We start from the raw sequence: 112268 nt of genomic DNA, 5'->3' as shown, positions 1-112268 counted from the left end.
GCCACCCAGCGGTGTGGTTGCGCCGATACCGGTGACGACCACGGTGCGATTGGTCGGGCTCACGGGAATTCTTTCTCCAACGGATACGAGGATTAAGCGGCGCCACCGCCGGGTGGCGGGGCAGTCGGCCCAGGACCTGGTCGGTCGATCAGCCCTGGTGCTTGAGGATGTAGTCGGTCGCGTCGCCGACGGTCTTGAGGTTCTTGACGTCCTCGTCCGGGATCTTGACGTCGAAGCGCTCTTCGGCGGCGACGACGACCTCGACCATGGACAGCGAGTCGACGTCCAGGTCGTCGGTGAAGGACTTGTCCAGCTGGACGTCCTCAACCGGGATGCCGGCGATCTCGTTCACGATCTCGGCGAGACCGGCGACGATCTCTTCCTGAGTGGCGGCCATGTTGGCGCTCCTTCGTAGATATTCAGAGGGTGTGGCAGGTGTTTCCTCCCGTGCCGGACCGTGTGATCCGGCACGGAGTGCCTAGGGGAGGGTAACGACAGTCGCGGCGTAGACGAGACCCGCCCCGAAGCCGATGACGAGCGCGGTGTCGCCGCTCTTCGCCTCACCGGTCGCCAGGAGCCGCTCCATCGCGAGCGGGATCGAGGCGGCCGAGGTGTTGCCGGTGGTGCGTACGTCACGGGCGACCGTGACGGACTCCGGCAGCTTGAGTGTCTTCACCATCGAGTCGATGATCCGCTCGTTGGCCTGGTGCGGAATGAAGACGTCCAGGTCGTCCGCGGAGATGCCGGCGGCATCCAGCGCCTCCTTGGCGACCTTCGCCATCTCGAACACGGCCCAGCGGAACACCGCCTGGCCTTCCTGCGTGATGGCGGGGAACTTGGCGACCTCGCCGGAACGGTAGTCCGTCCACGGCACGGTCTGCTTGATCGTCTCGGACTTGTCGCCCTCGGAGCCCCAGACGGTGGGGCCGATGGCCGGCTCCTGGGCCGGGCCCACGACGACCGCGCCGGCACCGTCGCCGAACAGGAAGGCCGTCGCCCGGTCCTCCAGGTCGGTCAGGTCGCTCAGCCGCTCCACGCCGATCACCAGGACGTACTCGGCGGAGCCCTCGACGATCATGCCCTTGGCGAGCGTGAGGCCGTAGCCGAAGCCCGCGCAGCCGGCCGAGATGTCGAAGGCGGCGGCCTTCGCGGTGCCCAGCTTGTCGGCGATCTCGGTGGCGACGGCCGGGGTCTGCTTGAAGTGCGAGACGGTCGAGACGATCACGCCGCCGATCTGCTCGGCGGAGATGCCGGCGTCGGCGATCGCCTTGCCGGACGCCTCGACCGACATCGCGGCGACCGTCTCCTCGTCGTTCGCCCAGTGCCGGGTCTCGATGCCGGAGCGCGAGCGGATCCACTCGTCGGACGAGTCGATCGTCTCGAGGATCACCTCGTTCGGCACGACCCGGGTCGGGCGGTACCCGCCGACGCCGAGGATGCGCGCGTACGGGGCGCCCTTGCTGGGCTTGATCTTCGCCATGCGGACGGCTCCTTGGGGGCGGCGGTCAGGCGTGCTCGGCGATGAGCTCGCGAGCCGCGTCGAGGTCGGCGGGGGACTTCAGGGCCAGCGTCTTCACCCCGGGCAGGGCCCGCTTGGCGAGGCCCGTGAGGGTACCGCCGGGGCACAGCTCGATCAGGGCCGTGACGCCGAGTTCCTTGAAGGTCTCCATGCACAGGTCCCAGCGGACCGGGTTGGCGACCTGGCCGACCAGCCGGTCCAGGACCTCGCCGCCGGCCGCGACGGTCCGGCCGTCCTTGTTGGAGACGTAAGTGATGTCCGGGTCACCGGTGTTCCGCGCATCGGCAGCGGCCTTCGCCAGCGTGTCGACCGCGGGGGCCATGTGGTGGGTGTGGAAGGCTCCCGCGACCTTCAGCGCGACGACCTTGCGCACGCCCTCGGGCTTGTCCGCCTCCAGCGCGGCGAGCTGCTCCTTGGTGCCGGCCGCGACGATCTGGCCCGCGCCGTTGATGTTCGCCGGCGTGAGGCCCAGCTTCTCCAGGTGCGGAACCGTCACTTCCGGGTCGCCGCCGAGAAGGGCCGCCATGCCGGTCTCGGTGACGGCGGCGGCCTCGGCCATGGCGAGACCGCGGGTGCGGACCAGACGGAGGGCTTCCTCGTGGGGGAGAACCCCGGCGATCGATGCGGCGGTGAACTCGCCGACGCTGTGCCCGGCGATGGCGCCGACCTTGCGCGCGCGGTCGGCCGGGTCGTCGAACAGCATGGCCGCGGACGCCAGGCCGGCCGCGACCAGGAGCGGCTGCGCCACCGCGGTGTCGCGGATCTCCTCCGCGTCGGCCTCGGTGCCGTAACGGATCAGGTCGAGGCCCACGGCGTCGGACCATGCCTCGAGGGCACCGCGGACACCGGGGAAGTCGAGCCATGCGGACAGGAAGCCGGGCGTCTGGGCGCCCTGGCCGGGAGCGACGAGTACGAGCACTCTCACACTCTCTCTTGGGTAAGGGCACGGCCGCCCGTGGGGACAGGGACGAAGAACACGAGGGGGTTTTGTCGGGCTCCGACAAAACCTTAGGGCTGGAGATCTCCATCGACCAGACGCCCCAGGATCAGAGCGATCCGCAGCGTGAACGCAGAGCGTACATCGGAGGGTGACCAGCCGGTGACGTCAGTCACACGTCGAAGCCGGTAGCGGACGGTGTTGGGATGGACGAACAGCATGCGGGCGGCGCCTTCGAGACTGCTCGCCTGTTCGAGATAGACACTGAGGGTCTCCAGGAGCGCGGCCCCGGCCTCCTCCAGTGGTCTGTAGATCTCCTCCACCAGTTGCTCGCGGGCCGAGGGGTCACCGGCGATGGCGCGCTCCGGGAGCAGGTCGTCCGCCAGGACCGGGCGCGGGGCGTCCTGCCAGGCGGAACCCGCCTTCAGCCCCGCCGCCGCGGCCTGCGCGGACCGGGTCGCGGCCAGCAGGTCCGGCACCACCGGGCCCGCCACGACCGGCCCGGCCGCGTACGGGCCGATGAGCGACTTGGCGACGGCCAGCGGGTTGTCGCTGCCGCCCGCGATGACCACGAGCCGGTCCCCGAGCACACCGGTCAGCACCTGGAGCTTGGCGTGCCGGGCGGCCCGCCGGATGGCCTCGACGGTCAGTTCGGAGTCGCCGTCGGGTGCGGTGCCTAGCACTACGCACACATGTTCGGGCGAGTTCCAGCCGAGGGCGGCGGCGCGGGACACGGCGCCCTCGTCGGCCTCACCGCTGAGCACGGCGTTCACGACCAGGGACTCCAGCCGGGCGTCCCAGGCACCGCGTGCCTCGGCGGCCTGCGCGTACACCTGGGCGGTGGCGAAGGCGATCTCCCGGGCGTAGACGAGCAGCGCCTCGCGCAGCACGCTCTCGTCGCCGGGGGCCGCGACCTCGTCGATCGCGCTCTCCATGACCTCGATCGTGGTGCGCACCATCTCCACGGTCTGCCGCAGCGTGATCGCCCGGGTCAGCTCGCGCGGCGCGGTTCCGAACACGTCGGTGGAGATGGCCTGCGGGGCGTCCGGATGCCGGAACCACTCGGTGAAGGCGGCGATCCCCGCCTGCGCGACCAGACCGATCCAGGAACGGTTCTCCGGTGGCATGGCCCGGTACCAGGGCAGCGTCTCGTCCATCCGCGCGATGGCCTGCGCGGCGAGCGATCCGGACGACTCCACCAGGCGCTTGAGCGTCGCGGCATGCGCGTGGACGTCGTGTGTTGCGGCTGCGTTCTTGCTGGTTTCGGGTTCGGGCACGGGGACAAGACTGCCTTATCCGGACGGGAAGGTGCGTTGCCGGGTCTACGGTGGACTCCGTGATGGACATTCGGCGCGCTGTCGAGCGCTACCCGGGCGGCGACCGGGCGGCCGGAATCGAGACCTGGCACGCCTTCTCCTTCGGGCCCCACTACGACCCGGACAACCTCCGCTTCGGCGCGGTGATCGCCTGCAACGAGGAGCGGCTGGCCCCGGGGGCCGGCTTCGACGAGCACCCGCACAGCCACACCGAGATCGTGACCTGGGTCGTGGAGGGCGAGCTGACGCACCGGGACTCCACCGGGCACGAGTCGGTGGTGCGCCACGGGGACGTGCAGCGGCTCAGCTCGGCGGGTGGGGTACGTCACGTGGAGCGCAACGACGGCCCCGGCCCGCTCACCTTCGTGCAGATGTGGCTCGCCCCGGTCCGCCCCGGCGGCGACCCGTCCTACGAGGTCGTCCACGGCATCGCCGACTCGACGCCCTACGCCGTCCCGGAGGCCGGCGCGATGCTGCACGTGCGGCGCCTCACGGCGGGGGAGCGGACGGCGGTGCCGGACGGGGCGCACGCGTACGTGCATGTCGTACGGGGTGACGTACGCCTCGACGGCGAGGAACTGGGCGCGGGCGACGCGGCCCGCGTCACGGACGCCAAGGCCCTGGAGGCGGAGTGCGTGACCGACGCCGAGTTGCTGGTCTGGGAAATGTCGTAGCCCGCGACCTAGAGCTCCGCGAGCACCGCGTCCGTGAACGCCGGCCACGCCTCGATCGCCCACGGCCCGAACGCACGGTCCGTCAGCGCGACGCACGCCGCACGCGCGTCGGGGTCGATCCACAGGAACGTACCGGACTGCCCGAAATGCCCGAACGTGCGCGGTGAGGACGAGGACCCCGTCCAGTGCGGCGACTTGGAGTCGCGGATCTCGAAACCGAGCCCCCAGTCGTTGGGATTCTGGTGGCCGTACCCCGGCAGGACCCCCTTGGTGCCCGGGTAGGTCACGGTCATCGCCTCGGCGACCGTGCGGGGATCGAGCAGACGCGGGGCCTGCACCTCGGCCGCGAACCGCAGCAGGTCCTCGACCGTGGACACCCCGTCCTTGGCCGGAGAGCCCTCCAGGGCCGTCGAGGTCATCCCCAGCGGCTCCAGCACGGCCTGCCGCAGATACTCCCCGAAGGGAATGTCGGTCGCCTTCGCGAGATGGTCGCCCAACTGCTCGAAACCGGCGTTCGAGTACAGCCGCCGTTCCCCGGGCGGGGCCGTGACCTTGTGCTCGTCGAAGGCGAGGCCCGAGGTGTGCGCGAGCAGGTGCCGGACCGTCGACCCGGCCGGACCGGCGGGCTCGTCGAGCTCGACCGCCCCCTCCTCGTACGCCACGAGCACGGCGTACGCGGCGAGCGGCTTGGTCACCGAGGCGAGCGGGAACCGCTGCCCGGCCGGTCCATGGGTGCCGAGGACGGTGCCGTCCGCCCGTACGACACCCGCAGCGGCGGTGGGAACCGGCCAGTTCTCGATCAACGCGAGGCTCTTCAACGACATGCGTTCGAGCCTAAGGGGTCCTTGCGCTCACAGCGTCAGCTCCAGCAAGGGGTCGGGCTTGGGCCGGAAGCCCAGGGAGACGTACAGCGGCTCGGCCTCCGGTGAGGCGGTGAGCTGTACGCGCCGGGCACCGTGTGTACGGAACCACTCCAGCAGGGTCTGCATGCACGCGCGGGCGTACCCGCGGCGCCTGGCGTCCGGGTCGGTGGCGACGCTGAACACGAAACCCACCTTGCCCTGCGGGTCGCCCGGCTTCCCGATGCGGTAGTCGATCGTCCCGGCCACCAGCGACGCCAGCGCCCCGGGCCGCTCCGGGTGGTCCACGACGAACGCCACGAAGTCCGCCTCCGGCTCGCCCAGTTTGGACTGCAGCGTGGGGAGGGACTCTCCGTGCCAGCGGGTGGAGGGATCGCTTGCGAACAGCGAGTCGATCATGATTTGGCGCAGCCGCAGGACTTCCTCGGCGTCCTCGGGCAGGGCGCGGCGTACAGAACTCATGACTCCGTACGCTAACCAGAAGGATCAAGAAACGTCCTGCCGATTTCTTACCGTCGGCGCTTGCTTGGAGTGCACTCCAAGGTTCTAGCGTTGGGGTCATGACGGTGATGGAGACCACGGGGACCAGGACCGACACCTGCGCCGGCCCGCCGCAGCAGGACCGGCGCCCGGACGGCGACGACCACTACACGATCAGCGAGGTCGTCGCCTTCACCGGCCTGACGGCACACACCCTGCGCTGGTACGAGCGCATCGGCCTGATGCCGCACATCGACCGGTCCCACACCGGCCAGCGCCGCTACACCAACCGCGACCTCGACTGGCTGGACCTCGTCGGCAAGCTCCGCCTGACGGGCATGCCCGTCGCCGACATGGTCAGGTACGCGGAACTGGTGCGCGAGGGCGACCACACCTACGGCGAGCGTTTCGAACTGCTGAAGACGACCCGCGAGGACGTCCTGGCCAGGATCGACGAACTCCACGGCACGCTCGCCGTGCTCGACCGAAAGATCAGTTTCTACGCGGACGCCGGGCATGCCCTGGCGTCGGAGAGGTCCCGATGACGGACGGCAGGATCACGACGGCGAAGCTCGGCGACGACGGCCCCGAGGTGGGCGTCCAAGGCCTCGGCTGCATGGGCATGAACTTCGGCTACGGCCCCTCGGACGCCGACGCCTCCCGGGCGACCCTGGAACGGGCACTCGAACTCGGCGTCACCCTCTACGACACGGCCGACGCGTACGGGGCCGGCGAGAACGAGCGGTTCCTGTCGCCGTTCTTCAAGGCCCACCGCGACGAACTCGTCATCGCGACCAAGTTCGCCCTGTCCATCCCTCCGGACGACCCGACACGCCGGGTCATCCGCAATGACCCGCCCTACATCCGCGAAGCCGTCGAGGCGAGCCTGAAGCGCCTGGACGTCGACGTCATCGACCTCTACTACATGCACCGGCGCGATGTGAACGTGCCGATCGAGGAGAGCGTCGGCACCATGGCCGAACTGGTCCGCGAGGGCAAGGTCAAGCACCTCGGCCTGAGCGAGGTCACGGCCGACGAACTCCGTGCCGCCCACGCCGTCCACCCCATCGCCGCCGTGCAGTCGGAGTGGTCGCTCTTCAGCCGCGACATCGAGACGAACGTCGTCCCGGCGGCCCGCGACCTCGGTGTGACCCTCGTCGCGTACTCGCCGCTGGGCCGCGGCTTCCTCACGGGCTCCTTCGCCAGCGCCGAGGACCTGTCGTCCGGCGATTTCCGCCGCCACCAGCCCCGCTTCACGGGGGACAACGCCGCCGCCAACGGGGCCCTGCTGGAGCCGATCCGCGCGATCGCCGAGGCCCAGGGAGTGTCGGTCGGCCAGGTCGCCCTGGCCTGGGCCCACCAGCAGGCATCCGTCCACGCCCTGCCGGTCGTCCCGATCCCGGGCACCCGCAAGCCGTCCAGGGTGGAGGAGAACACGGCGGCGACCAGGATCGTCCTCACCGAGGAGGAACTGGCTCTGCTGGACCCGATCGCGGCGAAGGTGGCAGGCAACAGGTACGCGGACATGGCGTTCACCTCGGCGGGCCGCGAGTAGAGGGGCCTGCTTCCAGGGGCGCGGGGCTGTGTCGATATGCGGCTCCGCCCCGTGGGGGCGACCGGCCATGGACAACCCGCACCCGCCGGCGCGCAGCACCCCGCAGACGCTAAAGCTCCGACAGCAACTCGGTCTTCTTGACCGAGAACTCCTCGTCGGTCACCAATCCGGCCTGGTGCAACTCCCCGAGATGCCGAATCCGCTCGGCGATATCCGCAGGATCACGGCGCGGCCCAGCCGCGGACACGGCAGCCACCGGCTGAGACGTCCGCACCGCCGCCAACACCGCCGCAGCGAACGGCAGTGACTCGTGCACCGGCCCGTACCCCAGCCCGAACACCACCGCGGCCGGATCCTGGTCGGCCTGAGCGGCAGCCGACCCCGGGTCCCGGTGCAGCAACCGCAGATGCCCTTCGAACACCTCGGGCGAGCGCCACTCGACCCCGTTCAGCTCCCCGACGGGGAAGTTCTGGTCGCCGGCCTTCCACTTCGCCGACGACGCCCCCGTCCAGAACCATCGGAAGTTGACCGTCCGCCCGTCGAACGACGCCTTCCCGTCGTACGCCTTGAACGACAACGGCCCCTTCGGCGGCGCCACGAGGAAACGGTCCGCCGGCCCGGACTCCGTCAGCAGCCCCCGCAGTTCGTCGGCGTAGTACTCCGCGAGGACCTCGCGCTCGGCGGGCATCACCAGCCGGTAGGGGTCACCGCTCTCCTTCAGCTGCCCGGCGGCCGCCTCCATCAAGGGGTCCGCACCGGGCCGCGGCTCGACGCGCAGCACGACCGTGCCGCGTTTTCCGCGGGTCAGCGTCACCCCGGCGATCGCGTCCAGGGGAACACGGCGTTCCCCGAGCGCCTGAAAGAGCTTCGGTGTTCGAATCCCCCGTTCGTAGCGGATGAGCACGGAGTCGGACTCGAACTCCCAGGCGGCATGAAATCCGGCCAGTACGTCACCCATGCGGCTCATCGTATGCGGCACGCGCTCCTCCGTCCCCCTCCCGAGCAGACCGCAATTTCTTCGCCTCTACGCGCGTCAGGCCGCCGCCGTGCCGGACAAACCGGTCCGGCAGACGCCGTCTTCGTGCGCGCAGTGCACCGAGCGGTATGCGCCAACGCCGATCTCTGCGAAATTCATCAGACTTGCCGTGCCCGGCTCGAAGTAGCCGGCGTGGCCCTTCGCGCCCTGCGCCGACAGCACCCGCGCACCGAACGCGGCGGACACCGGGTCGGCCCCGTGGCCGAGACCGCCGACCTCCAGGTAGGGCACGTCCTGGATCCAGTCGTCGGCGTCCCGCATGGCCCATACCTGGGCGCCGGTGTGCAGTTGGGTGGCCTTCTCGACGCGCATGCCGGGGCTGCCGGCCACCGCGATGTCGGACACCTTGGCCGGCAGCGAGCGGGCCGCGACCCCGCACACCACGGAGCCGTAGCTGTGGCAGAACAGCGAGACCGGCTTGCCGCCGGGCAGCGCCCGCACCAGCGCGTTCAGTCGTACGGAACCTTCCGCGGCGCGCATCGCGGTGGCCGAGTCGATGCCGAGTCCGCTGGGTGCCGTGTAGTCGGCCCAGGCGATCACGGCCGTACGCGTCGAGGGGCTCGCCGCCCGCTCGGCCGCGTGCAGCGACTCGGCCATGCCGACGGGCGCCGAGTACTTGCGCTGGGTGCGCTGGAAGGTGAGCAGGTCGGTGTCCACGCCGGGCACGACGACCGAGACCCGCTCCGCCTTGCGCAGATCGCCGAAGACCTCCGCCACCCGGCCCGAGCCCTCCGGGTCGAAGGCGAGGATGTGGCGGCCCGGCTCCATGAGGTCCTCGAAGCGGTGCATCCTCCGGCCGGCCTCTTGCTTCCCGACCGCCGTGAGACGGCTGTCGTGCATGCGTTCCCGCTCGACCTTGCGCGCCTGTTCGAGCGCGACGCGATTGGCGCGATAGCGCAGCTCGACCGGGGCGCCGTTCATGTTGCCGACCGCGAGCGGATACTTGCGGACCAGGCTCGCGCGGTCGTGCTCGGTCAGGGAGGCGAAGAAGCGGGCCAGCTTCTTCGGCTGGGCCTCGGGGTCCGGCAGTCCGTGACCGCTGATCCGGCCGTGCTCCCAGGCGGAGAGCGAGGCCTGGAGCGGCGTGTCGCCCCGCTGGTTGCGCAGGGCCGTCCAGCCGGTGGTCGCCAGCATCACGAACACGACGGCCAGAGCGAGCAGTGCGCGCCAGACGTTCAATTGCGGGGAGGTGTCGAAGGAAGTCACTGAAAGGACACACTAGGAGAACGAGAGGGTCTCGCGTTAACCAAGTGACCGGGATCACGTTTCGGTGGAGGTGCTAAGGGGACTGTCCTGTACGCCAGTTCCCGGCCAGTGCCGGACCCACCTGATCCAGGTATGTCGTGGTGAGTTGGCGCATTCCGGCGAGGCTGAGTTCGTCCCCCGCTGACCACAGTCGCTCGGTGACACGAATCACCCCGCCGAAGAGGGCCACGATGATCCTAGGCCGCGGGTCCGCGTCCACGTCCAGTCCCTCGCGCTCGGCGATGATGCGCGCGAGCTGCTCCTCCAACTCCGCCGACCGCCGCAGATGGGCGGCGAACAGCGCGGGCGTCGACTCGATCACCCGGTAGACGCGCAGATGGAGGTCGATCGGCACGATCTCCTCGACGGCCTCGTTGATGGTGTCCCAGCTCTCCAGCACGGCCCGGCGCAGCGCCTCCAGCGGGGCCTCGTCGGGCGGGCGCACCTGCAGGGCCTGGACGACGAGCCCCTCCGCGAGCCGCGGCACGAAGAACGCCGTCTCCTCCTTGCCGGCGAAGTAGCGGAAGAAGGTGCGCTGCGAGACGTCGACCGCGGCGGCGATGTCGTCGACGGTGGTCTCCTCGTACCCGCGCGTGGCGAACAGTTCGAGGGCGGCGCGCAGCAGCGCGTCCCGGGTGCGCTGCTTCTTGCGTTCACGCAGGTTCAAGCGGCTCTCTCTCCTCCGAGTCTCCTCCGGCTCTCTCCGGAGCGTTTTCGCAGTTCAGGCTATCCGAGCGTGTGCTGTCAGTTACCGACTTGTGAATCGGTTTGTCAATTGTCAGTGGCTGTCATTAGCCTCGACGCATGACTAGTCAGACCACCATCGACACGACGGGGTCGGGGGGCAAGGCACCGGCGACGCCGTCGGACGCGACGCCGGGCAAGGGGCTGCGGGGACACCCCTGGCTCACCCTCATCACCGTCGCTGTGGGGGTCATGATGGTGGCCCTCGACGGCACCATCGTGGCCATAGCCAACCCGGCCATACAGAAGGACCTCGGCGCCACCTTCGCCGAGGTCCAGTGGATCACCAACGGATACTTCCTCGCCCTCGCGGTCTCCCTGATCACCGCGGGCAAGCTCGGTGACCGCTTCGGCCACCGGCAGACCTTCCTCATCGGCGTCGTCGGCTTCGCCGCCGCCTCGGGGGCCATCGGCCTGTCCGACAGCATCGCGTTCGTCGTCGTCTTCCGTGTCCTTCAGGGACTGTTCGGCGCGCTGCTGATGCCGGCCGCGCTCGGCCTGCTGCGGGCCACCTTCCCGGCCGAGAAGCTGAACATGGCGATCGGCATCTGGGGCATGGTCATCGGCGCGTCCACCGCGGGCGGCCCGATCCTCGGCGGTGTGCTCGTCGAGCATGTCAACTGGCAGTCGGTGTTCTTCATCAACGTGCCGGTCGGCGTCCTCGCCGTCGTCCTGGGCGTGCTGATCCTGCTCGACCACCGCGCCGAGAACGCCCCGCGCTCCTTCGACCTCCTGGGCATCGCCCTGCTGTCGACGGCCGTGTTCTGCCTGGTGTGGGCGCTCATCAAGGCCCCGCCGTCCGAGTGGGGCTGGGGCGACGTCAAGACGCTGTCGTTCCTGGGTGCTTCCGTGCTGTGCTTCGTGCTGTTCGCCTTCTGGGAGACGAAGGTGAAGGAGCCGCTGATCCCGCTCGCGCTGTTCCGTTCGGTGGCGCTGTCCGCGGGTGTCGTGCTGATGATCCTGATGGCCATCGCCTTCATGGGCGGCCTGTTCTTCGTGACGTTCTACCTCCAGAACGTGCACGGCATGAGCCCGATCGACGCGGGTCTGCATCTGCTGCCGCTCACCGGCATGATGATCGTCGGCTCGCCGCTCGCCGGCGCGATGATCACCAAGTTCGGTCCCCGTGTCCCGCTCGCGGGCGGTATGGCGTTCACCGCGATCGCCATGTACGGGATGTCGACCCTGGAGACGGACACCGGCAGCGGCGTCATGTCGCTCTGGTTCGCCCTGCTGGGCTTCGGCCTCGCGCCGGTCATGGTCGGTGCGACGGAAGTCATCGTCGGCAACGCGCCGATGGAGCTGTCGGGTGTCGCGGGCGGTCTGCAGCAGGCCGCCATGCAGATCGGCGGCAGCCTCGGTACGGCGGTTCTGGGCGCGGTGATGGCCTCCAAGGTCAACAGCGACCTCGCGGGCAACTGGGAGAAGGCGGGCCTGCCGCCGCTGACGCCGGAGCAGGAGCACCAGGCGTCCGAGGCCGTCCAGGTCGGTGTCCCGCCGCTGGCGCCGGGTACGCCGGACGCGATCGCCGCGAAGATCACGGGCGTCGCGCACGACACGTTCATCTCCGGCATGAGCGCGGCGTCCCTCGTGGCCGCCGGGGTCGCCGTGGTCGCGGTGCTGGTGGCGTTCCTCACCAAGCGTGGTGAGAACGCGGAGGCCGGCGCGGGAGCGGCGCACATCTGACGGTCTCTCCCCGGGGGTTCGCCTATCAGGGTGAACAGCACCCCCGAACTCTCCCCTCCGGCCCGCATCGCAGGTCACAGTGGGTCAAGTCCTCCGCAGGGCATGGGGGGACGGGCCGCTGCGGCGCGCTGCCGGAGGGGGGCAGCGCGCAGGCAGCGTGATTGAAAGCCTCATGCGGGGTACTCGCCTAGTCGTATCCGAACCGAACCCCAACCGACCGAGGGTTTACGGGAGTTGACGATGGCGAGCTTCGGACACGGTACGCGCAGGCACCCCCGCTCACGTGGCCGGACGTGGTCACGGACCGGGCCGGACCGCGCGACGCTCGGAATCATCGGAGTCATCTGCGCGGTCGCCGGATTCTTCGTGCTGGGGATCATCCTCGGCCCCGTGGCGATCGTCTGCGGCTGGCTCGCCATGGGCCGCACGTGGTCGGGCTCCCGCCCGGCGACGGCCGTGGTCGCACTGGTTCTGGGCGCCATCGACACGCTCCTGGCCATCATCTGGCTGTCAGGAGCGGTCACACCGGGCGTGGGCATGTTCTGACCCGGCGCAGTGAGGGAAGGGCCCCTGGCGCCACAGCCGGGGGCCCACCTCCATGCCGCTCGACCGCGGGCACCAGTACTAGGTGTGCTGTTCGGAGAGGTTGGTGACGCGGCTGGCTGGGGTTTGGCCGCTGATTCCGGTGTGGGGTCGGTGGTAGTTGTACCAGTCCAGCCAGTCAGGAAACGCTGCCTGTCGTTCGGCGTTTGAGGTGTAGGGCCGCTGATAGGCCCACTCGTCGAGCAGGGTGCGGTGGAAGCGTTCGACCTTGCCGTTGGTCTGGGGCCGCCAGGGGCGTGTCCAGCGGGGCCGATGCCCAGGTCGTGGCAGGTGTCGCGCCAGGTGTTCTTGGTGTAGGCCCAGGCGTTGTCGGTCAGCACGCGTTCAACGGCGACGCCCTGGCCGGCGAACCAGGCGGTGGCCCGGCGCAGAAAGCCGGCGCAGGTGGCGGCTTTCTCGTCGGGCAGGTCTTCGGTGTAGGCCAGGCGGGAGTGGTCGTCCAGGGCGGTGTGCAGGCAGGCGTATCCGGTGCCGTTGCGGCGGTCCTGGTTGGCCCGGCCGGCTGCGCGGCCCAGGACCTTGTGACCGCCGCCGTCGGGGATGCGGCCGAGTTTCTTGACGTCGATGTGGACCAGTTCGCCGGGCCGGGCGCGCTCATAGCGGCGGACGGGTTCGCCGGTGGCCCGGTCGCAGGCAGCGAGCGGGGGCAGGCCGTGCCGGACGAGGATGCGGTGGGCGGTGGAGGCGGCGGTGCCGCATCGGGCGGCCAGCCGCACCGGTCCGATGCGATGCTCGCGCCGCAGGCGCACCACCCGTTCCTCGATGGCGGCCGGGGTGCGGCGGGGCTGGTGGTGCGGGCGGCTGGAGCGGTCCTGCATCGCGGCGGGCCCGTGCTTGCGGTAGCGGTCTGCCCAACGCGCTGCGGTGGTGTGGCTGACCTGGAAGCGTTCCGCGGCCCGCCGGAGCGGCCATCCGTCGTCGATGACACACCGGGCCAGACGCAGCCTGCCGGTCGCGGTCAGTGGGGCATTACGGTGGAACAACGAGGGCCTCCTGGGAGCCGGTTGTTGATGTCGCAATCCACACCGAACCCGGAGGCCCTCGCCTCGTTCAAGGACCACTCAAGGCGTGTCGCCTGTCACCAACGTCCCGGGACAGCACAACTAGTAGTGCTTCGTTAGGTTCTGGGCTGTCTGTGGCTTCTTCGGGGGTTGGGCAGGGGGCGTCCGCAGGTGGTGCAGGTACCGGTCCAGCACCTGAGCAGGTCCTGAAGAATGTCGAGGACCTGGTAGAGGGTCAGGCCGGTGTGCGGACTTTTGGGTCGAGCCGCCTGAGGGTGAGGAAGGCCTGGGCGGCGGTGACGAGGGTGACGTGGTGGTGCCAGCCGCGCCAGGTGCGGCCCTCGAAGTGGTCCAGTCCCAGGCCATGCTTGAGCTCGCGGTAATCGTGCTCGATCCGCCAGCGCATCTTCGCCCACCGCACCAGGTCAGCGGCCGGTGTGGTGGCGGGCAGATTCGATATCCAGTAGTCCGTCGGAGTGTCCTGGCCCTCCGGCCATTCAACGAGGAGTGTCTGGACGGGCAGGACACCGTCCCACTGGTTGCGGCCGCCGCCCGCCGCCTGGGCTGCGGCGAGGGACTGCTTGCCCGCGGGCCGCACGCTCAGCACCGCGAACCGTGAGGTCATCGCGCCTTTGCTGCCCTGCCGCCAGGTCACCTCGGTGAACCGCTCCGCACCCGCCTCCGCTGCGAGGACGCAGACGGCTCGTGGTGGGGTGCGATAGCGGGGAAGGGTGGGCGGCCCGAGCCCACCGTAAGCAGGCTGGTGCGGCTCGGTATTCTCCGGGTGAGCGACTTCCTTCCCGTTCAGGGCCAGAACAAAGGACAGCCCTCGCTCCTCAAGGCCGAGCCGGAAGGGGGTGCTGACGCCGTATCCGGCGTCGGCGACCACGACCGGCGCCTTCAACCGCCAGTCGGCGAGCGTGTCCAGCAGGCCGAGCGCGAGACGCCACTTCTCCTGGTGCACCACCTCGTCGGGGACTCCTGCTCTGCGGCATCGGTCCGGCTCATCCGTCCACTCACGCGGCAGATACAACTGCCACTGCAACGGGCACGAGGCGGTGTCGGTGGCGGCATGGACACTGACCGCGACCTGGCAGTTCGCCCGTTTGCCGAGTGCTCCGCAGTACTGGCGGGCCACTCCGGCCGACGCCTTGCCGCACTTGGGGAACGACACGTCGTCGATCACCCACACCTCAGGTGTGATCACCTCGGACAGCCGCTCGGCGATCCGCTGCCTGACCGGCAGCGGATCCCACGGCGACTGGTTCACGAACTGCTGCAGGGCCTGCATGTTCCCGTCCGGCAGACGCTCGGCCATCGGCTGGACCGACTTGCGCCGGCCATCGAGCATCAGGCCCCGCAGATAACACTCGCCCCACCGCCGCTGATCCCGCCGCGGCAACGACCCGAACACATCGGCAACGAACTCCGCCAACTCACCCCGGAGCCGTTCCACCTCCCCCAACCTCACCCCGGGAAGCTGCCCACAATCAACCGAGATCACTCAACGTAACGAAGCACTACTAGTCCACCGGCGTCCCCTTCAGCGCCGCCAACTCCCCCCGCAGCGCCCGCACCTCCTCCGTCAGCTCCCGTATCGCCTCCGTCTGCCGGCGCTCCTCCACGTCGTCCTTCTCGAACCGCGCTATGAACCACGCCGCGATGTTCGCCGTCACCACACCCAGCAGCGCGATCCCGGAGAGCATCAGCCCCACGGCCAGCATCCGCCCCAGGCCGGTGGTCGGCGCGTGATCCCCGTACCCGACGGTCGTCATCGTCGTGAAGGACCACCACACCGCGTCACCCAGCGTCCTGATGTTCCCGTCCGGCGAGTCCCGCTCCACCGACAGCACCGCCAGCGACCCGAACATCAGCAACCCGACCACGGCCCCGCCGACATACGTGGTGAGCCTTATCTGCGAGGCCATCCGCGCCCGCTGCCCGACCAGCAACAGGGTCGACACCAGCCGCAGCAACCGCAACGGCTGAATCACCGGCAGCAACACCGCGCCCAGGTCGAGCCAGTGCGTCCGTACGAACCTCAGCCGCTGCTCCGCGAGGGCCAGCCGGATCACGTAATCGAGCGCGAAAGCGCCCCACACCACCCACTCCACCGCGGTGCACAGTTCCACCACGTCCCGGCTCGCGTCCGGCCGGACGATCGGCACGGCATAGGCGACGGCGAAGGCCAGGGCCAGGCCGAAGAGGGGCCGCTGAGTGTGCTGTTCCCAACGGAGTTGGGCCGACTGCTGCTGCATGGCCGCATCGTAGGAAACGTGAAGGGGTGGTGTGCCCACGGTGTACCCGTGACGCGCACCACCCTTGACAGGGTGCTACAGGATTCCGGGCGCTACGCGTCGCCGCCCGCGGCCCCCGGGTCGGCCGCCGCCACGTCGAGCAGCTGGTACCGGTCGATGGCCTGCTTGAGCACGGACCGGTCGACCTTGCCCGTACGGGCCAGTTCGGTCAGCACCCCCACCACGATCGACTGCGCGTCGATGTGGAAGAAGCGGCGGGCGGCGCCACGCGTGTCGGCGAAGCCGAAGCCGTCCGCGCCGAGCGACTGGTACGGCTGCGGCACCCAGCGCGCGATCTGGTCCGGAACCGCTCGCATCCAGTCGGACACGGCCACGACCGGCCCCTGCGCGTCGGCCAGCTTCCGGGTCACATACGGCACCCGCTGCTCCTCCTCGGGGTGCAGCAGATTGTGCCGCTCACAGTCCACGGCCTCGCGCCGCAGCTCGTTCCAGGAGGTCGCCGACCAGACGTCCGCCTTGACGTTCCACTCCTCGGCCAGGATCTTCTGCGCCTCGACCGCCCACGGCACCGCGACACCGGACGCCATGATCTGCGCCGGGATCGAGCCCTCGGTTCCCTCGCTGAAGCGGTACACGCCCTTGAGGATGCCCTCGACGTCCACGTTCGCCGGCTCGGCCGGGTGCTGGATCGGCTCGTTGTAGACGGTCAGGTAGTAGAAGACGTCCTCACCGTGCGGATGCTCCTCGGAGCCGCCGTACATCCGGCGCAGGCCGTCCTGCACGATGTGGGCGATCTCGAAGCCGAACGCCGGGTCGTACGCGACGCAGCCGGGGTTCGTGGAGGCCAGCAGCTGGGAGTGGCCGTCGGCGTGCTGAAGGCCCTCACCGGTCAGGGTCGTACGGCCCGCGGTCGCGCCCAGTACGAAACCGCGCGCCAGCTGGTCGGCCATCTGCCAGAACTGGTCGCCGGTGCGCTGGAAACCGAACATCGAGTAGAAGACGTAGACCGGGATGAGCGGCTCGCCGTGGGTGGCGTAGGCCGAGCCGGCCGCGATCAGCGAGGCTGTGCAGCCGGCCTCCGAGATGCCGTCGTGCAGCATCTGGCCGTTCGGCGACTCCTTGTAGGCGAGCAGCAGATCACGGTCGACCGACTCGTACTGCTGGCCGAGCGGGTTGTAGATCTTCGCACTCGGGAAGAACGAGTCCATGCCGAACGTGCGGTACTCGTCCGGCGCGATCAGCACGAACCGCTTGCCGAGCTCCTTGTCCCGCATGAGGTCCTTGAGGAGCCGGACAAAGGCCATCGTCGTCGCGATGGACTGCTGGCCCGAGCCCTTCTTCACGGTCGCGTACGTCTTGTCCTCGGGAGGGGCAGCGGCTTGGACCGCACGACACGCGTCGGGACGTAACCGCCGAGTCCCTTGCGCCGGTCGTGCATGTACTGGATCTCCTCCGAGTCCCGGCCCGGGTGGTAGTACGGCGGGGCGCCGGACTCCAGCTCCCGGTCCGGGATCGGCAGGTGCAGCCGGTCGCGGAAGCGCTTGAGGTCGTCGACCGTCAGCTTCTTCATCTGGTGCGTGGCGTTGCGGCCCTCGAAGTTCGGGCCCAGCGTCCAGCCCTTGATCGTCTTGGCGAGGATCACCGTCGGCTGGCCCTTGTGCTCGGCCGCCGCCTTGTACGCCGCGAAGATCTTCTTGTGGTCGTGGCCGCCGCGCCCCAGGTGCAGGACCTGGTCGTCGGTCATGCCCTCGACCATCGCCCGCAGCCGCTGGTCGTCGCCGAAGAAGTGGTCGCGGATGTACGCGCCGGTCTCCGTGGCGTACGTCTGGAACTGTCCGTCGGGCGTGGTGTTCATCTTGTTGACCAGCACGCCGTCGCGGTCCTGGGCGAGCAGCGGGTCCCAGCTGCGGTCCCAGACCAGCTTGATCACGTTCCAGCCGGCGCCGCGGAAGACCGACTCCAGCTCCTGGATGACCTTGCCGTTGCCGCGCACCGGGCCGTCGAGGCGCTGGAGGTTGCAGTTGACGACGAAGGTCAGGTTGTCCAGGCCCTCGCGGGCGGCGAGCGTGAGCTGGCCCAGCGACTCCGGCTCGTCCATCTCGCCGTCGCCGAGGAACGCCCACACGCGCGACTTGGTGGTGTCGGCGATCCCGCGCGCGTGCATGTAGCGGTTCATCCGCGCCTGGTAGATCGCGCCGATCGGGCCGAGGCCCATCGACACCGTCGGGAACTCCCAGAAGTCCGGCATGAGGCGCGGGTGCGGGTACGACGACAGCCCGTGGGGCGCCTTGGACTTCTCCTGGCGGAAGCCGTCCAGGTTCTCCTCGCTCAGCCGGTCCAGCATGAAGGCGCGGGCGTAGATGCCCGGCGAGGCGTGGCCCTGGAAGAAGACCTGGTCGCCGCCGTCGCCCTCGTCCTTGCCGCGGAAGAAGTGGTTGAAGCCGACGTCGTAGAGGGAGGCGGAGGACGCGAACGTGGCGATGTGGCCGCCGACGCCGATGCCGGGGCGCTGGGCCCTGGACACCATCACGGCCGCGTTCCACCGGGTCGCGTTGAGGATCTTCCGCTCGATCTCCTCGTTGCCCGGGAAGAACGGCTCGCTCTTGGTCGGGATGGTGTTGACGTAGTCCGTGCTGCGCATCTCCGGCACGGCCACGCGCTTCTCGCGGGCCCGCTCGATCAGCCGCAGCATCAGATAGCGGGCGCGCTCCCGGCCGCGCTCGTCCACGGCGGCGTCGAGGGAGTCGAGCCACTCCTGCGTCTCTTCGGGGTCGAAGTCAGGAACCTGACTCGGAAGGCCGCCAATGATGATCGGGTTGCGATCGGATGCGGAAGCCACGCTGTTCCTTACCTGTCGGAGGGCCGTGCCGGGGCCGCTGCTTCGCTGGGGTCGCTGGGCGATGTCGCTGGGCTGCGCCGCCACCCATGGTCTACCTAGAGGCCGTAAACGTCATCTCTACCGAGCGGTAACCCGTGTGGTGACCCGGCGGGGACTCGGCGCGGACTCGACTCTGTGACGTATGGGACGAATACATTCGAGTCTCGTACCCACAGACGATTCCCAAACGCCCAAACAGGGCAGAAAGGTGTGGTGTACGTCACCTCGGACCATGATGGTGTGCCTGGAGTTGCGGTGACACGGCCAGGATCGTCACCGTTTCGGCGGTCTGAACGGCCGGGTACTTGCGCGATCCGCCCCGCCCGTGTGGACTACGGCCAATGCTTCGCGCACGCGCGTGGCTGAGACATTCCCAAAACATGATCAGGAGGCAACCCGTGAGCGCGACCGCGGACCACGCGGAGGAGCGGACGAACCCTGCCGCCAGGCTGGGGTTCCAGCCCGGGCAGGTGGTCCAGGAGATCGGCTACGACGACGACGTGGACCAGGAACTCCGCGAGGCCATCGAAGGCATTGTGGAGAGCGACCTGGTGGACGAGGACTACGACGACGTGGCCGACGCCGTTGTGCTGTGGTTCCGTGACGACGACGGCGACCTGACGGACTCGCTGGTCGATGCCACCACGTACATCGAAGAGGGCGGCGCGATCCTGCTCCTCACGCCGAAGACCGGCCGTTCGGGCTATGTGGAGCCGAGCGACATCTCGGAGGCCGCCACCACGGCGGGTCTGACGGCGTCCAAGAGCGTCAGCGTCGGAAAGGACTGGAGCGGCAGCCGGCTGGCCACGCCGAAGGCCGCCAAGTCCAAGCGTTAGTCGTTCGGACGGGGCGGGCCGACGCTGTCGGCCCGCCCATCGGCCTGCCCCGGTCCCTGCGTAGGGTGGTTCCACCCGAGAAGCCGCACGAAGGGACACCCACCACGATGGCGATCCAGGCCGGCGAGAAGGCCCCCGACTTCGAGCTCAAGGACAACCACGGCGCGAGCGTGCGGCTGTCCGACTTCCGCGGCGCGAAGAACGTCGTGCTGCTCTTCTACCCCTTCGCCTTCACCGGTGTGTGCACCGGCGAGCTGTGCGAGCTGCGTGACCACCTGCCGCAGTTCGCCGACCGCGACACCCAGCTGCTCGCCGTCTCCAACGACTCCATCCACACGCTGCGCGTCTTCGCCGAGCAGGAGGGTCTGGAGTACCCGCTGCTGTCGGATTTCTGGCCGCACGGCAACGTCTCGCGGGACTACGGCGTCTTCGACGAGGACAAGGGCTGCGCCGTGCGCGGCACCTTCGTCATCGACAAGGAGGGCGTCGTGAGGTGGACCGTCGTCAACGGCCTGCCGGACGCGCGCGACCTGAACGACTACGTGAAGGCGCTCGACTCCCTGTGACGCCGGTCGGGCGTCCTGCGCCCGACACCGCTGAATTCCCGGCTTCAGGGCCTGGGTGGGGCGGGAACCCGTCACTAGGATCGACTCGTTGATCCGACATCCGAGCACAACGGGGCATCCCGCCCCAGAACACCAATGGAGGACTCGTGGGAGTCAGCCTCAGCAAGGGCGGCAACGTATCGCTTAGCAAGGAGGCGCCGGGCCTGACCGCGGTCATCATCGGTCTGGGGTGGGACATCCGCACCACGACCGGCACCGACTTCGACCTGGACGCCAGTGCGCTGCTGCTGAACAACTCCGGCAAGGTCGGCAACGACCAGCACTTCATCTTCTTCAACAACCTCAAGACGCCGGACGGCTCCGTCGAGCACACCGGCGACAACCTCACCGGTGAGGGCGAGGGCGACGACGAGCAGATCAAGGTCGACCTCGCCACCGTCCCGGCCGACGTCGAGAAGATCGTCTTCCCGGTCTCGATCTACGACGCCGAGACCCGCCAGCAGTCCTTCGGCCAGGTGCGCAACGCGTTCATCCGCGTCGTGAACCAGGCCGGCGGCACCGAGATCGCCCGGTACGACCTGAGCGAGGACGCCTCCACCGAGACCGCCATGGTCTTCGGTGAGCTCTACCGGCACGGCGCGGAGTGGAAGTTCCGCGCCATCGGCCAGGGCTACGCCTCAGGCCTGCGCGGCATCGCGCAGGACTTCGGCGTGAACGTCTGAGCCGAAGAGCTCAAGGTCTCACCATCCGGCGCCGCACGGTTTACGTGCGGCGCCGGACGTGCAGGACCACCTCAGAAACATCACCCGGGGAGGGAACCATGGGCGTCACGCTCGCCAAGGGAGGCAATGTCTCCCTGTCCAAAGCCGCACCGAACCTCACGCAGGTGATGATCGGGCTCGGCTGGGACGCGCGCTCCACCACCGGAGCCCCCTTCGACCTCGACGCCAGCGCCCTGATGTGCGGCGGCGGGCGCGTGCTCGGGGACGAGTGGTTCGTGTTCTACAACCAGCTCAAGAGCCCGGACGGCTCGGTGGAGCACACCGGTGACAACCTCACCGGTGAGGGCGACGGCGACGACGAGTCGCTCCTGATCGACCTCTCCAAGGTGCCGCCGCAGTGCGACAAGATCGTGTTCCCCGTCTCCATCCACATGGCCGACGAGCGCGGCCAGACCTTCGGCCAGGTCACCAACGCCTTCATCCGCGTCGTGAACCAGGCGGACGGCCAGGAACTCGCCCGCTACGACCTGAGCGAGGACGCCTCCACGGAGACCGCGATGATCTTCGGCGAGGTCTATCGCTACCAGAGCGAATGGAAGTTCAGGGCGGTGGGGCAGGGGTACGCGTCGGGGCTGCGGGGGATCGCGCTGGACTTCGGAGTCAACGTCTCATAACGCGATATGAGCAAAATCCGGGGCCCGGCGGGGTATGGAAGGGGCCGGACTAGACTTCGGCTTCAAAAGTTCGTAAAGCCGGGTACGGCGCGGGGAGCCCCGTACACACACGATTGGGTAGCCAGTGGTTCTGAAAACCTTCGGGTGGTCGTTCGCGGTCACCGCGCTCGGCCTGGTCGCAGCGGTTCTCTACGGAGGGTGGACCGCGTTCGGCGTCGTAGCGATCCTGTCCGTCCTCGAGATCTCGCTGTCCTTCGACAACGCCGTGGTCAACGCCGGGATCCTGAAGAAGATGAATGCCTTCTGGCAGAAGATCTTCCTCACGATCGGGATCCTGATCGCCGTCTTCGGCATGCGGCTGGTCTTCCCCGTCGTGATCGTCGCGCTCAGCGCCCAGCTCGGACCGCTCGAGGCCGTCGACCTCGCGCTCACCGACAAGGACCAGTACCAGCAGTACGTCACCGACGCCCACCCGTCGATCGCCGCCTTCGGTGGCATGTTCCTGCTGATGATCTTCCTCGACTTCATCTTCGAGGACCGGGACATCAAGTGGCTCCGCTGGCTGGAGCGCCCGCTGGCCAAGCTCGGCAAGGTCGACATGCTGTCGGTCTGCATCGCCCTGATCGTCCTGCTGATCTCCTCGATCACCTTCGGCGCCAACGCCCATCAGCACGGTGGCACCCACGCCGACAAGGCGGAGACCGTCCTGCTCGCCGGTATCGGCGGTCTGATCACCTACATGATCGTCGGCGGCCTCTCCGGCTACTTCGAGGACAAGCTCGAAGAGGAGGAGGAGCGCGAGCACGAGGCCGAGGAGAAGGCCGCCCGCGAAGGCAAGCCCAAGTCGGCGGTCAAGCTGGCCGGCAAGGCCGCGTTCTTCATGTTCCTCTACCTGGAGGTCCTGGACGCGTCCTTCTCCTTCGACGGTGTGATCGGCGCCTTCGCCATCACCAACGACATCGTCCTGATGGCCCTCGGCCTCGGCATCGGCGCCATGTACGTCCGGTCGCTGACCGTCTACCTGGTCCGCGAGGGCACCCTCGACGACTACGTCTACCTGGAGCACGGCGCCCACTACGCCATCGGCGCCCTCGCCATGGTCCTCCTCGTCACCATCCAGTACGAGATCAACGAGTTCATCACCGGCTCCATCGGCGTCATCCTGATCGGCGCCTCCTTCTGGTCCTCCGTCCGCCGCAACAAGCGGCTCGCGGCGGCCGAGGGAGAGGCCGGCTCGGACGAGAAGACTGAGGTCTCCTCCGGGGTGTGACACCCCTCCGGGTGAGGAACGCTCTGTGCGGGGCGGCTGCCGAGGCGAGTCCTCGGCGCCGCCCCGTCGGTCGTCACGGCCGCGGGCAATGCGATGACCTGCGGTCTCCAAGTGAACGTGGGGGCGGAATGGGCCTGTTCGACGGACTCGGGCGCGGGCGGAACATGCAGTTCGACTCGGGCCACGCGGCCACGAACGCGATCGAGCTGACCAAGCGGCACTCGCAGATATCACTCACCAAGCAGGACGCGGCCAACGGCCATCTGCGCGTCAATCTGAGCTGGCGGATGCGCACGTCCGACATCGGCGGTCCCCAGCGCGAGAGCCTGCTGCGGCACCCCTTCCGGGCCCTCAAGCCACCTGAGGTCGTCGGCCACAGCCAGAGCATGGTCAACGTCGACCTCGACCTGGGCTGCCTCTACGAACTCCAGGACGGCACCAAGGGCGTCGTCCAGCCCCTCGGCGGCTACTTCGGCGACGTCAACGCCCCGCCGTACGTCAAGCTCAGCGGCGACGACCGCTTCGGCTCCGGGTCCGGCGAGACGATGTACATCAACCTCGACCACCGCGACAACATCAAGCGGCTCCTGGTCTTCGTCTACATCTACGACCAGACACCCGCCTTTGACCGCACCCACGCCAGCGTCACCCTCTACCCGAGCAGCGGCCCGCGCATCGAGATCCACCTCGACGAACGCCAGCCGCAGGCGCGCTCCTGCGCCGTCGTCATGATCGAGAAGATCAAGAACGACGAGATCATCGTGCGTCGCGAGGCGAAGTTCGTCTACGGGTTCCAGGCCGAGCTGGACCGGCTGTACGGGTGGGGACTGCAGTGGGGCCGGGGCTACAAGACGAAGGTCGAGCGCTGAGAGCCCCGGCGGGTGCGGACGCGGTACTCGGTCCGGGGCTTCTCAGCGCCCGATGAACTGCGGACCCTGCGGAGGCAGGCGGAAGTCCGGGTCGGGGCCGGGGCGATCGGCGGCGGATAGCCGTAGCCGGTCTGCGCCCCCGCGACGCCCGCCGCGGCCGGTGCCTGGGGGTAGCCGTACGCGGGCCTGCTCGCGGGCTGCGGGTAGCCGTACGCCGGCTGGGTCGTCGCCGGCTGCTGGGGCGGATAACCGTACGCGGGCTGCGCGGGGACGATGGTCGGCTGCTCCGGAGGCAGCGGCCGGGACACCTCGGGGCGGGCTGCTGTGTGGTCGCGGCCGTGGTGGGCAGGGCCGTCGTCTCCTGCGCGGCCTCCGACTCGTCCACCGAGATGCCGTAGTCGGTCGCGAGCCCCTGCAGCCCGTTCGAATAGCCCTCGCCGAGCGCCCGGAACTTCCAGCCCTCGCCGCGCCGGTACAGCTCGCCGCAGATCAGTGCGGTCTCCTCGCCCGTCTCCGGCTTGACGTCGAAGTACGCCAGCGCTTCCGCCTCGGTGCCCGCCGCGTCGTACAGCAGAATGCGCAGTGCCTGTACGCGGTCGAACGGGATGCCGTCCGCCGATGCGACCAGCAGAATCCGGCCGACTCCCGACTCGACACCGGTGAGCTCTGTCTGGATCGTGTCGGTCAGGCCCTCGGCGGTCCGCTTCTTGCCGAGCCGCCACACCTTCCCCGAGGGGTGCCGGGGCTGGTTGTAGAAGACGAAGTCCTCGTCGGAGCGCACACGACCGTCGGGGCCGAGGAGCAGCGCGGAGGCATCGACGTCCGGAACCCCCTGTCCGGGTGTCCAGCGCAGCACGGCGCGCACCGTGGTGGCTTCCAGCGGGACGTTCGACCCCTTCAGCATCGCGTGCGTCATGCGGTCATCCTGCCTTCTCGGTCCTGCTCACGACAACGCGGGGCCGGGCTCCACGAGCGGCGCCGACGGCCGTCGCGGACTACCGTCGTCATGGCCGGGCCTGGCTGTGCTTGCCCGCGTTACCTGAAATTCATGCCTGACGGGAACCTCTGACATGGACTTCTACGTACTATTACCGGCCACCTTTCGACGATTCGCAGGCCGCACGACAACCACGGGGGAGTTCCATGCGTCATTTCGGGCACATCGCCCCTGAAGTGCGGAAGCGCCTCTTCCACCGCGAGCCGTGCGTCTTCACGCCGGAATCCCCGGCCCGGCTGCTCGCGGCGGCCCTGGGCGCCACGCTCTACAGTCCGGCCACCCGGCCCCGCCTCGCCGACGACGTCCTCAAGCAGGCCGGGCGCGGTGTCGTCTCGATGGTGCTGTGCCTGGAGGACTCCATCGACGACGCGGACGTCGGCCCGGGCGAGGAGAACCTCGTCCGCCAGTTCAAGGCCCTGGACGGCCTCCCGGACGCGGATCTGCCCCTGCTGTTCATCCGGGTCCGCGTCCCCGAGCAGATCCCCGACCTCGTACGACGGCTCGGCACCTCCGCCCGGCTGCTGTCCGGATTCGTACTGCCGAAGTTCACCGCGGAGCGGGGCATCCCCTTCCTCGAGGCACTGGCGACCGCCGAGGCCGAAAGCGGCCGTCGCCTTTTCGCCATGCCGGTGCTGGAGTCGCCGGAGCTGCTCTACCGGGAGTCCCGTGTGGAGACCCTGGAGGGCATCTCCCGGGCCGTCGACAAGTACCGCGACCGCGTCCTCGCGCTGCGGCTCGGCGTGACGGACTTCTGCTCCTCCTACGGGCTGCGCAGAGGCCCCGACATGACGGCGTACGACGTGCAGATCGTCGCCTCCGTCATCGCCGACGTGGTGAACATGCTGGGCCGCGCCGACGGGACCGGCTTCACCGTGACCGGGCCGGTGTGGGAGTACTTCCGGGTCCAGGAGCGCATGTTCAAGCCGCTGCTGCGGCAGAGCCCCTTCCTCGAGGTGCAGGCCGCGGAACTGCGCGAGAAGCTGATCGAGCACGCTATGGACGGCCTGCTGAGGGAGATCTCCCTGGACCAGGCGAACGGCCTGCTGGGCAAGACCTGCATCCACCCCTCCCACGTGCTTCCGGTGCACGCCCTGTCGGTCGTCAGCCACGAGGAGTTCTCGGACGCCCAGGACATCCTGCGCCCCGAGCGGGGCGGCGGGGGTGTGCTTCGATCGTCGTACACGAACAAGATGAACGAGGTGAAGCCGCACCGGGCCTGGGCCGAGCGGACCCTGCTGCGTGCCGAGGTTTTCGGCGTGGCGAACGAGGACATCGGCTTCGTGGAACTGCTCGCCGCCGGCCTGCCCGGCTGACGCGGCCCGTTCATCCGCATGGCATCCGAAGAATTCGAACGGTTGGTGGAGAAGGCAGTGAACGAGGGGGTGCGCGGCGAGGTGCGCGACGAAGCCGGCGGTGTCTGGTCCGGCAGCTGGGTCGCGGAGCGGCTGGGCGTCGAGCTCGTCGGCGACGACCGGCTGACCGACATGCTGGGGCTGGCGCTGCGCCGCAACCCCAAGCGGGCCCATCTGCTGGTGTCGAACGTGCTGGGCAAGCATGTGCCGCAGTCGCCGTCCGTCGTCCACGGCCATGGCGTCGAGCTCGGCCGCCGTGTGCGAGCGCTGCTGGGCGACGAGGAGGCGGCCCGGGCGGTCGTCCTCGGCTACGCGGAGACCGCGACCGGCCTCGGCCACTCCGTCGCCGACGGGCTGGGCCTCGCCCCGTACCTGCACTCCACGCGCCGCCCCGTCGCCGGTGTCACGGCGGCCGGCGGCTTCGAGGAGGCCCACTCGCACGCGACCTCGCATCTGCTCCTGCCGGAGGATCCCGCGCTGCTGTCCGGGGACGGGCCGCTGGTCCTGGTCGACGACGAGTTCTCCACGGGGAACACGGTGCTGAACACCATCCGGGACCTTCATGAGCGGTATCCGCGGCGGAGGTATGTCGTGGTGGCGCTGGTGGACATGCGGTCGGCGGCGGACGCGAGTCGCCTCGCGGATTTCGCCGGGGAGATCGAAGCCCGGGTCGATCTGGTGACGGCTGCCAGGGGGACCGTGCGGCTGCCCGAGGGGGTGCTGGAGAAGGGGCAGGAGCTGGTGGCGCGGTACGAGCCGGAGAGTGCGGAGGGTTCGTCGGCGGGTGCGGCGCCGTCGTGGTCGCTCGCGCGGTTCCCCGCGCCCCTTGAGGGCGATGCCGACACGCCCCTTTCAGGGGCGCGGGGAACCGCGCGAACAACCCCCACCGGCCCGCACCCGGACGACAACCGCATAGACCTGCGCTGGCCCGCAGACCTGCCGGACGGCGCCCGGCACGGGTTCACCCCGGCCCATCGGGAGCGGCTGGAGGCCGCCCTGCCCGGCATGGCCGCCCGGATCGCCGAGGCGCTGCCTGAGGGCGCCCGGCGCGTGCACATACTCGGCTTCGAGGAGCTGATGTACGCGCCGCTGAGGCTGGCCCGAGAGCTGGAACGGGTGACGGACCTCGAGGTCCGCTACTCGACCACCACCCGCTCACCCGTCCTGGCCGTCGACGACCCGGGCTACGCGATACGCACCCGCCTCGCCTTCCCCGCCCACGACGACCCCGCCGACGGCCCGGGCGAGCGGTACGCCTACAACGTCGCCGGCGCCGGATTCGACGCCGTCGTCGCGGTCGTCGACTCGGCCGGGGACACCCCCGCGCTGCACGCGCCCGACGGTCTGCTGGCCCGGCTCGCCGCGCACACGCCGCGGGTCCTGCTCGCCGTCATACCGTCGTACGTCCCCGAAAGGCCCTCCATGCTGCCCGAGCCCCTGCGCGGCCCCGACTTCTCCTCGTACGCGCCCGAGGAGGTCGGCTGGCTGCTCCAGGACCTCTCGGACGTGACGCTGGAGGCGCCGACCGAGGAGCGCGAGGAGGCCATCCAGAGCGGCGGCGCGCACTACGCGGAGTCGCTGCCCGTGGAGTACCAGCCGAGCGAGCGGTACCAGGAGCTGTTCCACGCCGCGCTGGACGACTCGGCGGCCCGCATCGCCCAGGCGGCCGGCGTGGTCACGGAGACGGTCCTCGCCGAATGCGGTCCGCGCCCCGTCCTGGTCTCCCTGGCCCGCGCGGGAACACCCGTCGGCATCCTCATGCGCCGCTGGGCCCAGTACCGGCACGGCATCGACCTGCCGCACTACGCCGTGTCGATCGTCCGCGGCCGCGGCATCGACGCCAACGCGCTGCGCTGGCTCGCCGCGCACCACGACCCGCGGGACGTCGTCTTCGTCGACGGCTGGACCGGCAAGGGCGCCATCACCCGCGAACTCGCCCAGGCTTTGGAGGAGTTCGAGAAGTCCGACGGCATCACCGGCTTCAGCTCCGAGATCGCGGTCCTGGCCGACCCGGGCTCCTGCGTGCGGACCTACGGCACCCGCGAGGACTTCCTCATCCCCTCCGCCTGCCTCAACTCGACCGTGTCCGGCCTGATCTCGCGGACCGTGCTGCGGGCGGACCTGGTCGGTCCGCACGACTTCCACGGCGCGAAGTTCTACCGCGAACTCGCCGGCACCGACGTCTCGGTGGCCTTCCTGGACGCCGTGTCCGCCCGCTTCCCCGAGGTCGAGGACGCGGCCTGCGCCCAGGCCAAGGAACTGCTCGCCGCCGACCGCTCGCCCACCTGGGAGGGCTGGGCCGCCGTCGAGCGCATCTGTGAGGAGTACGGCATCCACGACGTGAACCTCGTCAAGCCCGGCGTCGGCGAGACCACCCGGGTGCTGCTGCGCCGCGTGCCCTGGAAGATCCTGGCCCGTGCCGGAGCGGGCAGCGACCTCGACCATGTACGCCTGCTGGCCGAGCAGCGCGGCGTGCCCGTCGAGGAGGCCGACGAACTGCCCTACACCTGCGTCGGGTTGATCCACCCCAAGTACACCCGGGGCGCGACCGGCGCCGACGGCAAGGCGGTGTCGGTCTGATGCCCGTACTCGTCGCGAGCGACCTCGATCGCACCCTGATCTACTCCGCCGCCGCCCTGGCGCTCACCATGCCGGACGCCCGGGCGCCCCGGCTGCTGTGCGTGGAGGTGCACGAGAGCAAGCCGCTGTCGTACATGACGGAGACGGCGGCCCGGCTCCTCGCCGAGCTGGGCGACGCGGCCGTGTTCGTGCCGACGACGACCCGGACGCGCAAGCAGTACCAGCGCATCAACCTGCCGGGCCCCGAGCCCACATACGCGATCTGCGCCAACGGCGGGCACCTGCTGGTGGACGGTGTCTCCGACCCTGACTGGCATGCGCAGGTGACCGCACGGCTCGCCGACCAGTGCGCGCCCCTCGCCGAGGTGCAGGAACACCTGCTGAGAGCCGCCGACCCGGTCTGGGTGCGCAAGCACCGCGTCGCCGACGACCTGTTCGCCTACCTCGTCGTCGAGCGGGAACTGCTCGACGAGGACTGGGTGAAGGAACTCGCGGTGTGGGCCGAGAACCGCGGCTGGACCGTGTCCCTCCAGGGCCGCAAGATCTACGCGGTTCCCAAGCCGCTCACCAAGAGCGCGGCGCTGCGTGAGGTCGCCCGGCGGACCGGTGCCGAGCTCACCCTCGCCGCGGGCGACTCACTGCTCGACGCCGACCTGCTCCTCGCGGCCGACCAGGGCTGGCGCCCGGGCCACGGGGAGCTGGCCGACACCGGCTTCACGGCGCCCTCGATCAGGGTGCTTCCCGAACGGGGTGTTCTCGCAGGGGAGCGGATCCTGACGGAGTTTCTGGGGGCAGTGCGGGGCGCCTGAGAGCTCGGGTGGGCTGGTCGTCGTGCGGGTGCGGGTGCGTCGTGGCCGTTCGCGCAGTTCCCCGCGCCCCTCGAGGGCGCCGCAGCAGCCGTACGCCGATGAACGCCGCCGCCGCCACGGCCGCCCCGGCGATGACCACCTTCGAGTAGGTCGAGACGATGTCCGAGATCTGGTGCCAGTTCGCGCCGAGGGTGTAGCCCGCGAGGACGAACACCGTGTTCCAGATCGCGCTGCCCAGCGTGGTCAGCCCCAGGAACACCGGCAGCCGCATGCGCTCGACACCCGCCGGTACGGAGATCAGGCTGCGGAAGATCGGGATCATCCGGCCGAAGAACACGGCCTTGGTGCCGTGCTTCAGGAACCACGCCTCCGTCTTCTCGATGTCGGAGACCTTCACCAACGGCAGCCGGCTCGCCATCGCCACCGTCCGGTCACGGCCGAGCAGCGCACCGATCCCGTACAGCGCGAGCGCGCCGATCACCGAGCCGGCCGTCGTCCACAGCAGGACGGCGAGCAGGCTCATCCGCCCGCTGCTCGCGGCGAACCCGGCGAGGGGCAGGACCACCTCGCTGGGCAGGGGCGGGAACAGGTTCTCCAGGGCGATGGCGAGACCGGCACCCGGCGCGCCCAGCGCGTCCATGAGGTCGTTGACCCACTGCGGTCCGGCGTCCGCGGCGGCGGCTATGGCTGTCATGCCGACCACGCTAGAGAACCGGACCTGAAGGCATCCTGAGGAAGCTCATGTCCGGGACGTCGCCGGGGTCAGCCGCAGCAGCCGCCCCCGCAGCAACCGCCGCCACCGCCACCGCCCGCGCGGGGTGCCGGTGCCGGGGCGGAGGCCGAGCCGGCCACCGCGACCGTGGAGAGGAGCTTCACGGTGTCGTCGTGACCCGACGGGCAGGCCGCGGGAGCGGAGGACTCCGCCATGGGACGGCTCAGTTCGAAGGTGTCGCCGCAGGTCCGGCAGCGGTACTCGTAGCGAGGCATACGAACAGATTAAGCCGCGGCAACGGAAAAACCGTCCTTCGGGATTGCCTCGGATCATTCTTGTCGGAACCAGTATGGAGAAGGTGTGAAGGGCGCTGATAGTTTTCGAACGTCGCGAGGGAGGCTGTGCGGCCGGGGGATGCGGGGCGCGCTGCCGTTGACCTCGGCGGCCACGCCCTTACGCGCGAGCACCACAGCAATCGGGGAGGGGAGACGCAGCCGTGAGCAAGGCTGGGTGGGAGCCGGAAGAGACCATGCAATTGAAGGCTCCCGCTTCCCTGAATGCGGAAGTCGCGGAGCAGGCGGAGCAGGCGGAGCATACGGACGGGGCCGGGCGACCGCCGGGCGCATCGCGTCGTCGGCGCCGGGCCCCCCGGCCTTCCCCGGGGCCCGTCTCCGGGCCGCCGCCGGTCCCCGGCTGGCACCTCTCGTCGCCCGTGTCGTGCCCCGGTACCCGCACCCCGACCGCACCGGCTGGCGTCGCTGGGCGCCCTCCTGGCGGCAGTGGCTCGGCGTCGCGCTGACCTTCACCGGCCTGACCGTCGGCTTCCTGGGCGTCTCCTACGCCGCCACCGACATCCCCGAGAACCTCAACTCGTACGCCACCCAGCAGGACAACGTCTACTACTGGTCCGACGGGACGCCCATGGCGCGCACCGGCTGGGTGCGACGGCAGGAGATGCCGCTGAAGGAGATACCCGAGGACGTTCGTGACGCGGTGCTGGCTGCGGAGAACGCGAGCTTCTACAGCGACCCCGGCATCTCCTTCAGCGGCCTCACCCGCGCCGTGTGGCGCACCGTCGGCCAGGGGGACACGCAGGGCGGCTCCACCATCACCCAGCAGTACGTCAAGAACGTCTACCTCAACCAGGACCGCTCGGTCGGCCGCAAGTTCACCGAGGCCATGCTCGCCCTCAAGCTCGACAACGAGATGAGCAAGGACGACGTCCTCGAGGGCTACCTCAATACCAGCTGGTTCGGCCGCGGCACCTACGGCATCCAGCGCGCCGCCCAGGCCTACTACGGCAAGGACGTCCGTGAACTCGACGCGGGCGAGGCCGCCTTCCTCGCCTCCCTCCTCAAGGGCGCGGGGCTCTACGACCCCGCTCTGGGCAAGGACAACCACGCCCGGGCGGTGGAGCGCTGGTCCTGGATCCTCGACCGCATGGTCGACGTCGGCACGCTGTCGAAGACCGAGCGGGCCACGTACAAGAAGTTCCCCGAGCCCCTGAAGCGGGCGCCGGGATTCGACACCGGCAAGCAGAGCGACTACCTCGTGGAGCTGGCCGCCCAGTACGTCAAGAAGGCCGCACACCTTTCGGACAAGGAGTTCGACCTCGGCGGCTACCAGATCTACACGACCTTCGACCGCAAGCAGGAGACCGCGCTCACCCAAGCCGTGGCCAAGGCCCGCAAGCAGGCGCGGAAGGAGGACCAGGCCAAGGGGAAGACCGTGCACTACGGGGCCGCCTCGGTGGCCACCGACGGGCGGATCCTCGCTCTCCACGGCGGCCCCGACCACCGCAGACAGGGCTACAACGAGTCGAACGCGACCACCGTGCCCGCCGGTTCGGCCTTCCAGCCGTTCGTCTACGCCGCCGCCCTGGAGAACGGCGTGCGGAAGACCCGGGGCGGCGCACGGACCCCGGTCACCCCGCAAACGCTGTACGACGGGGACGACGGCATCCCTGTCATGACGCCCGAGGGGCCCTACTGGGACCGTGGCGGCAAGAAGGTCACCTCTCACAACGACGGCGGCAAGTCCCACGGCCGGATCAGCCTGGGCCGGGCGCTCGCCCTGTCGGTGAACACGCCGTTCATGCAGCTCGGCATGGACACCGGCCTGGACGAGGTGCGGGCAACCGCCCAGAGGGCGGGCCTGCTCTCCTCCAGCTTCGGACCGCAGGTGCCCGCGATGTCCCTGGGCAGCGCCACGCCCAGCGCGATCCGCATGGCGAGCGGATACGCCACGTTCGCCGCCGCGGGCAGGCACGTCGAGCCGTACTCGGTGGCCCGGATCACTCACAACGGTTCCCGGGTCACCATGACGAAGCCCGCGCCTCGCCGTGCGGTGAGGGCGGGGGTGGCCGAAGCGGTCCAGTCCGGCCTCAGGGACGCCTTTCGCGCCGCGCATCCGGGGGCGGACACGGCCACAGCGGTGGCCGGGAAGGCCGGCACCACGCCGAACGACACCGCGGCCTGGTACGTCGGCACGGCCACATCGGTGTCGACGGCCGTCGTGGCCTACCGCATCGACCTCACCAAGAGCCTCGAACCACTGCCGTTGAAGGGGATCGCGGGCACTTCCGACGACAGCGTCGCGTACACCATCTGGTCCGATGCCCGGGGCCTCGGCTGACCCCCGCCCGGCATCACCTCGACACCCCCAGCCCTTCGCAGAATGAGCCGCGTATGAAGTCACCGTCCGGGCGCCGCCGCCGGCCCCGCGCACCCCGCCGCGCCACGCCTCCGGGGGTGCTGACCCTGGCGGCCCTCCTCGTCGTCGCGTCCCTGGTCGCGGGCTATCTGATCCTGAACCGCTCGGACACCACCGCCCCGACCGCCTCCTCCGGGAGCCCCAAGGGGACCTCCTCGAAGACCGGCCGGGAACCCACGTGGGACGGCAGGACGAAGGTCCTCGGGGACGGCTCCACCTCCTACACCGGACCGCAGAAGGGGCAGTTGAAGCCGGTGCCGCTCAAGCCGGGAGAGAAGCCGCCGCAGTTCGTGGTCTTCTCGTGGGACGGCGCGCTGCAGGGCGACGACGGGCTCTTCTCGCACTACCGGGAGCTGGCCGAGCGGTACGACGCGAACATGACCTTCTTCCTCACGGGCATCTACCTGCTGCCCAAGAGCAAGAAGGAGCTCTACTCCCCGCCCCAGCACGCCAAGGGCTCGGCGGCGATCAGCTACGCCACCGACGAGCACATCCGCACCACGGTGCGGGAGCTCGGCAAGGCGTGGCAGGGCGGAAACGAGATCGGCACCCACTTCAACGGCCACTTCTGCGGCGAGAAGGGCGGTGGCGACTGGAGCGTCGAGGAGTGGAAGAGCGAGATCGACCAGTTCTACGACTTCGTCGAGAAGTGGAAGACCAACACCGGCTTCCAGGACGTCGACCCGCTGCCGTTCGACATCAGGAAGGAGGTCACCGGCGGCCGTGCGCCCTGCCTGGAGGGCCAGGAGAACCTGCTGAAGGCCGCCGAGGGCTACAAATGGCGCTACGACGCCAGCTCCGCCGGCGACTTCCAGATATGGCCCGTCAAGAAGAAGGGCATCTGGGACTTCCCGCTGCAGATGCTCCCCTACGAGGGCGGCAAGTACCAGGGCCTGTCGATGGACTTCAACTTCCTCTACAACCAGTCCGAGGGGCAGACCGAGGGTGATCCGGCGAAGTACCCCGAGTGGGAAGAAGAGACGGTCGCCTCCTACATGTCGGGCTTCAACCGCGTCTACTACGGCAGCCGGGCCCCGCTGTTCATCGGAAACCACTTCGAGGACTGGAACGGCGGCATCTATATGCGGGCCGTCGACCGGGTCGTCAAGGACATGTGCACCAAGAAGGACGTCAAGTGCGTGTCCTTCAGGGAGCTGGCCGACTGGCTCGACGTGCAGAAGCCCGAGACGCTGCGGCGGCTGCGCGGCCTGGACCCGGCGCAGTCGCCCGACTGGTCGACCGTCGTGAAGTAACTCGTGAAGTAACAGGGGGCAGCCCTCTTCACAGGAGCCACACATCTCATGCGAAGATCTGCTACCCCGGCAACCCTTGGCCGGGCAAGAGGGGAAAACATCAGTGAGATCACGGAAGTTGAACGGGACCCGACGCCGCGCCACGATACTCGGGGCCGCGGCTACCTCGGTCGTCGCCGGAGTCGCCCTGCTGCCCAACTGGAGCGCCGGCGCGGCGGTCCTGGACGACCCGACGGTGGACGCGCGGACCAAGGCCACCTTCCAGCGGCTGGCGGACGCGGTCTTCACCGACCGCACCGACGCCCTGGTCGACGGCGGACAGGGTGACCGGGACAAGCCGCTGACCGACGGCTTCACCGGCGGCGTCAAGCTGTCCTCGGGCACGGCCCGCGCCGAGGGCGCCGTCCTGTCCGGCCTGGAGCGGCGCCAGGAGAAGCTGGCGAAGGCCGGCGAGAAGTACGCCAAGGCCGGCACCACCGTCACCCTGGACGCCACGCGGGTGACGGGCCGTACGGCCAAGGCGGCGGTCACCGAGACCACGACCCTGACCTATGCCGGGGCCCGTGGCGGCGCGCCGAAGACCACCGGCTTCCAGGCCCGGCACGAGCTGACCTTCAAGGCCGACCGGCGGGGCGACTGGCAGCTGACCGGCATCCGCGACGCCGACCGGGGCGGACTCGCGGTGAACACGCTCTCCAAGCCGGCCCCCGTCAAGGCGACCGCCGCCGACGACACCATGCCGAACGCCCCGCGCGCGGCGACCACCCGCAACCCGGCCGCCGCCCCGAAGACCGGCACGACGTACGACTACAAGGCCATGGCGGCCTACGCCGAGAAGCACTGGAACGTCTACAACAAGGACTACCCGGACTTCAGCGGCCGCGGCGCCGGCGGCGACTGCACCAACTTCGTCAGCCAGTCCCTGAAGGCGGGCGGCTGGAAGCACGCCCCCGGCTACGTCTACGACTACACCAAGTGGTTCGGCAACGCCGACATCCAGTCGCACTCGTTCATCGGCGTCAACGAGTGGTCCTGGTTCGCCCAGAACTCCAAGCGGACCAAGCCGCTCGCCAACGTCTACCAGCTCGAGGTCGGTGACGTCCTCCAGATGGACTTCAACCGGGACGGGTCCAAGGACCACACGATGATCGTCACGTCCAAGAGCGGCGGCGTGCCGTACGTGACCTACCACTCCACCAACACCCTCCGCAGGTCGGTGGCGAGCCTCATCGCGTCGGACCCGAACGCGTACTACTACGCCTACCGCACCTGATTCCGGGTGGGGGCCGGGCTCAGTGCCCGGTTCCCCGCTCCTCGCGGATCCGGCCCACCACACGGGCCACCGCATGCCGGATCGCTTCCGTCTCCGTCAGGAAGTGCCAGTAGTCCGGGTGCCGGCCTTCCAGGCCGGTGATCGCACGATCGAGGCGGGACACCGCCTCGTCCAGGGGGCGGGCGTCCTGCGGGTCGGGGGTGTTGCGGCCGGCCATGGCGAGGCGCTGGGCGTCGCGGATGGCGAAGCGGGTGCGGTCGATCTCCTGCTGGGGGTCCTTCTGCACCGCGTTCAGGCGGTGCAGGCGGTCGCCGGCGGCCGAGACCGCCTCGTCGGTGCTGTTCAGCAGGGCCCGCACGGTCGACAGCAGGGCCGTCGCGTCGGCCCAGCGCTGCTCGACGCGGGCGGACCGGGCCTCGGCCAGCTTGGTCTCGGCCCGGCGGACGTGCTCGGCGGCGTCGTCGGGGACGCGCTGGAGGTCCTGCCAGCAGGCCGCGGTGAAACGGCGGCGGAGTTCGCTCAGGATCGGGTCCACCTGCTCGGAGCGGGTGGTGAGGGCCTGGGCGCGGGTGCGCAGGGAGACGAGCCGGTGGTCGATCTCGGCGGCGCGGTCCGGCAGCCGCTCGGCCTCCACACGGATCGCCTCGGCCTCGCGGGTGACCCGCTCGGCCCGCTCCAGGGTCTCCGGCACGCCGTGCCGGCCGGCGCCCTGGTTCAGCTTGGTCAGCTCCGGGGAGAGGGCGGCGAGCCCGGCGGCGAGGTCGTCCGCCTTCAGATTCGACGCTCGTACAGAGTCGAGCGCGTTGGAGGCGCCGAGCAGGGCCTGGCGGGCGCGCTCGACGGCGGGGGCGAGGCGGGCCAGCTGGGTCTCGGCCTTGCCGAGCAGGGGGCCGAGGCCGTCGGTGAACCGGTCCAGCTCCTGCTTGACCCGGCCCAGTTCCTCCTTGGCCGCGGTCAGCTCGGTGCGGGCCCGGGAGGCGGCCGAGGCCTCCAGGTCGTCGCGGTCGAGGTCGTGGGCGTCGACGGCGTTGATGTACCGGTGGCTGACCTCGTCGATGCGGCTGCCCAGGGCGTCGAAATCGGCGACGGCGCGCCGGGCGGCGGGCGAGTCGTCGACAGCGTTGATCGTCTCTATCGAGATGCGCAGGTCACGCTGGGCGGTGTCCAGCTCGTAGAAGGCGGCCGCCGCGGCGTCCTTCGCGGCCTGGGCCTCAGCCCGCTGGTTCTCGGCACGGCCGCCGAACCAGCGCCGCGTACCCCCGCCCGCGAAGGCGGCGGGCAGCGCCAGCGCGGCCACCAGCGGCAGCGCCATCAGGGTGAGCGCGTCCCGCAGCGGACGGCCCGGGGCGTGGGGGAGGGGGCGGCGGGGTACGGGGTGGCGCGGGCTGTGCGCGCGCGGCACCGACGGCGAGTGCGGCTGCCCTGGTGTCGCCGTCACATCCCTCTCCCGTGCTGTTGTCCGCCCTGCCCGGTGTCATTCTCCCACCGGTTAGAGACGAACACACGGGCCGGTTAGTTCGCGGTTCGGACCGTCACTTTGCCGTCGCCGGTCCGGGCGGACACCACATGAGCGCTGCTCTCGTCGCGGGGCACGGACACGTCCACGCCACCGTCGCCGGTCTCGGTGGTCACGCGGTAGGTGGCCTCGGGCAGCGCGATGCTCACGGAACCGTCGCCGCTGCGGGATTCGACGCGGTCCGGTACGACGCCCAGTTCCAGCCGGGCCGAGCCGTCGCCGGTGTGGGTGCGCACGTCGCGGGAGGAGACGTCCGCCCGGATGGATCCGTCGCCGGTGCGCAGCTCCAGGGGCCCGTCGGTGTCCGTGACGCGGACGGAGCCGTCGCTCGTACGAATGCTCAGCGGGTCCCGGAACCCCCGGGCGCGCACACTGCCGTCACCCTCCTGGACCTTCACGGTGACGCCCCGGGGCACCTCGATGCGGTGCTTCGCCGCGCAGTCGGCGACGACGCCGGAGCACTTCAGCCGCAGCACCAGCCGGTCGTCCCGCATCGACCAGGTGACCGCGGGCTCCTTGCCGACGACGACCGAGCCCTTGAACCACCGGGTGACCTCGATCTTGCCCGCCGGGTTCTCGCCGGCGGCGACGATCTCCAGGGCCGAGTCGTCGGAGTCGATGGTCAGGGTGCGCCCCTGGAGGCCGAAGGACCGCTGCTCGGGCTCGGTGTCGTCCCCGGCGGACGCCCCGCAGGCACTGAGCCCGGCGACGAGAACGGCCACGGCACCGGCGACGGCGATCGCGCGAGCGGAGGTGGTGCGGGTGGTGCCGGTGGTGTGAGCCATGACGATCTCCCCCTGGGCGGACGACGAGCGCTCCCTGAGCGCTCTACGACCGTACGGATCCGGGGCCCGCCGGAGGATCCGGGCCACTCCCGGATCCGAAGGGGGGATAACCCCGGACCGCCCCGCGCGGAAAGAGGATTGCCGGTCCGCGCCCCGGGCAATGTAGGCTGTCGAATCGTCCTGGGCACATGGCCCGGGAGCCGGGTGCGTAGCTCAGGGGTAGAGCGCCTGCCTTACAAGCAGGATGTCGGCGGTTCGAAACCGTCCGCGCCCACCGGATCAGGCAGCAGGTCGGAGGCCTTCCAGGCAGCATCCTGGGGGGCCTTTTCTGCGGGACAGTCAGCCGGGTGCGGTTCGCTGATTGCTGACGGCGTGGCGTGCAGCCGGGTCAGCCGTGCCGTCTCGTCGTCACGAAAGGTCGCCACCTCGCGGCAGCGCCGGCTCATCGCGAACTCGCCGAGCGACAGGCACAGGTCCATGCGCTGGATACACACGCCGACCATGAACGGGCCGCTCGCGGCCCGGTACAGCCGGACCCCGTAGTACCCCTCCTGACAGTCGTCCGGGTTGTTGAACCGGCAGCCGGCGCACGTTCGAGCAGAGCAAGGGCCGTTACGGCCCCGCCAAGGCCTTGGCCGAGGACATCGGCACCGCGCAGAACGCCGAGACCGGCGAGATGAACAAGTTCCTGGTCAAGAGCCGCGGCTGACATCCCGCGGCTACGAGGCTCCGTCGGTCTCCTCCGGCGGAGCCTCGTGCGCGTGCTTCAGCTGGGAGCGGGCCGACACCCGCTCGGGGCCGGTGAATTCGGACCAGTAGCGGTGGGTGCTGATGAACACCGCCAGCTCGTGCTCCCGCCGCCGGAGCTTCTCCACCTCGGCCTGTTCGTCGGCGCTCCAGCCGGGGGAGGCGGGGCGTTCGACCTTGCGCCAGCCGTTGTCGTCGCTGAAGCCGTCCACCGGCTCCACCGACCAGGGCAGCCGCTTCAGCAGGACCGACAGCTCGGCCCGGACCTGGTGGAGTTCCTCCTGACCGGCGAGGAGGTCACTCGGAAAGTCATAGGTCGTAGCCACGCACCAATGATACGCCTGTTCGAATTTGAGTGGCGAGTCTCTTCCTGTGGTTCACGCGAACGCGTGTTCCTTCTCCAGGCCGCCCACCACCCGGGCCGTCACCGGGGCCGGAACGCCGTGCCGCTCGGCCGCGCGGAGCAACGCGCCCCCGATGGCGTCCAGTTCGAGAGGGCGGCCCGCCTCGGCGTCGCGTTGCATCGACGATCTCGTCGACGGCGGGAAGGCGTCGTAGCGGGCGAGGGCCGCAGCCGGGTCGGCCGGGCCGCCGCACGCGCGGCTGACCGCGGCCGTCTCCTCCACCAGGGCCGTCAGTTCATCGCGGTGGCGGGTGCGGACCTCGCCGAGAGGGAGTCGATAGTGCGTGGTGAGCAGGGCGAACGGGGCCAGGAACGACATCTTCGCCCACAGGGTCGCCGCCTCGTCGTCCTGGACGCGGGTGGCCGGTCCGGCAGCCGTGAGGGCCTCGGCGAGGGCGTCGAGTCGGGCGCGGGGCGCCGCCGCACCGGTCAGGTCGATCTCCGCGAAGGGGCTGCCGTGTTCGATGACGCCCGGGGCGACGCGGGTCGACTCGACGCGGATGACGCCCGGGGCCACGCGGTCGGGGCGGTAGCGGGCGCGCAGGGTCGCCGGGTGTTCGACGCCGTTCAGGAACGGCACGAGGAGCCCGTCGGCCGGTACGGCTGCGGGGACGCGCGCCAGGGCGGCGCCGAGGGCGGTGTGCTTGACGGTCACCAGGCACGCGTCGACCGGTTCGCGCAGGAGCGTGTCGACCTCGACCCGGGCCGTGAAGTCGCCGAAGTGCGTGCTGCGGATCCGGATGCCGTGCGTGCGCAGGGTCCGGGCCGTCTCCTCGCCGGACAGGCAGATCACCCGGTGGCCGGCGCGGGAGAGCAGCGCGGCGAGCAGACCGCCCACGCCGCCGGGGCCCAGGACGGCCACGGTGAGTTCGTTCCCCATGTCGGGTTCCTCTCGTCGGTCGGCCCCACAGCGGTGGCCGCCTCGCGGAGATCATGGCAGTGGTCGCTGTCGTCCGGGGGCCGAAAGGGTGAGACTGGGGGCATGTGCCGGAGCATCAAGACACTTCGTCCCCCGCGATGGCCGAGGAGGCCACGGCGGACGACATTCGGGCTGCCGCGTTGCAGTACGTGCGGAAGGTTTCGGGATTCCGTGCCCCCGCCGCTCACAACCAGGAGGTGTTCGACCGCGCCGTGGAGGCCGTCGCGCAGGCCACGGAGGAGTTGCTGGACGGGCTGGAGATCCGCGGAGCCGCCACCCGCCGCGCGAGCTGAGGGCCCCAGCCCTTACGAAAGAGTTCTTACTAGGCCTCCGAGGCCCGCGGCTCCTTGCGCACCACGTACGCCGCCCCCGCCCCCGCCCCGAACAACGCCCCCACCGACACCGCCGTGGCCAGCCAGCTCGCGCCCAGCCAGTGGGCGCCGAACCAGCCGAGGGTGACGCTGTACGCGGCCCAGGTCAGGCCGGCCAGGGCCGACCAGGGGAGGAAGTCGCGGGCGCGGCGGTGGGAGGCGCCCGCGCCGAGGGAGACGACCGAGCGGCCGGCCGGAGCGAAGCGGGCGAGGACGACGAGCGCGCCGCCGCCCCGGGCCAGCGCAGTGCCGAGACGTTCCTGCGCGGTGGTCAGGCGCCGGGAGCGGGAGATCGCCCGGTCCAGACGGGCGCCGCCGCGCCAGGCGAGGCGATAGGCGACCAGGTCACCGAGGACGGAGGCGGTGGCCGCGCAGAGGGTCAGCGCCAGGATGTCGCCCACATCGGTCGCCGAACTCGCGGCAGCCGCCGTGGCGACCGTGATCACCAGAATGCCGCTGGGCAGCACCGGAAGAAACACATCGAGCAGGATGGACAGGGCCACCACCGCGTAGATCCATGGGCTGCCGATCAGCGACCCCAACTGCTCCAGCACCGCGACTCCCCGTAACTCCCCGTGACTCCCCCGTGGGCCAGACCGTGCCGCGATGTCGCGCGGGGAGCGGCAGGAATGGCCATGACAGCCATACAGCGTACGCCTGGGGTGTGACGGTCCGTTCACGGGGTTCACCCTTGGTCGTCACCCGGCTGCCATGTCCCGGCGGGCGGTGGGCGCGGGTGTCCCGTAGCAACGGAAGGGGCCGAATCAGACACAAGGCGAGGAACGGTACACATCATGCTGGCAGGGATATGCGCGAGCGCCGTCACGGCCGCTTTGTTCGCCGGTGGTCCGGGCGGTGCCGAGGCTGTCGAGAGCTACTCGGTGCGGGCCGAGGCCCGGTTCGTCGCGCCCGGGGCGGCGGACCGGTCGGCGGCGCTGACGTACGACAGGAGTCTCGTGCCCGTGGGCTCGTGGATCGAGGTCCGCCAGCACACCGCGCCCGGCGGTGCGACGACCGTACGGCTGAAGGTGGCCGGCGTGAAACCCGGCCACGCCTACGGTGTCCATGTGCACCGGAAGCCCTGCGGCGCCGACCCGGAGGCCGCCGGCGGGCACTATCAGCACCGGCCGTCGAGTGATCCGCACCATGTCAGCCCGGAGAACGAGGTCTGGCTCGACTTCACGGCCGACCGGCGCGGCGCGGGCGCGGCGAGTGCCCGGCACGCCTGGGGCTTCCGGCCGGGCGAGGCGTCCTCGGTCGTGATCCACGACGTGCCGGGCGGCGCGGGGGAGCGGGCGGCCTGCTTCACGGTGCCGTTCGAGCCTGTGGACGGGGACGAGTAGGCGACCCGCCGCAGGGCAGCGGAACGGCGCCTCCCCGGGGCGGGAAGGCGCCGTTCTCCGTGGTGGTGTCCGTGCGGCTCAGGCGGCCACCGGCGTCTGCTCCGTGGAGCGCTGCCCCTGCGCGGAGGTGCGCCGCGCGAGCAGCCGGTCAACGCCGAACGCGCCGGAGCCGGTGAAGATCAGCAGGAACATGGCCCAGCAGTACATGGCCGCGCCCTCGCCGCTGTTCTCGATGGGCCACAGGCCCTGGGGCTGGTGGACCTTGAAGTACGCGTAGGCCATCGCGCCGGACGATATGAAGGCCGCGGCGCGGGTGCCCAGGCCCAGCAGCACCAGGATGCCGCCGACGAGTTCGATGACGGCCGCGTACCAGTTCGGCCAGGCGCCGGTCGCCGCGGTGCCGCCCTTGCCGTCGACTCCGCCGAGGACGCCGAAGAGCGCGACGGCGCCGTGGCAGGAGAACAGCAGGCCGATGACGATCCGGAACAGCCCGAGGGCGTACGGCTGGGCGCCGTTGAGACGTGCGGTCATGTGGGGGACTCCTTCGGGCGGCCGGCCAGGGCAAGGCCGGTCGGGGGACAGAACCGATGAGTAACCCACGTTAGGTGTGCCTAATTGATGCTTGCAAGTTCAACATTTGGCCACTGGTTTACCTCCGTTTGGGGGTTGCTTTCGGTCGCAGCCGCACGTAGAGCGGCTCTGGCGACCGCGTCCGCGTCCGAAAGCGTGACCGAATCCACACCCGGGCGGGCCCCCGCCGCGGTCACCCAGTGCACACCTTCCGTCGGCACTCCGAAGGCGAACCGCCTTTCGTGTACAACACCTTGACGATCCATCAGGCGATAGGGGCGTGGTGTGACGTCCAACCCGCCCGTCTCGTAACCGTCGGCGGTGTGCGGGCGGCACTGGCCCGTCCGCAGCAGCCCGGCGAGCAGCCCGTCGGCCGTGCTCCGCAAGTCGGCTTCGGGGAGGCGGGCCTCTATGAGGGTTGTCACACGGACGACCGAGCCCGGCACCTCGGGTGAGTGCGCCGCCCAGGCCCCGTCCTCCTCCGTCACCTCCAGGCGCGGCCCGAGCACCCGCACCACACCCGCCTCCATCAGGGCCACGAGTTCCTCGACGCGGCGCCGGGGCGGGCCGATGGACAGGAAGGCGTTGAGCGGGGTGTACCAGCGGTCCAGATGGTCCCGGCGGGAGGCGCCGGCGAGGCCCCCGTGGTCGACGATCAGCCGGAGTTCGTTGCGCAGGTCGCGCAGCACGTCGAGGGCCGCCTTCAGAGGGCCCCGGACATTGCCCAGGGCTGCCTGCGCGGCGTCCTCGCGCAGATACGACAGCAGCCAGTCGTGCCACTCGCCGGGGTGCGCGAATTCCCGCCCCGCGTGCGGGCGGGACACCCGCTCCCAGCACCAGCGGTCGGCGCCGGGCACCCCGAACTCGTCCAGCAGCACGGCTTCTCGGGAGTCGCCGTGCGGTACGGCCAGGAAGCGATCGGTGAACTCCGGGCACTGACGCGCGGCGGCACCGGACCGCCGGAGCAGCGCCGCGTAGTAGACCGTCTCCACCTCCTTCGCGACCAACGGCCATATCTCCGCGAGGAAGTCGGGCGCCTCCCCGGAGTCCGCGCGTTTGCGGAAGCCCGCGATCGTCTCCGGCGTGAGCACGAGCGGGACGTGCCGGCCGTACGGCCCCTTCGCGTTGTCGCCGCGCGCCTGGTACGGGATCCCGCGCCGCGAACCGGCGTACAGCCGCGGTTCCCGGCCGGAGGGCAGGTAGCGCAGGCCGCCGCCCCGGGTGTCCCGCACGAAACGGCCGCCGCGGCCGGTCGTCAGCAGGGCCGTGTGGTCGAAGAAGTTGAGGCCGAGCCCGCGCAGCAGGACGGGCTCGGCCGCGGGTACGGAGGACAGGTCGACGTCCGCCGGATTGGCGGGCGCGATGTGGCGCAGGCCGTGCCGGGCGGCGTGGGCCGCGAGGCGCAGCTCTGCCGGGTCCGCGGTCGCCGGCAGGTGGCCCTGCGCCAGGACCACCGCGGAGAGGCCGCTCAGGGTGCGGCCGTCGTCGAGGGCGAGGGTCTGGTGGCCGCCCGGGGCGTCGTCGAGCCGGACCGCGCGGGCGCGGTGTGTCTCGACGCGCACGTTCGGCGGCGCGTCCCGTACGGCCCTGGCGAACACCCACTCCAGATAGCGGCCGTAGTCGGCCCGGGTCGGGTACTCGTCCGGGTCCAGCGTGCCGCGTGCCCACTCGTACAGGCTGGGCCCCGGGCGGACCGGGCCCGAGCAGTCCACGCTGTCGTCGGTGAACAGGGTCACCTGGCAGGCCACGGTGTTCATCAGCAGCTCGGGCGACTGGGCGGTGCGCCAGACGCGGCCGGGCCCCGGCGGGTCCGGGTCGATCACGTGGACCGTCAGCCGGGCACCGGCAGGCAGGAGTTCCGGGGCGGAGGCGCAGAGGCGTTCCAGGACGCTGGTGCCCCGTGGCCCGGCGCCGACCAGGGCGACGGAGACCGGTGGGGGTGTCTCGGCCGGTACGGGTTCCTCGGTCGACGCAGACAAGGGTGGTACTCCCGGGCGTGTGGGGCGCGTGTCGGCGGTCCGCCGGGCGGGAAGCGGACGGTCCGCCTCATCATGCCGTCGCCGGGAGCGCGGACCGAGGCTCGTGGGGAAGGATTGACGTCAGCTGTGGCATGCGTCACTGACATCGCGGGACACGCCGGTCGCAAAGCGGTGGAACGGGTGTGTCATGGGGCAAGTTCGGAGTCCCGCAGCGTCGTCAGGCGGGGGCCCGTCCCCTGCCGTGCCTTGGCCTGCTCGAGCCGCAGCCGGGCCGAACGGCCGCGCAGGGTCAGGGTCATCAGCTGGTTGCCGAACCAGGGGCCGCCCGTCTTGCGCCAGGTGACCGGCGGACGGGGGAGCCGGCCGTGCCGGGCGAGGCCGCGTCCGAGGGTGCGCGCCACCGCCGTCCAGCCGATGCGGAAACCCATCCGGATGGACAGCGGGACGGAGTTGTGGACGGGGGAGCAGACGAGCTGCACCACCCGGGCGTCGGGCCCCGAGCCGGGCCACGAGGGCTCGGCGATGTAGGCGTGGTGCACATCCCCGGACAGCACGCACACCGTCGCGGGCGCGTCCCGCCCCGAGCCGGCCTCGGCGATCAGCTCCGCCAGCCCGGCGAAGGACTCGGGGAACGCGGACCAGTGCTCCAGATCGGCGGCCCGCCGCACCTTCTCCCCGAACCGTGCCCAGCGCTCGCCCCGTTCGCCCCGGCACAGCGCCGCGTTCCACCCCTCGGCGTCGTGCACCAGATGCGGCAGCAGCCACGGCAGCGAGGTGCCGATGAGGAGGTGGTCGTAGGCCTCGGGGGTGTCCCGTACCTGCTCGCGCAGCCAGGCCTCCTCGCCCGGGTCGAGCATCGCGCGGCTGTCCTCGGCGAGGACGCGGGCCGCCCGGCTGTCCACCATCAGGATGCGTACGCGCCCGAAGTCGCGCCGGTAGCTCCAGCGGGCCGTGGTCGCGTCCGCGTCGGCCCGGGCGGCGAAGTCGCGCAGCGCGTCGGTGCCGTCGGGGACCTCGCGGACGGCCTTGTACACCGGGTCGGCCGCCAGTTCCTCCAGGGAGAGGTTGCCCAGGTGCTGGTGGACCCAGTACGACATCAGGCCGCTCAGCAGCCGCTCCTGCCACCAGTCGGTGGCCCGCATGTCGGTGAGCCAGGCGGCGGAGGTGTTCCAGTCGTCGATCACGTCGTGATCGTCGAAGATCATGAAACTGGGCACGGTGGACAGCAGCCAGCGGATGCGCGGGTCGAGCCACGACTCGTAGTAGAGGTGCGTGTACTCCTCGTAGTCCGCGACCCCGTCGCCCGGCGGGTCGCTCAGGTCGCGGCGGGCCGCCAGCCAGCGCTGGGTGCCGTCGGAGGTCTCGTCGGCGTACACCTGGTCGCCGAGCAGCAGCAGGACGTCGGGCCGCTCGCCCTCCGGGTCGGCCGCGAGGCGGGTGGCGAGCGCGTCCAGGGCGTCCGGGCCGACGGGGTCGTGGCCTCCGGCCGGAGGGGAGGCCCAGCGGCAGGAGCCGAAGGCGACACGGAGGCCGTCCTCGGGGCCCGGTGCGTGGATCGCCGAGGGTGGGAAGGGGGAGCCGGGCAGCGGCCATACGCGGTTGCCGTCGAGGAGGACCTCGTACGTCGTGGTCGTACCGGCGGTGAGGCCGGTCACCGGGACCAGCGCGTAGTGGTGGCCCGCGATCTGGAAGGTGTGGGCCGAGCCTCCCGCGCCGTCGGCGCAGCGCACCTCGGTGGAGCACGGACGGCTCGTCTCGACCCATACGGTCGCGGACGAGCCGTCGGTGTACCTCAGCAGTGGTCCGAGGCGCAGTCCGGCCATGATGTTCCCCTCTCCGTCGCCCCGTACGGTACGGAACGACTGAGGTCAGCGGGGAGATCCCGGCCGGAAATACCTGGTGTCAGCAGCTCGCGAGATAGTTCGTCAGCGCGGACTTCTCGGCGGAGTCGACCGAGAGGCCGTAGTAGTACTTCACCTGGACCCAGGCGCGGACGTAGGTGCAGCGGTACGTCGTCCGGGAGGGCATCCAGGTGGCCGGGTCCTGGTCGCCCTTGGCCTGGTTGACGTTGTCGGTGACCGCGATGAGCTGCGGGCGGGTCAGGTCGTTGGCGAACGACTGGCGGCGGGACGTCGTCCAGGAGTCGGCGCCGGAGTCCCAGGCCTCGGCCAGCGGGACCAGGTGGTCGATGTCGACGTCGGCGGCGGCGGACCAGGTCGCGCCGTCGTAGACGGAGTACCAGCTGCCACTGGTGGCGGCGCAGGAGGAGTTCTGCTGGACGTTGGTGCCGTCGCGCTTGAGGACGACCTCACGGGTGTTGCAGGCGCCGGACTGGGTGATCCAGTGCGGGAAGAGGTCGCGGTCGTAGCCGGTGCGGTCCTCGGTGGCCACGGTGAGCGAGGCGAGGTAGGTGCGGGCGGTGGACGCGCTGACCGGCGTGGGGAGGGCGGCGGAGGCGGCCGGACCGTTGATCAGTCCGGCCGAGGCTATGAGGCCGGTGAGGCCCGCGAGTATGCTGAGCCGTCGACGCGCGTAGAACTTCGGCATGCGAACTCCCTTGTGGGGTGGGGGCGTTGGGCAGCGAGCGGGAGAATGCTCGCCGCGCCGTGTTGCGGGGAGATGTGCGTGAGGTGAGAAGGTAGTGACGAGTTCATGACATGACAAGGTTCAAGGCGGAACTTTTCACTCCAGGGGCGTCGCGTACCATGGACGGCGCAGAAGGGGAGTAGCTCTTCGCCGGACCGTCGACATACTGCTCAGCTCGCCTGAGCCGGCGCCCGGAGGCGGTTCCCGTGGTTTCTCACGGACCTGCCAGCGAGACCTTCGGCAAGCAGTGCACGCCCGTGCCTTCCGGCACGGGTGCCGCGTGTGCTGCCGTGCCGAGGTATGTCGCGTGAAGGTTCAGCACTCTCGGTGGGGCAGCCCCGACCGATTGAGGAACCCTTGATCAGCCTGACCGTGACGGCCGTCGTCTTCGGCGTCGTCTTCCTCGCCGAACTGCCGGACAAGACCGCCCTCGCAGGCCTCGTCCTCGGCACCCGCTACCGCGCCTCCTACGTCTTCGCCGGTGTCGCCGCCGCCTTCGCCCTGCATGTCGCGCTCGCCGTCGCGGCGGGCAGTGTGCTGACGCTGCTGCCGCAGCAGATCGTGCAGGCGCTGACGGGCGTGCTCTTCCTGGGCGGAGCGGCTGTGCTGCTGCTGAAGAAGGGCGAGGACGAGGAAGAGGTGCGCAAGCCGGAGAACCAGTCCTTCTGGAAGGTCTCGGGCGCGGGCTTCATGCTCATCCTGGTCGCCGAGTTCGGCGATCTCACCCAGATCATGACGGCGAACCTGGCCGCCCGCTACGACGATCCGCTCTCCGTCGGCCTGGGCGCGGTGCTCGCGCTGTGGGCGGTGGCCGGGATCGGCATCGTCGGCGGGAAGGCGCTGATGAAGAAGGTGCCGCTGCGGTTGATCACGCAGATCGCGGCGCTGGTGATGCTGGTGCTCGGGGTGTGGAGCCTGTGGGAGGCCGTGACCGGGTGAGGGCGAGCACCGGACCGTGCGAGCTGAACGGTGGGTGAACGTCTGCCCGGGGGTCTGGCGCGAAGCGGGGATTGTTTTGTACCGTGGGGGAACAAAGTGGCCCTCGCCCGTTTTCCCTGACCGGCGGGCGGGGCCGCCTTGTCCCTTCGGGGTATGAGGCGAACCCGCCGTCCGCCCCTTCCGGCGCTGGAACCGCGCCCTGAGCCTTGGAGCAGCCGATGACGGCCACCGCCGTGCTCACCGCCCGCGCCCTCCTGCTGGACATGGACGGCACCCTCGTCAACTCCGATGCCGCGGTCGAACGCGTATGGCGGGGCTGGGCCGAGCGGCACGGGCTCGACGGGGGCGAGGTCATGAAGGTCGTCCACGGGCGGCAGGGCTACGCGTCGATGGCGCTGCTGCTGCCCGGCCGGCCGATGGAGCAGAACTACGCCGACAACGCCCGGATGCTCGCCGACGAGACGGCGGACACCGACGGAGTCGTCGCGATCCCCGGGGCACCGGAGTTCCTCGCCTCGCTGCACGGACTGCCCCACGCGCTCGTGACCTCGGCCGATGTGCCGCTCTCGACGGCCCGGATGGCGGCGGCCGGCCTCGAGCAGCCCGAGGTGCGGGTGACGGCGGAATCCGTCGGGGCGAGCAAGCCCGACCCCGAGGGCTTCCTCAAGGGTGCCGCCGAGCTGGGCGTGGCGCCCGCGGACTGTGTGGTGTTCGAGGACTCCGGGGCCGGGATCGCGGCGGGGCGCGCGGCCGGGATGACCGTGGTGGGGGTCGGACCCCGGGCCGCGGTCCATGAGCCGGACGTCGTGGTGGAGGACCTCACGCGGGTGCGGGTGGAGGCGGTCGGGGACGGGGCGATCCGTCTGTACGTGGGGTAGCCGTGCCCTGCCCCACCGACCGGTGATCGGCGATGCGGTCGTAATTCGCTTGCTCATGTCGCGGGGCGACGCTGCACTGTGGCCAGGCGCCACAAGTGGTGGTGCCGGCATCCCGAGGAGGCAGCGGCAACGATGGAGATCCGTCCTGCGACCGACAAGGATCTCGACGTCTTCGTCGACACCCTGCATGCCGCTTTCGGCCTCTTCCCGGAAACTCCGGTCGAGGGTGGCGGGCTCTGGTGGTCGGCGCTGGAAACGGACCGCTGCCTGCTCGCCCTGACGGCGGACGGGAGGCCCGTGGGCACCGCCGCCACGTACTCCTTCGAGCTCACCCTGCCCGGTGAGACCCTCGTCCCGGTCTCCGGGGTGACCGCCGTCGGCGTCCTGCCCTCGCACCGGCGCCAGGGCGTGCTCAGCGCGATGATGCGGCATCAGCTCGCCGCGCTGCGGGCCCGCGGGGAGTCCCTCTCCGTGCTGCTGGCCTCCGAGGCCCCGATCTACGGCAGGTTCGGCTACGGACCGGCGACCTACACGGCGGAGCTGAAGGTGCCTCGCCACCGGGCCGCCCTCGCCGTTCCCCGGGCACGCGGAGCGGCCCACGCACCTGCGGCCGGCTCGGTCGAGGTGCTGCGGCGTGCCGAGTGCGGCGAGATCCTTGAAGAGGTCTACGACCGGTACCGCCGCGCCCAGCCCGGCGCGCTGTCCCGGCCGCACCGCTGGTGGGCCTTGCGCGCGGGGCAGCCCCCGATATCACCGGCGCCGCGCTACATCGCCGTCCACCGGGACGCGGACGGCGTCCCGGACGGGTACGCCAGCTACTCGATCGAGTCCGGCACCCTGACGGTCGACGAGACCATCACCACCGACGATGCCGTCTTCACGGCCCTGGCCCGGTTCGCACTCGGACACGACCTGGTCTCACAGGTCGTGTTCAAGCACGTCCCGCCCGAGCACCCGCTGCGCCGGCAGCTCGCGGACTTCCGCGCCGGCGAGGTGAGCGGCCACATGGACTGGCTCTATGTGCGGCTGCTGGACGTCCCGCGTGCGCTGACCGCGCGCGGCTGGTTCACGGACGGCGAGCTCGTCCTCGACGTCGACGACCCGTTCCTCGGCGAGCACGGCCGCTACCTGCTGACCGTCCGGGACGGCAAGGCCGACTGCGTTCCGACGGACCGGGAGCCCGACCTCTCCCTGGACATCGGAGACCTGGGCTCGGTCTACCTCGGCGGCACCGTCCCGAGCACGCTCGTGCGTGCCGGACACATCCGGGCCCACCGCCCGGGCGCGGCCGCCCTCGCCGACGCCCTCTTCCGCGCCGAGCGCCCCCCGCACTGCCTGCACTGGTTCTGACACCCGGGTCATCGATGACGCAGCCGGGCGGCAGCGGCCAGGACGGGGGTGGTCACGGCGGTAGCGGCGGCGCCGAGCGTGGTGTCGGTGGCCAGGATCAAGCGGACCGTCCTCATGGCAAGTCCGAGGACCTCGCTGCCGCGCCGGCGCATGCCCGCCTCGAACCGGTTCACGGCCTCGGTCGTCGTCGTGCCGCCGTCCTTGACGTCGGCCAGGTGCTCAAGCAAGGCGGCGGCGTCGCGGATCGCCGCGCCGGCCCCCATTCCGGCGGTGGGCGGTGTCGCGTGGACGGCGTCGCCGAGCGCGGTGACACGGCCCGCGGGCCAGGGCGCGAGCTCGGCGGCGCGGGTCGAGGCGGCGTTGAAGCGGTACGCGGCCACGCTGTGCGGGTCGGCTCGGGCGATGACTTCAAGCGTGAGCTCGGCCCAGCCCAGCTCGCGGAACCGTCTCAACAGCGCGGCCCGCAACTCGCCGGCGCGCAGGTCGCGCAGGGAGTCGGTCGCGGGGGACTCGGGGAACATGGCTCCCCAGATGTAGGTGGGACCGGTGGTGACGGACATCCGCAGCTCGGGGGCGTCGAGCGCGGCGTTGCCGACCGGGTCGAGGAAGCCGACGTACAGCGCCGCGCCCCGTGGGCCGATCGCCAGCGCTGAACGTGGTCCGAGCCGTTGCCGCTCACCGGGGCTCAGGTCGGCGCAAAGGGTACGGCCGGAGAACCCGATGATGCCCGCCGGACTGTTGGTCCGGCCTCCCGCCAGGTGCCGGGCGACCAGAGAGTGGGTGCCGTCCGCGCCCACCACCAGATCCGCCGGGACAGGCACGGCGTCGGTGAACAGCACCCGGGGTGCGCCGTCCTCGCCCCGGTCGACGCCGGACACCGTCCGCCCCAGATACAGGTCATCGCCGACCTCCTCGGCCAGCAGCACGCGCAGGGTGATGCGGTCGACATCGATGCCGGCATCGCCGCTGAGGTCCGGTCCGTGGCCCAGCAGCCGGCCCCGACGGTCCCAGAACGCGTCGCGGTCGCGCAGCCGCAGCGCCGAGGCCGACGCCAGCAGCCGCCGCATGGTCTCCGGCGCCACCAGCTTCCGCAGCGCGGACTGGGCCCGCTCGTCCAGGGTGATGTGGTAACCGCCCGTCGCCGCCACGTCGAGGTCGCGGTCGAACACCGCCACCTCGAACCCCCTGCGGCGTAACCCCGCCCCCAGCGCGAGTCCACCGATCCCGCCACCGACCACGACAACACGCATACCAATCCATCCTTTTCTGCCACTTGTTTCCCGTACGGGCACTCAACGGTGACACCGGTAGTGGACACCGAGTGACCACTACCGGGGCATGATGAGACGATGGCGAGCACCTCGGAACGGGCATTGCGGCTGCTGTCCCTGTTCGGATCGCGCCGGCTGTGGCCACTGCGCGAACTCGCCGCCGGGCTCGACGTCAGCGAGCGCACCGTCCGCCGCGACATCGAGACCCTGCGCCGGCTCGGATACCCGATCACCACCGTCCACGGACCCGATGGCGGTTACCGGCTGGGCGCCGGACACACCCTCCCGCCGCTGCTGTTCGACCACGAGCAGGCCCTCGCGGTCGCCGTGGCCCTGCAGGCCGCGCCCAGCACGGTGTTCGGCCTGAGGGACGACGCGGCGCGGGCGCTGGTGACCCTGGAACAGGCCATGCCCGCCACGCTGCGGGAATCGATGAAGTCCCTGCGCCTGACCAGGTTGCGGAACTACTGGGAGTTCCCTGGAGCACCCATCGACTCGGCCGCGCTCACCGCCGTGGGGGCCGCGGCGCGCCACCGCCACGTACTCGTCACCGAGACGCTGCGCGCCGACGGCTCACGCCCCGAAGCCGGCGACGCCGACTTCCTGCCCGCCCGCCGCATCGAGCCCCACCATCTGGTCGTCTGGGCCGGCCGGTGGTACCTGGTCGCCTACGACCTCGAAGACCACCGGTGGCGAGTGCACCGTGTCGACCGGCTCCGCCCCCGCCCCACCACTCACCGCTTCGGTCCGCGCGAACTCCCCTGCGACGACCTCGCTCACTTCGTCATGAGCAGTCACGATCGCGGCGACACTCCTGCCGCCTGGCCGTGCACCGGCAACGCCCGGCTCAACTTGCCGGCCGGCATCGTCGCCCGCTGGGCACCGGGCGGCTCGGTCGTCGAGCACCTCGACACCGAGCACTGCCGCCTCACCCTCGGCGCCTGGTCCTGGACCGGCATCGCCGGGATCCTCGCCACCTTCGACACCGAACTCACCGAGCTCCACCCTCCCGAACTCGCCCACGCGTGCCGCCGGATCGCCGACCGGCTGGCCGTCGTCGCGGACACCGAACGAAGGCCGTAGGCGACACCGAGGCCGGTGACGCCCCGGGGGGCCGACAGGTCAGCTGATGTGAGCGGCGATGGTGCGGGCGCACTCCAGGGACTCGCTGTGTGTGGTGTCCACCTCCAGGTCGTACCTCACGCCCTCGTGCACAAGCCCGGCCTGTGCCGCGGCCATGCCCCGGACCCGGTCTCCCCGGGCGATCTCACGGGCCGCGGCGACCGCGCTGTCACACCTGACGCCGACCCACAGCACGGAGAGTCCGGCCAGGGCCCTCTGCCACCGCTGCTGGGACGCCGCGCCGCCGAGGAACACGTCGTCGACGATGACCTTGGCGCCGGCGCGGGCCATGGCGGCGATGCCCTCGGTCCACGCGGCGTCCAGGGCCCGGAAATCCGCGCCCACGTGCACGCCGCCGTCGGGCGCGAAGGTGATCCCGCCGTCCGAGCCCTTCATCCTCGCGGGCAGCGCCTCGACGAACGAGTCGACGCCGAAGGCCGGCCAGGGGTCCGTCAGCACCTCTTGCAGGCACCGTACGAGTCCGGACTTGCCGGAGCTCGAACCGCCGTTGAGGACAATCACCCGAGTGGTCACGGCGTCACCGTACGGTGCGGGGGCTTGCTAGGGCTCCTGGGTTTCCGACTCCAGCCTCGTCCGGGTGTCACGGTCGTAGACGCCGAGGTCGTCGGCCTGGATGCCGCGTGAGTGCTGGTAGTTGCGGACCGCGTCCTGGAGCCGGTCGTCGAAGGTGCCGTCGGTGTCGTCGTCGTAGAGGAACAACTGGCGCAGGCGCGACTGGAGCTCGGTGACCTCCGGGCCGCGGTCGCCGAGGCGCAGGACGGTGGGGTCGCCGTTCTGGCGGGAGTTGTCCGGTGGCCTCTTCGCGGAGCCGGACGCCGTCGCCGACGTCTCGGGCGCCGAGGGGGAGGCCGTCTGCGACGGGCTCGGCGAGGCGCTCGGTGCGGACGGCGACGGGGAGACCGACGGGCTGCTGGTGCGGGACGGGGCCGGCGTTGGTGCCGCGGGGGCCGACGGCGTGGCCGGTGTGCTCTTTGACGGTGGCGCGGAGGCCGCGCTGCTCGACGGGGCGTCCGGCACGCTCGCCCGGATGCCGTCCGGCAGCGCGGTGTTCCGGGAGGGCCCCTCGTAGAAGAACAGTCCGCTCGCGTACCCCGCCGCTGTCACTACGGCGACACACGCCCCGGCCGCGGCGAGGAGGGCGACATGACGCCGCCGCCGGGACCTGCCGCCGGACTCGGAGCCGACCGGCTCCCGCCGGCTCGGCGCCCCGGCCGCCGTCCCGGCACTGTCGAACATCCGCAGATCGGTGACGCTCGGCTCGGTCCCGTCGGGGACCAGGGGGGCCGGGAGCGCGGCGGTCGCGTCCGGGGCGGGGGTGGCTGGGACGGTGGGCAGCACGCCGGTCGCGTCCGAGGCGTGGGTGACCGGCAGCACGGTGGTCGCGTCCGGGTCCACCGGGCGCAGGGGCATGGTCGTGTCGGCAGGGGAGGGCGGCGGGGCGGCCTTCCCGGGGCGCGCGGCCTTGGACGCGGGCGGTTGCGGGGCTGCTCCCGCAGTGCGTGAAGCCGCCGCGGGGTCCGCCATGGGGCGCTGCTCGGCCCTGTCGGCCTGCGTGGGGCTTCCGGTGTCTGGTGCTCGCGTGTGCGGGGGCGCGGTCGGGAGGTCGGTCCGGTCCGTGAGCCGCTGGCGCGGGGCGCCGTCGGACGGCTGCGCGGGGGCTCCGGCGTGCGGGGGCACGGCCGGGGTGCCGGGCGGCGGTGATTGCGCGGCGCCTGCGGCGTGCGATGCCTCCGCCGGTTCCGGCCGTAGCCGGCGAGGGGTCCTGCCGGGCGCCTGCGCAGGGCCTCCGGTGTGCGGGGCCTGCGCATGCGGGCGGGCGGCCGGGGCGGTGGCTCCCGCGGGGTCCGTGAGTGGCTGGTGCGGGGCGTCGTCGGGCGCCTGGGTGGGGGCTCCGGCATGCGGGAGCATGGTCGGAGTGCCGGGCGCGGGCGGTTGCGCGGCCCCTGCGGTGCGCGAGGCCTCCGCCGGGTTTGTCCGGGACTGTCGCGGGGTGCTGTCGGGCGCCTGCGCGGGGTTGCCGATGGCGCGCGGGGGTGCGGTCGGTATGTCGGGCGAGGGCGGCTGCGAAGCTCCCGCAGGGTCCGTGAGTGGCTGGTGCGGGGCGTCGTCGCGCGCCTGGGTGGGGGCTCCGGCATGCGGGAGCATGGTCGGAGTGCCGGGCGCGGGCGGTTGCGCGGCCCCTGCGGTGCGCGAGGCCTCCGCCGGGTTTGTCCGGGACTGTCGCGGGGTGCTGTCGGGCGCCTGCGCGGGGTTGCCGATGGCGCGCGGGGGTGCGGTCGGTATGTCGGGCGAGGGCGGCTGCGAAGCTCCCGCAGGGTCCGTGAGTGGCTGGTGCGGGACGCCGTCGGGCGCCTGCCCGGGGCCTCCCGGGTGCGAGACCTCGGCGAGCGGGCGGACGACCGGGGTGCTCGACGGGGGCGGTTGCGCGGCTCCTGCGGTGTGCGAGGCCTTCGCCGGTTCCGTCCGGGCGAGTCGCTCGGCTCCGTCGGCAGCCTGCGCGGGGTTTCCGGTGCGCGTGGCCTGCGTGGGCGGGATGTCCGGCGAGGGCGGTTGCGCCGCTCCCGCGGTGTGTGAGGTCTCCGTGCCCGGGGCCGCCGGGTTCGTAGCCCTCGCCTCTGATGTCTCCGTGCCCGGGACCGCCGGGTGTGAGGCCTCCGTGTGTGGAGTCTCCGTGCCCGGGACCCCCCGGTGCGTAGCGTCCGTGTGTGAAGTCCCCGCACCCGGGACTCCCGGATGCGTAGCCCCCGTGCGCGAGGCCCCCCTGCCCGGGACCCCCGCAGGGTCCGTCACGGGCCTTGGCGAGGTGTCTTCGGGCTGGGGAGATTCCGGCGCCGGTGCGTCCTGCCTCACCGTGCTCCCGGCCTCCGAAAGCGCCGCCCCGCCGTCGAGTTCGACGTACGGGCGGATCCGGAGCGGGTCGAAGTCCTCCGCGGCCGCCGCTTGGGCGGTGCGGGTGTCGAGCAGGGCCTCGGCGGCTCGGTGGGTGCAGGCGCAGGAAGGCGACTTGTCCTGCTGTCTGGGCGCGCCGCACTCCGGGCACGGGTGGCCATTAGGCGGTTCCACGCGTTCCTCCCTCCCCTCGCGAACTCCAGAGATTATCCAGATCTTCTCCACAGTGCGGTCGAGGAGCCCCCGGAATGGCGGCTTCCAAAAGGACTCGGCAGGCCATACCCCGTCACACCGGTCACGATGGAAAATGTCACAGGACCCTCGGGAGGTCTCATGGCAGGGGATGTGCACGACACGACACCGTCACCCGTACCGTCACCTGCGGAAACCCTCGTCCCGGAGCAGGTTCCCGGGAACGTGCTGGTCTCCATCGGCGCCCTGCTCCTCGGCATGCTGCTCGCCGCACTGGACCAGACCATCGTGTCGACCGCGCTGCCCACCATCGTCAGCGACCTCGGCGGCATGGACCACCTGTCCTGGGTCGTCACCGCCTACCTCCTCGCAGCCACCGCCGCGACCCCCCTGTGGGGCAAGCTCGGCGACCAGTACGGCCGCAAGAGGCTGTTCCAGACGGCGATCGTGGTCTTCCTCATCGGCTCCGCGCTGTGCGGGGCGGCGCAGGACATGACCCAGCTCATCGCCTTCCGGGCCCTGCAGGGGCTGGGCGGGGGCGGGCTGATGGTGCTGTCGATGGCCGTCGTCGGGGATCTCGTGCCGCCGAGGGAACGCGGGCGCTACCAGGGGCTGTTCGGGGCCGTCTTCGGCGCGACCAGTGTGCTCGGGCCGCTGCTCGGCGGGCTGTTCACCCAGCATCTGAGCTGGCGCTGGGTGTTCTACGTCAACCTGCCCGTCGGGATCGTCGCGCTCGCCGTGATCGCGGCTGTCCTGCACCTCCCGCGCCGCTCCCAACGGCACGTCATCGACTACCTCGGCACCTTCCTCATCGCGGCCGTCGCCACCTGCCTGGTGCTGTTCGCCTCCCTCGGCGGCACGACCTGGGGATGGGGGTCCGCGCAGATCATCGGGCTCGCCGTGCTGGGCGTGGTCCTCGCCGTCGCCTTCGTCGCCGTCGAGCGGCGCGCCGCCGAACCCGTGCTGCCGCTGAAGCTCTTCCGCGTCCGCACCTTCACCCTCGCCGCCGTGATCAGCTTCGTCGTGGGCTTCGCCATGTTCGGCGCGATGACCTACCTGCCGACCTTCCTCCAGGTCGTGCAGGGCGTCAGCCCGACCATGTCCGGTGTGCACATGCTGCCGATGGTGGTGGGCCTGCTGCTGGCCTCGACGGCCTCCGGCCAGATCGTCAGCCGTACCGGCCGCTGGAAGGTGTTCCCGATCGCCGGCACCGGCGTCACCGCGCTCGGACTGCTCCTGCTCCACCAGCTCGACGAGAACAGCTCCACCGTCCAGCTGAGCGGCTTCTTCCTCGTCTTCGGGCTGGGCCTCGGCCTGGTCATGCAGGTCCTCGTGCTCATCGTGCAGAACGCCGTCCCGTACGAGGACCTGGGCGTCGCCACCTCCGGCGCGACCTTCTTCCGCTCGATCGGCGCCTCGTTCGGCGTCGCCGTCTTCGGCACGATCTTCGCGAGCCGGCTCAGCGACCAGCTCACGGACGCCTTCCGGGGCGCGCGGCTGCCGCCCGGCGTCTCCGTGGACTCGCTGGAGGCCGACCCGCGCGGCATCGCGGCCCTGCCGCCCGGCCTGCGCCCACCGGCCCTGCACGCCTACGCCGTCTCCATCACGGACGTCTTCCTCTACGCCGCCCCGGTCGCGCTCCTCGGCTTCGTGCTGGCCTGGTTCCTCAAGGAGGACCGGCTGCGCGGCTCGGTCACCGCGCCCGACGTCACCGAGACCCTGGCCAGCAATCCCGTCGAGCGGACCTCGTACGACGAGGTGTGCCGCGCGCTGTCGGTGCTCGGCACCCGCGCGGGGCGGCGCGAGATCTACCGGGACATCACCGACCGGGCGGGCTACGACCTGCTGCCCGCGGCGAGCTGGCTGCTGCTGCGGATCCGGAGATACGGCGAGGTCGAGCCGGCCATGCTGGCCGAGAGCATGCCCGTGCCGCTGACCGTGATCATCGAGGCCGCCCGCCAGGTCGAGGAGCGGCGGCTCGCCGTGCGTGAGGGCCTCGGCCTGATCCTGACCGACGAGGGGCGTGAGGTCGCAGAGCGGCTGGCGCAGGCCCGCGAGGAGTCCCTCGCCGAGCTGCTCGGCGACTGGTGGGGGCCCGACCGTCCGGCCGATCTGGTCCAACTCGTGCGGGAGTTGAACGGCGAACTGTGCGGGTCGCGGCGCGAGCGGCCGTACGACGACCGGTCCTACGAGGAGCGGCGGGCGGAGCACATGGGCTGATCCGGGGGTCGTACGGCCGGTGGTTCAGATGAGGGACTTGGCGAACCAGTGCTCGGCGTACCGGTCGTCGTTGTGCGGCTCGGTCTCCGTGTAGCCGAGCTTGGCGTAGAGGGCGCGGGCCTCGACGAGGTCGCCGCGGGTGTCGAGGACCAGCCGTGCGGCGCCGAGCGCGCGGGCGGCGTCCTCGGCGGCACGGACCAGGAGCGGGGCGCCGCCCCTGCCGCGCATCGGCGGGCACAGGAAGACCCGCTTGAGCTCGGCGGTCGTGCCGTCGTACCGCCGTACGCCCGCGGTGCCGGCCGGCTCACCGCCGTACCGGGCGACCAGCAACTGCCCGCCGGGCGGCGCGAGATCGGCACCGGACTGGGCGGCGATCTCCCGCTCCAGCTCCTCCGGGTCGGTGCGGCGGCTCTGGTGCAGCAGGTACCAGCGGTCGCTGACCTCGGTGTAGTACGCCCGCCACAGAGCGGCGGCGACGGGGGAGTCGTACGGTTCCGGGGTCACGGTCCAGGTCATGAGCGCATTCTCGGCCGGTGCCGTACCGTGCCCGCAACCGGATATGTGTGACCGCCGTGTGCCGTTTGGGGGCGGGTTTCCGGGCTACCCGGTGCGGCGAACCGGTCCGCGAGGAGGGCCGGTTCGGCCGAGAACCCGGAAGGCATCCATGTCCACTGGCCTGATCATTGCTCTGATCGTGATCGCGGCGGTCGTCGTCATCATCGCGGCGGCCATGGCCCTGCGAGCCCGCGGGCCTCGTCGCGGCCCGAACCTGAAGCGGCGCTTCGGACCCGAGTACGACCGGACCGTCGCCCGCCACGACGGCGACACCAAGGCCGCCGAGCGCGAACTCACCGAGCTGGTGCACCGTCACGGCGACCTGCGCGAGCGGTCGCTGGAGCCGGCGCAGCGCGAGCGGTACGAGGCGCGCTGGACGGCCGCCCAGGAGCGGTTCGTCGACTCGCCTCGGGAGGCGGTCGCCGAGGCGGACCGGCTGCTCGCCGAGCTCGCCGGCGCCCGGGGCTTCCCGGACGGCGGCCAGTACGAGGAACAGCTCGCCGCGCTGTCCGTGCACCACGCCCACCACGTCGACGGCTACCGGCGCGTGCACCGTGCGGCACATCTGCGCGAGGCGGACGCCCGCGACGGCGGCACCGGTACGGAAGACATGCGGGAGGCCATGGTGGCGGCCCGCGCCCTGTTCGAGGAACTGGTACGGCCGGGCCGCCACGACGGCGGACGTCATGAGGGCCGACGCCACGAGGACGGCCACCGCCGTGCCGGACAGAACGGCGGCCGCAAGGCCGCGACCGCCCGCGACGGGCACATGCCGTGGGCGCTCAACCGACGTCAGGCGAAGGAGAGTTGAGGAAATGTCCGACGTGACCCGACCGCCCGGCGAGAACACCGCCGCCCCCGACGCCCGAGGCGAGAGCGCCCTGGGCACCGGCCGCGGCACCGGCACCGAGCGCGCGACCGGCGCAACCGAGACCGGCGCAACCGAGACCGGCGTAACCGAGACCGGCACGAGCGCCACCGCCACGAGCGCCACCGGCAAAATCACCGCCCCCAAGGGCACCAGCACCCCCGGCACCTCCCGGGAGGGCACGCACGCCCACCTCTTCCCCCACGACGAGTCCGACAAGCTCGGCCTGCAGTTGCAGCACGCCGTAGCCGGGTTCGTCGACGGGCCCCGGGCCTCCGTCGAGGAGGCCGACCATGTGCTGGAGGAGATCGCGGCCCGGTTCACCGAGGCCGTGGCGCAGCGTCGCCGGACCCTGCGTCACTCCTGGCAGTCCGTCGAGAGCGGCGAGGGCAAGCCGGTGTCGAGCTCCGACACCGAGCAGCTCCGGCTGGCCCTGAAGGACTACCGCGAGCTGGCGGAGCGGCTCCTGCACGTGTGAGAAACGCTCACCGGTCCGCCCGGCTCTCCCGCCACTGCCGTACGACGTCCTCGACGTCGTACGGCTTCTTTCCCAGCGGGGGGCCGGGCGGCGGCTTGAACATCATCTCGCGGATCTTCACATTGACCTCGTCGATGATCTTCCGCACGATCCGCTCCGAGGGCGCCGCGAGGGCCGCGAGGAGCGCGTCCTCGGCCTCCTTGCGCAGCGCCAGTGCCGGCGGCAGGACGGAGAAGCCCTCGCGGGCCATCTTCCGCTTGATCCACCACAGTTCGTCGTAGGTGGTGTCCACGTCGGCCGGCAGCGGCTTGCCCGCCCCCGGCAACCGTTCGAACTCGCCGCGGGTCTCCGCGTCGCGGACCTGTCTGTCGACCCAGGACTCGAAGTCGACGCCGGGTGGCTTTCGCTCGGTCATGAGGCCATTGTGCCGGACAGCGCGCAGTCGGGCGTTCTATCATGCGGCGGGCCCAGGACCTGTCTGACACACAGGCCCTGTCAGACCCACCAGGACGTCTCAGGAGGAGCGCACGTGCTCGAACTCACCATGGCCGCCGTGTCCCCGGCGGAGGAGGGTGCCACGGCCGGCATGCTCATGGCCGACGCGCCCAGCGAGCCGGGTGCCGTGCTGCGGGTGGGCCGCGACAAGTCGGTGTGCCGGCTCTCGACGCCGGACGACTGGCTGTTCGTCTCCCGTGTCCATCTGGAGTTCCTGTGCGGCCCCGAGGGGACCTGGCAGCTGACCTGGCTGCGCGGCTCCCAGCCCGACCCGTCCTCCGAAGTCCGGCTGACGGTCGGGGAGTACGCCCAGCCCATCGCCTACGGGGGCACCGTCCCGCTTCCCCGGGGCGGCAGCGGCGAGATCATCATCCAGGACCGCACCGCCCCGCGCAGCGTCAACGTGGGCTTCTACCACGAGGTCTGACACACCCAGGCCCACGTCGAAAAGGCCCTACGCCAGCACCCGCGCCAGCGCGAACCCGTCGTACCCCTTCGTGCCGACCGTCTGGATCGCCGTCCCGCTCAGCCTCGGATGGCTGCCGATCAGTTCGATAGCGGCGCGGGTGCCCACCACGTCCGCCGCCGAGCTGCCGTCGTCGGTCACGCGGCCGCCGCGGACGACGTTGTCGAGGACGATCAGGCTGCCCGTGCTGGCGAGCTTCACGGCCCACTCGACGTAGTGCGGGTTGTTGGCCTTGTCGGCGTCGATGAAGACCAGGTCGAACGGGGGCGGGTTCTCGTCGGCCAGCTTGGGCAGCGACTCCAGGGCCGGGCCGACCCGCACCTCGACCAGCTGGTCGAGGCCCGCGCGGGCGATGTTGCGGACGGCGACCTCGGCGTGCACGGGGTCGTACTCCAGGGAGACCAGCCGCCCGTCGGCGGGCAGGGCACGGCCCAGCCAGATGGTGCTGTAGCCGCCGAGCGTGCCGATCTCCAGGATGTGGCGGGCGCCCTGGATCTGGGCGAGGAGCTGCAGGAGCTTGCCCTGATTGCCCGCGACGTTGATGTGCGGAAGGCCGGCGGCGTCGCTGTCGCGCAGCGCCGCCGCCAGGTCTTCGTCGTCCGGTGCGAGGTGGGCGGTGAAGTAGGCGTCGACCTCGTCCCAGACGTGCGACTCGCTCATGCGCCTCTACCTTTCGTACGCATAGTTAGATTCCCTAACTACTGGCGCTGTCGAAGATAGTTGGTGCCGCGGTCCGCTGCCAGGGAGATGTGGCCCGGCGTGTCTCAGCCCGTCACGGACGGTGCCGAGCCCGGCAGCGGGCGGCCCGCCGACTCCGTCATGCGCCACACCGCGAAGCCGCCGATCACGGCCGCGGCCATCATGTAGTACGCGGGCATCATCATGTTCCCGGTCGCGCCGATCAGGGCCGTCACCACCAGCGGGGTCGTGCCGCCGAACAGGGACACGGAGACGTTGAAGCCGATGGAGAGCGAGCCGTAGCGGACCCGAGTCGGGAACAGCGCGGGGAGCGCGGACGGCATCGACGCCGTGAAGCACACCAGCAGCATGCCGAGCGCGCCCATGCCGAGCCCGACCGCGAGCAGGCTGCCCTGGCGGATCAGCAGCAGGGCCGGGACGGAGAGCAGCAGGAAGCCCGCGCAGCCGGCGGCGATCACCGGGCGGCGGCCGACGCGGTCGGTCAGCGCGCCGACGAACGGCTGGGCGATCATCATCAGCGCCATCACACCGAGGACGACGAGCAGGCCGTGCGTCTCGTCGTAGTGGAGCTGACCGGTCAGGTAGCTCGGCATGTACGACAGCAGCATGTAGTCGGTGACGTTGAAGACCAGCACCAGGCCGACGCAGAGCAGCAGCGCGCGCCACTGGCCGGTGATCATCTCGCGCAGCGGAACCTTGGGCCGGTTGTGCTCGGCCTTCTCGGCCTCGGCGGCGAACGCCGGGGTCTCCTCCAGGCGCATCCGCAGGTAGAGGCCGACGATGCCCATCGGGCCCGCGATCAGGAACGGGATGCGCCAGCCCCACGAGGTCAGGTCGTCGGTGGAGAGCAGGGCGGTCATCAGGGTGACCAGGCCCGCGCCGCCGATGTAACCGGCCAGCGTGCCGAACTCCAGCCAGCTGCCGAGGAAGCCGCGCCGCTTGTCGGGGGCGTACTCGGCGATGAAGGTGGAGGCGCCGGCGTACTCGCCGCCGGTGGAGAAGCCCTGCACGAGGCGGGCCACGAGGAGCAGGATCGGCGCGCCGACACCGATCGTCGCGTACGACGGGATCAGGCCGATCGCGAAGGTGCCCGCGGCCATCATGATCATGGTGAGCGCGAGGACCTTCTGGCGCCCGACGCGGTCGCCGAGCGGGCCGAAGACCATGCCGCCGAGAGGGCGGACCAGGAAGGCCGCGGCGAAGGCGCCGAAGGTGGAGAGCAGCTGCGCGGTGGGGTTGCCCGACGGGAAGAAGACCTTGCCCAGGGTGACCGCGATGTAGCTGTAGACACCGAAGTCGAACCATTCCATCGCGTTGCCGAGCGCGGCCGCCTTCACGGCGCGCTTGACGAGCGCGGGGTCGGTGACGGTGGTGTCGTGGGCCTTCGCCTTGCGGCTCTTGAGCGCGGACGTGGGAGCAATGACTGAGGCAGTCACAAGACTCGCTCGCCTCCGTTTCATCGGGGACAGGAACGCGGTCCGCGCGGCGGCGCTGTCGAACGGGCCGAAAAAGCGACGATAGGCGGAGAATGCCCGCTCACGGGCGGTATGCCTTTCGTTGCGGGGTGCATCTAAACACCGGCTGTGCAGGCACGCTTGCCCGTTCGCGGGCGGTTCCCACGTGATCTTGATGTGATCCTTCTCGCGTTCGCGGGAGGCGGCCGGCCGTCTCCCGCACTATCGTCAACCGGATGAAGGGGGCGTAAGGGTCACACAGGGTAGAAGGCCGACGAAGCGTGACGAATGCGGAGCGCGGCGGACGACCGACGGAAGCCTCCGGAGCGACAGCCGTCGGCAGACCTCACGCACGCCTGCGCCTGGCCTGCCTCGGTCTGTGGCTGATCGTCGCCGTCCTCGCCGCACGACAGGTCGCCGTCGTCCTCGGCACCCCGCGCGGGGAGCGGCTGACGGCCCTGGAGACCTGGGTCGGGCCGAACGGCGTCCTGCATGTGAACGGCTCGCTCTACGACTCGACCCGCTTCACCGGCACACCCTTCAACGGGCTGGCCCTCAAGCCGCTCACCCGTTCGGCCGAACAGGCCCTCGGCTGGGGCTGGACCTTCGGCACGCTGCTGCTGGTCGCCGCCCTCGGCCTGATCGCCGCCCGCGCCCTGCCCCAGCCCGTCGGCCGCCGCACCGCACTGCTGGCGGCCCCCGTGGCCGTCGGCCTGCTCATGCTGTCCCTGCCGGTCCGCAACACCCTGTGGCTCGGCCAGACCAGCGTCATCCCGGTCCTGCTCGTCCTGCTCGGCTGCTTCGTCGCCCACGGCCGGCGGACCAGCGGTCTGCTCATCGGGGTCGCGGCGGCGCTCCAGCCCACCCTGCTGCTCTTCACGCCTCTGCTGTGGTGCACCGGCCGCAGACGCGCCGCGCTCTCCGGCGGCGTCACCTTCGCGGCCTGCACCGCGCTCGCCTGGGCGGCGATGCCGCACGACTCCTCCGTCTACTGGGTCCACCACCTGGCCGGCGCCGGCCTCGGCGGCCGGGCCGACGCCCTCGGCAACCAGTCCCTGCACGGCGCCCTGCTGCGGCTCGGCCTGCACGGCCCCCTGGAGGTCGCGCTCTTCCTGGCCCTCGGCGCGGCCGTCGCCGTCCTCGCCCTGCGCCGCGCCGTGCGGTACGTCGCCGACGGCCAGCTCCTCCTCGCCGTCGCGATCACCGGCTGCGCCGCCATCGTCGTCGCCCCCACGGCCTGGCAGCACCAGCTGCTGTGGGTGCTGCTCGCGGTCGTCGGCCGGGCCGGCAGACGCGCCCGTGACCGGTACGTATGGCCCGTCGCCGTTGTCTTGGCCATGACGCTGCCGACCAGGCTGCTGCTTCCGGACATCGCGGCACTGGACCCGCTGCGCACCGAACTCGTCCTGCTCGCCGCCCTGGCCGCCGCCGTCGCCGTCCCGTTCCTGTCCCGCGCCTCCCCGTACTACCGGTCGCCGATCCCGGCCGTGTACGCGCCCGCCGCCCCGGCCCGCTTCCGGCACGTGCCGCTGCTGCCCTTCCTGCGCCGCGTCCTCACCCGGCCGAACCTCCTCCTGGAGCTTCTCCTCCTCCGGGTCGCCTACGCCGCCTACTCCCAGGTCCGGCTCGCCGCGACCGGCGGCAGCGTCTCGGCCGGCCGGGCCGAGGCCGAGGAGCACGCCTGGCAGATCCTCGGCCTGGAACGCGCCCTGCGCCTCGACGTCGAGCACTGGGCCAACCACGCCGTGGTCGCGATCGACGGGCTGCGGGACTTCTGCGACTTCTACTACGAGTCGATGCACTTCGTCGTCCCGCTGGCCGTCCTGGCCGTCCTGTACTGGCGCCGCCCGGCCGACTACCGCTGGGCGCGCTCCGCCCTCGGCTTCGCCACCCTGCTGGCCCTGGCCGGCTTCTGGCTCTACCCCCTGGCCCCGCCTCGACTGATGCCGGGGCTCGGCTTCATCGACACCGTCCACGGTGTCCAGGACTTCTCCCAGCCCGACTACGGCACGCTCACGGCCCTGACCAACCAGTACGCGGCCATGCCGTCGCTGCACGTCGGCTGGGCGCTGTGGTGCGGCATCGTGATCGCCGTCCTGGCGCGCTGGTGGTGGATGAGGGCGCTGGGCCTGCTGCACCCGCTGCTCACCCTCTGCGCCATCGTGGCGACCGGCAATCACTGGGTGCTGGACGCGGTGGGCGGGGTGGTTGTCGTCGGGGCGGGCTTCGGGCTCGTGTACGCGCTGACGGGGCCGCGGCCGACGGGCTGCGCACGGCACCCCGGGGCGACCGTGCGCGAGGAAGCCGGGGGTTCCGTCGGTGCGGGGCGGTCCGCTCGCCGCTGTGACAGGTGACGCCCCTGCCCGCGGTGAACGACTGGCTCCTCTTCGGCCAGGCTCTGGCACGTGAGGGGCCCGGCCCACAAGGGACTGCCGCGCTCCGAGCCCGTCCGTGACGTGAGGAGCGAACACCTCACCCAACGGGCGTGCGGAGCAAGCGCCGCCGCCTGCGTGGCTTTGGGTGTCACTTGCGCTTACGGGCCTGTGTCACACCGAAAATTATGAAAGCCACGATGGCGATTCCGAACAGCAGCCAGAGAGGGACGCCATCAAGCCCTTTGTAGGCTGGTGACGTCGAAGCGATGTGTGAGTGCACGAGATCTCCTCCATGTGGTGCGCTGACCGTGTGGCGTAAGTCGTCCTACAGCAGCGACCAGGGCGGTCAGTGCCTTGAAGTCGCTGAAGCGCCCACCACCATCGCAATACGCGACTCCAAGAACCCGGCGGGACCGATCCTCACCCTCGACCCCGCCACGTTCACCACCTTCATCACCTGGACGACGGCGACTACAGCCGCTGAATGATCGTGCCGGTGGCCAAACCGCCCCCCGCGCACATGGTGATCAGCGCGAACTCCTTGTCCGTGCGCTCCAGTTCATGAAGCGCCGTCGTGATGAGCCGGGCCCCGGTGGCTCCCACCGGGTGCCCGAGCGCGATCGCGCCGCCGTTCACATTCACCTTCTCCAGGTCCTGCTCGAAGACCCGCGCCCAGCTCAGCACCACGGACGCGAACGCCTCGTTGATCTCGACCAGGTCGATGTCCTTCAGGGACATCCCGGCCTTCCCCAGCACGGCGTTCGTCGCATCGATCGGTCCGTCCAGGTGGAAGTGCGGGTCGGCTCCCACCAGCGCCTGGGCCACGATCCGGGCCCGGGGACGCAGCTTCAGGGCGCGAGCCATCCGCTTCGACGCCCACATGATCGCCGCCGCCCCGTCGGAGATCTGCGACGAGTTGCCGGCCGTGTGCACCGCCGTAGGCATGATCGGCTTCAGGGAGGCCAGGGCCTTTGCCGACGTGTCGCGCAGGCCCTCGTCCTTGTCGACCAGGCGCCACATGCCCTGCCCGGCGTGCTGTTCCTCCTCCGTCGTGGGGACCTGGACGGCGAAGGTCTCTCGTTTGAAGCGTTCCTCCGCCCAGGCGTGGGCGGCGCGTTCCTGGGAGGCGAGTCCGAGGGCGTCGACGTTCTCGCGGGTGAGGCCACGGTGGCGGGCGATGCGCTCGGCGGCCTCGAACTGGTTCGGGAGGTCGACGTTCCACTCGTCGGGGAAGGGCTTCCCCGGCCCGTGCTTCGAGCCCGACCCCAGCGGCACCCGGGACATCGACTCGACCCCGCACGAGATGCCGACGTCGATCACGCCGGTGGCGACCATGTTGGCCAGCATGTGCGAGGCCTGCTGCGACGACCCGCACTGGGCGTCGACGGTCGTGGCGGCCGTCTCGTAGGGGAGCCCCATCGTGAGCCAGGCCGTGCGCGCGGGGTTCATGGACTGCTCGCCGGCGTGCGTGACCGTGCCGCCGACGATCTGTTCGACGCAGTCGGCGGGAATGCCGGTGCGGCCCAGGAGTTCGCGGTAGGTCTCGCCCAGCAGGTAGGCGGGGTGCAGATGGGCGAGCGCGCCGCCGCGCTTGCCGATCGGGGTGCGTACGGCTTCGACGATCACGGGTTCGGCAGCCATGGGTGCGGGTCCTCTCCGGGAGGCTACGCGGAACTAGTACGCGTTCTAGTTCTGTGAGCAGTGTGCTGAGGGTCGCTCGGTGACCGCAAGGGTCGTGCGGGCAATTGAGGGGTCCATGCCTCTTGCTAGTTGTAGAACCCGTTACTACCGTCACCGCAACTCCGCACAGCTGATGGGCCGTCAGAACAAGAGTCGGTACGAGTGGTGGGAGCCGCCCATGCCCTGTCCCGCGCTGCCCGACGGGTTCGACTTCACCGACCCGGACCTGCTGCATCAACGCGTGCCCCTGCCGGAGTTCGCCGAGCTTCGCCGGGTCGAGCCGGTCTGCTGGGTACCGCAGCCGGCCAATGTCGCCGGCTTCCAGGACGAGGGGTACTGGGCCGTCACCCGGCACGCCGACGTCAAGTACGTCTCCACGCACCCAGAGTTGTTCTCGTCGTACCTCAACACGGCGATCATCCGCTTCAACGAGCACATCGACCGGGACTCCATCGACGCCCAGCGGTTCATCCTGCTCAACATGGACCCGCCGGAGCACACTCGGGTGCGGCAGATCGTGCAGCGCGGGTTCACCCCCGGGCGATCCGCGCCCTGGAGGAGCGGCTGCGGGCCCGGGCCCTCGCGATCGTCGCCAACGCCCGCGCGCACACCGGGCCGTTCGACTTCGTCACCCAGGTCGCCTGCGAGCTGCCCCTCCAGGCGATCGCGGAGCTGATGGGCGTACCGCAGGAGGACCGGGACAAGATCTTCGACTGGTCCAACAAGATGATCGCGTACGACGATCCCGAGTACGCCATCACCGCGGAGGTCGGCGCCGAGTCGGCCACGGAGATCATCGCCTACGCGATGAACATGGCCGCCGACCGCAAGCAGTGCCCCGCCCACGACATCGTCACGCAACTGGTCGCGGCGGAGGACGAGGGCAACCTCAACTCGGACGAGTTCGGCTTCTTCGTGCTGATGCTGGCCGTCGCGGGCAACGAGACCACCCGCAACGCCATCACCCACGGCATGCACGCCTTCCTCACCCACCCCGAGCAGTGGGAGCTGTACAAGAGGGACCGCCCGTCGACGACGGCGGAGGAGATCGTGCGCTGGGCGACCCCGGTCGCCGCCTTCCAGCGCACCGCCACCCAGGACACCGAGCTGGGCGGCAAGCGGATCCGCAAGGGTGATCGCGTAGGCCTCTTCTACGCCTCCGCCAACCACGACCCCGAGGTCTTCGACGAGCCGGACGACTTCGACATCACCCGCGATCCCAACCCGCACCTCGGTTTCGGCGGGGGCGGCCCGCACTACTGCCTGGGCAAGTCCCTCGCCGTGCTGGAGATCGACCTCATCTTCAACGCCATCGCCGACGCCATGCCGGGCATGAAACTGGTCGACGATCCGCGCCGGCTGCGGTCGGCGTGGATCAACGGCGTGAAGGAGCTCCGGGTGAGCACGGGCTGACGTACCGGGCCGGGCACGGAGAAGGCGGCGGCCCCGGGGATCAGGGGACCGCCGCCTGGTCGTCCAGAGAACAGGGCTCGGCCCCTGCCCGCAAACGCCCCTCTTACTAGGCCGGGCCGCATGAGGCGGTGAGGTTCCACCCTGTGACCGGGGCCTGTCCCTACGGCCTCGCTTCGTACGTGACGTGGGTCATGTGGGGGGCTTCACTGCCGTGGGCGCGTCGAACGTGACCGGCGTCTCGAACGCCGCCCGGCGCGTGGCGCGGCGCAGCGCCCTGAGCACCGCCGGGCCGAGGGTCAGCGTCAGGACGACCGTGACGACCGCCCGGCCCAGGTCCCAGCCGAGCGAGGTGGCCAGGCAGTACGCGAGGAAACGGGCCAGGTTGGCGGGGACCGTCGCCTGCGGGTCGAAGGCGACGTTCGAGGCGAGGGCGCTCATGAAGGGCCAGCCCGCCATGTTCATCACCGTGCCGTAGGCGAAGGCGGCGAGGAAGCCATAACCGGCGAGCATCACCAGCTCGCCACGGCCGCGCAGCCGGTCCGGGCCCGGCAGCAGGCCCGCGCCCATCGCGAACCAGCCCATCGCCAGCATCTGGAACGGCAGCCACGGGCCCACCCCGCCCGTGAGCAGCGCGGACGCGAACATCGTCACCGAGCCGAGGACGAACCCGAAGCCCGGGCCGAGGACCCGGCCGCTCAGCACCATCAGGAAGAACATCGGCTCGATCCCGGCGGTACCGGCGCCGATCGGCCGCAGGGCGGCACCCGTGGCGGCCAGCACGCCGAGCATCGCCACCGCCTTCGGGCCGAGGCCGGACTCGGAGATCGCGGCGGCCACCACCGCCACGAGCAGTACCAGCAGGCCCGCGAAGAGCCAGGGCGCGTCCTGCGCGTGGGCGCTGAGCTGTGAGGTGGGCGGGGCGATGAAGGGCCAGCAGAAAGCGGCCACCCCTACGGCACTGACCAGGATCAGGGCGGTGAGGGAGCGGGGGCCGAGTCGGACGGCCCGGGCCTGGCGCTGGGCTCTCACGAATCGGTCCCGGGCTGGAGGGCCGCGCGGACCTCGGAGACCGTGAGCCAGTGCTGCGGGGCCAGGATCTTGGTGACCTGCGGGGCGAAGGACGGCGAGGAGACCACGACCTCCGCGGTCGGGCCGTCCGCGATCACCTCGCCCTCGGCCAGGAGCACCACCCGGTGGGCGATCTCGGCGGCCAGCTCCACGTCGTGCGTCGCCAGCACGATGGCGTGCCCCTCCTCCGCCAGCTCGCGCAGGACACCGGCCAGGCGGGCCTTCGCCGCGTAGTCCAGGCCCCGGGTGGGCTCGTCCAGCAGGAGCAGCGGGGGCCGGGCGGTCAGTACGACGGACAGGGCGAGGGCGAGGCGCTGGCCCTCCGAGAGGTCCCGGGGGTGGGTGTCGTCGGTGACGCCCGGGAGCAGCTCGGTGACCAGGGCGCGGCAGGTGCCGGGGTTTGCTCCCGCGTCCTGGTCTGCCGCCGCGCACTCGGCGGCGACGGTGTCGGCGTAGAGCAGGTCGCGGGGTTCCTGGGGGACCAGGCCTACCTTGCGGACGAGGTCCTTGGGGGCTGTGCGGTGGGGTGTGGCTCCGCCGAGCCGGACGGTTCCGGAGGTGGGGGTGACGAGGCCGACGAGGGAGTTGAGGAGGGTGGATTTGCCTGCGCCGTTGCGGCCCATGAGGGCGATGGTTTCGCCGGGGGTGATGGTGAGGTCGATGTGGGTCAGGGCTTGGATTCGGGCGCGGCTTACTGAGAGGGCTTGGACTTCGCCCAGGAGGGTGGGGGGTGTGGAGGGTTGGCGGGCGCGGGTGGTTTGTGGCTTGTCGCGCAGTTCCCCGCGCCCCTTGAGGGAGAGCTGGTGCCGTAGGTCTGTGGCCCGGCGGCGGGCGTCTCGGACCGTCAGGGGTAGAGGGGACCAGCCCGCCAGGCGGCCCAGGGCGACCACTGGCGGGTACACCGGGGACACCGCCATCACCTCGGCCGGGGGCCCGACGACCGGGGGCGCGCCCGGGGCCGGTAGCAGGGCGACCTGGTCGGCGTACTGGATGACGCGTTCCAGGCGGTGTTCGGCCATGAAGACCGTGGTGCCGAGGTCGTGGACGAGGCGCTGGAGGACCGCGAGGACCTCTTCGGCGGCGGCGGGGTCGAGGGCGGAGGTCGGCTCGTCCAGGACGAGGACGCCGGGGTGCGGCGTGAGGACCGAGCCGATCGCGACGCGCTGCTGCTGGCCGCCGGAGAGGGTGGCGATCGGGCGGTTGCGCAGGTCGGCCAAGCCGAGGAGGTCGAGGGTCTCCTCGACGCGGCGGCGCATCACATCCGGGGCGAGGCCCAGGGACTCCATGCCGTAGGCGAGTTCGTCCTCGACGGTGTCGGTGACGAAGTGGGCGAGCGGGTCCTGGCCCACCGTGCCGACGACATCGGCGAGTTCGCGCGGCTTGTGCGTGCGGGTGTCGCGTCCGGCCACCGAGACCCTGCCCCGCAGTGTGCCGCCGGTGAAGTGCGGCACGAGCCCGCTGACCGCGCCCAGGACGGTGGACTTGCCGACGCCGGACGGGCCGGCGAGGAGGACGAGTTCGCCCTCCGGGACCTCGAAGTCGACGCCCTGGACGGTGGGTCCGGAGGCACCGTCGTACGTCACGGAGACATCCTCGAAGCGGATCATGACGGTTCCTTGTGCTCGGGGGCGACGAACGCGGGCAGCAGACCGAGGAGGATCGCCGCCGCGGGCCAGACGGGGAGTGTGGGGGCCACGAGCGGCACCACGCCGGGGTGCAGGGCCGCGGGCTCCCGGACGGCGGCGAGCACGAGCAGCGCGGCGACCGCCACGCCGGAGGCGACGACCAGCACGGCGCGCACGTCCCAGCGGTCCGGGCGGTACCGGGTGCGCGGCGACCGCCGGCCGCCGAGCCGGAGACCCGCGAGGGCGGCGGCGAGACCGACGAGCAGGACGGGCATCCCGTAGGTGGCGCCTTCGGCGGTGAGCAGCCCGTACGTTCCGGCGCAGACGCCGAGCAGACCGCCGAGGGTGAGGGCGGCGGTGGTACGGCGGACCGCGGCCGGGACCTGGGCGGTACGGCCGTAGCCGCGGGCGTCCATCGCGGCGGCCAGGGACACCGAGCGCTCCAACGCGCCTTCCAGGACCGGGAGACCCACCTGCAGCAGGCCACGGACGCCCTTGTCCGGACGGCCGCGCAGCCGGCGGGCGGCGCGCAGGCGCTGGACGTCGGCGATGAGGTTCGGCGCGAAGGTGAGGGCGACGACGACCGCGACACCCATCTCGTACAGGGCGCCCGGGAGGGACTTGAGGAGGCGGGAGGGGTTGGCGAGGGCGTTCGCGGCTCCGACGCAGACGAGCAGGGTGGCCAGTCTCAGGCCGTCGTACAACGCGAAGGTGAGGGCCTCGGCCGTGACCTCGCCGCCGAGGCGGATGCCCTGGGCCCAGTCCGGGAGGGGCACCTCGGGGAGCGTGACGAGGGTGTGCGTGCCGGGGATGGGGGAGCCGAGGACGATCGCGAAGAGCAGCCGGACGACCAGGACGGCGAGGGCGAGTTTGACGAAGGCGCCGTAGGAACGGGACCAAGGGGTCGGGGGGCGGCAGGTCGCCACGACGTAGGCGGAGACCGAGATGAGGAGGCAGAGGAGCAGGGGGTTGGTGGTGCGGGTGGCCGCGGTGCCGAGGGAGAGGGACCAGAGCCACCAGGCGCCGGGGTGCAGAGGGGCCCGGCGCCGGGGCCGGAGGTGGGAGGGCGCGTCGCTGAGCCGGTCCGCGCTGCTAAGCCTGGTCACGCCGACGTACCTGCCACATCGCGGCCGCTCCCAGGACCGCCACCACGCCGATGCCCGCCAGCAGGCCCAGGGACGGGCCGTCGTCGTCGGACGTGTTCTTCTTCGCCGCCGGTGTCGACTGCCGGGAGTTCGCCACCTGCTCGCCGCAGCCCGTCTTCGGATACCCCGCGATCGCGCACAACAGGGCGTTGGTGTCGTAGCGCAGGGGCTTGGCGACCGTCGCGAGGGCCTCCGCCGTGGTCGCGTCGGGGGAGACCCGGGCGCAGACCGTCCGGGCGGGGGGCGGGGTCTCGCCCTGGGGGGCGTCCGCCTTGGCGCCGGGGTCGATGACGAGCGCCACGCGCTTCTTGCCGTCCTGCGCGGGCGTCTTCGCGCAGACGGTCTTGAAGTCGGCCGCGCCGCGCGGCCGGGCCGCCTCGGAGGAGTCCTCGCTCACCGCGAAGCGGAACCCCTGGACGTCGCCGTCCGAGGGGCGGGCCAGGGACGGGCCCTGGGTGGCGTAGACCCAGCGGTCGCCGTCGCGGTCCCAGAACGACCAGTACCGGTAGCCGGCGGCCTGGGCCGCGCCCGCCCCCGCGCCCGCGCCCGCTCCCACGCTCAGCAGGAGCGTGGCCAGGAGGAGGAGAACGGCACGGCGGATCACGACTGCTGCCTCTTCTTGCGGCCGGTGAAGAGGAAGCCGATGCCGATACCGGCGACGAGGCAGACCCCGACGTACCACCAGACGCCGAAGAAGCCCGACTCCGAGTCGTTCTTCGTGTCGGTCGCCGAGGGCTGTTCGGGGGCCTGCGGGGCCGGGCCCGTCGCGTTCAGCTGCTTCACCAGGTCCGTGCCGCCGAAGTCGCGCGGGTTCGCGCCCGTCGCGTGCGCGGCGAAGATCAGCTGGGCGTAGGCGGCGGGACCGTTCTGGGCGGCCCAGGTCGTGGAGTTCTTCTCCAGCCAGCCCAGGGACTTCTCGGCCTGCGCGGTCTCGCCCTGCGCGGCGAGCGCCACGACCGCGTCGGCGGTGTTGCCGTGGTCGGGCTGGGGGGCCGAGCCGGCGAGGGCGGAGGTGAGGTGGTTGTCGTCCTCGGCGAGGGTCTGGGTGAGGTACGCGGCACCGTTGGCTGCGGCCTGCCGCGGCGTGGAGGGATCCGTGCACGTGGCGTCGGACTTCTTGCCCGCCTCCACCACCATGCCCTTGCCGAGGGCGCCGAGGGCACCGGCCGCCGTGGCGTCCGCGTTGGCGGTCAGCTCGCCCTTCTTGTCCGGCTGGAACGCGAAGGCGCCGTCGTCGTCCCCGCCGCAGGGGAGGGCGAGCTTCAGCAGGGCGTCGTAGGGCGACTTTCCGCCCTTCTCGACCTGGTCCGGCTTCTCACCGGCGGCGGCGAGCGCGCCGATGACGACGGACGTCGAGTTGGTGTCGCTGGCGCCGCCGGGCGCGTAGCCCCAGCCACCGTCCTCGTTCTGTACGGACTTCAGCCAGTCGACGGCCTTGCCGGTGACGGCGTCGTGCCCGCCGAGCGCGGCGAGGGCCTGGACGGCCGCGGCCGTCTGGTTGCTGTCCACCATGGTCTTGGCGTCGCACGCCGCGGCCGGATCGGCACGGTACGGGGCGAACCCGCCGTCCGCGCACTGCTGCCGGACCAGCCACTCCACGGACTTCGCCGCCGGCTTCTCACCCACCGTGTCCTGGGCCAGCAGGGCGAGCGACTGGCGCCAGACGCCGTCGAACTTGGGGTCCTTGCCCCCGTACAGGGCGGAGGGGAACGCCTGGGACGGAGTCGGTGACGGTGCGGCGGCGGCCGGCGTGGCGGTGCCGATCACGGTGGCGGCGGCCAGGACGGCGGCGGCCCTGCGGCGGACGTTCATGATCGGCGGGTGCCTCTCCCTGTGAGGGAGCCGGGCAGCACGGGACACCCCCGGCGGCTCGGCTCCGTATACCTCGACGGTGCCGTGCACCGGCGGGCGCCGGGCACGTGAGCCGGTCACGATCCGTACGGGCGATCCGGCTCCCGCCTGGCAGGGCGGTTACGGTTGCGGGTCAGCGCCGGAATTGCACCGGCTTCTCCCTGTACGGGTGATGACGACCCGCCTACTGTACCCGCACCTACGAAAACGCCCGAGGGTAGCTTCGCCCCCCCATGCCGACCGCACCACCGGGGAGACTTCTCGGTGCGGCGGCCTGCCCCGCTGGCCTCTGGATGAACTCGGCCATGCTCCAGACCACCCCGGCTCGGCTGTCGGTGTCCTCCACCAGGACCTGCTCCCGGGCGAACTGCTCCACCACGCCGAGGAGTTGATCCTGTCCGTGAGGCAAAACGGTTAACGTGAAGCTCCACGACCACACGCAGGAGCGTCCATGACTGATCAGGCGGGGAACTCCGAGCAGGAGCCGCTCTCCAAGATCGACACCTCGGTTCCGCAATCGGCGCGGATCTGGAACTACTGGCTGGGCGGGAAGGACAACTACGAAGTCGACCGGGTGGCCGGTGACGCGTTCCGTGAGATCTTCCCCGGGATCGAGACCGGGGCCCGCGCCGCCCGCTACTTCCTCGCCCGCGCCGTACGCCATCTCGCCGCCGAAGAGGGCATCCGCCAGTTCCTGGACATCGGCACCGGGCTGCCCAACGTGGACAACACCCACCAGATCGCCCAGCGGGTGGCCCCGGAGAGCCGGATCGTCTACGTCGACAACGACCCGCTGGTGCTGGCCCACGCCCGCGCCCTGCTCACCAGCACACCGGAAGGCGTCACCAACTACGTCGACGCCGACCTGCGCAAGCCGAGCACGATCGTCCGGGAAGCCGGTAAGACGCTGGACTTCGACCAGCCCGTCGCGCTCATGCTGATGGGCATCCTCGGCCACATCGAGGACCACGACGAGGCACGTACGATCGTGTCGGAGCTGGTGGACGCCCTGCCGCCCGGCAGCTACCTCGTCCAGTACGACAGCACCGACACCAGCGAGGACTACCTCAGGGCCATCGGTCAGTACAACGACGGCGGCTCGATCCCGTACATCCTGCGCAGCCCCGAGCAGATCGCCCGCTACTTCGACGGCCTGGAGCTGCTGGAGCCGGGCGTCACGTCCTGCTCGCGCTGGCGTCCCGACGCCGAGGCCCTGGGCCTGCCGGCGGAGGTGCACCAGTACGGCGGTGTCGCCCTCAAGCGCTGAACCGCCCGCCGACCCCGGCTGAACCCGGGGGTCTTACTCAGGTCTCCTGAAATATGCGGTGCAGGATGGTCGGAGTCTCGTCAGGTGACTCGGCTTCGACCACCAGCCGGTTCATGGCGTCCCAGTAGCGCTCGATGTCGGCCGGCCGGTCGGGATAGAGCGCGGTGGTGAGCTGCTCCAGGTAGACCACGTCGGGCAACTGGCCGCCGGGCAGCCGCAGAATGGTGACCGGACCGCCCTCCGCGGCATGACCTCCGGAGACGAACGGCAGGATCTGGACGGTGACCTGCGGAAGCCGGCAGACCTCGATGAGATGCCTGAGCTGGGCGCGCATCACCTCCGGCCCGCCCACCGGGCGCCGCAGCGCCGCCTCGTCGATCACGGCCCAGAGCCGGGCCGCGCCGGGCTGCCGGTGCAGGATCCGCTGCCGGGTCATCCGCAAGGCCACCCGGCGGTCGGTCTCCCGCGCGTCGGCGGCAGGGTGGACGAGCCGGACGGCGGCACGCGCGTAGTCGGAGGTCTGGAGCAGCTCGGGAACGCGCTGTATCTGATAGCAGCGGATGACGCTCGCCGCCTGCTCGGCACCGAGGTAGCTCTGCGTCCAGGAGGGCACCACATCGCTGTAGTACTGCCACCAGGCGTGGGTGTTGGCCTGTTCGGCCAGCGCCAGCAGCGTGGCGCGTTCGGCCTCGTCCGTGACGCCGTAGTACGTGAGCAGGTCGGCGACGTCCCGCAGTTTGAACCCGTGGCGGCCCGCCTCCATGCGGCTGATCTTGGAGGGAGAGGCACGGATGACGTCACCCGCCTCCGCCCTGCCGATGCCCCGCGCCTCCCGCAGCCTGCGCAGCCGGGCGCCCAGCGCCAGCCGAGGCACCATGGGCCCGGCCGATCTGCCGTCCAGGACTCCGCTGAAGGGCGAGGTTCGAGCGGCCTCTTCGGTGCCCATGGGCATGTCTCCTTGCGGTGGTACGCAACGCCGCACGCGTGGGGGCGCCACGGCTCGTTCATCCTAGAGGCCCTGCCCTGACCCCATCCCGCTTATGCCGAAGGCGAGTTCGGCCGCGGAGTGGGACCGCCGAAGGGCAGGTGAAGAGTCCGGGAGGCGATCAGCCAGGCGCCGTCGGCCCGGCGGAAGACATCCTCGTAGTGCCCGGCCTGGACGGGCGGCCCGGGCGGGATGACGCCGCCGTCGTAGCCGTCGACGCGGTACGTGGTGAAGTACGAGATCGCCCTGGTGGTGTCCGGGGACTCCACCGTGACCAGGACGTTGGACATCATGCGGCGGGAGAGCCGCTCGGCGGGGCGGGAGCCGAAGTAGGTGCGCAGGGCGTTACGGCCCTTGACCAGCCGTCCGTCGTGCGGCCACTGCCAGACACCGTCCTCGGTGAACAACTCGGCGACGGACGAAGGGTCGCCCAGGTCGAGCCGGTGGACGAAGTCGAGGATCAGGCGCTCGCAGGCGCGCTCGGCGAGGAGGCGCTCGATGGGGTCCATGGGGTCCATGGACTTGGTTCTAGCACCAGGCCCGGGTGGCCCCGCAGGCTCCCGGCGGCCCCGCAGGCGCCCCGGGCGGCCGCGCGGCACCTAGACCGCCACGTACGTCACCGGCTCACACCCCGGTACCGCCTCCGCCCGGCCCAGCTTCACCAGACGGCGCAGATGGGCCTCCGCCTCCGAGACCGCGATGTTGCGGGAGCCGTACGGGATCTGGTCCCAGGGGCGGTTCCACTCCATGCGTTCGGCGAGCTGCCAGGGTGTGAGGGGCTCGGCGAGGAGGGTCTGCAGGGCGGTGAGGCGGGCCTCGTGGTGGTGGAGCAGTTCGCGTACGCGGGCGACGGCGTCCGGGAACGCGTGCTGGTGGGCCGGGAGTACCTCGGCGGGGGCGAGGCGGCCGACGCGTTCGAGGCTGTCGAGGTAGTCGCCGAGGGGGTCGGTGACCGTGGCGTCGTCCGGGTCTTCGTAGAGGCCGATGTGCGGGGTGATCCCGGGCAGCAGGTGGTCGCCGGAGAACAGGCGTCCGTGGCCGGGCAGTCGGGCCGGGTGGTCCTCCTCCAGGTGCAGGCAGACATGGCCCGGTGTGTGGCCCGGGGTCCAGATCGCGCGCAGGCGGCGGCCGGCCAGGTCCAGGAGTTCGCCCGGGACGATGTCGCGGTCCGGCAGGGCGGGACGGAGGCCGGGCAGGGCGCTGGGCCGGGGTGTGCGCAGTGGGGCGATGTGCTCCTCGGGCGCTCCGGCGGCGGTGAGCTTGGCCGTCATGTACGAGAACCAGCGCTCGGGACGGGCGTCCCGGGTCCGTCGTACGACCGCGGTGTCCGCCGCGTGCATCGCGATCCAGGCGCCCGACGCCGCGCGGACCCGGTCGGACAGGCCGTGGTGGTCCGGGTGGTGGTGGGTGATGACCACGCCGTGGATCTCGGCCACCGAGGTGCCGCACGCCGTCAGGCCGGCCGCGAGGGTGTCCCAGGACTCCGGGTCGTCCCAGCCGGTGTCGACGAGCACCGGCCCCCGGTCGGTGTCGACGACGTACACGAGCGTGTGGCCGAGGGGGTTGTCCGGGATGGGGACCCTCAGGGACCGGACGCCTCCGCCGTGGTCGTGCACCGCCGGTGCGGGTTCGCGGTCCTGGCTGCTTGTCATCTGCCCTCCGTCCCACGGCCATTGCCCACTATAACGAGAACTGGTATCAGTTTCTGAAACACCGTCAGATACGAAGGCAGTCGGCCATGACCGGACTCGTGGAACACGGACAGCTGTTCATCGGCGGGGAGTTGACCGACCCCCTGGGCCAAGACGTCATCGAGGTGATCTCGCCGCACACGGAAGAGGTCATCGGACGCGTCCCGCACGCCTCGACCGCGGATGTCGACCGGGCCGTGGGGGTGGCGCGGCGGGCGTTCGACGAGGGGCCCTGGCCGCGCATGAGCCTCGACGAGCGGATCGAGGTCGTGAGCCGGATCAAGGACGGGATCGTCGCCCGGCACGAGGAGATCGCCCGAGTGATCTCCGGCCAGAACGGCTCGCCGTACTCCTGGAGCGTCCTCGCCCAGGCCTTCGGAGCGGTGATGGTCTGGGACTCGGCGATCACCGTCGCGCGGAACTTCACCTACGAGGAGCGCCGGGACGGCGTGCTCGGCCGCATCCTCGTACGCCGCGAGCCCGTCGGGGTCGTCGCGGCCGTCGCGCCCTGGAACGTCCCGCAGTTCGTCGCCGCCGCCAAGCTCGCCCCCGCGCTGCTCACCGGCTGCACGGCCGTCCTCAAGCCCTCGCCCGAGTCGCCGCTCGACGCGTATCTGCTCGGCGAGATCGCCCGCGAGGCCGGACTGCCCGAGGGCGTGCTGTCGATCCTGCCCGCCGACCGGGACGTGAGCGAGTACCTGGTCGGGCACCCCGGCATCGACAAGGTGTCGTTCACCGGGTCGGTCGCGGCGGGGAAGCGTGTGATGGAGGTGGCGGCCCGCAATCTCACCCGTGTGACGCTCGAACTGGGCGGCAAGTCGGCGGCCGTCGTCCTGCCCGACGCGGACGTCGGGACGGCCGTCGCGGGCATCGCCCCCGCGGCCTGGATGAACAACGGCCAGGCCTGCGTCGCCCAGACCCGCATCCTGCTCCCGCGCTCCCGCTACGACGAGTTCGCCGACGCCCTCGCCGCGGCGGCCGGTGCGCTCGTCGTCGGCGACCCGCTGGACCCCGCCACCCAGGTGGGCCCGCTCGTGGCCAGGCGGCAGCAGCAGCGCAACCTCGACTACATCCGCATCGGGCAGGAGGAGGGCGCGAAGATCCTGACGGGCGGCGGGCGCCCGGCCGGCCTGGACCGTGGCTGGTACGTCGAGCCGACCCTCTTCGGCGACGTCGACAACTCCATGCGCATCGCCCGCGAGGAGATCTTCGGCCCGGTGATCTGCCTGCTGCCCTACGACGACGAGGCCGACGCCGTGAAGATCGCCAACGACTCCGACTACGGGCTGAGCGGCAGTGTCTGGACCGCGGACGTCGAGCACGGCATCGACATCGCCCGGCAGGTCCGCACGGGCACGTACTCGGTCAACACCTTCAGCCTGGACATGCTGGGCCCCTTCGGCGGCTACAAGAACTCGGGCCTGGGGCGGGAGTTCGGGCCCGAGGGGTACGGGGAGTACCTGGAGCACAAGATGATCCATCTCCCGGCGCAGGCGTAGAGATGGGCGACCGCTGGCACGTCGAGGTCGACCGCTCCCTGTGCATCGGCAGCGCCCAGTGCGTCCACCACGCCCCGGACGGCTTCCGCCTCGACCCGGCCCGACAGTCCCATCCGGTCGCCCCGGACACGGACGCGAACGAACGGGTACTGGAGGCGGCGGAGAGCTGTCCGGTGGAGGCGATCGTGATCACGCTGGGGGGTGGTGGTGAGGCGGTGTTCCCGCCGGAGGACTAGCGCCCGAAGAGCGACCCGGGAGCGCGCGAAGCAACGCCCGAAAAATCATGCTTCCGGGGGTTCATTCCCGGTTGGGTGTTCTATTCTGGAAGTCGGCCTACGAGGCGAGTGAGGGAGTCCGACCGGAGTAGCCGACGGTGGCAGGAAACCAGGAGGTGTGGGTTTCCGCCGGTGCCGACTGCGACGGTAGGGCTGAGAGGCCGGAAGGACGCGGGGCCGAGAGGCCCGGCGACCGGAAGGCGACCCCCAGGACCTGATCCGGACCATGCCGGCGAAGGGAACCCGTCTCGTAGGTCTTACCTCTGCCCTTCGGGCCCCCGCCCTTCCGGCTGCTGTCCTTCCGGTCTGGTCAGGGTGATCAGCCGGCACACCGTCTCGATGTCGATCCGCACCTGGGCGATCGAGGCGCGGCCCGACAGCCAGGTGATCAGCGCCGAGTGCCAGGTGTGCTCGATGACCCGGACCGCCGAGAGCTGCTCCGGCGTCGGGTCCTCAAGACCCATCGCGTCCAGGATGATCGCCGTCGTCTGGCGCGAGACCTGGTCGACCTCCGGGCTGACGCTGCGGTCGGCGAAGGTGAGGGCCCGGACCATGGCGTCGGCCAGATGGGGTTCGCGCTGCAGGGCGCGGAAGGCCCGCATCAGCGTCTCCGCGACCCGCTCGGCCGCCGACTCGCCCTGCGGCGGCTTCTTCCGCAGGGTGCCGTGCATGTGCTCCAGCTGGTCCTGCATCGTCGCGACCAGCAGATGGATCTTGGAGGGGAAGTAGCGGTAGAGGGTGCCGAGCGCCACCTGTGAGGACTCCGCGACCTCGCGCATCTGCACGGCGTCGAAACCGCCCCGGCTGGCCAGTTGCGCGCTCGTGTGCAGGATGCGGCGACGGCGGGCCTCCTGTCGCTCCGTGAGGGGAGGGGAGGCGGGGGCTGCGGCTCTGGCTTCCACCTTGGCCACTGTGTTCACCTTGGCTTCCGCGGGGCTGGGGTCCCGTTCCGTGACGGTCCGTGAGGGCAAGTGATCAGACAGCATGGCACGGGGTCGGCCGTGGCGTGAATCACCTGATCCACTGCTCACAGCGCCGCTACCTGCCGGTAGATTCAGAGCCTCCGAACGATCAAGTCTGTAACTTGTTCTAGATTAGCGTCCCGGCGTAATCTCGCGGGACAGTGCAGGGAGAAGGGGGCCAGAGTGACCGCTGAGGCCAGGGAGGCCGGGCCCTCGGAGGACCCCGCCGCCGACGGCTTGCGACCGCTCCGCATCGCGCTCCTCACCTATAAAGGGAACCCGTTCTGCGGTGGCCAGGGTGTCTACGTCCGGCACCTCTCGCGTGAACTGTCCCGCCTCGGTCACCGCGTCGAGGTCATCGGTGCCCAGCCCTACCCCGTCCTCGACGAGGGGTACGACGGCCAGAGCCTCACCGAGCTGCCCAGCCTGGATCTCTACCGCCAGCCGGATCCTTTCCGCACCCCGGGGCGCGACGAGTACCGCGACTGGGTCGACGCGCTCGAAGTGGCGACCATGTGGACCGGCGGCTTCCCCGAGCCCCTGACCTTCTCGCTGCGCGCCGGCCGCCATCTGCGGGCCCGTCGCGGTGAGTTCGACGTCGTCCACGACAACCAGACGCTCGGGTACGGACTGCTGGGAGACGTGGGCGCGCCCCTCGTCACCACGATCCACCACCCCATCACCGTCGACCGGCAGTTGGAGCTGAACGCCGCGGACGGCTGGAAGCGGCGCCTGTCGGTGCGCCGCTGGTACGCCTTCACCCGCATGCAGAAGCGCGTCGCCCGCCGGCTCCCCTCCGTGCTCACCGTCTCCGGCACGTCCCGCGAGGAGATCGTCGACCACCTCGGCGTACGCCAGGACCGGATCCACGTGGTCCACATCGGTGCCGACACCGACCTGTTCTCGCCGGATCCCTCGGTGCCGGTCGTGCCGGGCCGGATCGTGACGACGTCCAGCGCGGACGTACCGCTGAAGGGCCTGGTCCATCTCGTCGAGGCGCTCGCCAAGGTGCGCACCGAGCACCCCGGCGCGCACCTCGTCGTCGTCGGCAAGCGGCCCACGGAGGGGCCCGTCGCCCAGGCGATGGAGCGGTACGACCTCGCCGGCGCCGTCGACTTCGTCAAGGGCATCTCCGACGCGGAACTCGTCGACCTGGTGCGCTCCGCGCAGGTCGCGTGCGTGCCGTCGCTCTACGAGGGCTTCTCCCTGCCGGCCGCCGAGGCCATGGCGACGGGCACGCCCCTGCTCGCCACGACCGGCGGCGCCATACCCGAGGTGGCGGGCCGTGACGGGGAGACCTGCCTGGCGGTACCCCCGGGGACGCGGGCGCGCTGGCCGCGGGGCTGGGCCGGCTGCTGGGCGATGCGGAGTTGCGTGCGCGGCTCGGCACGGCCGGGCGCGAACGCGTGCTGCGGCACTTCACCTGGGCCAGGGCGGCGGAGGGCACGGTGGCCCGGTACCGCGAGGCGATCGACCGGGCCGGTCGCGCGACAGGACGCTCCGGGCAGGTGGCGTCCGGTGGTCCCGTGGTGAGTGGCGTGCGGCCGGGGCCGGGTGTCTCGGCTGGTTCCACGGCGAGTGGTGCGCGGCCGGGGCCGGGGGCGTCCGCCGGTGCCGAGGCGAGTGGCGAGCGTTCCGCGCCCCTGGCTTCCGCCCGCCCCGCGGTCTCGGCGGCAGCCGGGCCGACCGGTTCGGCGGGTGCCGGCTCCGCCGCTTCGGCGACCGCTGGTTCCCCGGCCGCGTCCGGGGCCGACGTGGCATCGACCGGTTCCGCGTCCGCCGCTCCGGCGGGTGCCGGCTCCGCGGCCCCCACAGATGTAGAAGGCGTCAACTCCGAAAGCAGGGCCACGTGCTGACCGTCGACTTCTCCCGGTTCCCGCTCGCGCCGGGCGACCGTGTCCTGGATCTCGGCTGTGGTGCCGGGCGGCACGCGTTCGAGTGCTATCGGCGCGGCGCGCAGGTCGTGGCGCTGGACCAGAACGCAGAGGAGATCCACGAGGTCGCCAAGTGGTTCGCGGCGATGAAGGAGGCCGGCGAGGCCCCCGAGGGCGCCACCGCGACGGCCATGGAGGGCGACGCCCTGGCGCTGCCCTTCCCCGACGAGTCCTTCGACGTCGTCATCATCTCCGAGGTGATGGAGCACATACCGGACGACAAGGGCGTCCTCGCGGAGATGGTGCGGGTGCTCAAGCCCGGCGGCCGCATAGCCATCACGGTCCCGCGCTACGGGCCTGAGAAGGTCTGCTGGACCCTGTCCGACGCCTACCACGAGGTCGAGGGCGGCCACATCCGCATCTACAAGGCCGACGAACTCCTGGCGCGCGTCCGCGAGGCCGGCCTCAAGCCCTACGGCACCCACCACGCCCACGCGCTGCACTCGCCCTACTGGTGGCTGAAGTGCGCGTTCGGCGTCGACAACGACAAGGCGCTGCCGGTGCGGGCGTACCACAAGCTCCTCGTCTGGGACATCATGAAGAAGCCGCTGGCCACCCGGGTCGCCGAGCAGGCCCTGAACCCGCTGATCGGCAAGAGCTTCGTGGCGTACGCGACCAAGCCGCACCTGCCGCGTCTCTCCGACGCCGGGGCGGACGCCCAGTGACCACTCCCCGGACGGAACATCTGGTCCTGCCCGGGGTCCTCACCGCAGGGCAGGCCGCCGCGACCGTCGCCGGCATCCTCGCCGTGCAGCGCGAGGACGGTGCGATCCCGTGGTTCCGGGGGCACCACCTCGACCCGTGGGACCACGTCGAGGCGGCCATGGCCCTCGACACGGCAGGCGAGCACGAGGCCGCCGAGCGGGCCTACCTGTGGCTGGCCCGGCACCAGAACGACGACGGCTCCTGGTACGCGGCCTACACCGACGGCGAGTTCGACGCGGTCACCGACCACGGCCGGGAGACCAACTTCGTCGCCTACATCGCCGTGGGCGTCTGGCACCACTACCTCTCCACCGGCGACGACACGTTCCTGGAGCGGATGTGGCCGGCGGTGTACGCGGCGGTCGAGTTCGTCCTGCGCCTGCAGCAGCCGGGCGGGCAGATCGGATGGCGGCGCGACGACGACGGCACGGACACTGCGGACGCCCTGCTGACCGGCAGCTCCTCGATCCACCACGCCCTGCGGTGCGCGCTGGCCATCGCCGAGCAGCGGGAAGAGGCGCAGCCGGACTGGGAGTTGGCGGCGGGTGCGCTGCGGCATGCCATACGTCGGCATCCGGAGCGGTTCCTCGACAAGAACCGGTACTCGATGGACTGGTACTACCCGGTGCTGGGTGGTGCGCTGACCGGGGCGGAGGCCAAGGCCCGTATCGAGGAGGACTGGGAGCGGTTCGTCGTCCCGGGGCTGGGCGTGCGGTGCGTCGTGCCCAACCCGTGGGTCACGGGTGGGGAGTCGGCCGAACTCGCCCTCGCGCTCTGGGCGATGGGCGAGTCCGACCGGGCGTTGGAGGTGCTGCAGTCGATCCGGCATCTGCGCGACGCCGAGAGCGGCCTCTACTGGACCGGTTACGTGTTTGACGACGACGCGATCTGGCCGCGGGAGTTGACCACGTGGACGGCGGGGTCGTTGTTGCTGGCGGTTGCCGCGTTGGGTGGGCATGAGGCCACGTGCCAGGTGTTCGGTGGGGATGAGTTGCCCGGCGGGCTGGACTCGGATTGCTGCGCCTGAGAGCTCGGGGGGCTCGCCCGGTTCGCGGGTGCGGGTTGTGTGTGGTTTCTCGCGCCCACGCGGCGGAGCCGCATGTCGACACAGCCCCGCGCCCCCGAGGGGCGAGCCCCGTAGGGCGTTTTCAGTGCCGGTGTGCGCGGTTGGCGATCGCGTGGCCCACGAAGAGGTAGACCACCGCTGCCAGGCCGTAGCCGCACACCACTCGGGCCCAGGCCTCGTCGAAGGTGAAGAGGTCGTGGGACCAGCCCGCGAGCCAACGGGCCGCGTCATGGATGAACTGGACGAAGCTGTTCGCCTGGTTGGCGTCCAGCAGGTACATCAGGATCCAAAGACCCAGGATGAGAGCCATGATGTCGGCCACGACCGCGACGATCGTGCCGGCCTGATTCGCACCGTTGCGATATCGAGGGGACATGTCATTCGGATTGCCCTTGAACCCTGGATGAAACCCGGGGATTCGCTCAGGAGTTCAACTCGGCGAGAACGCGCAGCGTGTGGCGGTCGCTGCTGAGCACCAGCAGGTCCGTCACGGGCCCCTTGCGCCACGACTCCAGTCGCTCCGCGATCCGTTCGCGCGGGCCGACCAGGGAGATCTCGTCGGCGAAGGCGTCGGGGACGGCGCGGACGGCTTCCTCCCGGCGGCCGGAGAGGAACAGGTCCTGGATGCGGCGGGCGTCTTCCGCGTAGCCCATGCGTGCCATCAGGTCGGCGTGGAAGTTGCGGGCCGCGTGTCCCATGCCGCCGATGTAGAAGCCGAGCATCATCTTGACGGGCAGCAGCCCCTCGGCGACGTCGTCGCAGACCCGGGCCTGGGCCATCGGCGCGACCAGGAATCCCTCGGGCAGGTCGGCCAGGGCCGGGCCGTACGCCTCCGGCCGGTTCGGCGACCAGTACAGCGGCAGCCAGCCGTCGGCGATCCGGGCCGTCTGGGCCACGTTCTTCGGACCCTCCGCCCCGAGCAGGACCGGCAGACCTGCCCGGAGCGGGTGGGTGATCGGCTTGAGGGGTTTGCCGAGGCCGGTGGCGTCCGGGCCCTGGTAGGGGTGGGAGTGGAAACGGCCGGACAGTTCGACGGGGGCCTCGCGGCGGAGCACCTGCCGTACGACGTCGACGTACTCGCGGGTGGCGGTGAGCGGTGACGCGGGGAACGGGCGGCCGTACCAGCCCTCGACGACCTGCGGTCCGGACAGGCCCAGGCCCAGCATCATGCGCCCGCCGGAGAGATGATCGAGGGTGAGCGCCTGCATGGCGGTGGTGGTCGGCGGGCGGGCCGCCATCTGGGCAACCGCTGTGCCCAGCCTGATGGTGGAGGTGTGGGCGGCGATCCAGGCGAGCGGGGTGAACGCGTCCGAGCCCCAGGACTCCGCCGTCCACACCGAGTCGTAGCCCAGCCGTTCGGCCTCCTGCGCGAGCGGCACATGGTCGGGGGAGGGGCCGCGGCCCCAGTAGCCGAGTGCGAGACCGAGCCGCATACCTGCCTCCTGACGGTGTGTCAGCCGACTGGGGCGACGACTGTACGGCAACGGCCCCCCGCCCGGAAGGGCGAGGGGCCGTGAAGGGGCCGTGGGCTCAGCCGCGCTGGATGCCCGACGTGTCCTGCAGAACACCGCGGCGGCCGTCCTGCGTCTGCGCGACCAGGGCCGGGCCGCGCTGCTCGACGGCCAGGTACCAGGTACCCGGGGCGAGTTCGGCGATCGGCGTCGGCGAACCGTCCTCCGCGAAAAGCGGCCGCGGCACCGGCACCGCGAACCAGAACGGCGAGAAGTCCCCGGCCGGGGCCTGCGGCGCCTGCGCCTGCTGCGGCTGGGGCTGGCCGCCGAACGGCTGCCCCGGCTGGGGCTGGCCGGGCTGACCCGGCTGCCCCGGCTGCGGGTGACCGTAGCCGCCGGGCTGCTGGGCGCCCGGGTAGCCGTAACCACCGGGGGGCTGGGCGCCGTAGGGCTGCGGGGCGGCCGGGCGGGGAGCCGGGAGGAGGGCGCCCTTGAGGGCAGGGACGAGGGGGGTGGCGATCGCGGCGGCGGCCATGAGCAGCGTCGCGACGAGGGCGAGGATCAGGCCGATGCCGGGGCTCGGGGCGCCGTCGCCCGCGCTCTCACCGATGTTGTCGAAGCCACCCGGTACGTCGACGATGTTGCCGAGCGCGCTCCACGCGGCGAACACCGTGAAAGCGGCGCCGAACTGGCCGAGGTCGAGCCCGGCGACCTTCGGGACCTGCGGCAGGCCCCGGGCCACGACGACGAGCGCGGCGCCGATGACTCCGGCCAGCACGACGCTGAACACGACCGGGCCGCTGCCCCACAGCATGGGGAGGTCGACGCTGTCGGGGACATTGTCGAACGAATAGAGGTTGAGGAACGACGCGATGAAGAGCAACACCGCTGCTCCGAGCACCACGCCATCGCCTCGAGTGAGGGAGCGGATATTCACTTCAGGTCCTTCTCAGGTCGTCTCATCGTCGGTAGAGGCGTCGCTGTCACCATGTCGCCGTCAGGCCCTGTGTGAAGCGCGGGGGTGGCCCCTCATCGTACGAACGGACCCTATCGTCCGCCCTGTCTGGGTGTCCGCCGGGATCCGCCCGTCGAGAACTACCCGTGCAGGAAACTCACGATTCCCTCAGAGACCCCTTGCGCCGCTTTCTGCCTCCACGCGCCACTCGTCAGCGATGCCGCGTCCTTGCTATCGCGCATGTTGCCGCACTCGATGAACACCTTCGGAACCGTTGACAGATTGAGACCGCCCAGGTCCTTACGCGTGACGAGACCGGAGCCGTCGCCGATGTAGTTGGACGGCGCGCTGCCGGTGACGGCCACGAAGCGGCCCGCGACGCGCTCGCCGAGGTCGCGGGAGGGGGCGACGATCGCGCGGGTGTCGGCGGCGCCCGAGTTCACCGCGCCGGGCAGGATGACGTGGAAGCCGCGGTTGCCGGTGCCCGAGCCGTCCGCGTGGATCGAGACCACGGCGTCGGCCTTCGCCTCGTTGCCGATCCGGGCCCGCTCGTCCACGCACGGGCCGTACGGCCGGTCGCCGTCCTGCGTCAGCTTCACCGTGGCGCCCTGCTCCTCGAGGAGCGTGCGCATCCGGTGCGCGACGTCCAGGGTGAACTCGGCCTCGGTGTAACCGTCGTTGGTGGACGTGCCCGTGGTGTCGCACTCCTTCCAGTTCGTCCCGATGTTCACCTTGCGGTTGATCTCGGACGGGTGCTGGAAGTTCTCCGGGTTGTGACCGGGGTCGATCACGACGACCTTGCCCTTGAGCGGGCCGGTGGCGGCGGGTGCGGAGGGCGAGGACCCGGTGGGCGTGGGGTCGGCGCCCGGCTTCTTGCCGTCGTCCGTGGCGTCGTCGGCGGGCGGGCTCGACGCGGCGGGCGGAGAGGACCGTACGGTCGCCCGACCCGAGCCGCCTCCGTCCCCCGAGCCGCCCACGGTCTCGTACACCAGCCAGCCGAGCAGTGCCCCCGGCACCAGCGCGGCGAGCGCGACGGTCAGGGGGCCGCGGCGGGGGCGGCGGGGCTGGGGAGGTTCGAAGTCCGGGCCTACGTACGACACGTCCCTCACCCTAGCGGCCGTCCCGGGCCGTCCGCGGGCGGAGGACGGCCGGGCGGGTGGCGGCTACCTCCCGTTCCCGTCGGGGTCCTCGCGCCGTACCGCCTCCTTCACCTCCGCCTCGACCTCCTGGCGGGGCGTGTCCTCCTGCTTCGCGTACGCGGTCACCGCCGCCTGGACGTCACGGGCGAGGTCGCGCCAGGCACGCCAGGCGGTCTCCCACGTCGTGGTCTGCCGGCCGCTCCACTTGGTCTGGGTGGGCGGGCCGTAGGCGTCCCGCAGTTTCCGCATGCGGGTGTGCGCCTCGTCCGCCGCGCGCTGCTTCTCCACGAGCTCTGCGAATGCGATGGTGTGTGCCACGTGCCCGGATCCTTGAACAGCGACCGTCCCCCACCGACGCGCCACGCCGCCCGTGGGCCGACCGGGAGAGGGGCGCGGGGGCACGGTTCACCCGGCCAGCCGTGCTCCTAGGCGCCCGGGCCGGTGTGCCGCAGGACCCGCAGCGAGTCCGTCGCCGAGACCTCGGTGAACGCGCCGGAGGCGAGGGCGCGCAGGTAGACGCGGTACGGGGCCTGGCCGGTGAACTCGTCCCGCGGGTCCGGGAAGACGTCGTGGATGACGAGCAGGCCGCCCTCCGCGACATGCGGGGCCCAGCCCTCGTAGTCGGCGGTGGCGTGCTCGTCGGTGTGGCCGCCGTCGATGAAGACCAGGGCCAGGGGGGTGCGCCAGAACCCGGCGATCTGCGGGGAGCGGCCGACGAGGGCCACCACATGGTCCTCCAGGCCCGCCTTGCGCAGGGTGCGGCGGAACGTGGGCAGCGTGTCCATCAGGCCGATCTCGGGGTCGACCGTCTCCGGGTCGTGGTACTCCCAGCCCGGCTGCTGCTCCTCGCTGCCGCGGTGGTGGTCGACGGTCAGCGCGACGGTCCCGGCCTCGCGGGCGGCGTCGGCGAGCAGGATCGTGGACCGGCCGCAGTACGTCCCGACCTCCAGCAGCGGCAGCCCCAGCCGCCCGGCCTCCACCGCCGCCGCGTACAGGGCCAGCCCCTCGTCCACGGGCATGAACCCCTTCGCCGCCTCGAACGCGGCCAGGATCTCGGGCTTCGGGGCCGCGGGCATGGGGTTCCTCCGGTCGTACGAGAGTGTGGGCGCGCCCCATGCTGCCGTACCCCCTGCCGCCGGGCGACAGGGGGTACCGAGCAGTAACAGAATCAGGCGAGGACCGTCGCGCCCGGCAGCGGCAGGTCCAGGTCGACCGGGCGGTCGTCGCCCGTGTGGGTCGCGGACGAGGCGAGCGGGGCGTGGCCCGGGGCCCGGGCGGCGACGACGTAGGAGCCGCGGTCGGGGACTGCGAGCGCGTAGCTGCCGTCCTCGGCGGAGAGGGTCGCGCCGGCCTGGCGGCCCCGCCGGTCGATCAGCGTGACCTTGGCGCGGGCGACCGGGGCGCCGTCCGCGTCCAGGACCCGGCCGCGGAAGCCGCGCAGGACCTCTTCGGCGTGCTCCAGGTTGGCGTCCTCCTCGCTGCTGGCCCGCAGTTGCGGGTGGGCGGCCGGGCGGCGGCCGGGCAGGAAGAGGGCCAGCACCAGGCCCACGGCCACCGCGGCGGTGGCGATCAGGAAGGAGACCCGGAAGCCGTGCATGGTCGGGATCGCGACGCCGCCGACGTTGTTCGCGGTGTTGGCCAGCACCATGCCGATCACGGCGCTCGACACCGACGTGCCGATGGAACGCATCAGGGTGTTGAGGCCGTTCGCCGCACCCGTCTCCGAGGCCGGGACCGCGTCCACGATCAGCGCGGGCAGCGAGGAGTAGGCAAGGCCGATGCCCGCGCCCAGCAGCACCGAGATGACCAGGCTCTGCCAGGCGGCGCTCATCAGGCCGAGGCCGGCGCCGTAGCCGATCGCGATGATCAGCAGGCCGAGGATCAGGGTGACCTTGGGGCCGTACTTCGCGGACAGCCGGGCGTAGACGGGCGCCGTGAACATCATCGTCAGGCCGAGCGGCGCGACGAGCAGACCCGCGACGACCATCGACTGGCCGAGGCCGTAGCCGGTGGACTTCGGCAGCTGGAGCAACTGCGGCAGGACCAGGGAGACGACGTAGAAGGAGACGCCGACCATGATCGAGGCGAGGTTGGTGAAGAGGACGGCCGGGCGGGCCGTGGTGCGCAGGTCCACCAGGGGGCCTTGAGGCGCAGTTCCATCACGCCCCACAGGAGCAGGACGACCGCGGCGGCGGCGAACAGGCCCAGCGTGGTGCCGGAGGTCCAGCCCCAGTCGCTGCCCTTGGTGATCGGCAGCAGGAACAGCACGAGACCGGCGGACAGACCGAGCGCGCCCAGCAGGTCGAAGGAGCCCTCGGCGCGCATCGGGGACTCCGGTACGACGAGGAGGGTCAAGGCGATGGAGAGCACACCGAGGCCGGCGGCGCCGTAGAAGAGGGCGTGCCAGTCGGCGTGCTGGGCGACCAGCGCGGCGGCGGGCAGGGCGAGACCGCCGCCGACGCCTATGGAGGAGCTCATCAGGGCCATCGCCGAGCCGAGCCGTTCCCGGGGCAGCATGTCGCGCATCAGGCCGATGCCGAGCGGGATCGCGCCCATCGCGAAGCCCTGGAGCGTACGGCCGGTGATCATGAGCAGCAGATCGCTGGTGAGCGCGCTGAGCAGCGCGCCGGCCACCATGACGGCGAGGCTGAGGATCAGCATGCGGCGCTTGCCGTAGAGGTCGCCGAGGCGGCCCATGATCGGGGTGGCCACCGCACCCGAGAGAAGGGTCGAGGTCAGGACCCAGGTCGCGTTGCCGGGGTCGGTGTCCAGCAGTTGCGGCAGATCCTTGATGACCGGGACGAGCAGGGTCTGCATCACCGCGACAACGATGCCCGCGAAGGCGAGCACCGGGACCACGGCCCCGCTCGCTCTGCCGGCGGGACGTTCTGTCGTCGTCTGCGTCATTGAGAGGGGCCTCCAGGCCGGGAAGGTGTGCGGGAGCTACGGATCAAGGGGTTACGTGGTGACTGAACTCGTATGTGCAGGCAACTATTCCGTTGCTTTGGCACTCTAACGAATTCTTGACCTTCTCTTGGGGGAGGGAGCAGGTCTGGGGAGGGCCTAGGTCCGTCCCCGCCGGGCCCTAGGTCGAAATTCCGATGCCAGGAGCGTGGATTGGTTGAGAGCATGACACCCATGCTCGAAACCGCCGAAAGGACCCGTACGCCGCGCCGTGCCGCGCCGCCCACCTGGCTTGTGGTGGCGCTCACATGTGCCGGGCAGTTTCTCGTCGTGCTGGACGTGTCCGTCGTCAATGTGGCGCTGCCCTCGATGCGGACCGGGCTCGGGCTGAGCGAGCAGGGCCTGCAGTGGGTGGTGAACGCCTACACCATCGCCTTCGCCGGGTTCATGCTGCTCGGCGGGCGGGCCGGAGACCTCTACGGCCGCAAGCGGATGTTCCTCGTCGGGCTCGGTGTGTTCACCCTGGCCTCGGTGGCGGGCGGACTGGCGCAGGACGACTGGCAGTTGCTGGTCGCCCGGGCCGTACAGGGGCTGGGCGCGGCGGTGCTGGCGCCCTCGACGCTGACCATCCTCACGTCGTCGGTGCCGGAGGGCCCGGCGCGGGCCCGGGCCATAGGGACCTGGACGGCCGTCGGGGGCGCCGGCGGCGCGGCGGGCGGTCTGGCCGGCGGGCTCCTGGTGGAGGCGCTGAACTGGCGGTGGGTGCTGCTGATCAACGTGCCCGTGGGGGTCGTGGTGCTCTGCGCCGCCGCCTGGTTCCTCGTCGAGGGCCGGGCCGGGGACCGGCGGCGGCTCGACCTGCCGGGCGCGCTGCTCGTGACGACCGGGCTCGGCACGCTCGCCTACGGCATCTCCCAGACGGAGGCGGAGGGCTGGACGGCGGCGGCCACGCTGCTGCCGCTGCTCGCCGGGCTCGTGCTCATCGCCCTGTTCCTCGCGGTCGAGGCCCGCACCGCGAGCCCGTTGATGCCGCTCGGGCTGCTGCGCCTGCGCTCGGTGGCGTCGGCGAACGTCTCGATGTTCCTGTGCGGCTTCGCGATGTTCTGCATGTGGTTCTTCATGACCCTGTACGCCCAGAACGTCCTGGGCTACACGCCCCTGGAGGCCGGACTGGCCCTGGTCCCCAGCTCCCTGGCCGTCGTCCTCGGCTCCAAGCTCGCGCCCCGGCTGATGCGGGCGGCTGGGCCGCGCACGGTGGCGGTGCTGGGCACGCTGGTCGCCGTGGCCGGCTTCGCCTGGCAGTCCAGGATGACCGCCGAGGGCTCCTACGCGACGGAGATCCTCGTCCCCGGCGTCCTCATGATGCTCGGCGCGGGCCTCGCGTCGACCCCGCTCGCCGCCCTGGCCACCTCCGGAGCGGCCCCCGGCGAGGCCGGCCTGGTGTCCGGCCTCGTCAACACCTCCCGCACGATGGGGGGTTCACTGGGCCTGGCAGTCCTGTCGACCCTGGCTGCGGCGCGGACTGCGGGCAGCGTGACGCTGGAGGCACTGACCGAGGGATACGCGCTGGCGTTCCGGGTGGGGACCGGGGTGCTGGTCGCGGGGGTGCTGTTGATGTGGGTCTGGCTGCCGCGGGTGCCGCGGGAGCGGTAGGGCGGCCCGGGGTCTGCCGGGTGCACCACGGTCGCGGGGTTCACAGCCACCCTTGGCTGCGGGCCTCGCGCAGAGCCTCCATGCGGTTGCGGGTGCCCGTCTTGCCGATGGCGGAGGAGAGGTAGTTGCGGACGGTGGACTCCGAGAGATGGAGCCGGGCGGCGATGTCGGCGACGGTCGCCCCGTCCGCGGAGGCCTTGAGGGTGTCGCTCTCGCGGCTCGTCAGCGGGTTGGGGCCGGCGCTGAGCGCGGCGGTGGCGAGGGCCGGGTCCACGACGGTCTCACCGGCCAGGACCCGGCGGATGGCGACGGCCAGCTCCTCCACGGGGCCGTCCTTCACGAGGAAGCCGGTGGCCCCCGCCTCCATCGCGCGGCGCAGATAGCCGGGCCGGCCGAACGTGGTGAGGATCAGCACGCGGCAGTCCGGGACCCGGGTCCGCAGGTCGGCGGCGGCGTCCAGGCCGCTTCTGCCCGGGAGTTCGATGTCGAGGAGGGCGACGTCGGGGCGGTGGGCGAGCGCCGCGTCCAGGATCGCGTCACCGGCCGCCACCTGGGCGACGACCTCGATGTCGTCCTCCATGCCGAGCAGCAGCGCGAGCGCGCCGCGCATCATGCCCTGGTCCTCCGCGAGCAGCACACGGATGGGTCTGTCGGTCACGCGCCCAGGGTAGAGCGGGGGGTGTCGAGCGGCGAGGCCGGCGGCTCGGTGAGAGCCTCCACCGAAGCCGTCACCGAATGGTCGGCGTGCTCGCGTAGGCGGGTCACTGCGGCGTCGACTCCGCCGCCCTCCACGAGCTGCACGACCCGGTCGAGAGTCCGCCCGTGCGGTTCGTGGGTGGACAGGTGGAAGCCGGTCGCGTCGTACGCCAGGTGGGAGACCGGCCGCCGGCATCGCGCGATGGTCTGGCTCGGCGAAGTCCTGTCGGTGGCGCATACGCGGCAGGCAGCCCGTCCCCTCGCGGGCCGAGAAGGGAGATCGGCCGCTCCTCGCGGGGCTCGGGCTGCCGAGGGTGCACCGCAGCGGCTGGGCGTATGCCGCCTTACCCCAAGCTCAAGCCCCTGCTGCCTGCTGCCTGCCGCCTGCCGCCTGCCGGTGTACCGTCGCGTCGGTTCTGCCGCCGCCAGGGCACCGGCATCCGCCGTATCGGCATAGAGCGGGAGCGGCCTCAAGCCTCAGCTGCCTGCCGCCCGACGGCGAACCCTCACCCCCGTCCCGCCACGGCCAGGCCACTCGCATCCGCCGTATCGACATCGAGCGGTAGCTCCGCCGTCACCGCGAATCCGCCCCTCGCCCGCGGCCCGGCCGTCAGCGATCCGCCCGCCACCGCGAGCCGTTCCGTCAGCCCGGTCAATCCCGTGCCGCCGAGCCCCCCGGAGCCCCGGGGCCCGCGCATGGTTCCGAGTTCGCCAGTGGCACAGAAGTCACCCGCGCCGACGGCCCCGCCCGCACCGGCCCCGCCCTCGGCGACCGCCCTGCCCCTGCCTGCCACCACAATTCCCGCTCCACCCGCCGCACCCACCCCCACCCCGTCATCCGCCACAGTCACCCGCACCCGCTCCCTTTCCACCCCCGCCAGCGTGATCTCGCAACGCTCCGCCCCGCTGTGCCGTACGACGTTCGTGACCGCCTCTCGCACCACCCAGCCCAGCAGGACCTCCGTCTGAGGTCCGAGCGGGGGGCCGGTGCGAGTGACGGTGAGGGTGATGGCCGCTGCCGTCAGGACCGAGTGCGCGCGGCCGAGTTCCGTGTCGAGGCTGCCCTGGCGGTAGCCGGTCACGGCCTCGCGGATCTCTGTCAGGGCTTGGCGGCCCACGGCCTCGATGTCCGTGATCTGGGCCAGCGCGGCGTCCAGGTCGCGGGCGGCGAGGCGGCGGGCGGCCTCGGACTTGACGACGATCACCGACATCGTGTGCCCGAGCAGATCGTGCAGGTCACGGGAGAAACGGAGCCGTTCCTTCTCGACCGCCCGGCGGGCCAGCTCCTCGCGGGCGGCGCGCAGCTCCCGTACCGCCTCGGAGAGGCGGATGATCGCGGCCGTCACCATCGCCGAGATCCACGTGGCGTAGGCGATGTCGAGGCCGCCCCAGCCGTCGTGGAAGCAGGACACCGCACCCGCCAGCACCGCCACGGCCGTACCGGCGGGCCGCAGGTGCGACAGCCGCAGGGCCGCGCCCGTCGCGAGTCCGAGCAGGGGGAAGAACAGCAGCCAGGTGCCGCCGTAACCGACGCCGAGTGCGCACGTCACGGCCGCCAGTACGGCGAGCGCCACCCGCGTGGAAAGGGCCTCGCGCTTCTCCCGGTCGAACGCGCGGAACGCCACGTAGATGTACAGCGAGTTGAACGTGAACAGGCCCAGCCCGCCGATCCACGGGTCCGTCGTCCGGTCCTGGAAGAGGTTGGAGAACGCGCCCATCCCCATCAGCAGCCACGGCAGCAGCGTGAAACCGCTGGGCGGCGGGCCGGGGTTCTCGGGGAGCTCGCCCGACTTCCGGGCGGCCCGCCACTCGGCCTTGAGCCGCGTCTTGTTCGCCTTGTAGTACCGCTGGTGCTCCCTGGCCTGCCGGACGGCCGACCGTGTCGCCTCGACGTGGCATCTGACCTTGCCTGTCCAGGACATGTCCCCGCCTTCGATCGTGGTCATATCAGTGACGCTACGGATCCGGCGTGGTGGGCGGCAGATGCGGTTGTACGGAGTCCGGCAGGACAAATGTCACCGGTGCCAGCCCTCCCGGGTCAGTCCCTGAGGTCCGACGGATCTGACGTATCTGACACGACGTCAGGAGGCTTCACAAGTGTGCGGGCCTGGGCTATACAGAGGTCGCAGGACTGGAACGCGTTCCAGTTCGGTCCCAGACGGCCTCGGTGCGGCCGACGGTGCGGACGGCCGTGCCGAGGTCCCTTCCACTCCACGGCGATGCCGAGGTCATTCCCACGGCGATCAGGAGCCCCATGCCCATCGACGCAGCCAAGGCGCTCGCCGCCGAACCCCGGACCGGCGAGATCACCTGGGATCACAAGGACGTGCAGCTCTACCACCTCGGCATCGGCGCGGGCACCCCCGCCACCGACCCCGACGAGCTGCGCTACACCCTGGAGTCCCGGCTGCACGTCCTGCCGAGCTTCGCCACCGTCGCGGGCGCCGGAAAGCCCGGGGTGACAGGCGGGCTGTCCATGCCCGGCATCGAGGTCGACCTCGCCCGGGTCCTGCACGGCGGCCAGAGCCTCGTCCTGCACCGTCCCCTCCCGGCGGCGGGCACCGCCACCGCGGCCAACCGGATCGCCGCCGTGTACGACAAGGGCAAGGCGGCCGTCCTCGTACTGCGTACCGAAGTCGGCGACGCCGACGGCCCGTTGTGGACCAACGACGCCCAGATCTTCATCCGCGGCGAGGGCGGCTGGGGCGGCGACCGCGGCCCGTCCGCCCGGCTCGACCCGCCCGCCGGTGAGCCGGACCGGGTCGTCGAGCGACACATCCGTGAGGACCAGGCCCTCCTCTACCGCCTCTCCGGCGACTGGAACCCCCTGCACGCCGACCCCGAGTTCGCCAAGCTCGCCGGGTTCGAGCGGCCCATCCTGCACGGGCTGTGCACCTACGGCATCACGCTCAAGGCCGTCGTCGACGCGCTCCTCGGCGGGGACGTGACCCGGGTGCGCACCTATGCCACCCGGTTCGCCGGGGTCGTGTACCCGGGGGAGACGTTGCGGATCCGTATGTGGCACACGCCCGAGTCCACCAGGGTCGCCGTCAGCGCGGCGGACCGGGACGACGCGCCCGTCCTCGCCGACACCATCGTCGAACACACCTGAGTACAGAGTCGGACACACCTGAGTACAGAACTGATTCCGGAACGCCGTACGAGGGGAGCCGCACCATGCGCGCAGCCGTACTGCACGAGATCGGCCAGGACAAACTGGAGGTCCTCGACGACGTCGAGGCGGTGGGGTTCGGACCCGGCAAGGTGCGGATCAGGGTGCGCGCCACGGGGCTGTGCCACTCGGACCTGTCCGCGATGAGCGGGGTGCTGCCGCAGCCCGCGCCGTTCGTGCCCGGGCACGAGGGTGCGGGGGAGATCCTCGAAGTAGGCGAGGGCGTCGGCCACCTGAAGGCCGGTGACCGGGTCGTCGTGTGCTGGCTGCCCGCCTGCGGTGCCTGCCCCGCCTGCAAGCGCGGCCAGACCGAACTGTGCCTCGCCGGGTTCATGAACGCCGGCACGCCCAACTTCAAGCGCCCCGGCGGCGACCTCTTCGGTTTCGCCGGCACCGGCACCTTCACCGAGGAGGTCGTCGTCGACGCCGGCTGCGCGGTGCCGATACCCGACGACGTGCCCTTCGACATCGCCGCCCTCATCGGCTGCGGTGTGACGACCGGACTGGGTGCCGCGCTCAACACGGCGGACCTGGAGGCCGGTTCGTCGGTCGCGGTCATCGGGTGCGGTGGCGTCGGCGTCTCCGTGATCCAGGGGGCCCGGCTGCGGGGCGCCGCCGAGATCGTCGCCGTCGACCCCATCGCCTCCCGCCGCGAGAGCGCGATCGGGTTCGGCGCCACCCAGGCCGTCTCCCCGGACGAACTGCCCGACGCCAAACAGCGGGTCACCGCCGGCGAGGGCTTCGACTACGTCTTCGAGGTCGTAGGCAAGTCGGCCACGGCACGGACCGCGTACGACACCACCCGGCGCGGCGGCACCCTCGTCGTGGTCGGCGCGGGTGCCATGGACGACTTCCTCCAGCTCAACATGTTCGAGCTGTTCTTCGACGAGAAGCGCATACTGCCCTCCATGTACGGCGGCGGAGACGTCCTGCGCTCCTACGAACGCACCATCGCCCTGTGGCGCGCAGGCCGGGTCGACCTGGCGGGCCTGATCACCCACCGGGTGCCGTTCGCCGACGTCAACGAGGCCCTGGACCAGATGCGGACCGGTACCGCCCTGCGTACGTGCATCGAGATGTGAGGACGCCCACCATGCCGCTGTCACCGTCGATGCCGCTCCGGGGACTGTCCGCGATCGTCACGGGCGCGGGCCGCGGGCTCGGCCGGGCCGAGGCGCTGGAACTCGCCCGGCTCGGCGCTGCCGTGGTCGTCAACGACTACGGGCAGCCGGGCCGCGACGGCAGCGGCGAGGCGTCCGCCGGGCCCGCCGAGGAGGTCGCGGCCGAGATCCGGGCGGCGGGCGGGGCCGCCCTCGCGCACACCGGTGACGTCTCCGACTTCCGGCAGGCGGGCGAACTGGTCGAGGCGGCCGTCGCCGGGTTCGGCAGGCTCGACATCCTGGTCAACAACGCGGGCATCCTGCGCGACCGCATGGTGTTCTCGATGGCCGAGGAGGAGTGGGACGCCGTACTCCGGGTGCACCTCAAGGGGCACTTCAACACCACCCGGTTCGCCGCCGCCCACTGGCGGGAGCGGTCCAAGCGGGCCGGGGAGCCGGTGTTCGGGCGGATCGTGAACACCTCCTCGGAGGCGTTCCTCGCCGGTTCCGCCGGGCAGCCCAACTACGCGGCCGCCAAGGGCGGGATCGTCGGCCTCACCACCTCCACTGCCCTCGCCCTCGGCAAGTACGGCGTGACGGCCAACGCGATCTGCCCCCGCGCCCGCACCCGGATGACCGAGGACGTCTTCGCCGGCGTCGAGCAGTCCTCCGGAACCGGCCTCGACCCGCTCGCTCCCGAGCATGTCGCCCCGCTCGTCGGCTATCTGGCCTCGCCCGCGGCCGCCCATGTGAACGGGCAGCTCCTCGTGGTGCACGGCGGGATGGTCGCCGTCGTCGAACGGCCGCGGGTCGCCGCCAAGTTCGACAGCAAACAGGACACCTTCACGTACGACGAGCTGGAGGCCGTCCTCGGGCCGTACTACGCGGACCGGCCGGCGGGGGAGACCTTCGCGGCGGCCGAGGTGCTGGGACTGAAACGCGGCTGAGGAAAGCCGAACGGCCCCGCCCGTCATACGAGGGGCGGGGCCGTTCGCTGTCCGGTCACTGACGTTCCGTCAGGCCGCCGTCTCGGTCTGCTCGGTCTCCGCCACCGGCTTGCGGTGGCGGCCGCGCGGAGCCGTCTCGCCGTCGTGCGTGGAGACCTCACCACGGTGCCGGCCGTGGCCGGCGGAGGTCTCCTGGACGTCGTCAGCGTGCAACTGGTTCGTGCTGGCGTCGCTCATCGGATGGAATTCACCCCGTCAACATGATCTTTTTTACAGCCGGGTGAGTGTATCCGGCACCCCGCACCCGGGATCCAGGCGGCCACGCCGACCGGCACTAGTTCGTTACAAGCCGTCCCAATGGCGCTTGCTGCAGCGGCACCGGGCGAGGGGCGGAGGGTGCCGGGGGCGCCGGTTCCGGTGCCGTTGCCGCGCCTGGTTGTTGCCCTTGCCCTTGCCCTTGCCCTTGTCCTTGTTCTTGTTCTTGTCCCGGCCCCGGTTCAGGGGGATGCCCCGGCGCGGTGGCGGGGCAGGCCGTCCGCGCGTCCGCATCCTGCCCCGATTCCTCGCCCGGCTCCGGCACCGCCACCCCGGGCGGGCTCACCTGCGCCACGCCGCACGGCACGACCTCCGTCGCGTACGGCAGCCGCAGCACTCCCTCCGGTGTCCACAGGCCGGTGCCCGCCAACCACCCTTCGGGCGCCGGGAGATGATGCACCCGCCGCTCGGCCGGCCGCCACACGGCGACCCAGCTGCCCGCCGGCCCGTCCACGCGCAGCGCCACCGCGCAGCTCTCCGGTGTCAGCACCTGCCCCGGCTGGATCGCGAACGGCGTGACCGCGCAGTCCCGCAGCCGCAGGCACTCCGGGAAGCGCACCGGCAGTGTGCTGCCCAGGACACCCCAGCCCAACCGCTCCTGGCCCGGTGACGGCGCGTCCGAGCGGACGATCAGCAGTCCGCTGTCGTGGTCGGCGAGGAGCAGCCGGTCGTCGCTGCCGGCGGCGATCTGCAGCAGCGGCGACACCTCGCCGCCGCGCTCCAGGTCCACCACGACGGTCTTGGTGGGCCCGCCGGTCTCCCGGTCCAGGGCCAGCAGCCGCCCGGCCGGGTCCAGCCAGACCCCGCCCGAGCAGCGGCCGGGCAGCTCGGCCAGCTGCTGGGGCCCGAAGGAGCCGCCCGCCACCAGCCACACCGCCGTGGAACGCCGACCGACCGCCAGGGCATACGCCCGTTCGCCGCCGGGGGCGGGCGGCAGCAGCCGCAGCCGGGCGGCCGCGTCCGGGCACTCGATCGCGCCCAGGGGCAGCTCGCCGGTGCCGGGTCCGGTCGGGTACAGCAGGGAGAAGGCGTGCCGCCCGGCCACCAGACGGTGGATGAGGACCCGCCCGTCGGTCATCGGCTGCACCTCGGTGCCCGGCTCCTCCGGCTGGTTGCGGGGCAGTGGCACCGCGTACGGCTCGGGGCCGTCCAGGGTCCAGCGCTCCGGGAACCAGGAGTCGCCGGCCGACGCCAGGCGTGCGGCGTAGGCACCGTCCGCGGAGAGCGCGCAGCCCGCCGGCCTCGCCCCCTCCCCGTCCTCGTGTCCCGCCGAAGGCTCGATCGCACAGGCAGTCATCGTTCGGTCACCTCCAGTGACGAACGTAGTTTTCGTGCCACAGGTGGGGAATCCGGGCGCTCCGGCTTCACACATAAGGGTGTTCCAGGAACGATTCGCCTGTGGGAAACGGTGCATTTGTGCTCGGCGGGGCGACAGGCGGCCGAGGGGGCGGCGGCGTGGGCGATGGTGCGGGCGGCGGTGCGGGCGGTGGTGTGGGCGGCGGCGCGGGCGATGGCAATGACGCCGGCGCGGGCGATGGCAATGACGCCGGCGCCGGTGGTGGCGGTTCAACGCCACAGATCAGGCGGGTAGCCTTGCTCCCGTGCCCCGTCTGTCTGAAGTCATCGCCGCGCTCGAGAACCTCTGGCCCGCCGAGCGGGCCGAGTCCTGGGACGCGGTCGGCACCGTCGTGGGCGACCCGGACCAGGAGGTCACCCGTGTGCTGTTCGCCGTCGACCCGGTCCAGGAGATCGTCGACGAAGCGGTGAAGCTGGGCGCCGACCTGCTCGTCACCCACCACCCGCTCTATCTGCGCGGCACGACGACCGTCGCGGCGACCCACTTCAAGGGCCGTGTCGTCCACACCCTCATCAAGAACGACATCGCGCTGCACGTCGCCCACACCAACGCCGACACCGCCGACCCGGGTGTCTCCGACGCCCTCGCGGGCGCCCTGGACCTGCGCGTCACCGCACCGCTCGTCCCGGACCCCACCGACCCCGAGGGCCGCCGGGGCCTCGGCCGCGTCTGCGCGCTGGACCAACCGCTGACCGTCCGCGAGTTCGCCGCCCGCGCCGCCGAGCGGCTGCCCGCCACCGCGCAGGGCATCCGCGTCGCCGGTGACCCCGAGGCGGTCGTCCGTACGGTCGCCGTCAGCGGCGGCTCAGGCGACAGCCTCTTCGACCACGTACGCGCGGCGGGTGTCGACGCCTTCCTCACGGCGGACCTGCGCCACCACCCGGTCTCCGAGGCCCGCGCCCACAGCCCCCTCGCGCTGCTCGACGCGGCGCACTGGGCCACCGAATGGCCCTGGTGCGAGCTGGCCGCGAGCCAGCTCGACGAGATCTCCGACCGGCACGGATGGGACCTGCGCGTCCACGTCTCGAAGACGGTCACCGACCCCTGGACCGCGCACGCGGCCTCTACCACTTCTGACCCCCTGGGAGCCCCGAACTGAACGCCGAGCCCGCCGACCAGATCCGACTCCTCGACGTCCAGAACCTCGACGTCCGCCTCCAGCAGCTCGCGCACAAGCGGAAGTCGCTGCCCGAGCACGCCGAGATCGAGTCGCTCGCCAAGGACCACGTCCAGCTGCGCGACCTGCTCGTGGCCGCGCAGACCGAGGAGAGCGACACCGCCCGCGAGCAGACCAAGGCCGAGCAGGACGTGGACCAGGTGCGCCAGCGCGCCACCCGCGACCAGCAGCGCCTGGACTCCGGTGCCGTCACCTCCCCCAAGGACCTGGAGAACCTCCAGCGCGAGATCGCTTCCCTCGCCAAGCGGCAGGGCGATCTGGAGGACGTGGTGCTGGAGGTCATGGAGCGCATGGAGTCCGCGCAGGAGCGGGTGGCCGAGCTGACCGAGCGGGTCACCTCCGTCCAGTCGAAGATCGACGACACGACGGCACGTCGGGACGCGGCCATCGAGGAGCTCGACGGTGAGGCCGCCACGGTCTCCAAGGAGCGCGAGGTCATCGCCGGATCGGTGCCCGCCGATCTGCTCAAGCTCTACGAAAAGCTGCGCGAGCAGCAGGGCGGCGTCGGCGCGGCGAAGCTGTACGCGCGCAGCTGCCAGGGCTGCCGGCAGGAGCTCGCCATCACGGAGGTGGCCGAGATCCGCAAGGCGGCGCCCGACACGGTGATCCGCTGCGAGAACTGCCGGCGCATCCTGGTGCGCACGTCCGAGTCCGGTCTCTAGGTCGCTGGGAGCCCTTCCGGTGCGGGAGTTCATCGTCGAGGCCGACGGCGGGTCGCGGGGCAACCCGGGGCCCGCGGGCTACGGGGCCGTGGTGAGCGACGCGGCGACGGGGGAGACCCTGCGGGAGGCCGCCGAGTACATCGGCGTCGCCACGAACAACGTCGCCGAGTACCGCGGTCTCCTCGCCGGCCTGCGCGCCGCCCATGAACTGGACCCGGCGGCCACGGTCCACGTGCGGATGGATTCCAAGCTCGTCATCGAGCAGATGTCGGGCCGCTGGAAGATCAAGCACCCCGACATGAAGCCCCTGGCGGCTCAGGCGGCCCGGGTGTTCCCGCCGGGGCGGGTCACGTACGAGTGGATGCCGAGGGAGCGGAACAAACACGCGGACCGGCTGGCCAACGAGGCGATGGACGCGGGGGCCAGGGGGGAGCAGTGGTCGGAGTCCGCTTCGACGGCTGAGCTGGATGCTTCTGCCGTCGGTGGAACGACGGAGGCGGATGGCGGCGAAGCCGTGGTGGCCGGGGGTGATGCTCTCGACGCCAAGGCCGATGCCGTCGACGCCAAGGCCGATGCCGTTGCCGATGGGCCTGCGGTGAAGGCCGACGCCGGTACGGAGAGCGTCCGGGCTGCAGCCGACGCCGGCGCGGACGCCGGTGCGGAGCGCGCCCGCGCTGCAACCGACGCCGACGCCGATGCCGATGCCCGCTCGGCGAACGTGAAGGCCGACGCCGACGCCCGTGCCGCCAAGGCCGTTGCCGCGCCCGGCTGGGCGCCCGCCGACATGGGCGCCCCCGCCACCTTCGTCCTCCTGCGCCACGGCGAGACCCCTCTCACCCCCCAGAAGCGCTTCTCCGGCAGCGGCGGCACCGACCCCTCCCTCTCCGACGCCGGCCGGGAACAGGCCGAGCGGGCCGCCGCACTGCTGGCGAGGCGCGGCACCATCCAGGCCGTCGTGTCGTCGCCCCTCACCCGTACCCGGGAGACCGCAGGTATCGTCGCCGCCCGGCTCGGGCTGGACGTGAGTGTCGACGACGGGCTGCGCGAGACCGACTTCGGCGCCTGGGAGGGACTCACCTTCGCCGAGGTGCGCGAGCGCCACCCCGACGACCTGAACGCCTGGCTGGCCTCCCCGGACGCCGAACCCACCGGCGGCGGCGAGAGCTTCGCGGCGACGGGCACCAGGATCGCCGCCACCCGCGACAGACTGGTCGCGGCGTACGCGGGCCGCACGGTCCTGCTCGTCACCCACGTGACCCCGATCAAGACGCTCGTCCGCCTCGCCCTGGGCGCCCCGCCGGAGTCACTGTTCCGCATGGAACTCTCGGCCGCGTCCCTGTCGGTGGTCGCGTACTACGCCGACGGCAACGCCAGCGTCCGCCTCCTCAACGACACGTCCCACCTGCGCTGAGCCCCGCCGCCGCACGGGCCAGCTCCTCGACGCGCCCCCAGTCGCGCGCCGCGACGGCGTCCTGCGGGAGCATCCAACTCCCGCCCACGCAGCCGACATTGGGCAGCGCGAGATAGTCCGGCGCGGAGGCCGGGCCGATCCCGCCCGTAGGGCAGAAGCGGGCCTGCGGCAGCGGCCCGGCGAGCGACTTCAGATACGCCGTACCGCCCGCGGCCTCGGCCGGGAAGAACTTCATCTCCCGCACTCCGCGCTCCAGCAGCGCCACGACCTCCGACGTGGTCGACACTCCCGGCAGGAACGGCACCCCGGACGCCCGCATCGCGTCCAGCAGCAGGTCCGTCCAGCCGGGACTGACCAGGAACCGCGCGTCCGCCGCCACCGACTCCGTGACCTGCCCGGGGCTGATCACCGTCCCGGCACCGACCAGCGCCTCCGGAACCTGCCCCGCGATCTCCCGGATCGCCTCCAGAGCCGCGGGCGTCCGCAGCGTCACCTCGATCGCGGGCAGCCCACCGGCCACCAGCGCCCGCGCCAGCGGTACGGCGTCGCTCGCGTCCTCGATGACGACGACGGGGATGACGGGCGCGAGATCCAGCACGGAGGCGGGCAGGGAAGAGACCATGGCGGTATCCTGCCGCCCCCGCGACAGCATGCGCAAAGCTCATTGCGCATGCTGCAACAAGCGATGTCGGGGGGAGGGAGGGGAGGTCAGTGCACCTCGTCCACCAGCACATCCAGCGCCCACGCCTGCCCCGCCTTGGCCGGCGCCTCGGCCTCGACGACGTACCCGAGCTCCCGCAACGCCGTGACCAGCTCGGCCGGGCCCTTCGGATCGACGCCGGCGGTGAGCAGACCGCGCACGATCCGCCCCTTGGTCGCCTTGTTGAAGTGGCTGACCACCTTCCGCGTCGGTGCGTGCAGCACCCGCACGGACGCCGTCCGCCCGGCGATCTCGCCCTTCGGCTTCCAGGCGGCGGCGTACGCGGCCGACCGCAGATCCAGCACCAGCCCGTCCCCGGCCACCTCGGGAAGCACCGACGCCATCGCCGTACGCCAGTGCGCGCCCAGCGCCCCGAGCCCCGGCAGCCTCACCCCCATCGAGCACCGGTACGACGGAATGCGGTCCGTCACCCGCACGGCACCCCACAACCCCGAGAACACCAGCAGCGAGCGCGCCGCCCGCCGCTTGGCGGCGGCGTCCAGGGACGCCAGGCCGAGGGCGTCGTAGAGCACGCCGGTGTAGATCTCCCCGGCCGGCCGCGCCCCCGCGGTCCGCAGCTCCGCGTTCTTCGCGACCTCACCCCGCAGCCCCTCGCTGAGCCCGAGCACCTCGCGCGCCTTCTCCTCGTCGCCTGCGCACAGCTCGACCAGCTCGGTGAGGACGGCCTCCCGGGCGTCGGCCAGCCCCGGCAGCGACAGCGACTCCGGCTTCAGCGGGGCACCGCGGCCGGAGGAGGCCTTGCCTTCGGACGGCGGCAGCAGGACAAGCACGCGTACTCCTTCGATCGAACTCCGCCGACAGCGTACGGGGGCCCGCGGCGCCCTCAGACCCGCGCCCGGCCGAGGGCGCGGACGAGCCCGTCGGCATCGTCGGCGTGAAACCGGACCACCCGCACCGGGCGCCGACGCCCGAAGAAGGTGAGATGAGTGACCGGTTCCGTCAGTTCGACCGTGACAGTGGTCTGGGACCCCACCTCCACATTGAGCTCCCCGTCGGCAGGCTCATGCGTCATCCGCAGCTCGCGCCGCACCGAGGCGATCCGCTCCAGCGGCACCCGCAGATCGACATGGACGTACCGCCGGATCCGCAGTTCACCCCCGACCGGATCCAGTACGTGCGGACGTACGACGGACGAGGCGTGCAGCCCGACGAGGAAGACGAGGCTGTACACGTCCACGAAGAGGAAGACGGCGTGCACGGTCGGCCAGTCCCGCAGCAGCACGGACATAGCCACGGTCTCGACGACACACACGAAGCCGAACCCGAACATCATCGCGCCCTGCCCGCGCGCGTACCCGAACCCCTGACCACCACCCCCGACCCCCTGCGTACGCCGAGCCACCCACAGCAAGAGACTCACGAGCACCCGCACCTCGTGCCGGACCAGCAGCCGCGCGATCCTCATCGCCGCTCCTCGGTGGATCGTCGCTCCTCGGTGAGCAGGTGCAGCGTCCGGCGGATCGCCTCCGCCTGGGCCGGTGCCAGGTCGTCGTAGAAGGCGCGCATGACACCGTCGTCTTGGTCGAGATCCCCGACCTCCGGGAACAGCCCCGGGGAATGCAGTCGGCCAGGGCCCGGGCGGCCCCGTCGACCCGCGGATCGTCCGGCTCCGCCCCGGCGAGCGCGTCGAGCAGCGCGTACGCCTCATGGGCCCGCGCCACGGCCTCGGGATTCCCCAGGGCCTCACCCAACGACGACACGAGCTGCTCCCGTGCCTCGTCCGGCATGGCCGTCTCCAGGAAGGCCATGATCTCGCGGTCCTTGGCGGCCATGGGAGAGTCCGACAGCTGTTCCGACCCGGCGAACAACGCGGCCAGCTCCGGCGACACCGGCCCCTCCGCCGGCAGCCCGCCCTCCGCCTCCAACAGGATCCGCAACCGCCCCCGCCGCTCCCGGATCGCCTCCTCCTGCCGCGCCAGATCCTCGTCCAACTCGGTCAGCACCTCGACCAGGTCCTTCCCGGCCTCGTCCGCCAGCACATCCCGCACCTCGGCCAGCCCCAGCCCCAACTCCGTCAGCCGCCGGATCCGCGCCAGCACGACAGCGTGCCGCAGCCCGTACGCCCGGTACCCGTTCGCCAGCCGCTCCGGTTCGGGCAACAGGCCCAGCTGGTGGTAATGCCGCACAGCCCGCGTGGTGACGCCGACGGCGCCGGCGAGTTCTCCGATTCGCATGGGACCAGTGAAGACGTTGACGTTGCGGCAGGGTCAAGGAGCGGGGGCGACTTCTGACGGTGGCCGTGATCGTGTGCCACGATCGAGGGAACGGTTCCCGACATCACGGACAGGTGATCTTCCGATGTCCCAGTCTGGCGAGCGACAGAAGGAGGGGCGTGACATGACTGCCATGGCCCACGAGCCGCTCACGCAGGAAGAGGTCCTGCTGGAGGGCTTTCTCGCCCTGGACACCCCGGAGGGTTTCCGGGCCGAGTTGATCGAGGGGGAGATCGTTGTGACGCCGCCGCCGGACGGGGATCACGAGAAGTACATCAGCAGGATCGCGAGGCAAGTGATCAAGCAGTCCCGGATCGACATGGACCTCTCCGGGAACAAGGGGTTGAAGATGCGGAGCGGGGTTGCCTGCCCCAAGAATCACCTGGTGCCGGACGTCACCTTCGGCCCCATCGAACTCGACCTGTTCGGCGGAGCCGACTCCTGGATGGCCTGCGAAGGCGTTGCCATGGTGCTGGAGGTGACATCGACGAAGCCGAAGGCAGACCGCGAGGCCAAGCGCCGCTGCTACGCCCGGGCCGGCATCCCTCTCTACCTGCTCGTCGACAGGGACAACGCCCAGGTCACCCTGTTCAGCGAACCGAAGCAGGACGACTACCGCGAGTACTGCGCCCGCCCCTTCGGCAAGCCGGTCACTCTCCCCGAGCCGTTCGCCTTCGATCTGGACACCACGGACCTTCTCTGATCCCCTGTGGGCGGGGGAGGGGGTGCGAGGTGAGCACGCAAGCGCAGGTGAGAGAACAGGCCCGCTGGACGAGGGCACGGCTGGGCCGTGCCGGCCCGCCCCTCGACCTCCTCACCGCCCACTTCGACCAACATGTCTACGCGCCCCACGCGCACACCGAGTTCACCATCGGCGTCACGGTCGGCGGCTCGGAGGTCATCGCGTACCGGGGCGGGCGGATCCACTCCTACCCCGGCTCGATCGTCGTCCTGGAGCCGGGCGAGATGCACACCGGAGGCCCGGCCGCCTCCGACGGCTACGCCTACCAGGCCCTCTACGCCGAGCCGTCCCTCCTCACCGACGGCACCCTCGGCGGACTCCCGCACTTCCGGAACCCCGTCCTCCACGACCCGGACCTGGCCACCGCCCTGCGCGCCGCCCACACGGACATCAGCACCTGCCCCGACCCGCTGGAGGCCGAGTCCCGCCTGCCCTGGCTCCTTACGGCCCTGGCCCGCCGCCACTCCACGGCCCGCGCGAGCGAGGACACGGTGCCCGGCGCCGACCACATCGCCAGGTCCGTACGCGACCGCCTCGCCGACGAACTTCTGGACCCGCCCTCCCTGGCCGCCCTCGCCACCGACCTCGGCCTCTCCCGCTACCAGCTCCTGCGCGCCTTCCGCACGACGACGGGCATACCCCCGTACGCCTGGCTCGCCCAGCACCGCGTCGCCAGGGCCCGCGGACTCCTGGAGTCCGGCCTGCGCCCCGCCGAGGTCGCCGGCCTCGTCGGCTTCGCCGACCAGGCACACCTCACCCGCTGGTTCCGCCGGGTCCTGGGCGTGACCCCGGCGGCGTACCGCAACAGCGTTCAAGACACGGCGGGGTGAGACGGCCGACACTCGCCGCATGACTGCACGCGGCTGGTTCCTGTTCTCCCTGATGGGAGTGATCTGGGGCGTCCCCTACCTGATGATCAAGGTGGCGGTGGACGCCCTGTCCCCGTCCATGGTGGTGTTCACGCGCTGCGCGCTGGGCGCCGCGCTCCTGCTCCCCTTCGCGATACGCCAGGGCGGCCTGCCCGCCACCGTGCGCGCCCACTGGCGCCCCATGCTGGCCTTCGCGTGCATCGAGATCATCGGCCCGTGGTGGACCCTGACCGATGCCGAACGCCACCTCTCCAGCTCCACGGCGGGCCTGCTCATCGCCGGTGTCCCGATCGTGGGCCTGGCCCTGGCCCGCTTCTTCGGCGAGACGGAGAGGCTGGGGGCGAGGCGGGTGACCGGACTCGGCCTGGGCCTGGCCGGCGTAGGAGTCCTCACGGTCCCGCACCTGACAGGCGGCGACGCGAAGTCGCTGGCCGAGGTACTGGTGACGGTGGTGGGCTACGCGACGGCGCCCCTGATAGCGGCCCGCCACCTGAAGAACGTCCCGACCCTCCAGCTCATCGCCCCCTGCCTGGCCCTGGCCGCGCTGGTCTACGCCCCGGCGGCGGCGATGACCTGGCCGTCAGCCATGCCCTCCCCCTCGGTTCTGGCGGCGCTGGCGGCCCTGGGCGTCGTCTGCACGGCGATCGCCTTCGTGGCCTTCCTGGAGCTGATCAAGGAGGCGGGCCCGACCAGGGCGACGGTCTTCACGTACGTCAATCCGGCGGTCGCGGTGGCGGCGGGCGCGATCTTCCTGGACGAGCAGCTGACGGCGGGCATCGTGGCGGCGTTCACGCTGATCCTCGCGGGCTCCGTCCTCGCGACCGCCGCCGGTCCGCGCCCCCGCTCACGCCCGGTACCATGGTCGACACGGCAGACGAGCCGGGCGGACGGCCGCGTGGAGTCCCCCTGACGGGGAACTTCCCGAGGAACGTCCGGGCTCCACAGGGCAGGGTGGTGGCTAACGGCCACCCGGGGTGACCCGCGGGACAGTGCCACAGAAAACAGACCGCCCAGCACCTCGGTGCTGGGTAAGGGTGAAACGGTGGTGTAAGAGACCACCAGTGCCCAGGGTGACCTGGGCAGCTTGGTAAACCCCACCCGGAGCAAGGTCAAGAGGAAACACTCCGGTGTTTCTGCGCGGATGATCGAGGGCTGCCCGCCCGAGTCCGTGGGTAGACCGCACGAGGCCGGTGGCAACGCCGGCCCTAGATGGATGGCCGTCGCCCCGGCTCCCGCGAGGGAACCGGGGAACAGAACCCGGCGTACAGCCCGACTCGTCTGCCTGCAAGTTCAGTGAGATGCCCTTGGTCGCGTGGATGTCTATCCCGCCATCAAGAAGTGCCCGGACTTCGCGCGAGAACCCCTGCGTTGCAGCTCCTGTAGGCGATCCGCTATGCGCTCCGGTATTGGGGCGTCGTTCAGAAGACGGAATCGCGTCATGTTGAGCGAGGTTGCTTGTCCCTCGACCCGTGCCGATTCCCCCTCGCCGTTGCTGACGAAGGCATGAGTCACCCACGCGCTATGGGCAGCGGACGCGAGCTGGACTCTGCCCATCCCCTGGCCAAAACCGGTCTAGAACAATCGGATCGGGTGCATATGCTGACGCGGGGCTGGGGCACGTTGTACGTCGCTTCGATAGTCTGAACAGTTCTGTCGAGAGCGGTCGTGGGGGTACGGATGGGCAAGGGCGCGCAGAGCATGCCTCTTGAGGTGCAGCACATCAAGGGGGCGCTGCTGCGGGAGTTCCAGGACCGGATCTCCATGGACGACTTCGAGAAAAAGGACCCCACGGAGCGTGAGACGGCCTTGTTGTCGCGGGCCGTGTCCGCGAAGGCCGCCCGCATCCTCGCGGACTGCACCTCGGACGAGGCAGCGGCGTGGGTGATCGACGGCCGGGACGATTTCGGCATCGACTGCGTCGCGTTCTCCGCCTCGGGATCCGAACTCTGGCTGATCCAGGCCAAGTGGAAGGACAAGGGGACGGCCGGCTTCGACACCGAGGCGGCACTCAAGCTGGTACACGGACTGAAGAAGCTCGACAACCGCGACCTCGACCACTTCAACGAGCGGCTGCAACTGCTCGCGGACCGTGTACACGGCGTCCTCCGGCTCCCCACCTGCAAGGTGAACCTCGTCATCGCGCTCATGGGGGACGGCCGTCTCTCCGTGGAGACCCGCAACATCCTGGACGAGGCGGCCAACGAGTTCGGCGGACGCGGCCGGAGCGTGGAGTACCGGGTCCTGGACCAGAGGGACTTCCACCGGGCGATTCAGGAGGACCTGGAGCCGCAGCCGATCACTCTCAAGGCGACCATGGACCGGGAGTGGTACAGCCGCGAGACCCCGTACAAGGCGGTGATCGGCGAGGTCAGCGCTGACCAGCTGGCCCGTTGGTACGGCGGCCGGAGCGATGGCGAGGATCAGGACAAGGGACACGGTGAGCGTCTCTACGACCGCAACGTCCGCAAGTCGCTGGGGCTTACCGGGGTCAACCAGACCATGGTGGAGTCGATGCTGGGGGACCCGGAAGGGTTCCTCTACCGCCACAACGGCATCACGGTGCAGTGCGACAGGGTCGAGCAGGAGTACCACGCCAAGAGAGCGGTCGGCCAGCCCACCACCCTCACCCTGCACAACGCCAGCGTGGTCAACGGCGCCCAGACGGTGTCCTCGGCCTTCAGGGCGTACGAGAGGGACCCCGAGGCCGTCGCGGAGGCGTACGTCCTGGTACGGATCATCTGCCTGGAGGGGGCACCGGAGGGCTTCGGGCGATCCATCACCAAGGCCACCAACACGCAGAACCACATGGAGCGCCGGGACTTCATCGCCATCGACACCGTCCAGAGCGAGATTCAGAAGGACTTCAGCCTCTCGCTGGACAAGGAGTACGTCTTCCGGCGCGGCGAGCTGGACCCGGCGCCCGAGTCCGGCTGCTCGGTGACGGAGGCGGCGACGGCCCTGGCCTGCATGCACCGGGACTCGTCGCTCGCGGTGCGGGTCAAGGGCTCCACGAACGCGCTGTGGGAAGAGGGCCGGGGAGGCGCGTACACCCTGCTGTTCGGTCAGCAGCCGTCCGCCCAGCAGATCTGGCGAGCGGTGCAGGTCTTCCGGCTGGTGCGGGACCAACTGACGGAACTACGGGCGAAGTTCACCGGGCGACGGGCCGCCGTACTGGACAGCGGGGCCCTGCTGGTCGTCCACCTCGTGTTCCAGCGCATCGGCAGGGACAAGTTCGATGACCCGGACGACGAGTGGGCGACGGTGCTCGACGAGGTGGCTGGTCAGGTAAGCGCCGTACTCCTCTGCCTCATCACCATGGTCGACACCCTTTTCACCAGCAAGAGTTACGTCACCAGCACCTTCGCCAACGATGAGCGCTGCGCTCGGCTGGTCTCCGCGGTCCTCGGGGTACTGGAACGCGGCACCGGTCCGGACTCCCCGATGAACCTCAAGGCCCTCATGGAGGGGACGGGGCCGAAGCGGCAGCGGCGCCCCCAGACGGTTCGCCTGCTCGTCGACCATGACGCCATCAACGACGGTACACCTCTCGTCTACGCTCCCAGCACCGTGGAGGAACTGGCCATCGGCGCCTGGCTCGACGAGGACCCCCGCCGTCGCAGGGCGACGTGGGTGAACGACCGAAGGACCCCCATCCTCTGGGAGGCCGACGGCAAGCGGTACTCGCCGACGGGACTGGTCTCCCAGATGTGGAACGCGGCCGACTGGAAGGAACAGTGGAGCGCGGTCCAGGGCCCCAAGCAGTGGAGGGTGCCGGGCGACGGGACGTTGGTGGAGATCGCCGAGCGGCTCTGGCGGGAGATCGCGGACGCGGAGGAGCCGGGGGAGGAGAGCCCGGCGTAACGACCGGGACGGCCTGCCCGCCGTCGAGCGGCGGGCAGAACACTTCCGCCTGCCGTCTCCGCGGGCCGCCTGCCGTCTGCCACCTCCGGTGGCCCGGTGTGCCGCACTCCGTGCTGGTGTCCGAGGGCGCCGGAGCGGTGCCGCCGAACACGGTGAGTTCGGCACTCGGCTCAGTGGGCGGCTGTGGGCGGGGCGAGAGGAGCGATCTCCCTGTCGAAGAAGTTGTGGAAGTCTTCCCCGCGCCCGTACAGCGCGTCGAATCCGGCCGACGTTTCCCGGATCAGTGCGCGGTCGGCGAAGCGGTTGGCCCCCGCCGCGTTTCCGTCGTCGTCGTAGCACACCTCGTACATGACGACGTCTCCGAGGATCACCACCTCCGGAACAGGACGCTCCTTCTCGATGTCCGAGATCTCGCGGGCATCGAGCACTCGGATGTTGTCGCCCAGCTCCACGCGCAGGCGTAGAACGAACATCTCCCATTGGACATAGGGGGTGACAGGAAATTCCACCACGCGAAGGCGGCGCTCCAGGATATTCAGCTGTGCCGCCTCGTGAAACTGGCGTGCGTAGGTCTCGCGCTTCTCCTCGATGAGGGACAGCGCTCTTTCCCATTCTCCGGCGGCGAAGGCCTCCCAGCTGGCAAACCCTCGTTCCTTGAAGTTCTGGCCCCGTTCGAGCTTGTTCTGGAAGCGAATGCCGCTACTGCGGCTTCGATGGAAATCCGAGTGGTATGTGGGGCGGTCCATGCGTTCGGAAGGACTGCTTGGGAAGGAATCAAACACTGGGAATATCCGGTTTCGCCGCGACCAACATGTTCCTTGGGATGACAACGAGTCGTTCGTCGGACCC

At 71.2% G+C, this 112268-nt stretch carries 97 protein-coding genes, 1 tRNA gene, 1 other RNA gene, 11 pseudogenes and 1 riboswitch (2 of these 111 only partly in view); of the genes and pseudogenes, 49 read left to right on the top strand and 61 right to left on the bottom strand.

Annotated features, from left to right (window positions below):
- From fabF to fasR, 5 genes are all read right to left on the bottom strand, one after another.
- Positions 1 to 63: the beginning of a beta-ketoacyl-ACP synthase II gene (fabF, locus tag ACQEV8_RS13240; protein WP_432959830.1), read on the bottom strand. Its footprint begins 1209 nt before the window's first position; only the first 63 of its 1272 coding nucleotides appear in the window; it begins with the start codon at positions 61 to 63; the stop codon falls past the left edge of the window.
- An 85-nt stretch (positions 64 to 148) separates the two neighbouring features.
- Positions 149 to 397: an acyl carrier protein gene (locus ACQEV8_RS13235; protein WP_003989952.1), complete on the bottom strand. Its 249-nt coding sequence runs from the start codon at positions 395 to 397 to the stop codon at positions 149 to 151.
- A gap of 81 nt (positions 398 to 478) precedes the next feature.
- Complete coding sequence (locus ACQEV8_RS13230; RefSeq protein WP_382493005.1) at positions 479 to 1480, bottom strand: ketoacyl-ACP synthase III; 1002 nt, start codon at positions 1478 to 1480, stop codon at positions 479 to 481.
- A gap of 25 nt (positions 1481 to 1505) precedes the next feature.
- Entirely contained in the window at positions 1506 to 2438 is a 933-nt protein-coding gene (locus ACQEV8_RS13225) for an ACP S-malonyltransferase (RefSeq protein WP_432959829.1), read from the bottom strand.
- A gap of 89 nt (positions 2439 to 2527) precedes the next feature.
- Entirely contained in the window at positions 2528 to 3733 is a 1206-nt protein-coding gene (gene fasR, locus ACQEV8_RS13220; RefSeq protein WP_432959828.1) for a fatty acid biosynthesis transcriptional regulator FasR, read from the bottom strand.
- A gap of 59 nt (positions 3734 to 3792) precedes the next feature.
- Here fasR and ACQEV8_RS13215 point away from each other — a divergent pair, with 59 nt between their 5' ends.
- Positions 3793 to 4446 (top strand): pirin family protein, encoded by a 654-nt coding sequence (locus ACQEV8_RS13215; protein WP_432959827.1) that lies wholly within the window; start codon positions 3793 to 3795, stop codon positions 4444 to 4446.
- 8 nt (positions 4447 to 4454) lie between these two features.
- On the opposite strand, the gene ACQEV8_RS13210 is transcribed toward ACQEV8_RS13215, so the two are convergent.
- A complete protein-coding gene (locus ACQEV8_RS13210) occupies positions 4455 to 5270 on the bottom strand; it encodes a serine hydrolase domain-containing protein (RefSeq protein WP_432959826.1) in 816 nt (271 codons plus the stop codon).
- 27 nt (positions 5271 to 5297) lie between these two features.
- A complete protein-coding gene (locus ACQEV8_RS13205; RefSeq protein ID WP_432959825.1) occupies positions 5298 to 5768 on the bottom strand; it encodes a GNAT family N-acetyltransferase in 471 nt (156 codons plus the stop codon).
- A gap of 98 nt (positions 5769 to 5866) precedes the next feature.
- Here ACQEV8_RS13205 and ACQEV8_RS13200 point away from each other — a divergent pair, with 98 nt between their 5' ends.
- Together ACQEV8_RS13200 and ACQEV8_RS13195 are read left to right on the top strand one after the other, a co-directional pair.
- A complete protein-coding gene (locus tag ACQEV8_RS13200) occupies positions 5867 to 6331 on the top strand; it encodes a MerR family transcriptional regulator (protein WP_432959824.1) in 465 nt (154 codons plus the stop codon).
- Positions 6328 to 7341, top strand: coding sequence for an aldo/keto reductase (locus ACQEV8_RS13195; protein ID WP_432959823.1), 1014 nt, complete (start codon positions 6328 to 6330; stop codon positions 7339 to 7341). Before ACQEV8_RS13200 ends, ACQEV8_RS13195 begins: the two co-directional genes overlap by 4 nt.
- A gap of 109 nt (positions 7342 to 7450) precedes the next feature.
- Here ACQEV8_RS13195 and ACQEV8_RS13190 read toward each other — a convergent pair whose 3' ends face one another.
- The 3 genes from ACQEV8_RS13190 to ACQEV8_RS13180 form a co-directional block, all read right to left on the bottom strand.
- Positions 7451 to 8308, bottom strand: coding sequence for a DUF4429 domain-containing protein (locus tag ACQEV8_RS13190; RefSeq protein ID WP_432972660.1), 858 nt, complete (start codon positions 8306 to 8308; stop codon positions 7451 to 7453).
- A gap of 66 nt (positions 8309 to 8374) precedes the next feature.
- Entirely contained in the window at positions 8375 to 9583 is a 1209-nt protein-coding gene (locus ACQEV8_RS13185; RefSeq protein ID WP_432959822.1) for an alpha/beta hydrolase, read from the bottom strand.
- 73 nt (positions 9584 to 9656) lie between these two features.
- Complete coding sequence (locus ACQEV8_RS13180) at positions 9657 to 10289, bottom strand: TetR family transcriptional regulator (RefSeq protein WP_432959821.1); 633 nt, start codon at positions 10287 to 10289, stop codon at positions 9657 to 9659.
- Between the two features lie 137 nt (positions 10290 to 10426).
- Between ACQEV8_RS13180 and ACQEV8_RS13175 the strand changes: the two genes are divergently transcribed.
- Both ACQEV8_RS13175 and ACQEV8_RS13170 read left to right on the top strand, forming a co-directional pair.
- Positions 10427 to 12052, top strand: coding sequence for an MFS transporter (locus tag ACQEV8_RS13175; protein ID WP_432959820.1), 1626 nt, complete (start codon positions 10427 to 10429; stop codon positions 12050 to 12052).
- Between the two features lie 240 nt (positions 12053 to 12292).
- Positions 12293 to 12598: a small hydrophobic protein gene (locus tag ACQEV8_RS13170; protein ID WP_432959819.1), complete on the top strand. Its 306-nt coding sequence runs from the start codon at positions 12293 to 12295 to the stop codon at positions 12596 to 12598.
- Positions 12599 to 12676: 78 nt separating this feature from the next.
- Here ACQEV8_RS13170 and ACQEV8_RS13165 read toward each other — a convergent pair.
- From ACQEV8_RS13165 to aceE, 4 genes and pseudogenes are all read right to left on the bottom strand, one after another.
- A pseudogene (locus tag ACQEV8_RS13165) lies at positions 12677 to 13638 on the bottom strand (IS481 family transposase).
- A 253-nt stretch (positions 13639 to 13891) separates the two neighbouring features.
- A complete protein-coding gene (locus ACQEV8_RS13160) occupies positions 13892 to 15127 on the bottom strand; it encodes an IS701 family transposase (RefSeq protein WP_432959818.1) in 1236 nt (411 codons plus the stop codon).
- Between the two features lie 52 nt (positions 15128 to 15179).
- The gene (locus ACQEV8_RS13155) at positions 15180 to 15914 is read right to left on the bottom strand and encodes a potassium channel family protein (protein WP_432959817.1); all 735 of its coding nucleotides are present in this window, start codon (positions 15912 to 15914) and stop codon (positions 15180 to 15182) included.
- 92 nt (positions 15915 to 16006) lie between these two features.
- Positions 16007 to 18753 (bottom strand): annotated as a pseudogene (gene aceE, locus ACQEV8_RS13150) (pyruvate dehydrogenase (acetyl-transferring), homodimeric type).
- A 437-nt stretch (positions 18754 to 19190) separates the two neighbouring features.
- Between aceE and ACQEV8_RS13145 the strand changes: the two are divergent.
- The 6 genes from ACQEV8_RS13145 (at position 19191) to ACQEV8_RS13120 (ending at position 23729) form a co-directional block, all read left to right on the top strand.
- Positions 19191 to 19628: a DUF3052 domain-containing protein gene (locus ACQEV8_RS13145; protein WP_039932421.1), complete on the top strand. Its 438-nt coding sequence runs from the start codon at positions 19191 to 19193 to the stop codon at positions 19626 to 19628.
- 107 nt (positions 19629 to 19735) lie between these two features.
- On the top strand, positions 19736 to 20194 hold the full coding sequence (locus tag ACQEV8_RS13140) for a peroxiredoxin (protein ID WP_432959816.1): 459 nt from the start codon (positions 19736 to 19738) through the stop codon (positions 20192 to 20194).
- A gap of 146 nt (positions 20195 to 20340) precedes the next feature.
- Positions 20341 to 20916, top strand: coding sequence for a TerD family protein (locus tag ACQEV8_RS13135; protein WP_184592174.1), 576 nt, complete (start codon positions 20341 to 20343; stop codon positions 20914 to 20916).
- A gap of 98 nt (positions 20917 to 21014) precedes the next feature.
- A complete protein-coding gene (locus tag ACQEV8_RS13130) occupies positions 21015 to 21590 on the top strand; it encodes a TerD family protein (RefSeq protein WP_432959815.1) in 576 nt (191 codons plus the stop codon).
- 124 nt (positions 21591 to 21714) lie between these two features.
- Positions 21715 to 22860 carry a DUF475 domain-containing protein gene (locus ACQEV8_RS13125; protein ID WP_432959814.1) on the top strand — a complete coding sequence of 382 codons (1146 nt, stop codon included), beginning with the start codon at positions 21715 to 21717 and terminating at the stop codon, positions 22858 to 22860.
- 128 nt (positions 22861 to 22988) lie between these two features.
- Positions 22989 to 23729: a TerD family protein gene (locus tag ACQEV8_RS13120; RefSeq protein ID WP_432959813.1), complete on the top strand. Its 741-nt coding sequence runs from the start codon at positions 22989 to 22991 to the stop codon at positions 23727 to 23729.
- Between the two features lie 42 nt (positions 23730 to 23771).
- Here ACQEV8_RS13120 and ACQEV8_RS13115 read toward each other — a convergent pair.
- A pseudogene (locus ACQEV8_RS13115) lies at positions 23772 to 24645 on the bottom strand (TerD family protein).
- 227 nt (positions 24646 to 24872) lie between these two features.
- Between ACQEV8_RS13115 and ACQEV8_RS13110 the strand changes: the two are divergent.
- Genes ACQEV8_RS13110 through ACQEV8_RS13100 form a run of 3 tightly spaced genes read left to right on the top strand, consistent with a single transcriptional unit; the run spans position 24873 to position 29467 of the window.
- A complete protein-coding gene (locus ACQEV8_RS13110; RefSeq protein WP_432959812.1) occupies positions 24873 to 26039 on the top strand; it encodes an HpcH/HpaI aldolase/citrate lyase family protein in 1167 nt (388 codons plus the stop codon).
- 18 nt (positions 26040 to 26057) lie between these two features.
- Positions 26058 to 28658: a phosphoribosyltransferase gene (locus tag ACQEV8_RS13105; RefSeq protein WP_432959811.1), complete on the top strand. Its 2601-nt coding sequence runs from the start codon at positions 26058 to 26060 to the stop codon at positions 28656 to 28658.
- Entirely contained in the window at positions 28658 to 29467 is an 810-nt protein-coding gene (locus tag ACQEV8_RS13100; protein ID WP_432959810.1) for an HAD family hydrolase, read from the top strand. The genes ACQEV8_RS13105 and ACQEV8_RS13100 overlap by 1 nt, the downstream gene beginning before the upstream one ends.
- Here the strand turns inward: ACQEV8_RS13100 and ACQEV8_RS13095 are convergent.
- Together ACQEV8_RS13095 and ACQEV8_RS13090 are read right to left on the bottom strand one after the other, a co-directional pair.
- Positions 29388 to 30161, bottom strand: coding sequence for a DedA family protein (locus tag ACQEV8_RS13095; protein WP_432959809.1), 774 nt, complete (start codon positions 30159 to 30161; stop codon positions 29388 to 29390). The genes ACQEV8_RS13100 and ACQEV8_RS13095 overlap by 80 nt on opposite strands.
- Before the next feature lie 68 nt (positions 30162 to 30229).
- On the bottom strand, positions 30230 to 30454 hold the full coding sequence (locus tag ACQEV8_RS13090; protein ID WP_432959808.1) for an FmdB family zinc ribbon protein: 225 nt from the start codon (positions 30452 to 30454) through the stop codon (positions 30230 to 30232).
- Positions 30455 to 30708: 254 nt separating this feature from the next.
- Here ACQEV8_RS13090 and ACQEV8_RS13085 point away from each other — a divergent pair.
- The 3 genes and pseudogenes from ACQEV8_RS13085 to ACQEV8_RS13075 all read left to right on the top strand — a co-directional run bounded on the left by ACQEV8_RS13085 (position 30709) and on the right by ACQEV8_RS13075 (position 35417).
- Positions 30709 to 32813 (top strand): annotated as a pseudogene (locus tag ACQEV8_RS13085) (transglycosylase domain-containing protein).
- 53 nt (positions 32814 to 32866) lie between these two features.
- Positions 32867 to 34144, top strand: a complete 1278-nt coding sequence (locus ACQEV8_RS13080; protein ID WP_432959807.1) for a hypothetical protein — start codon at positions 32867 to 32869, stop codon at positions 34142 to 34144.
- Between the two features lie 118 nt (positions 34145 to 34262).
- Entirely contained in the window at positions 34263 to 35417 is a 1155-nt protein-coding gene (locus ACQEV8_RS13075) for an amidase domain-containing protein (RefSeq protein ID WP_432959806.1), read from the top strand.
- 19 nt (positions 35418 to 35436) lie between these two features.
- Here the strand turns inward: ACQEV8_RS13075 and ACQEV8_RS13070 are convergent, their stop codons facing one another.
- Positions 35437 to 36855 (bottom strand): hypothetical protein, encoded by a 1419-nt coding sequence (locus ACQEV8_RS13070; RefSeq protein ID WP_432959805.1) that lies wholly within the window; start codon positions 36853 to 36855, stop codon positions 35437 to 35439.
- A 74-nt stretch (positions 36856 to 36929) separates the two neighbouring features.
- A complete protein-coding gene (locus ACQEV8_RS13065) occupies positions 36930 to 37718 on the bottom strand; it encodes a DUF4097 family beta strand repeat-containing protein (protein ID WP_432959804.1) in 789 nt (262 codons plus the stop codon).
- A gap of 202 nt (positions 37719 to 37920) precedes the next feature.
- Here ACQEV8_RS13065 and ACQEV8_RS13060 point away from each other — a divergent pair.
- Positions 37921 to 37992 (top strand) — tRNA-Val (locus ACQEV8_RS13060).
- Positions 37993 to 38092: 100 nt separating this feature from the next.
- Here the strand turns inward: ACQEV8_RS13060 and ACQEV8_RS13055 are convergent.
- From ACQEV8_RS13055 to ACQEV8_RS13045, 3 genes and pseudogenes are all read right to left on the bottom strand, one after another.
- Positions 38093 to 38311 (bottom strand): annotated as a pseudogene (locus ACQEV8_RS13055) (radical SAM protein); the annotation flags it as partial.
- A 126-nt stretch (positions 38312 to 38437) separates the two neighbouring features.
- Positions 38438 to 38791, bottom strand: coding sequence for a hypothetical protein (locus ACQEV8_RS13050; RefSeq protein ID WP_432959803.1), 354 nt, complete (start codon positions 38789 to 38791; stop codon positions 38438 to 38440).
- A 51-nt stretch (positions 38792 to 38842) separates the two neighbouring features.
- On the bottom strand, positions 38843 to 39748 hold the full coding sequence (locus tag ACQEV8_RS13045) for a ketopantoate reductase family protein (protein ID WP_432959802.1): 906 nt from the start codon (positions 39746 to 39748) through the stop codon (positions 38843 to 38845).
- Positions 39749 to 39850: 102 nt separating this feature from the next.
- Between ACQEV8_RS13045 and ACQEV8_RS13040 the strand changes: the two are divergent.
- A pseudogene (locus ACQEV8_RS13040) lies at positions 39851 to 40080 on the top strand (DUF2277 domain-containing protein).
- Positions 40081 to 40109: 29 nt separating this feature from the next.
- On the opposite strand, the gene ACQEV8_RS13035 reads toward ACQEV8_RS13040, so the two are convergent.
- Positions 40110 to 40712: a DedA family protein gene (locus tag ACQEV8_RS13035; protein WP_432959801.1), complete on the bottom strand. Its 603-nt coding sequence runs from the start codon at positions 40710 to 40712 to the stop codon at positions 40110 to 40112.
- Between the two features lie 240 nt (positions 40713 to 40952).
- Between ACQEV8_RS13035 and ACQEV8_RS13030 the strand changes: the two genes are divergently transcribed.
- A complete protein-coding gene (locus ACQEV8_RS13030) occupies positions 40953 to 41501 on the top strand; it encodes a superoxide dismutase family protein (protein ID WP_432959800.1) in 549 nt (182 codons plus the stop codon).
- A gap of 78 nt (positions 41502 to 41579) precedes the next feature.
- On the opposite strand, the gene ACQEV8_RS13025 is transcribed toward ACQEV8_RS13030, so the two are convergent.
- From ACQEV8_RS13025 to ACQEV8_RS13010, 4 genes are all read right to left on the bottom strand, one after another.
- The gene (locus ACQEV8_RS13025; protein WP_432959799.1) at positions 41580 to 42032 is read right to left on the bottom strand and encodes a DoxX family protein; all 453 of its coding nucleotides are present in this window, start codon (positions 42030 to 42032) and stop codon (positions 41580 to 41582) included.
- 80 nt (positions 42033 to 42112) lie between these two features.
- Positions 42113 to 44050: an FAD/NAD(P)-binding protein gene (locus ACQEV8_RS13020; protein WP_432959798.1), complete on the bottom strand. Its 1938-nt coding sequence runs from the start codon at positions 44048 to 44050 to the stop codon at positions 42113 to 42115.
- A gap of 185 nt (positions 44051 to 44235) precedes the next feature.
- Entirely contained in the window at positions 44236 to 45873 is a 1638-nt protein-coding gene (locus ACQEV8_RS13015; RefSeq protein ID WP_432959797.1) for an alkaline phosphatase D family protein, read from the bottom strand.
- A gap of 79 nt (positions 45874 to 45952) precedes the next feature.
- Positions 45953 to 46597: an HNH endonuclease family protein gene (locus tag ACQEV8_RS13010; protein WP_432959796.1), complete on the bottom strand. Its 645-nt coding sequence runs from the start codon at positions 46595 to 46597 to the stop codon at positions 45953 to 45955.
- A 396-nt stretch (positions 46598 to 46993) separates the two neighbouring features.
- Between ACQEV8_RS13010 and ACQEV8_RS13005 the strand changes: the two genes are divergently transcribed.
- The 3 genes from ACQEV8_RS13005 (at position 46994) to ACQEV8_RS12995 (ending at position 49803) form a co-directional block, all read left to right on the top strand.
- Positions 46994 to 47575, top strand: coding sequence for a TMEM165/GDT1 family protein (locus ACQEV8_RS13005; RefSeq protein WP_432959795.1), 582 nt, complete (start codon positions 46994 to 46996; stop codon positions 47573 to 47575).
- A gap of 218 nt (positions 47576 to 47793) precedes the next feature.
- On the top strand, positions 47794 to 48453 hold the full coding sequence (locus tag ACQEV8_RS13000) for an HAD-IA family hydrolase (protein WP_432959794.1): 660 nt from the start codon (positions 47794 to 47796) through the stop codon (positions 48451 to 48453).
- Between the two features lie 132 nt (positions 48454 to 48585).
- Entirely contained in the window at positions 48586 to 49803 is a 1218-nt protein-coding gene (locus ACQEV8_RS12995; RefSeq protein ID WP_432959793.1) for a GNAT family N-acetyltransferase, read from the top strand.
- Between the two features lie 8 nt (positions 49804 to 49811).
- Here the strand turns inward: ACQEV8_RS12995 and ACQEV8_RS12990 are convergent, their stop codons facing one another.
- Positions 49812 to 51053, bottom strand: a complete 1242-nt coding sequence (locus tag ACQEV8_RS12990; RefSeq protein ID WP_432959792.1) for an FAD-dependent oxidoreductase — start codon at positions 51051 to 51053, stop codon at positions 49812 to 49814.
- A gap of 99 nt (positions 51054 to 51152) precedes the next feature.
- Between ACQEV8_RS12990 and ACQEV8_RS12985 the strand changes: the two genes are divergently transcribed.
- Positions 51153 to 52157, top strand: a complete 1005-nt coding sequence (locus ACQEV8_RS12985) for a helix-turn-helix transcriptional regulator (RefSeq protein ID WP_432959791.1) — start codon at positions 51153 to 51155, stop codon at positions 52155 to 52157.
- Positions 52158 to 52196: 39 nt separating this feature from the next.
- Here ACQEV8_RS12985 and cpt read toward each other — a convergent pair whose 3' ends face one another.
- Positions 52197 to 52730 carry a chloramphenicol phosphotransferase CPT gene (gene cpt, locus ACQEV8_RS12980; RefSeq protein ID WP_432959790.1) on the bottom strand — a complete coding sequence of 178 codons (534 nt, stop codon included), beginning with the start codon at positions 52728 to 52730 and terminating at the stop codon, positions 52197 to 52199.
- A gap of 27 nt (positions 52731 to 52757) precedes the next feature.
- The gene (locus ACQEV8_RS12975) at positions 52758 to 53741 is read right to left on the bottom strand and encodes a peptidoglycan-binding domain-containing protein (protein WP_432959789.1); all 984 of its coding nucleotides are present in this window, start codon (positions 53739 to 53741) and stop codon (positions 52758 to 52760) included.
- Positions 53742 to 55439: 1698 nt separating this feature from the next.
- Here ACQEV8_RS12975 and ACQEV8_RS12970 point away from each other — a divergent pair.
- Positions 55440 to 57518 carry a DHA2 family efflux MFS transporter permease subunit gene (locus tag ACQEV8_RS12970; protein WP_432959788.1) on the top strand — a complete coding sequence of 693 codons (2079 nt, stop codon included), beginning with the start codon at positions 55440 to 55442 and terminating at the stop codon, positions 57516 to 57518.
- A 24-nt stretch (positions 57519 to 57542) separates the two neighbouring features.
- Here the strand turns inward: ACQEV8_RS12970 and ACQEV8_RS12965 are convergent, their stop codons facing one another.
- Complete coding sequence (locus tag ACQEV8_RS12965) at positions 57543 to 58034, bottom strand: GNAT family N-acetyltransferase (RefSeq protein ID WP_432959787.1); 492 nt, start codon at positions 58032 to 58034, stop codon at positions 57543 to 57545.
- A gap of 148 nt (positions 58035 to 58182) precedes the next feature.
- Between ACQEV8_RS12965 and ACQEV8_RS12960 the strand changes: the two genes are divergently transcribed.
- Positions 58183 to 58884 carry a hypothetical protein gene (locus ACQEV8_RS12960; RefSeq protein ID WP_432959786.1) on the top strand — a complete coding sequence of 234 codons (702 nt, stop codon included), beginning with the start codon at positions 58183 to 58185 and terminating at the stop codon, positions 58882 to 58884.
- A gap of 4 nt (positions 58885 to 58888) precedes the next feature.
- Entirely contained in the window at positions 58889 to 59419 is a 531-nt protein-coding gene (locus tag ACQEV8_RS12955; protein ID WP_432959785.1) for a hypothetical protein, read from the top strand.
- A gap of 7 nt (positions 59420 to 59426) precedes the next feature.
- Here the strand turns inward: ACQEV8_RS12955 and ACQEV8_RS12950 are convergent, their stop codons facing one another.
- Positions 59427 to 59834, bottom strand: a complete 408-nt coding sequence (locus tag ACQEV8_RS12950) for a DUF1992 domain-containing protein (RefSeq protein WP_432959784.1) — start codon at positions 59832 to 59834, stop codon at positions 59427 to 59429.
- Positions 59835 to 59948: 114 nt separating this feature from the next.
- On the opposite strand from ACQEV8_RS12950, the gene ACQEV8_RS12945 reads away from it, so the two are divergent.
- Positions 59949 to 60341, top strand: coding sequence for a hypothetical protein (locus ACQEV8_RS12945; RefSeq protein ID WP_215121751.1), 393 nt, complete (start codon positions 59949 to 59951; stop codon positions 60339 to 60341).
- A gap of 27 nt (positions 60342 to 60368) precedes the next feature.
- Here the strand turns inward: ACQEV8_RS12945 and ACQEV8_RS12940 are convergent, their stop codons facing one another.
- Positions 60369 to 61040: an O-methyltransferase gene (locus tag ACQEV8_RS12940; RefSeq protein ID WP_432959783.1), complete on the bottom strand. Its 672-nt coding sequence runs from the start codon at positions 61038 to 61040 to the stop codon at positions 60369 to 60371.
- 104 nt (positions 61041 to 61144) lie between these two features.
- Positions 61145 to 62539: a glycine betaine/L-proline transporter ProP gene (gene proP / locus ACQEV8_RS12935; RefSeq protein ID WP_432959782.1), complete on the bottom strand. Its 1395-nt coding sequence runs from the start codon at positions 62537 to 62539 to the stop codon at positions 61145 to 61147.
- A 275-nt stretch (positions 62540 to 62814) separates the two neighbouring features.
- On the opposite strand from proP, the gene ACQEV8_RS12930 reads away from it, so the two are divergent.
- A complete protein-coding gene (locus tag ACQEV8_RS12930) occupies positions 62815 to 64887 on the top strand; it encodes a bifunctional glycosyltransferase 87/phosphatase PAP2 family protein (protein WP_432959781.1) in 2073 nt (690 codons plus the stop codon).
- Positions 64888 to 65216: 329 nt separating this feature from the next.
- The gene (locus tag ACQEV8_RS12925; protein ID WP_432959780.1) at positions 65217 to 65396 is read left to right on the top strand and encodes a DUF397 domain-containing protein; all 180 of its coding nucleotides are present in this window, start codon (positions 65217 to 65219) and stop codon (positions 65394 to 65396) included.
- Here the strand turns inward: ACQEV8_RS12925 and ACQEV8_RS12920 are convergent.
- Entirely contained in the window at positions 65380 to 66549 is a 1170-nt protein-coding gene (locus ACQEV8_RS12920) for a steroid 3-ketoacyl-CoA thiolase (protein ID WP_432959779.1), read from the bottom strand. The genes ACQEV8_RS12925 and ACQEV8_RS12920 overlap by 17 nt on opposite strands.
- 217 nt (positions 66550 to 66766) lie before the next feature.
- Between ACQEV8_RS12920 and ACQEV8_RS12915 the strand changes: the two are divergent.
- Positions 66767 to 68001 (top strand): annotated as a pseudogene (locus tag ACQEV8_RS12915) (cytochrome P450).
- Positions 68002 to 68190: 189 nt separating this feature from the next.
- Here ACQEV8_RS12915 and ACQEV8_RS12910 read toward each other — a convergent pair.
- Genes ACQEV8_RS12910 through ACQEV8_RS12890 form a run of 5 tightly spaced genes read right to left on the bottom strand, consistent with a single transcriptional unit; the run spans position 68191 to position 73651 of the window.
- Positions 68191 to 69030 carry an ECF transporter S component gene (locus ACQEV8_RS12910; protein WP_432959778.1) on the bottom strand — a complete coding sequence of 280 codons (840 nt, stop codon included), beginning with the start codon at positions 69028 to 69030 and terminating at the stop codon, positions 68191 to 68193.
- Positions 69027 to 70676 carry an ABC transporter ATP-binding protein gene (locus ACQEV8_RS12905; RefSeq protein ID WP_432959777.1) on the bottom strand — a complete coding sequence of 550 codons (1650 nt, stop codon included), beginning with the start codon at positions 70674 to 70676 and terminating at the stop codon, positions 69027 to 69029. The genes ACQEV8_RS12910 and ACQEV8_RS12905 overlap by 4 nt, the downstream gene beginning before the upstream one ends.
- Entirely contained in the window at positions 70673 to 71800 is a 1128-nt protein-coding gene (locus tag ACQEV8_RS12900) for an energy-coupling factor transporter transmembrane component T (RefSeq protein ID WP_432959776.1), read from the bottom strand. Before ACQEV8_RS12900 ends, ACQEV8_RS12905 begins: the two co-directional genes overlap by 4 nt.
- Complete coding sequence (locus ACQEV8_RS12895) at positions 71787 to 72443, bottom strand: SCO2322 family protein (protein ID WP_432959775.1); 657 nt, start codon at positions 72441 to 72443, stop codon at positions 71787 to 71789. The genes ACQEV8_RS12900 and ACQEV8_RS12895 overlap by 14 nt, the downstream gene beginning before the upstream one ends.
- Positions 72440 to 73651 (bottom strand): prenyltransferase/squalene oxidase repeat-containing protein, encoded by a 1212-nt coding sequence (locus ACQEV8_RS12890; protein WP_432959774.1) that lies wholly within the window; start codon positions 73649 to 73651, stop codon positions 72440 to 72442. Before ACQEV8_RS12890 ends, ACQEV8_RS12895 begins: the two co-directional genes overlap by 4 nt.
- A gap of 113 nt (positions 73652 to 73764) precedes the next feature.
- A riboswitch (cobalamin riboswitch) is annotated at positions 73765 to 73902 on the bottom strand.
- A 239-nt stretch (positions 73903 to 74141) separates the two neighbouring features.
- Between ACQEV8_RS12890 and ACQEV8_RS12885 the strand changes: the two genes are divergently transcribed.
- On the top strand, positions 74142 to 74957 hold the full coding sequence (locus tag ACQEV8_RS12885; RefSeq protein ID WP_432959773.1) for an SAM-dependent methyltransferase: 816 nt from the start codon (positions 74142 to 74144) through the stop codon (positions 74955 to 74957).
- A gap of 37 nt (positions 74958 to 74994) precedes the next feature.
- Here ACQEV8_RS12885 and ACQEV8_RS12880 read toward each other — a convergent pair whose 3' ends face one another.
- From ACQEV8_RS12880 to ACQEV8_RS12870, 3 genes are all read right to left on the bottom strand, one after another.
- On the bottom strand, positions 74995 to 75903 hold the full coding sequence (locus ACQEV8_RS12880) for a helix-turn-helix domain-containing protein (RefSeq protein WP_432959772.1): 909 nt from the start codon (positions 75901 to 75903) through the stop codon (positions 74995 to 74997).
- 92 nt (positions 75904 to 75995) lie between these two features.
- Positions 75996 to 76451 carry a nuclear transport factor 2 family protein gene (locus tag ACQEV8_RS12875; protein ID WP_432972657.1) on the bottom strand — a complete coding sequence of 152 codons (456 nt, stop codon included), beginning with the start codon at positions 76449 to 76451 and terminating at the stop codon, positions 75996 to 75998.
- 90 nt (positions 76452 to 76541) lie between these two features.
- On the bottom strand, positions 76542 to 77594 hold the full coding sequence (locus ACQEV8_RS12870) for an MBL fold metallo-hydrolase (protein ID WP_432959771.1): 1053 nt from the start codon (positions 77592 to 77594) through the stop codon (positions 76542 to 76544).
- Positions 77595 to 77680: 86 nt separating this feature from the next.
- Here ACQEV8_RS12870 and ACQEV8_RS12865 point away from each other — a divergent pair, with 86 nt between their 5' ends.
- Both ACQEV8_RS12865 and ACQEV8_RS12860 read left to right on the top strand, forming a co-directional pair.
- Positions 77681 to 79132, top strand: a complete 1452-nt coding sequence (locus tag ACQEV8_RS12865; RefSeq protein WP_432959770.1) for an aldehyde dehydrogenase — start codon at positions 77681 to 77683, stop codon at positions 79130 to 79132.
- Between the two features lie 2 nt (positions 79133 to 79134).
- Complete coding sequence (locus ACQEV8_RS12860; RefSeq protein ID WP_403876923.1) at positions 79135 to 79368, top strand: ferredoxin; 234 nt, start codon at positions 79135 to 79137, stop codon at positions 79366 to 79368.
- Between the two features lie 296 nt (positions 79369 to 79664).
- On the opposite strand, the gene ACQEV8_RS12855 is transcribed toward ACQEV8_RS12860, so the two are convergent.
- Complete coding sequence (locus tag ACQEV8_RS12855) at positions 79665 to 80393, bottom strand: TetR family transcriptional regulator (RefSeq protein ID WP_432959769.1); 729 nt, start codon at positions 80391 to 80393, stop codon at positions 79665 to 79667.
- Between the two features lie 159 nt (positions 80394 to 80552).
- On the opposite strand from ACQEV8_RS12855, the pseudogene ACQEV8_RS12850 reads away from it, so the two are divergent.
- From ACQEV8_RS12850 to ACQEV8_RS12840, 3 genes and pseudogenes are all read left to right on the top strand, one after another.
- Positions 80553 to 81850 (top strand): annotated as a pseudogene (locus ACQEV8_RS12850) (glycosyltransferase family 4 protein); the annotation flags it as partial.
- Between the two features lie 368 nt (positions 81851 to 82218).
- Entirely contained in the window at positions 82219 to 82968 is a 750-nt protein-coding gene (locus tag ACQEV8_RS12845) for a class I SAM-dependent methyltransferase (RefSeq protein WP_432959768.1), read from the top strand.
- A complete protein-coding gene (locus ACQEV8_RS12840; protein ID WP_432959767.1) occupies positions 82965 to 84035 on the top strand; it encodes a prenyltransferase in 1071 nt (356 codons plus the stop codon). The genes ACQEV8_RS12845 and ACQEV8_RS12840 overlap by 4 nt, the downstream gene beginning before the upstream one ends.
- A 121-nt stretch (positions 84036 to 84156) precedes the next feature.
- On the opposite strand, the gene ACQEV8_RS12835 is transcribed toward ACQEV8_RS12840, so the two are convergent.
- The 7 genes and pseudogenes from ACQEV8_RS12835 to ACQEV8_RS12805 all read right to left on the bottom strand — a co-directional run bounded on the left by ACQEV8_RS12835 (position 84157) and on the right by ACQEV8_RS12805 (position 90526).
- On the bottom strand, positions 84157 to 84450 hold the full coding sequence (locus ACQEV8_RS12835; RefSeq protein ID WP_003989869.1) for a hypothetical protein: 294 nt from the start codon (positions 84448 to 84450) through the stop codon (positions 84157 to 84159).
- A 46-nt stretch (positions 84451 to 84496) separates the two neighbouring features.
- Positions 84497 to 85507 (bottom strand): LLM class F420-dependent oxidoreductase, encoded by a 1011-nt coding sequence (locus ACQEV8_RS12830; protein WP_432959766.1) that lies wholly within the window; start codon positions 85505 to 85507, stop codon positions 84497 to 84499.
- Positions 85508 to 85604: 97 nt separating this feature from the next.
- Positions 85605 to 86462, bottom strand: a complete 858-nt coding sequence (locus ACQEV8_RS12825) for a hypothetical protein (RefSeq protein ID WP_432959765.1) — start codon at positions 86460 to 86462, stop codon at positions 85605 to 85607.
- 158 nt (positions 86463 to 86620) lie between these two features.
- Entirely contained in the window at positions 86621 to 87580 is a 960-nt protein-coding gene (locus tag ACQEV8_RS12820; RefSeq protein ID WP_432959764.1) for an N-acetylmuramoyl-L-alanine amidase, read from the bottom strand.
- Positions 87581 to 87643: 63 nt separating this feature from the next.
- A complete protein-coding gene (locus tag ACQEV8_RS12815; protein WP_432959763.1) occupies positions 87644 to 87937 on the bottom strand; it encodes a hypothetical protein in 294 nt (97 codons plus the stop codon).
- Positions 87938 to 88044: 107 nt separating this feature from the next.
- A complete protein-coding gene (locus ACQEV8_RS12810) occupies positions 88045 to 88695 on the bottom strand; it encodes a class I SAM-dependent methyltransferase (RefSeq protein WP_432959762.1) in 651 nt (216 codons plus the stop codon).
- A 92-nt stretch (positions 88696 to 88787) separates the two neighbouring features.
- Positions 88788 to 90526: pseudogene (locus ACQEV8_RS12805) on the bottom strand (MFS transporter).
- A 231-nt stretch (positions 90527 to 90757) separates the two neighbouring features.
- Here ACQEV8_RS12805 and ACQEV8_RS12800 point away from each other — a divergent pair.
- The gene (locus ACQEV8_RS12800; protein WP_432959761.1) at positions 90758 to 92176 is read left to right on the top strand and encodes an MFS transporter; all 1419 of its coding nucleotides are present in this window, start codon (positions 90758 to 90760) and stop codon (positions 92174 to 92176) included.
- Between the two features lie 40 nt (positions 92177 to 92216).
- Here ACQEV8_RS12800 and ACQEV8_RS12795 read toward each other — a convergent pair whose 3' ends face one another.
- Both ACQEV8_RS12795 and ACQEV8_RS12790 read right to left on the bottom strand, forming a co-directional pair.
- Positions 92217 to 92834, bottom strand: coding sequence for a response regulator (locus tag ACQEV8_RS12795; RefSeq protein WP_432959760.1), 618 nt, complete (start codon positions 92832 to 92834; stop codon positions 92217 to 92219).
- A gap of 544 nt (positions 92835 to 93378) precedes the next feature.
- On the bottom strand, positions 93379 to 94818 hold the full coding sequence (locus ACQEV8_RS12790) for a histidine kinase (RefSeq protein ID WP_432959759.1): 1440 nt from the start codon (positions 94816 to 94818) through the stop codon (positions 93379 to 93381).
- A gap of 308 nt (positions 94819 to 95126) precedes the next feature.
- Between ACQEV8_RS12790 and ACQEV8_RS12785 the strand changes: the two genes are divergently transcribed.
- The 3 genes from ACQEV8_RS12785 to ACQEV8_RS12775 all read left to right on the top strand — a co-directional run bounded on the left by ACQEV8_RS12785 (position 95127) and on the right by ACQEV8_RS12775 (position 98091).
- The gene (locus tag ACQEV8_RS12785) at positions 95127 to 95984 is read left to right on the top strand and encodes a MaoC/PaaZ C-terminal domain-containing protein (protein ID WP_432959758.1); all 858 of its coding nucleotides are present in this window, start codon (positions 95127 to 95129) and stop codon (positions 95982 to 95984) included.
- Between the two features lie 65 nt (positions 95985 to 96049).
- Positions 96050 to 97126 carry a Zn-dependent alcohol dehydrogenase gene (locus tag ACQEV8_RS12780; protein ID WP_432959757.1) on the top strand — a complete coding sequence of 359 codons (1077 nt, stop codon included), beginning with the start codon at positions 96050 to 96052 and terminating at the stop codon, positions 97124 to 97126.
- An 11-nt stretch (positions 97127 to 97137) separates the two neighbouring features.
- Positions 97138 to 98091, top strand: coding sequence for a 3-oxoacyl-ACP reductase (locus ACQEV8_RS12775; RefSeq protein ID WP_432959756.1), 954 nt, complete (start codon positions 97138 to 97140; stop codon positions 98089 to 98091).
- 69 nt (positions 98092 to 98160) lie between these two features.
- Here ACQEV8_RS12775 and ACQEV8_RS12770 read toward each other — a convergent pair whose 3' ends face one another.
- Both ACQEV8_RS12770 and ACQEV8_RS12765 read right to left on the bottom strand, forming a co-directional pair.
- Entirely contained in the window at positions 98161 to 98328 is a 168-nt protein-coding gene (locus ACQEV8_RS12770; RefSeq protein ID WP_432959755.1) for a hypothetical protein, read from the bottom strand.
- A 97-nt stretch (positions 98329 to 98425) separates the two neighbouring features.
- Positions 98426 to 99703: a hypothetical protein gene (locus ACQEV8_RS12765; RefSeq protein WP_432959754.1), complete on the bottom strand. Its 1278-nt coding sequence runs from the start codon at positions 99701 to 99703 to the stop codon at positions 98426 to 98428.
- Between the two features lie 304 nt (positions 99704 to 100007).
- On the opposite strand from ACQEV8_RS12765, the gene ACQEV8_RS12760 reads away from it, so the two are divergent.
- From ACQEV8_RS12760 to ACQEV8_RS12750, 3 genes are read left to right on the top strand one after another with little or no spacing between them, the layout of a single operon-like run.
- Entirely contained in the window at positions 100008 to 100862 is an 855-nt protein-coding gene (locus tag ACQEV8_RS12760; protein WP_432959753.1) for a Nif3-like dinuclear metal center hexameric protein, read from the top strand.
- Positions 100859 to 101602, top strand: coding sequence for a zinc ribbon domain-containing protein (locus ACQEV8_RS12755; RefSeq protein WP_432972654.1), 744 nt, complete (start codon positions 100859 to 100861; stop codon positions 101600 to 101602). The genes ACQEV8_RS12760 and ACQEV8_RS12755 overlap by 4 nt, the downstream gene beginning before the upstream one ends.
- 19 nt (positions 101603 to 101621) lie before the next feature.
- Complete coding sequence (locus ACQEV8_RS12750) at positions 101622 to 103013, top strand: bifunctional RNase H/acid phosphatase (RefSeq protein ID WP_432959752.1); 1392 nt, start codon at positions 101622 to 101624, stop codon at positions 103011 to 103013.
- Here ACQEV8_RS12750 and ACQEV8_RS12745 read toward each other — a convergent pair.
- From ACQEV8_RS12745 to ACQEV8_RS12730, 4 genes and pseudogenes are all read right to left on the bottom strand, one after another.
- A complete protein-coding gene (locus ACQEV8_RS12745) occupies positions 102988 to 103635 on the bottom strand; it encodes a bifunctional 4-hydroxy-2-oxoglutarate aldolase/2-dehydro-3-deoxy-phosphogluconate aldolase (RefSeq protein ID WP_432959751.1) in 648 nt (215 codons plus the stop codon). The two genes, ACQEV8_RS12750 and ACQEV8_RS12745, sit on opposite strands and share 26 nt — an antisense overlap.
- An 86-nt stretch (positions 103636 to 103721) precedes the next feature.
- The gene (gene yaaA, locus ACQEV8_RS12740) at positions 103722 to 104504 is read right to left on the bottom strand and encodes a peroxide stress protein YaaA (protein ID WP_432959750.1); all 783 of its coding nucleotides are present in this window, start codon (positions 104502 to 104504) and stop codon (positions 103722 to 103724) included.
- 53 nt (positions 104505 to 104557) lie between these two features.
- On the bottom strand, positions 104558 to 105139 hold the full coding sequence (locus tag ACQEV8_RS12735; protein WP_432959749.1) for a hypothetical protein: 582 nt from the start codon (positions 105137 to 105139) through the stop codon (positions 104558 to 104560).
- Positions 105136 to 105908: pseudogene (locus ACQEV8_RS12730) on the bottom strand (MerR family transcriptional regulator). The gene ACQEV8_RS12735 and the pseudogene ACQEV8_RS12730 overlap by 4 nt, the downstream one beginning before the upstream one ends.
- Positions 105909 to 106071: 163 nt before the next feature.
- Here ACQEV8_RS12730 and ACQEV8_RS12725 point away from each other — a divergent pair.
- The 5 genes and pseudogenes from ACQEV8_RS12725 to ACQEV8_RS12705 all read left to right on the top strand — a co-directional run bounded on the left by ACQEV8_RS12725 (position 106072) and on the right by ACQEV8_RS12705 (position 111419).
- The gene (locus ACQEV8_RS12725; protein ID WP_432959748.1) at positions 106072 to 106650 is read left to right on the top strand and encodes a Uma2 family endonuclease; all 579 of its coding nucleotides are present in this window, start codon (positions 106072 to 106074) and stop codon (positions 106648 to 106650) included.
- A gap of 47 nt (positions 106651 to 106697) precedes the next feature.
- Positions 106698 to 107519 (top strand): AraC family ligand binding domain-containing protein, encoded by an 822-nt coding sequence (locus tag ACQEV8_RS12720; protein WP_432972651.1) that lies wholly within the window; start codon positions 106698 to 106700, stop codon positions 107517 to 107519.
- A gap of 19 nt (positions 107520 to 107538) precedes the next feature.
- A pseudogene (locus tag ACQEV8_RS12715) lies at positions 107539 to 108318 on the top strand (DMT family transporter); the annotation flags it as partial.
- A 115-nt stretch (positions 108319 to 108433) separates the two neighbouring features.
- Positions 108434 to 108839: RNase P RNA component class A (rnpB, locus tag ACQEV8_RS12710), an RNA gene on the top strand.
- A gap of 417 nt (positions 108840 to 109256) precedes the next feature.
- Positions 109257 to 111419, top strand: a complete 2163-nt coding sequence (locus ACQEV8_RS12705) for an AIPR family protein (RefSeq protein ID WP_432959747.1) — start codon at positions 109257 to 109259, stop codon at positions 111417 to 111419.
- A gap of 170 nt (positions 111420 to 111589) precedes the next feature.
- Here the strand turns inward: ACQEV8_RS12705 and ACQEV8_RS12700 are convergent, their stop codons facing one another.
- The gene (locus ACQEV8_RS12700; RefSeq protein WP_432959746.1) at positions 111590 to 112201 is read right to left on the bottom strand and encodes a DUF6879 family protein; all 612 of its coding nucleotides are present in this window, start codon (positions 112199 to 112201) and stop codon (positions 111590 to 111592) included.
- Positions 112194 to 112268, bottom strand: the end of a protein-coding gene (locus ACQEV8_RS12695) for a hypothetical protein (RefSeq protein ID WP_432972648.1). 195 nt of this gene lie beyond the right edge of the window; only the last 75 of its 270 coding nucleotides appear in the window; its start codon lies off the right edge, out of view; the stop codon is at positions 112194 to 112196. The genes ACQEV8_RS12700 and ACQEV8_RS12695 overlap by 8 nt, the downstream gene beginning before the upstream one ends.

Origin of the sequence: Streptomyces sp. CA-179760 (genome assembly GCF_050937045.1) — a bacterium.
Taxonomy (GTDB): domain Bacteria; phylum Actinomycetota; class Actinomycetes; order Streptomycetales; family Streptomycetaceae; genus Streptomyces.
The sequence above is the reverse complement of the archived record's forward strand: the minus strand, read 5'-3'. Positions and strand labels throughout refer to the sequence as shown.

What these genes read in the sequence shown, in the direction of transcription:
- ACQEV8_RS13235 (WP_003989952.1), bottom strand. Translation starts at nt 397, where the DNA reads ATGGCCGCCACTCAGGAAGAGATCGTCGCCGGTCTCGCCGAGATCGTG.
- ACQEV8_RS13230 (WP_382493005.1), bottom strand. Translation starts at nt 1,480, where the DNA reads ATGGCGAAGATCAAGCCCAGCAAGGGCGCCCCGTACGCGCGCATCCTC.
- ACQEV8_RS13210 (WP_432959826.1), bottom strand. Translation starts at nt 5,270, where the DNA reads ATGTCGTTGAAGAGCCTCGCGTTGATCGAGAACTGGCCGGTTCCCACC.
- ACQEV8_RS13205 (WP_432959825.1), bottom strand. Translation starts at nt 5,768, where the DNA reads ATGAGTTCTGTACGCCGCGCCCTGCCCGAGGACGCCGAGGAAGTCCTG.
- ACQEV8_RS13200 (WP_432959824.1), top strand. Translation starts at nt 5,867, where the DNA reads ATGACGGTGATGGAGACCACGGGGACCAGGACCGACACCTGCGCCGGC.
- ACQEV8_RS13195 (WP_432959823.1), top strand. Translation starts at nt 6,328, where the DNA reads ATGACGGACGGCAGGATCACGACGGCGAAGCTCGGCGACGACGGCCCC.
- ACQEV8_RS13190 (WP_432972660.1), bottom strand. Translation starts at nt 8,308, where the DNA reads ATGAGCCGCATGGGTGACGTACTGGCCGGATTTCATGCCGCCTGGGAG.
- ACQEV8_RS13175 (WP_432959820.1), top strand. Translation starts at nt 10,427, where the DNA reads ATGACTAGTCAGACCACCATCGACACGACGGGGTCGGGGGGCAAGGCA.
- ACQEV8_RS13170 (WP_432959819.1), top strand. Translation starts at nt 12,293, where the DNA reads ATGGCGAGCTTCGGACACGGTACGCGCAGGCACCCCCGCTCACGTGGC.
- ACQEV8_RS13155 (WP_432959817.1), bottom strand. Translation starts at nt 15,914, where the DNA reads ATGCAGCAGCAGTCGGCCCAACTCCGTTGGGAACAGCACACTCAGCGG.
- ACQEV8_RS13140 (WP_432959816.1), top strand. Translation starts at nt 19,736, where the DNA reads ATGGCGATCCAGGCCGGCGAGAAGGCCCCCGACTTCGAGCTCAAGGAC.
- ACQEV8_RS13130 (WP_432959815.1), top strand. Translation starts at nt 21,015, where the DNA reads ATGGGCGTCACGCTCGCCAAGGGAGGCAATGTCTCCCTGTCCAAAGCC.
- ACQEV8_RS13120 (WP_432959813.1), top strand. Translation starts at nt 22,989, where the DNA reads ATGGGCCTGTTCGACGGACTCGGGCGCGGGCGGAACATGCAGTTCGAC.
- ACQEV8_RS13110 (WP_432959812.1), top strand. Translation starts at nt 24,873, where the DNA reads ATGCGTCATTTCGGGCACATCGCCCCTGAAGTGCGGAAGCGCCTCTTC.
- ACQEV8_RS13105 (WP_432959811.1), top strand. Translation starts at nt 26,058, where the DNA reads ATGGCATCCGAAGAATTCGAACGGTTGGTGGAGAAGGCAGTGAACGAG.
- ACQEV8_RS13100 (WP_432959810.1), top strand. Translation starts at nt 28,658, where the DNA reads ATGCCCGTACTCGTCGCGAGCGACCTCGATCGCACCCTGATCTACTCC.
- ACQEV8_RS13095 (WP_432959809.1), bottom strand. Translation starts at nt 30,161, where the DNA reads ATGACAGCCATAGCCGCCGCCGCGGACGCCGGACCGCAGTGGGTCAAC.
- ACQEV8_RS13090 (WP_432959808.1), bottom strand. Translation starts at nt 30,454, where the DNA reads ATGCCTCGCTACGAGTACCGCTGCCGGACCTGCGGCGACACCTTCGAA.
- ACQEV8_RS13080 (WP_432959807.1), top strand. Translation starts at nt 32,867, where the DNA reads ATGAAGTCACCGTCCGGGCGCCGCCGCCGGCCCCGCGCACCCCGCCGC.
- ACQEV8_RS13065 (WP_432959804.1), bottom strand. Translation starts at nt 37,718, where the DNA reads ATGGCTCACACCACCGGCACCACCCGCACCACCTCCGCTCGCGCGATC.
- ACQEV8_RS13045 (WP_432959802.1), bottom strand. Translation starts at nt 39,748, where the DNA reads ATGGGGAACGAACTCACCGTGGCCGTCCTGGGCCCCGGCGGCGTGGGC.
- ACQEV8_RS13030 (WP_432959800.1), top strand. Translation starts at nt 40,953, where the DNA reads ATGCTGGCAGGGATATGCGCGAGCGCCGTCACGGCCGCTTTGTTCGCC.
- ACQEV8_RS13025 (WP_432959799.1), bottom strand. Translation starts at nt 42,032, where the DNA reads ATGACCGCACGTCTCAACGGCGCCCAGCCGTACGCCCTCGGGCTGTTC.
- ACQEV8_RS13015 (WP_432959797.1), bottom strand. Translation starts at nt 45,873, where the DNA reads ATGGCCGGACTGCGCCTCGGACCACTGCTGAGGTACACCGACGGCTCG.
- ACQEV8_RS13010 (WP_432959796.1), bottom strand. Translation starts at nt 46,597, where the DNA reads ATGCCGAAGTTCTACGCGCGTCGACGGCTCAGCATACTCGCGGGCCTC.
- ACQEV8_RS13000 (WP_432959794.1), top strand. Translation starts at nt 47,794, where the DNA reads ATGACGGCCACCGCCGTGCTCACCGCCCGCGCCCTCCTGCTGGACATG.
- ACQEV8_RS12995 (WP_432959793.1), top strand. Translation starts at nt 48,586, where the DNA reads ATGGAGATCCGTCCTGCGACCGACAAGGATCTCGACGTCTTCGTCGAC.
- ACQEV8_RS12990 (WP_432959792.1), bottom strand. Translation starts at nt 51,053, where the DNA reads ATGCGTGTTGTCGTGGTCGGTGGCGGGATCGGTGGACTCGCGCTGGGG.
- ACQEV8_RS12985 (WP_432959791.1), top strand. Translation starts at nt 51,153, where the DNA reads ATGGCGAGCACCTCGGAACGGGCATTGCGGCTGCTGTCCCTGTTCGGA.
- ACQEV8_RS12975 (WP_432959789.1), bottom strand. Translation starts at nt 53,741, where the DNA reads ATGGCGGACCCCGCGGCGGCTTCACGCACTGCGGGAGCAGCCCCGCAA.
- ACQEV8_RS12970 (WP_432959788.1), top strand. Translation starts at nt 55,440, where the DNA reads ATGGCAGGGGATGTGCACGACACGACACCGTCACCCGTACCGTCACCT.
- ACQEV8_RS12965 (WP_432959787.1), bottom strand. Translation starts at nt 58,034, where the DNA reads ATGACCTGGACCGTGACCCCGGAACCGTACGACTCCCCCGTCGCCGCC.
- ACQEV8_RS12960 (WP_432959786.1), top strand. Translation starts at nt 58,183, where the DNA reads ATGTCCACTGGCCTGATCATTGCTCTGATCGTGATCGCGGCGGTCGTC.
- ACQEV8_RS12955 (WP_432959785.1), top strand. Translation starts at nt 58,889, where the DNA reads ATGTCCGACGTGACCCGACCGCCCGGCGAGAACACCGCCGCCCCCGAC.
- ACQEV8_RS12950 (WP_432959784.1), bottom strand. Translation starts at nt 59,834, where the DNA reads ATGACCGAGCGAAAGCCACCCGGCGTCGACTTCGAGTCCTGGGTCGAC.
- ACQEV8_RS12940 (WP_432959783.1), bottom strand. Translation starts at nt 61,040, where the DNA reads ATGAGCGAGTCGCACGTCTGGGACGAGGTCGACGCCTACTTCACCGCC.
- proP (WP_432959782.1), bottom strand. Translation starts at nt 62,539, where the DNA reads ATGAAACGGAGGCGAGCGAGTCTTGTGACTGCCTCAGTCATTGCTCCC.
- ACQEV8_RS12920 (WP_432959779.1), bottom strand. Translation starts at nt 66,549, where the DNA reads ATGGCTGCCGAACCCGTGATCGTCGAAGCCGTACGCACCCCGATCGGC.
- ACQEV8_RS12905 (WP_432959777.1), bottom strand. Translation starts at nt 70,676, where the DNA reads ATGATCCGCTTCGAGGATGTCTCCGTGACGTACGACGGTGCCTCCGGA.
- ACQEV8_RS12890 (WP_432959774.1), bottom strand. Translation starts at nt 73,651, where the DNA reads ATGAACGTCCGCCGCAGGGCCGCCGCCGTCCTGGCCGCCGCCACCGTG.
- ACQEV8_RS12885 (WP_432959773.1), top strand. Translation starts at nt 74,142, where the DNA reads ATGACTGATCAGGCGGGGAACTCCGAGCAGGAGCCGCTCTCCAAGATC.
- ACQEV8_RS12880 (WP_432959772.1), bottom strand. Translation starts at nt 75,903, where the DNA reads ATGGGCACCGAAGAGGCCGCTCGAACCTCGCCCTTCAGCGGAGTCCTG.
- ACQEV8_RS12875 (WP_432972657.1), bottom strand. Translation starts at nt 76,451, where the DNA reads ATGGACCCCATCGAGCGCCTCCTCGCCGAGCGCGCCTGCGAGCGCCTG.
- ACQEV8_RS12870 (WP_432959771.1), bottom strand. Translation starts at nt 77,594, where the DNA reads ATGACAAGCAGCCAGGACCGCGAACCCGCACCGGCGGTGCACGACCAC.
- ACQEV8_RS12865 (WP_432959770.1), top strand. Translation starts at nt 77,681, where the DNA reads ATGACCGGACTCGTGGAACACGGACAGCTGTTCATCGGCGGGGAGTTG.
- ACQEV8_RS12860 (WP_403876923.1), top strand. Translation starts at nt 79,135, where the DNA reads ATGGGCGACCGCTGGCACGTCGAGGTCGACCGCTCCCTGTGCATCGGC.
- ACQEV8_RS12855 (WP_432959769.1), bottom strand. Translation starts at nt 80,393, where the DNA reads ATGCTGTCTGATCACTTGCCCTCACGGACCGTCACGGAACGGGACCCC.
- ACQEV8_RS12835 (WP_003989869.1), bottom strand. Translation starts at nt 84,450, where the DNA reads ATGTCCCCTCGATATCGCAACGGTGCGAATCAGGCCGGCACGATCGTC.
- ACQEV8_RS12830 (WP_432959766.1), bottom strand. Translation starts at nt 85,507, where the DNA reads ATGCGGCTCGGTCTCGCACTCGGCTACTGGGGCCGCGGCCCCTCCCCC.
- ACQEV8_RS12810 (WP_432959762.1), bottom strand. Translation starts at nt 88,695, where the DNA reads ATGCCCGCGGCCCCGAAGCCCGAGATCCTGGCCGCGTTCGAGGCGGCG.
- ACQEV8_RS12800 (WP_432959761.1), top strand. Translation starts at nt 90,758, where the DNA reads ATGCTCGAAACCGCCGAAAGGACCCGTACGCCGCGCCGTGCCGCGCCG.
- ACQEV8_RS12790 (WP_432959759.1), bottom strand. Translation starts at nt 94,818, where the DNA reads ATGACCACGATCGAAGGCGGGGACATGTCCTGGACAGGCAAGGTCAGA.
- ACQEV8_RS12785 (WP_432959758.1), top strand. Translation starts at nt 95,127, where the DNA reads ATGCCCATCGACGCAGCCAAGGCGCTCGCCGCCGAACCCCGGACCGGC.
- ACQEV8_RS12780 (WP_432959757.1), top strand. Translation starts at nt 96,050, where the DNA reads ATGCGCGCAGCCGTACTGCACGAGATCGGCCAGGACAAACTGGAGGTC.
- ACQEV8_RS12775 (WP_432959756.1), top strand. Translation starts at nt 97,138, where the DNA reads ATGCCGCTGTCACCGTCGATGCCGCTCCGGGGACTGTCCGCGATCGTC.
- ACQEV8_RS12770 (WP_432959755.1), bottom strand. Translation starts at nt 98,328, where the DNA reads ATGAGCGACGCCAGCACGAACCAGTTGCACGCTGACGACGTCCAGGAG.
- ACQEV8_RS12765 (WP_432959754.1), bottom strand. Translation starts at nt 99,703, where the DNA reads ATGACTGCCTGTGCGATCGAGCCTTCGGCGGGACACGAGGACGGGGAG.
- ACQEV8_RS12745 (WP_432959751.1), bottom strand. Translation starts at nt 103,635, where the DNA reads ATGGTCTCTTCCCTGCCCGCCTCCGTGCTGGATCTCGCGCCCGTCATC.
- ACQEV8_RS12735 (WP_432959749.1), bottom strand. Translation starts at nt 105,139, where the DNA reads ATGAGGATCGCGCGGCTGCTGGTCCGGCACGAGGTGCGGGTGCTCGTG.
- ACQEV8_RS12725 (WP_432959748.1), top strand. Translation starts at nt 106,072, where the DNA reads ATGACTGCCATGGCCCACGAGCCGCTCACGCAGGAAGAGGTCCTGCTG.
- ACQEV8_RS12705 (WP_432959747.1), top strand. Translation starts at nt 109,257, where the DNA reads ATGCCTCTTGAGGTGCAGCACATCAAGGGGGCGCTGCTGCGGGAGTTC.